The following is a 114,080-nucleotide window of genomic DNA, read 5'->3' on the forward strand; positions in this document are numbered from 1 at the left end:
AGGTTTTGCTTGACTTCGGCCTCAGGGCTTGCGATAATAAAGGACGATTCACGCAAGCAACAGAGGCCATGACGGGGAGCAGTAGCCGGTTCAACGCTCTCAGAGAGCCGCCGGGCGGTGCGAGGCGGCAGCGGGTGGCTGGCGAATCTCGCCCCTGAGCCGTATGGGTGAACCGCCGAGGTGGACCTCAGCGCACAGCCCGTACCGGGATCGGCCCGTTACAGCCGGCAGAGGCGGGTCCGGTTTGCGCCGGACCAAGCAGGGTGGTACCGCGGGAGCACTGGCTCTCGTCCCTTCACGGGGGACGGGAGCCTTCTGGTTTTCTGAGCCCCGTCTGAGGCAGAGGAGGTCCAGCCGCATCATGGCAGAGGAACGCTTTGATTTTCGCGAGGCAGAACCCCGGTGGCAGCGCCGGTGGGAGGAAGCGGACATCTACAGGGTGGAGCGGGATCCGAGCCGGCCCAAGTATTACGCGCTGGCCATGTTCCCGTACCCGTCGGGCAAGCTGCACATGGGCCACGTGCGCAACTACACCATCGTCGACGTCATCGCGCGCTACCGGCGCATGAAGGGGTATAACGTGCTGCACCCCATCGGCTTCGACTCCTTCGGCATGCCGGCGGAGAACGCCGCGATCCAGCACGGCGCCAACCCGGCGGTCTGGACACGGGAGAACATCGCCGAGATGACGGAGCAGCTGAAGCAGCTGGGCTACTCCTACGACTGGTCGCGGGCCGTCTACACCTACCGCGAGGACTACTACAAGTGGACCCAGTGGCTCTTCCTGCAGTTCTACAAGAAGGGGCTGGCCTACAAGAAGACCGCCCCGGTCAACTGGTGCCCCTCCTGCCAGACCGTGCTGGCCAACGAGCAGGTGGAGGGCGGCCGGTGCTGGCGCTGCGACTCTGAGGTCACCAAGAAGGATCTCTCCCAGTGGTTCTTCCGGATCACTCAGTACGCCGACGAACTGCTGGACGACCTGAAGCTGCTGGAGGGCGGTTGGCCCGACCAGGTGCGGGTCATGCAGGACCACTGGATCGGCCGCTCGGAGGGCGCAAAGGTCGATTTCACGCTGGAGGCCACGGGCGACAAGATCCCCATCTTCACGACCCGCCCGGACACGATCTACGGCGTCACCTTCATGGTCGTCGCGCCGGAGCACCCGATCGTGGAGAAGATCTGCACCTCCGGCCTGATCCCCGAGGACCGGGTGGCCGCCATCCGGGCCTTCCAGGAGAAGATGAAGCACCTGACCGAGATCGCCCGTACGGCGGAGGACACGGAGAAGGAAGGCCTCTACACGGGCCTGGATGTCATCAACCCGTTCAACGGCGACAAGGTGCAGCTCTGGATCGCCAACTACGTGCTGATGGATTACGGCACCGGCGCGGTGATGGCCGTGCCGGCCCACGACCAGCGCGACTTCGAGTTCGCGAAGAAGTACGGGCTGCCGATCAAGGTGGTCATCCAGAACCCCGAGGGCACCCTGAAGGCCGAGGAGATGACCGAGGCGTACGTGGACCCCGGCGTCATGGTCAATTCCGGCCCCTTCGACGGCACCCCGAACCTGGAGGGCATCGCCAAGGTGGCCGCCTACGCCGAGGAGCAGGGCTTCGGCGAGAAGACGGTCACGTACCGGTTGCGCGACTGGCTGATCAGCCGCCAGCGGGGCTGGGGCGCGCCGATCCCCATCGTCTACTGCGAGAAGTGCGATACGGTGCCCGTGCCGGAGAGCGAGCTGCCGGTGCGGCTGCCCGACGACCTGGACTTCAGCGGCCAGGGCGGTTCGCCGCTGGCCAGGCACGAGGGCTTCGTCAACACCGTCTGCCCGCAGTGCGGCGGCCCCGCCCGGCGGGAAACCGACACGATGGACACCTTCGTCTGCTCCTCCTGGTACTACCTGCGGTACACCGACGCCAACAACGCCGAGAAGGCGTGGAACCAGGAGGACGTGGACTACTGGATGCCGGTGGACCAGTACGTCGGCGGCGTCGAGCACGCCGTGCTCCACCTGCTCTACTCCCGGTTCTTCACCAAGGTGCTGCGGGACATGGGGCTGGTGAAGGTCGACGAGCCCTTCGCCCGGCTGCTGACCCAGGGCATGGTGCTGAAGGACGGCGCCAAGATGTCCAAGTCGAAGGGCAACACCGTCTCGCCCGAGGAGATGATCGCCAGGTACGGCGCCGACGCCTGCCGGCTGTTCATCATGTTCGCCGCGCCGCCCGAGCGCGACCTGGACTGGTCGGATGCCGGCATAGAGGGGGCTTACCGGTTCGTCAACCGCTTCTACCGCATGGTGGTTCAGGCCCTGCCCGCCTACCGGCACGCGCGGAGCCTGCTGCCGGTCAATCCGGCCGATCCGGCGTCCGTCGCGGGGGCCCTCTCCGAGGCGGAGATTGCCGAGGGGCTGGCCAAGGCCGCCCCGAGCCTGACGGCGGATGACCGGGCGCTGCGGCGCACCGTTCACGCCACGGTGAAGCGCATCACCGCCGACCTGCACGAACGCTTCGCCTTCAACACGGCGATCTCCGGTCTGATGGAGCTGACCAACGCCATCTACCACTACCGGGACAAGCAGAAGTCGGAGGACGCGAACACCAGCGCACTGGTGCTGGCCGAGGCGGTGCAGAAGGCCGTGCTCATGATCGCACCGTTCTGCCCGCACCTGGCGGAAGAGCTCTGGTCAAGGCTGGGCCACCCGCGCTCCGTCCACCTGGAGTCGTGGCCGGCGTACGACGAGGAGGTTGCCAGGGCAGAGACCGTCGAGATCGTCGTGCAGATCAACGGCCGGGTGCGCGACCGTATGGAGGTGCCCGCCGGCATCAGCGCCGCCGAGATGGAGGCGGTCGCGCGGGCCTCCGAGAAGGTGCAGGCCCTGATCGCCGGCAAGCAGGTGGTCAAGGTGATCCCGGTGCCGGGCAAGCTGGTCAACATCGTGGTGAAGGGGTAGTGCGCGAGGGAGCTGTCCCTCCAGATCGCTCTGGAGGGACAGCTCCTGTCGCGCTGTTGCTCAGGTCGCTTCGAGGCCCGGTCGATCATGCGAACTCTCCCACACAACCCCCATGAACGGCCCCAGGCGGGTGAAGGTGCAGCCGGGAAGTTCGCTGCCGTACACCTGCTGAAACAGGAACTCCTGCACAGCTCCCGCCACATATACCCGGCGAGCCGGCGTGGGCACCTTTGAGCAATTGCTCACGATCACGATGCGACCTCCCGGCCGGAGCATCGCTTTCAGCCTGCGCAGCACGGCAGGCACATCAGTGAGGTCCCGCCGACCGGGCCAGGGCCGGCTCCGCTGAGGGGCCGGCCGTTGCGCGCTCCGCACCCGATGGTCGCGCGGTGCGCGCCGATGGTCCCCCGGGCGGTGTGGTTGACATAATCCCAGGCCCGCGCATAGGATATTCAGCCCACTATTGCTATGTCCTGGGGAGGGATGCCGGCATGACCGTACGCTGCGTACCGGCCGATTTCGACAGCATTCAGGCAGCGGTCGAAGAGTCCCGACCCGGCGACACCGTCCGCGTGGCCGGGGGCATCTACGAAGAGTCGGTGGTCATCGGACCCGGCAAGGACGGGCTGGCGTACGGCAACCGCGCCTCCGGCAACGGCGGAGGCCTCAACTCCCAGGGCAACGATTCGCTCATCATCGCCAACCGTTTTGTCGGAGACCAGTCGGGCCTCTCCCTGGCAGCCTCTGCAGGGCACCTGGTCTATGACAACGTCCTCAGCCGGAACACGACGCGCGGGGCCAACTTCCTGAACGTCTCGGGCGCCGCGGTGCTGGCGAATGCGGTCGGCTGCAACCTGCAGCAGGGGTTGCGCTTCGACGGGGGCGGCGGAAACCGGGTGGTATTCAACCAAGTGGAGAACAACGGCGCGCAGGGGATCGACCTGGAGGGTACGGTGGACCTCAGCGTGGTCGACCAGAACGAGGTGGAGGAGAACGGGGCCGCGGGTATCCGCGTGAGCAGCGCCGCCGGGCGGAACGCCATCCGGCGGAACGACCTGGATGGGAACAGACCCGACATCAAGGCCCTGCTGCCGTTCAACCTGACCAACGTCTACGATGAGAACCGGTGCGAGACCAGCGTCCCGCCCAGGCTCTGCTCGTGCGACGACTGATTCTCCGCCCGGGCAGGGGAGGCGGGTCGATGTGACCGTACGCCGCGTACCAGCCGATTTCCGGACCATTCAGGCAGCGGTGGACGCGGCCCAGCCCGGCGACACTGTGCGGGTGGCGGGCGGCATCTATGCCGAGTCGGTGACGATCGGCCCCGGCAAGGACCGGCTGGCCATCGTCGGATCGGGGCCGGACAACGCCATCCTGCGCGGCGCAGGCTCCGGGGTGGGCTTCAAGATCAGCGGTTCAGGCTCCGTGACCATCGAGGGCTTCACGGTGGCCGGGTTTGAGACGGGCATTGTGATATTTACCAGCGACAACACCATCCGGGCGGTGATCGTGACCGGGAATGCGCGGGACGGCATCCACGTGTCCGCAGGCAGCCGGAACGTCTTCTTCCAGGTGACCGCCGAGGGCAACGGCGAGAACGGCATCCAGATCGACGGCGCGAGCAACTACGTGATTCATGGCGAGTTTCACAACAACGGCGACGACGGCATCAACCTCAACGGGCTGTTCAACGTCGCCATCGGCAACCGCACGTCGGGCAACGACAGCGGAATCATCGTGGAAGGCCGGGGCGCCGTCGTCATCGTCAATCGCCTGGTCGGCAACGTTGAGGGCATCGTCATGCGCTCGGCCGGGAACCTGGTCTTCGGGAACGTCATCAGCCGCAACAGCCGGCTCGGCGTCCTCCTTCTGGACGACGGCCAGTCCCTGGTGCTGGAAAATGAGATCCGCGCCAACCTGGGATTCGGGGTTCAGGCCATCCGCACCGCGGGCTTCGCGGTCATCCTGAACGAGGTGGAGAACAGCAACGCCCGCGGCCTCTCCGCGACCGGCGGGAACGCGACCGCCATCGCCAACAACCTCTCCGGAAATGCCGAGGGCATCTCCCTGGCTTCAGCCGGCCACCTGATCTTCAGGAATGTCATGAGCAGGAACACATCGGCCGGGACCGCGCTGCGGTCTGTCCAGAACGCCGCGCTGCTGGCGAACCGGGCGGTCTGCAACCACGGGCCGGGAATGCGTTTCAGCGACGGAACGGGCAACCGGGTGCTCCTGAGCGAGGTGGAGGGCAACCGGCAGCAGGGCATCGATCTTGACGCCCACTCGGCGGGTGTCATAGATGACAACGAGGTGAAGGGGAACGACGCCGCCGGCATTCAACTGGGCGGCACGGCTGCGGGCAACGTCATCCGGCGGAACGATTTGAGGAAGAACCACCCCGACATGGCGGCTCTGCCGCCTGCCGGCAGGGAGAATGTCTTCGATGAGAACCGGTGCGGGCGAAGCGAGCCGCGGGGGCTGTGCTCCGGCAGACACTAGGGCGCGCTCATCAGCGGCAACCATTTCGTCGGCAGTGCGGTGGGGATGACCGTGGGCCCGGCGAAGGTCATCGACAACACAGTGACCCGGAATCGACAGGCTGGGATCGAGTTGATCGACCACGTGGGCTCCCTGGTGTTGTCGAACGAGGTATCCGGCAACCTGGGCCCGGGCATTCGCCTGGCCAGAGGAGCGAACATCCGGGCGCTGCTGAATGAGGTGGAGAACAACACGCAGCAGGGGATCGACCTGGACGGCGATTCGGCGGGCAACATCATCGACAATAATGAAGTGAAGGTGAACGACGCCGCGGGCATTCAGCTGGATGCGGCTGCGGCGGGTAACGTCATCCGCCGGAACAAGCTGAAGAAGAACAGCGCATCTTGATGAAGCCATACGGGTGCAGCATGCGGAGCGCACTTCCGGCCTTCGGCGGCCGGGGGATGCGCTCCGCATTGCTGGGCGGGCATGCATCTGATCATTCGGAACAAACAGGCGGGGTGAATCGTCTGATTCAGGAAATGAGAGGAGGGTCAGCATTGGGCTATCAGGTGCGCCGTGCCCAACCGGCAGATGCGCCGGCCATCGCCGCCGTCGCCCGTGAGACATGGGCGGCGACCTATCGCGGCATCATCCCGGAGGAGGTCCAGCGGGCCGTGCTTCCCCAGTGGTACGCGGAGGAGCGGCTGGCCCGGGCCGCCGAGAGCGGGCAGAGCGCCTTCTTCGTCGCTGAAGCAGAGGCCGGCGAGGTCGTCGGCTTCGCCCAGGCGGGGCATCGGGAGGAGGCGGGCGATGCTGAGCTCTGGCGGTTCTACGTGCTCCCTGACCACCAGCGGAAGGGGATCGGGAGACAGCTCCTGCAGGCGTGCCTGGACGCGCTGCACGCCCAGGGCCCCGTCTCCCGGCTCTTCGTGCAGGTGGAGGCGGAGAACGAGGGTGGGCGGCGCGCCTACGAAGCGCTGGGTTTCACCTACGTCCGCGAGTACCCCGACGAGCTTCTGGGCCACGTGACGCAGATGTGGGAGATGTGCCTGGAGCCTGCGGTCCTGAGGCCGCGGGCGGAGGAGGCATAGCGCGGCGAGCCCCGCCGGCCAGGGAGGCCGGCGGGTTTCTTTTGTACGTGGAGTCGGGTGAAAGAAATGCTTCGCTGCGCGCGTAGTACCAAGTGAAGGCCACCAGGAGAAGGAGGAGGATACATGACCGCCATCGCAGTGACGCACCTGACAAAACGGTTCGGCCATCGCACAGCTGTCGACGACCTCAACCTCGCCATCCGTGAGGGCGAGCTCTTCGCCCTGCTGGGGCAGAACGGCGCGGGGAAGACGACGACCATCAAGATGCTGTGCTGCCTTCTGCCCCCTACCAGCGGCGATGCCCTGCTGCTCGGCGACAGCATCACGGCCGATCCTGCGGCCGTCAAGCAGAAGTTGAACGTGTCGCCCCAGGAGACCGCCGTGGCCCCCAACCTCTCGGTACGTGAGAACCTCGTACTCATGGCACGGGTCTACGGCTGCGACCGCCGGGAGGCCCACTTCCGGGCGGAGGAGATGCTGCAGGCCTTCGGGCTGAAGGAGCGTGCGGGCGACCGAGCCAGGACCCTCTCGGGCGGCATGCAGCGCCGGCTGAGCATTGCCATGGCGCTCATCTCGAACCCGCAGATCGTGTTCCTCGACGAACCCACCCTGGGGCTGGACGTGCGGGCCCGGCGCGATCTCTGGAAGGTCGTGAGGGCACTGAAGGGCAAGATCACGATCATCCTCACCACACACTACCTCGAAGAGGCCGAGGCTCTGGCCGACCGCATTGGTATCATGCACGCCGGGCGGCTCCAGGCGCTGGGCACCCCCGCCGAACTGAAGGCGCAGACCGGGGCGGCCACCCTGGAAGAGGCGTTCCTGGCGCTCACGGAAGAGGGGGTGAGCTGATGCGGATGATGGCCTTTGCCGCCCGCAACTACAAGGAGCTGGTAAGAGACCCGCTGACCCCGCTCTTCGGGGTGGGTTTTCCGCTGGTGCTCCTGCTCCTGATCTCCACGCTGCAGAAGCACGTACCCAACGAAGTGTTTCCCCTCGAGCAGTTCGCGCCCGCCATGGCCGTGTTCAGTCTCTCGTTCCTCTCCTTGTTCGCCGGCATGCTGATCGCCAGGGACCGGAGCAGTTCATTCCTCATGCGGCTTTTCGCCTCACCGCTGGCCGCATCCGATTACATCGCCGGCTATACCGTGCCCATCCTGCCCCTGGGCGTCGCACAGAGCGCCGTCTGCTTCATCGTAGCGTTCTTTCTGGGGCTGCCCGTCAGCGGCAGCGTGCTGGCGGCCCTGGCTGTGCTGGTTCCGGTAGGCGCCCTGTTCACCGGAATCGGCCTCCTGATGGGCTCCCTTTTCAGCGAAAAGCAGGTGGCGCCGTTCAGCTCCATACTGGTCAATGTGGCCGCGCTGCTCGGCGGCACCTGGTTCCCGTTGGATATGCTAGGCGGTACGCTGAAGAGCATCAGCTACGCGCTGCCGTTCGCCCACGCGGTCGACGCGACCCGGGGGGCGCTGGCGGGCGACCTGGCCTCCGCCGTGCCGCACCTGTGGTGGGTGCTCGGTTACACGGTCGTCGCCTTCGCCGCGGCGGTGTGGGCGTTCCGGGCCAGAATGCGCAGCGGGGAGGCGTAGCAGAGGGGAGGCGCGCTGGTTGGAGGAGCGAGAGGCGCTGAGGCGCTGCCGCGCAGGCGACCGCGATGCGTTTGCGCACCTTGTCAGGCGTCACCAGGCGTCCGTGCTGGCACTGTGCTATCGCATGACCGGCAGCCGCGAAGACGCCGCCGATGCCGCCCAGCAGGCATTCCTGCAGGCCTACCGGCGCCTGGAGACCTACGACCCGGCTCAGCCCTTTCGCTCGTGGCTCATGAAGATCGCAGCCAACGAGAGCATCGCCCTCATGCGCCGCCGCGGCCGCCTGAAGGAGATCGCGGACGACGAGGCCCTGAACCGCGCGGCGGCCAGCGGGCCGGACGCCCACTCGCTGGTGGAACTGGCCGAGGACCGGGAGGCGGTGCGCCGCGCCGTGGCGGCTCTGGCCCCGCGCTACCGGACCGTCATCCTGCAGTACTACTTTGAGGGGCTCAGCTACCAGGAGATCGCCGAGCGATCCGGTCTTTCGGTCGGCACCGTCTCGACCCATCTGTTCCGTGCGAAGCAGCAGCTCAGGCGATTGCTGAGCGAGGGGGAGGTGACCGCGCACCATGCACCCTGAGAAGGAGAGGCTCCACCTGTACCTGAGCGGAGCTCTCGGGCCCATTGACCACAGGCGTGTGGAGGCGCACGTGAACGACTGTGCCGAGTGTGCCAGCGTTCTCACGGAGATGAGAGCCGAGGACGCGGCGCTTGCCGACGCCCTTAAGCTGGATGCCGCCGAGCGGCGCTGGCTTGACTCCCTTGACCTGGTGGCGCCGGTCATGGCACAGATTCCAGCGGCTCCGCCGACGACGCCGCTGCTGGTGCTCGTCGTCGTGCTGCTCAGCCTGGCGGGCTACGCGGGAGGAAGCCTCTGGTCGACCGTGACCGGACTGCTGCCGGATCCGGGTGTCGGGAGCGCCGTTTCCCTCATCCGCACGGCAGGTCCCGCGCTGCTGCGCCTGCTTCTGTGGCTGGGCAGGGGAGGGCTCCTGCCCGTCATCTGGCCGGTGCTGGTGATCGGTGCCGGCCTGGGCGCCTGGCGCGCGTTCTTCACAAAGGAGGCAAGAGGCCATGCGTAGAGCCGTCGTCGGTCTGCTCTTAAGTGCGCTGCTGCTGTTTACGCTGGTCCCGTCGGCCCTGGCGTATGACCGGCGAGCCGGCACCCGCCTCACCGTGGCTGCAGGCGAAACGGTGGAAGACGACCTGCTCCTCAGCGGCGTCACCGTCGAGGTGGCGGGCACCGTCTTGGGCGACGTCTTCGCCTTCGCCGAGAGCGTCATCGTCACCGGCACGATTGGCGGCAACCTCGTCGTGATGGGCAGTGCGGTCGACGTGAGCGGACAGGTGGACGGAACCGTGTATGCCATGGCCGAGAACCTGAACGTCTCTGGCGCCGTCGGCAACAGCGTCGTGAGCGTCGCCGGCAGCACGGTCATTGCCCGGGAGGCCGTGCTGGGGGGCAACTGGATCGCATCGGGCAACCAGCTGCGCCTGGAAGGAAGTGTTGGGCGGGGCGTCCTGGGGTTCGCCCGGAGCCTGCGCCTGGACGGTCCTGTGAAGCACGGGGTGGAGGCATGGGTCGACCAGCTGAGCCTGGGCGACAGCGCAGCCATCGAAGGAACCGTCACCTACCACAGCGGGCGGGAGGCCCAGGTCTCTGCCGATGCCCGGGTCGGCGCCCTGGAGTTCATCCCTCAGGAGCCGCGCAGCTGGGGAGGGCCCGGTCTTGCTCCCGCCACGGGTCTGGTCATCCGGGTCGCAGGGTTCCTCATCGTCGGCCTCCTCCTGCTGGCGCTTCTGCCGAACCTGCGCACCCGTTTCCCCAGGGTCATCCGGCGGTATCCGTGGCAGGCGCCGCTGCTGGGTCTGGCCGCCCTGGTAGCGCTGCCGGTCGGGGCCGGCGTGCTCATGGCCACGGTCGTCGGTGCGCCGCTGGGCCTGCTGACGCTCCTGCTCTATCCCCCGGCGCTCTACTGCGGGCAGGTGCTGCTCTCCTGGGCGGTGGGCCGGTTTGTGGCTGACCGGTGGGCGTGGTTGGGCAGCCAGCACTGGGCGGTCATCTTTCTGGCCGGCACCGTGCTGACCACGCTGCTGACGGAGTTGCCCCGCGTCGGTCTTGCCCTCAGCTTCGTTGCCGTCGTCTACGGTCTGGGCGGTCTGCTGTATGCCTTCCGGGGCCGGGACGGCGGCGAGACGGTCGTGTGGTGACATGCAGCCGTGTCCGGTGGCGCACCAGCCGGGGGCCTGCCTGGCCATGAACCGCCCTGCCGGGCAGCGAACCGGTCGAGGCGGTGGAGAAGCGCCCTGCAGAAGGTGTTCCGCGCCAGGAAGCCGAAGCTGGTTAGGTCGCGGCGGTTCGGCGGGGGATGGAGATCGCCCGGGCCAGCCTGCGTCAGAGATCGGTTTTCACTGGAGGGATTGCGCATGATCCTCGTCACTTACCACACACCCGACGGCCTGGCGCTGGGCGTAAAGACGGGCCGGAGCATTCTGGACGTTGCCGCCGCCTGCGGGCGCCTGGGGTGCACAGGCCTCCCCCACGGCGTCAACGAGGTGCTGGGCCTGGGCACCGAGGCCCTGGAGCCCCTCCGGCACCTGGTCGGCCGCGCCGAGGCCCACCCCGACCTGTTCCGGGCCGAGTCGGAGCTGCGGCTCGGGCCCCCGGTGCCCCGCCCCGGCAAGATTATCTGCGTCGGCCTGAACTACCGCGCGCACGCGGCGGAGAGTCAGATGGAGGAGCCCGAATACCCCGTGCTCTTCTCCAAGTTTGGCAACGCCGTCGCCGGGCCGGGGGAGGAGGTGGCCCTGCCGGCGGCCGCCGAGCAGTACGACTACGAGGCCGAACTGGTCGTTGTGATGGGCCGGCGGGCGAAGGGCGTCCCGGCCGAGGCGGCCCTGGACTACGTGCTGGGCTACTGCAACGGCAATGACCTGAGCGCCCGCGACCTGCAGACGCGCACCAGCCAGTGGCTCTTGGGCAAGTCGCTGGACGGCTTCCTGCCCATCGGCCCCTACCTGGCCACGCCGGAGGAGGTTCCGGATCCGCAGAACCTCCGCATCCGCCTCTGGCTGAACGGCGAACTGCGGCAGGACGCCCACACCCGCGACATGATCTTCCCGGTGGCCCGGCTCATCGCGTACATCAGCCGGTACATGACGCTGGAGCCGGGCGACATCATCGCCACCGGCACCCCGGAGGGGGTCATCCTGGGCCGGCCCGAGAGGGACTGGCTGAAGCCCGGGGATCGGGTCGCGGTCGAGATCGACGGCCTGGGGCGTCTGGAGAACACGCTGGTGGCCGGCGACTGACGGCGCTGGACGGCATCTGCCTACAGCGCCGGGCGCCCTGCGGATTCCGGCGCCACGGCCGCCCACAGTGCCCGCATGGCGGGGGCGGTCTCCAGCAGTTCCGCCAGCGGCCCCGCGGCGATTAACTGCCCGTCCTCCAGCAGGAGGATCTGGTCGGCCTGTTCCAGGGCCGCCCTGCGGTTGGACACACAGAGCACGGTTGCCCCCCGGTGGGCGAAGAGGCGGCGCCAGAGCTCCGCCTCTGTTTCGTTGTCCAGGGCGGAGGAGATGTCGTCCAGCACCAGCAGCTCCGGCCACCGGGCGAACATCCGGGCGGCGGCGGTGCGCTGCACCTGGCCCCCCGAGAGCTTCAGTCCCCGCGAGCCCACCTCGGTTTCCAGCCCCTGGGGGAACTGGGCCAGATCCGGCTCCAGGACAGCGGCGGCAACGGCCGCGTCCAGGTCGGCGGCCTCCTCCGCGAGGCCCATCAGGATGTTCTCCCGCACCGTTCCGGAGAAGATGCGGGGCACCTGGGGCGTGTAGGCCGCCCGGGGCGGGGTGAAGAAGGCCATGGGCGCCTCGACCCGCCGGCCGTTCCAGCGGATTTCCCCGGCCTCGGCGGGCAGGAGGCCCAGCAAGGTCCGCACCAGGGTCGTCTTGCCGGAGCCGATCTTCCCGGTGATGACGGTGAATGACCCCCGGGTGAGGGTGAAGGAGACGTTCCGGATGCCCCTTCCGGTCCCGGGGTGGCGGTAGGTGAGGCCCACCACGTCGAGCCGGTGCAGGGTGTCTTCCGCGCGGCGCACCGGCGCCGGGTCGGGCGGCAGGGCTTCGGTGAAGCGCAGCTCCCTCCGGGCCACCAGCGCTTCGTCGCCGCCGGCCAGCTCCGCCATGCGGGCCTGGTAGACTCCCATCGCCCGGAGCTGGGCGACCGCTTCCGACATGCCCCACATCTGCCAGCCCAACAGCTGCAGGAGCAGCTGAAAGAGGGCGAACTGGCCCGGGGTGAACTGCCCGCCGGCCAGCAGGGGCGCGGCGGCCAGGATCACCAGCCCCAGGCCCGCGTAGAAGCCGTTCTCCGCGATGGCCCAGAGCATGCCCCACTGAAGCCGCTCCTTCAGGCTCACATCCTCACGGTCGCGGTTGATGGCGCGGAACCGGCGCAGGGCGTCGGGAACCGCGCCGGCCACCTGCAGCACCGCGACGGCGCTGAAGATCTCCCCCAGGTAGCCGGTCACGGCTTCCGTGCGCTCCATCACCTGGTCGCGGTAGACCACGATGTTCTCGTGAATTCGCCGCATGACCAGAAACATCGCTGCGATCACGGCGGCGCTGAGCAGGGCCAGCAGCGGCTGGATCGTGGCGAGGTAGGCGAAGATGCCCACCGCGGCGCCAACGCGCACCGCGGCGAAGGGGAAGCGGTTCATCTGGAAGCTGGACTCCTCCACGTCGTCGCGGAAGCGGGTGATCGCCTCTCCGGGGGTGACGGGCAGGGGCAGCGCACCCGGCCGCCGGTAGATGCCCAGCAGCATGTTGACACGCAGCAGGGTGGTGGTGAAGCGGTCCGAGAGGGTGACGCCCACCTGCCAGATGAAGTCGCAGAGCTGGGCGAGCACATTGGCCGCCAGGAAGGCCACGGCGTAGAGCAGGGGCTCGGGGGAGCCCCCAGGGAGGGCGTCGAAGAACCGCGAGGACATTGCCGCGCCCAGCGCGGTCAGCGTCAGGTCGAGGCCGAAGCCGGCGGCGGTCAGCAGCGCGGCGGGCAGCATCATGCGGTAGAACCGCCAGACGAAGGTATATCCGCTCATCGGGCCAGCGCCTCCGTTCGGCCGGCCCGCTGCAGCCGGCTGTAATGGGAGTGGGGATCCTGGGCGAGCTGATGCCGGGGGCCCCACTCCAGCACTTCCCCCTGCTCCAGGACGAGGATCTGGTCCGCCCGTTCCACCGTCGTCAGCCGGTGGGCGATGATCACGGCCGTGCGGCCCGCCAGCAGCCGGTCCACGGCGGTCTGCAGCAGCGCCTCCGTGACCGGGTCGATGCGGGCGGTGAACTCGTCGAGGATGATCAAGCCCGGGTCCCGGAGGGAGAGGCGAACCAGCGCGAGCAGCTGCGCCTCGCCCGCCGAGAGTCCGCCGCCCGCGGGGCCGATGCGGCTGTCGAGCCCCTGGTCGAACCGGCGGAACCATTCCGTCAGTCCGAGGCCGGCCACGGCTGCCCAGATCTGTTCATCGGTGATGTCGGGGTTGAAGAGCGCCAGGTTCTCCCGCAGGGTTCCGTCGAAGAGGCCCACCTCCTGCGTGATCAGGCCGATGCGGCTGCGCAGGGCGTCGAGCGGCACGTGGCGTATGTCCACGCCGCCCAGCCGGACGCTTCCCGCCTGCGGGTCGTAGAAGCGGCACAGCAGCCGGATCAGGCTTGACTTGCCGCTGCCGGTGCGGCCCAGGATGCCCAGGGTCTGCCCGGGCTCCAGGTGGAAGGAGACGTTGCGCAGCACCGGGCGACCCGCCTCGTACTGGAAGCACACCCGGTCCAGGGTGACGGAGAGAGGGCCGTGGGGCAGTGCGCCGCCGGCGCCGTCGGCGATCGCAGGGGTTACGGACGTCAGGCTCACCAGACGGCCCAGCGCCGCGCGGGCCCGCTGCAGTTCGTCCATCTGCTCCCGGATGGTGGTGATCGGCTCGTTGAGGAGGTCGACGTAGAAGAAGAGCATCATGGCGGTGCCCAGCGAGAGGGCGCCGCCGCGGTACAGGAAGAAGGCCAGGACAAGCATGGCAAACTGGCCGAGCATCCACGCGTCGACCGTGACGTTGGAGGCGGCAGACTCCAGGAAGCGGGCGCGCCGGCGGAGCCGCCAGTGCCGGGTCGACAGCGCCGTGAGCCTGCGGACCACGGCCGGGTCGGCGCCCAGGGCCTTGACTTCCTCCCTGCCGGCGATGTGCTCCTCGACGAAGGACATCATCTCTGTGGTGGAGGCCCGGATGCCGGCCCAGGCCTTCACCGTGAGGGAGGAGACGCTGAGGACGGCCGCGCCGCTGAGCACGAAGGAGCCCAGGCCCACCAGGCCCGACAGCCATCCCTCGGCGAAGAGCACGATGAGCACGCCGGCGATGAGCACCAGCGATGTGCCCACCTGGGCGACGAACTGCGAGAAGAAGCCGGCCAGGGTGGTCACGTCGCCGTCGACCCGTTCGATCAGTTCGCCGGGCGTGTGCGTCTTGTGAAAGGCGATGTCCAGGCTGAGCACGTGCCGGGCCAGGTCGAAGCGGAGCGCATTGGTCGCGGCCCACGCGGTGCGTTCGGAGAGCATGGTGGCGGCAATGCGCAGCACCTGGATGAGCAGGGAGCCGGCCAGGAAGAGACCGGCGGGAAGGAGGAGCGCGGGCAGCGGTTCGCCCGCCAGCGCCCGGTCCACCAGCGAACGCAGGAGCTGGGGGAAGAGCAGACGGAGGCCGGTCGCCCCCAGCAAGAGGGACACAAGCACGAGAATGCGGGCGCTCTGGGGCTTCAGGTACGTCCAGACGAAGCGGAGCGCCCTGTTTTTGGACATGAAAAAACAGGCCCCTTTCGGTTGGTTGTGATGGCGGAGGAACTCCTGCCTGCTCACAAACGAATCTGGCCTGTGCGGATGGACGGGGTTCTGCACAGAGGCAGGTCAGTGTGAGCAGTACATCGGGTGGATCGGGTTGATGAAGAAACGCACTGCATCGCACCCCCAATGGCGGAATTGCGCTACGAATCCATCCTAACTGCAGGCCGCCGGCCGGGTCAATCGGCATTTTCAGGTCGACCCATTCTTTCCGGCGGCCTTGGCCGTGCGTCTGCGGCGGCCGGTGCATCGGCACAGTTGCGGGCCGGGCATGCTAGCGCAGAGTCCGATTCCGATACGTGGCAGAGGAGGACGTCCCCATGCGCTACACCCGGTTGTGGGCGACACTTGCCCTGGTCATCGTCGCCTCATTTGCCGTGCTCGGCTACTACGGGTGGGACACCTACTGGCGGATGCCGCCGATCCCCGAGCGGGTGGTGTCGACCGACGGAACCGTCCTGTTCACGGGCCAGGACATCCGTGACGGCCAGAACGTCTGGCAGTCCATGGGCGGCCAGGAGGTCGGCAGCGTCTGGGGACACGGGGCCTATGTGGCGCCGGACTGGACGGCCGACTGGCTCCATCGCGAGGCCGTCTGGATTCTGGACGCGTGGGCGACCGCCGAGTACGGCACGCGGTACGACGACCTCGACGCTGAGCCCAGGGCGGCGCTGCGGGCCCGCCTGATGGAGGAGATGCGGACCAACACGTACGACCCGGACACGGGCGATCTGGTGGTCTCGCCCGTCCGGGCGGACGCCATCCGGGCCGTGGCCGCGCACTACGACAGCCTTTTTGGCGACGATACCGCGCTCGCAGACCTGCGGGAGGCCTACGCTATCCGCGCCAACACGGTGCCCGATAAGGCGCGGCGGGCGCAGATGAGCACGTTCTTCTTCTGGTCCGCCTGGGCCGCCTCCACCAACAAGCCCGGTTCGGATGTGACCTACACCAACAACTGGCCGCCCGAGCACCTGGTGGGCAACCGGCCCACCGGCGAGGCCATCGTCTGGTCGGTGGTCAGCTTCGTGCTGCTGCTGGCCGGCGTGGGCGCGCTGGTGTGGTACTACGCTGCGGACCGGCACCGGGCGGAGGGCGAGCTGCACGTGCCGCCGGATGACGACCCGCTGCTCTCCGGGCTGAAGGTCACGCCGTCGATGCGGGCCACCGTGCCCTATTTCTGGATCGTGGCGGCCCTGATCATGGCCCAGATCCTGATGGGTGTCATCACCGCCCACTACGGCGTGGAGGGCTCCGGCTTCTACGGGATTCCCCTGGACCGGTGGCTGCCCTACTCGCTGGCCCGCACGTGGCACACCCAGCTGGGCATCTTCTGGATCGCCACCTCCTGGCTGGCGACCGGGCTGTTCATGGCCCCTGCGGTGTCGGGCTATGAGCCCCCGCTGCAGCGGGCCGGGGTGCTCTTCCTCCTGGTCTGCCTGGTGATCATCGTGGCCGGCTCCCTGGCCGGCCAGGCGGTGGCCATTCAGCAGAACCTCTCGCTGGAGGCCAACTTCTGGTTCGGCCACCAGGGACTGGAGTACGTGGACCTGGGCCGGTTCTGGCAGTGGTTCCTGTTCATCGGCCTCTTCCTCTGGCTGTTCCTGATGCTCAGGGCGCTCTGGCCCGCGCTGCGCAGGCCCGGGGACCAGCGCAACCTGCTCGCGCTGTTCGTGCTCGCCTCGTTTGCGATCGCGCTCTTCTACGGGGCCGGGCTGATGTACGGGCGGCAGAGCAACTACGCGATGATCGAGTATTGGCGCTGGTGGGTGGTGCACCTATGGGTGGAGGGCTTCTTCGAAGTCTTCGCGACCGTCGTCATTGCGTTCCTGTTCACCCGCCTGGGGCTCCTGCGCTCGTCCACCGCCACCGCGACGGTGCTCTTCTCGACCATCATCTTCCTCTCCGGTGGCATCATCGGCACCTTCCACCACCTGTACTTCACCGGCACCTCCATGGCCGTGATGGCCCTGGGCGCGGTCTTCAGCGCCCTGGAGGTGGTTCCGCTGGTGCTGATCGGATTCGAGGGCTACGAGAACCTGCAGCTGAGCCGTTCGAAGCCGTGGGTGCGGGAGTACCGCTGGCCCATCTACTTCTTCGTGGCCGTCGCCTTCTGGAACCTGGTGGGGGCCGGGCTGTTCGGTTTCTTCATCAACCCGCCCATCGCCCTGTACTACATGCAGGGGCTCAACACCACCCCGGTACACGGCCACACGGCGCTCTTCGGCGTCTACGGGATCCTGGGCATGGCGCTCACGCTCTTCTGCCTGCGGGGCCTGACGGTGGGGCAGCACTGGAACGACAGGATCCTCAGCTTTGCCTTCTGGTGGATCAACGTCGGCCTCGCCCTGATGGTCCTGCTGAGCCTGCTCCCGGTGGGGCTGCTTCAGACCTGGGCCAGCGTGGAGCACGGTATGTGGTACGCCCGCTCCGCCGAGTTCATGCAGAGCGATATCATGAACACCCTGCGCTGGCTGCGGGTGGTGGGCGATACCATCTTTGCCCTGGGCTGCCTGGCCTTCGGCTGGTTCGTGGTCTCCCGGCGGCCGGGCGCCCCGCAGCGGGTCGGCTTCGCGGGCGACTGATCCATACTGCCGCCGGCCCGTGGGCAGACTAGCCGTGGAGGCTGCTGGGGGAGGAGAGTGTGAATGCCTGAGAAGAGCTTTGACCATGACGAATACCTGGCGAAAGAAGTGAAGGACGCGCTGCTGGCGCAGACGGATTCCGCGGGAATCGACATCCAGGTGTCTGCAGAGGACGGGAAAGTGAGATTGTACGGCGTGGTCGATGCGCTCTCCCACAAGTCAGCGGCGGAGGAGATCATGCGGAAGATCCCGGGCGTCCGCGGCATCGACAACGACATCACCGTCGCCAACGAGGAGACGCTCAGCGACAAGGACCTGGAGGGCGCCGTCGCGGCCAAACTGGCCGGCGTCCCGGAATACGCCCGCATTGGGGTGCGGGTGCAGAAGGGCGTCGTTACCCTCATGGGCGAGGCCCGCTCCTACGAGGACCTCGACGGGGCCGTCAGGCTGGCGGAAGGGGTGCCCGGGGTGCGGGAGGTCCGATCGGAGAAGGTGAAGGTGGGCGTGGGGGAGGAGGAGGACGACGCAGACGTTTCCCGGACCGCCCTGCGTCTCCTGGCCCGGATGGGGTACGACCCCGACCAGTTCCAGGTCTACACCGCCGACGGCGCACTGCACGTGAAGGGCATCGTGCCCACCCGGACCGACCGCAGCCGGATCAAGACGGCGATGCGCGGCATCCGGGGCGTGGCGAAGCTGGAGGCCCTGCTCGTCGCCGAGGACGAGATGCTGCAGGACGACGAACTGCACTAGATGACGTGCAGGGTCCCGCCGGAACCGCGTGCCGGACCACCGGTGCGATGAGCATGACCCCGCCGGTTCGTGTGGCCGGCGGGGTCGCTGTATGGAGCGGGAAGGAAAAATATGGTTGTCCGTCGAATTCCCCCGCCTCGGGGGTGACGGTGTTGAGTTCGATCATCCAATTCACACCTGCGATGCGCGCGGCCGTCGCGGCGCTGCTGGCGCTCAGCGTCGCCGGGCTGGGCTGGCGGGCGTACACCCTCTACCAGGCGGACCAGCGCGCGCTGAAGGCGGCGGCCTTTCTGGCGGAGCTGGAGAGCGGGTCGGGGGCATCGCTGCAGAGCGCTGCGGATGGGTCGCCGGAGGGCGGGCCGCCGGCGCAGGGCATGGAGCAGCCCGCCCGCACCTTGATCGTCCACGTGGACGGGGCTGTGCAGAAGCCGGATGTCTATGCGCTTCCAGAGGGCGCCCGGGTGAATGACGCGATTCTGGCCGCGGGCGGTCCGCTGCCCGATGCCGTGCCCGGCGTCCTGAACCTGGCCGCGCCGCTGGTGGACGGGGCGAAGGTCTATGTCTATCGGAAGTCGGAACTGGAGCCGCAGGCAACCCCGCCGCCGAAGGCGCAGGGGGCCACCTACCAGCCGGTGACCACCACCCTGGAAGCATCGGGCGACAGCGGGACGCCGCTGGTCAACATCAACACGGCCGGTCAGGCGGAACTGGAGACCGTGCCGGGCATCGGCCCGGCCATCGCCCGCAAGATCATCGACTACCGGAATGCCCACGGGCCGTTTCAGACGGTCGATGACCTGATCAATGTCTCGGGCATCGGGCCGAAGACGTTGGAGAAGATGCGGCCGTATCTGACGCGTTGAGCGGTGGGCGGTGGTCGTGGGCAGCTGGTGTTTGAGCGGTGGGCGGTGGTCGTGGGCAGCTGGTGTTTGAGCAGTGGGCGGTGGGTCGTGGACAGTGGGTGTTTGAGCGGTGGCGGTGGTCGTGGGCAGCGGGTGCTTGAGCGGTGGGCGGTGCGGGTGCTGGCTGCTGAGCGGGCTCGGGTCGGCGGGGTCCTGGGATGGCGCTGAAACCCAGTAACAACGAGGAACCAAGGCGCTTTCAGGGTGGCGCCCTGGTTCCCGTTTTGTCAGTGTACTGCAGGTGGATCGTCGTCTGCACTCAGCGCCCGAGTCTCATGCAAGTGCACGCAAGAGCGCCATCGCCGCGATTCCGACCACCACGGTGCCCATCAGGCTCCGGGTCCAGATGGCGACCGCAAACGCCGGAAGGGCCGCAAGCAGCGCGGGGTTCCCCGGGGGGAGCGCAAGCTGCCCGCCGTCCAGGAGGAGGCCCTGGGCAAGCAGGGCCGAGAGCACCGCCGCCGGGATGAACTCCAGCCACCTGAGGAGCAGCGGGGGCATCTTGAACCGGCTCAGGACGACGATGGGCAGCATGCGGGGCACGTACGTGACCAGGGCCATGCCGAGAAAAAGCAGCAGGATCTCGGTGCGCACACTCATCACCGGATCATCACCCCCACCGTGGCGGCGATGACCGTTGCGACGATCACGCCCCAGCTGGGCTCTCCCATCAGCCCCATGACCACGGCCACAGCCGCGGCGACCGCGGCTGCGATCTGGCGGCTTCGCGCCCCGTCGCCCCGCAGGTTGGGAACCAGCAGGCCGATGAACATGGCCGACAGGGCAAAGTCGAGCCCGAGGGCCTCCTGGTTGGTCGCGATGCCGCCGGCGAGCGCGCCGGCCATCGAAGCGGCGATCCAGCTGCTCTGCGAGGTGATGTGCAACCCGGCCACAAAGCCCGGGCCGATGGGGCGCCCGCGGAGCAGGGAGGCGTTCACCGCAAAGGTCTCGTCGGTGATTCCGTAGGAGAGCAGGGCGTTGACCGCCGGACGGTTCTGCCGGAACGAGGGCAGCAGGGCGGTGCTGAGGAGGAGGTGTCGCAGGTTGACCAGAAACGTGGTGGAGATGATCGCCGGGAAGGCCGCGCCGGCGGCCAGCATCTCCACGCCGATGAACTGCGCCGAGCCGGCGTAGACGAGCAGCGACATCAGCCCCACCTCAGCGACGGATAGGCCGGCGGTCTGCGCGAGCACGCCGAACGCAAAGCCGATGGGCAGGTATCCGAGGACGATGGGCAACGCAGCCTTGCTGCCCGCGGCGAAGGTGGACGGCGGCAGGCTGGGCAGCGTCTGCGGTGATGACATGCGGCGGACACCTCCAGGGTCATAAGGTATCCATAGCTATTAGACTTTAAAGCAACAAAATCCTACATGCCGGTGAGATGGGGGTGCGCAGTGAGGGCGGGCACGAGTGCGGGATGAGCTGCAGCGGGGTGTGGCGCCGTGTGTCAGACAGTCGGCGGCGGTGGGGAGCAACGACGGACTCGGGGATCCCCGAGGGGTCGAAAGGCTGGGCAGCGATGGCGGATGGGCGGTCGATGAATCTGAGGGGGAGCGCTGGCGTGAGGTACCCGGGGGCTGGTAAGAATGTGCACTTTCGTAGAGTCCTTGTGGCAGGCGGGATGCAGGGATCGCAATCCCGGAAATGCCCGTGGGACGAGGACTTGAGAAAAGTGCACATTCGTTCCAGTGGCGGAGAGCACCGGGTGGGGAGGCGTTGCAGGGGCGGGGAGGAGTCGCAAGGCTGGGCGGCGGTGGCGGATGGACGGTCGATGAATCTGAGGGGGAGCGCTGACGGGAGGCACCCGGGGGCTGGTAAGAATGTGCACTTTTGTGAAGCCCTTGTGGCAGGCGGGATGCAGGGATCGCGAGCCCGGAAATGGCTGTGGGATAAGGTCTTGGGAACGAGTCCAGCCTCCGCCGCAGCCGGGCGACGTTGACATTCAGGGTGTTTTCGCTGACGAAGTGCGTCTCGTCCCAGAGCCGCTCCAGGATCTGGTCCCGGGTCACGGACCGCGGATACTTGCTGGTCAGGAGACCCAGCAGTTCGGCTTCCTTCTTCATCAGGCTGACCCGCTGGCCGCGGAAGAGGACCTCGGGCCGCTCCGGGTAGAAGGTGAGCCCGTGGAAATGGATCTCCCGCTCGCTCTCCAGCGGCGACCCGGCCAGGTCGCCGTAGCAGCGGCGGATCTGGCTCCGGATTTTGGCGAGCACCACGTCATAGTAGAACGGCTTGGTGATGAAGTCGTCGGCGCCCTGCTCGATGGCCAGCACCTGGTCCATTTCGCCGTCGCGGGCGGAGATGAAGATGATCGGGCAGTTGGAGATGCGGCGGATCCGCTTGCACCAGTAGTAGCCGTCAAACCGGGGCAGGTTGACATCCAGCAGGACGACGTGCGGGGCGGTCTGCCGGAAGACCTCGTCGATGGCCTCATACTGGTCTGCAGCAATCGCCTCGAATCCATTCTTGATCAGGTGGTTCGCCAACCGCTGCGAGATCGACTTGTCGTCTTCCACGATGAGGATCCGGTACAGCGCAAGCACCTCCTCGACTGCAGACTCGCCGGATGCCGCCGGTTCCTGCCCGGAGATGGCTCAGCCCTGAGGAAGCCGCAGACCAGGGTGGAGCTGCCACCCTGGTCTTACTGCAAGAGGGACCTGGCGTACTCGATCTCCGGGCCGTACTCCGCCTCGTCCTTCACCGGGGTCTCCAGCACCACGGGAAGCCCCTCGAAGGCGCCGGAACGCAGGAGCCGCGCGATGCCCGCCTCGCCGATGAAGCCCTTGCCCAGGTTGGCGTGCCGGTCCTTGCGGCTGCCGTGGTCGAACTTGGAGTCGTTCAGGTGGACGGCCTTCAGATGGTCCCAGTAGCCGATGCTGCGGGCGTGGGCGACGAAGTCTTCCCATTCCTCCGGCCGGTACATGCCGGCGGCGAAGCCGTGGCAGGTGTCGAAGCAGAAGCCGATGCGCTCGGGCTGCTCCACCCGGCTGCGCACCTCCATCAGCTCTTCAAGCCTGGTGCCCAGCTCCGTGCCCTGCCCGGCCGTGTTCTCCAGGAGGAGCTGGCACGGGCCGGTGTAGGCCTCCAGCAGCCGGTTCAGCGTCTCGACCATGCGCGCCATGCCGTACGCCTCGCCCTCGCCCACGTGCTTGCCCATGTGGCAGACACAGCCGATGGCGCCGTACGCCTCGGCGTTCTCCAGGTCCTGCTTCAGCGACGCGATGGAGATCGCCTGCAGCTCCGGGTCAGGCGTGGACAGGTTCGTGATGTAGGGGGCGTGGGCGACGGCCACCAGGCCGTACTCCGCCATGAGCGCCCGCCCCTGTGCCGCCGCTTCGGGGTCGGCGGACTTTCCCTTGAACCCGCGGGGGTTCTTCGTAAAGAACTGGAACGCTTCGCAGCCCAGCTTGTGGGCGTTCTCCACCGCCTTGGGGAACCCCTTGCTGATGCTGATGTGGCACCCGAGTCTCAACGCCTTCACCTCAATCGTTCAGTATACCTTGTCCGGCGCATCGGCACCCGATTCCAACCCTACTGTGCCCGCACGTACAGGACTTCCTCGATGAAGTCGTCCGGGATGGGCGGCAGCGGGTCGGGCCAGCCCATCCGCACGGCCAGGCCCCTGGCCACCTGCTCGGCCACCCGGGCGCGGTGGGGGCCGTTAAGCTGGTTCCGGCGCTGCCAGTACCCGCGGGCGGGCAGCAGGTCTTCCTCACTCAGCCGCAGCACGTGCTCCCGCAGCCGGTTCAGGTCGGTGTGCGGCGGGCGGGAGAGCGCCGTGGGCACGACGGGCCTTTCCGCCGGGCGGTCGCGCACGACGACGGTGCCGGCGGCCAGGTCGCCCAGGCGCTGCCTGCGGCCGGTGGCCAGGACGCAGATGGAACCGATGAGGTAGTAGGAGGGCAGGTAATCGATGATCCGCAGGAGGTTCCGGATGACCACCTGCAGGAAGGTCACCGGCATGCCGCTGACCTGGACCACCCGGATGCCGGCCACCCGCTTCCCGATCGTCTGGCCGTTCCAGAACGCCTCAAAGAGGAGTTTGTAGAGAAAGAACAGGAGTGCGACGACCAGAAGCAGAATTGCCAGTACAGCCGAGCCGATCAGGTCGAAGTAAGCGCCGAGCTCGGCCCACACGGCCAGCGACGGCGCTGCGACCAGCAGCACGGCGAGGATGACGGCGTACTGGATCACCGCGTCGATCAGCGCCGCCAGGAAGCGGCTGCCGAGACCGACTGGCTCCAGCGCCAGGTCCACGCTCTCCGGCGTGTCGATGCGAATCGGATCCATGTGCTCACCTCGGGGAGGGTATTCTCACGTGAATCAAGACCAGTTTGTGGCTAAGCGGCAGGGGGCCTGGAAGGAGCTGGACGAGATTCTGGCCGCGGCTCAGCGGAAAGGGCCCCGCCAGCTCTCGCTGGAGCAGGTGGAGCGGCTGGGCCTGCTCTACCGCCGGGCGGCCTCCGACCTTGCCTACGCCCGGACTTACTTCCCCGGCGGCCACGCCGCCGCCTACCTGAACCAGCTGGTCGCCCGGGCCCACAGCCTCATCTACGCGGAGGAGCCGCAGCGGCTGCGCTCCCTCTGGCGGCTCTTCGCCCGCACCGTTCCAGCCACCGTCCGCGGGGCCTGGCGGCCCCTCCTGCTTTCCGCCGCCCTGATGCTGCTTGGCGGGCTGGTGGGATTCATTGCCATCCTGTTCGACCCCAACCTGGCGGAGGCCCTGGTGCCGGCGCAGATGCGCCATTATGAGGCCTCCGCCCCGGACGGCGAAATCTTCCCGGTGGAGTTCCGCTCCCTCATCGGCACCCTGATCCTGATCAACAACGTGCGGGTCGGCGTGCTGGCCTTCGGGCTGGGGATCACCCTCGGGATCGGCACCGCCCTGGTGCTCCTCTACAACGGGGTGATCATCGGCGCGCTCGCCGCCCACTATTTCCGGGCCGGCCTTTCCTTCTCCTTCTGGGCGCTCATCCTGCCCCACGGGGCCCTGGAGTTCATGGCGATCTTCCTGGCCGGCGCCGCGGGCTTCTGCCTGGGCTGGCCCATCGTGTCGCCAGGCCGGCTGAGCCGCAGGACCGCCTTTGCGGCCGGCGCCCGGCGGGCGGGGGTCCTGATCCTGGGCTCGCTGCCCTTCTTCCTGGTGGCAGCTGCCATCGAGGGGTTCATCACGCCGATGGGCAGCCTCCCCGAGTGGGGCAAGTACGGTGTGGCGCTCGTCACCGGGGTGTTGGGCATCGCGTACTGGGCGCTGGGGGGGAGGGGGGATCCCGAAGGCGCCCCTGCCGGGCGTGACGCCCGGGCAGCCCCCGGAGCCGGCCCCTAAAGCCGACCCCTAAAGCCGACCCATAAAGCTGGTTGCCTAAAGCTGACCCCCTAAAGCTGACCCCCTAAAGCTGGCCCCCTAAAGCTGGCCCCTAGAGCCGGCCCTGCTCCTTGATCTGCAGATACTGGTTCACCACCGCCGTCGAGAACGACGCCGGCGGCACGTCGATCACCAGCACGCCGCTGCGCTGCAGCCTGGCCCGGGTTTCGGCCCGCTGCGCCAGGACCTCCAGCGCAGTGGCTTTTTCGTAGGCCTGCTGCGTGTCGGACGGCATGCACCGGCTGAGTTCGAGCAGGGCGGGGTCGGTCAGGGTGACGACCAGGACCAGGTGGCGGGCGGCCATGGAGGACAGGTGGGCCGTGAGTCCCCGGTTGATCTCCGGGTCGATGAGGTCGGTGAAGAGCACCACCAGCGACCGCTTGCGGTGCCTGGTCCGGAACCAGGCGAGCATGCGGCCGTAGTCGGGCTCCACCTGCTCCGGCTGGACGTCGTAGATGGACTCCAGCATCGCCATGACCTGCCGCCGCCCCTTCCGGGGCGGCACAAACGCTTTCACCTCGCCGCCGAACAGCATCATCCCCACCTGGTCCCCGCGCTCCGCCGCCACCGTTGCGAGCAGCATGGCGGCGTTCAGCACGTAGTCCAGGCGCGAGAGCCCCCGGATGTGCGGGATCATCAGCCGGCCGGCGTCGATGAGGAGCATGATGGGCTGGGAGCGGTCGACCTGGTAGAGGTTCGTGACCAGACCGCCCCGGCGGGCCGAGGCCGGCCAGTTGATGGCGCGGAACTCGTCCCCGTCCTGGTACTCCCGCAGCGACTCGAACTCGGTCCCGGCCCCGCGCAGGCGGGCGCGCTTCAGCCCCTCCATCTGCCGGCCCTGCCGGATGGCGACTTCATATTGACGGACCGCCATGAGGTTCGGGTATACCCGGGCCTCGTCGACGATGGGCCACGTGATGGTGCGGCGCCACAGCCCCAGGGGCGAGCGATACCGCCCGTGGAGCGGGCCGATGGCGTACCGACCGCGCCGCCCGGGCTTCACCCGGTAACCGGCCTCCACCCAGGCCCCCTCCTGAAGCCGCACCACCGGCCACCGGTCCGGCGGCTCCATGTGAAGCGGCAGGTCGTCCAGCACCTCGAGGGCGACCGGCGCGCTGAGGCAGCGGAAGGACAGGCCGACAGGGTTGGCCTCCCCCAGCGAGAGGGGGCTGCTTACGTGGCGCACTGCCTCAATAGTCCGGCGGGAGGCGGCCAGGTCGGCCAGGGCGACGCCCGCGAGCAGCGCCGCCAGGGCGAGGCTTAGCCAGAGCAGCCCCGGCAGGAGCGCGGGCAGGGCGGCGAGCGCGAGCAGGAGGGGGAGGCGGGGCGCGGGGCTGAACCGTGTGATCATGCGATGGGTTTTCATCAGCGCGGGACCGGCTGGGACTGGAGGATCTGCTCCAGCACCTGGTCGGCCTGCACCCCCTCGACCTCGGCCTCGGGACGGAGGATCACCCGGTGGCGCAGCACCGGCCTGGCCATCTCCTTGATGTCGTCGGGGACCACGTAGTCACGCCCCCTGAGCAGGGCCAGCGACTGCGCGCAGACCAGCAGGGCGACGGCCCCGCGGGGGCTGGCGCCCACCGCCAGGGTCGACCACTCGCGGGTGGCCCGCACGATTCCGTTGATGTAGTCCAGCACCTCGGCCTCCACCTTCACGCTGCGGTGCGCTGCCCGCAGCTCCAGCAGCCCTCGGGCGTCCAGCACCTGTTCGATGCCCGCGCGCTCCAACTCCTGGGCGCGGAAGCCCCGGTAGTGGCGCTCCAGAATCGCCCGCTCCTCCTCCGCTGCCGGGTAGTCCATCTGGATATTCATGAGGAAGCGGTCGAGCTGCGCCTCGGGCAGGGGGTACGTGCCCTCGTACTCGATCGGATTCTGCGTGGCGATGACCATGAACGGCTCCGGCAGCGCATGGGGCTGCCCGTCCAGGGTTACCTGCCGCTCCTCCATGGCCTCCAGCAGGGCCGACTGGGTTTTGGGCGGGGTGCGGTTGATCTCGTCGGCCAGCAGCAGGTTGGTGAAGACCGGGCCCCGCTTCACCTCGAAGGTGAGGTCCCTGGGGTTGAAGACGGTGGTGCCGACCACGTCCGCCGGCATCAGGTCGGGCGTGAACTGAATGCGCTGGAAGCCGATCCCCAGGGCCTGCGCCAGGCTGCGCACCAGGAGGGTCTTCGCCAGGCCGGGCACGCCCTCAATCAGCACGTGGCCGCCCGCCAGCAGGGCCACCAGAATCTGCTCCATCACCTGTTCCTGGCCGACGATCACCTTCCGCAGCTCGGCCTCGATGCGGCGCAGCGTCTCAACCGTCGCGGTAACCGGCATGCTCCATTCTCCTTTGCAGGTTTTCCGCCTTCCGGGCCAGCTCAATCAGCTCGGCGTCGGTGGGCGGGAAAGCATTCGCGCTGGCGGTCCGGTCCAGCAGTCGCTCGATCTCCTCCGCGGGCACGCCGCAGCGGGGCGCCGCGCGCTCGGCGATCTGAGCATGGCTGAGTCCCTGAACGCCGCCCGTCAGCTGGCCCAGCCGTGCCAGGAGCGATCGGTGCAGGGCCCGCAGCACGGCGCCGCGAGCCCCGGCCCTGCGGTAGAGCCGGCTCATGGAGTGCACGTATTCCACGGCCGCTCTCGGCGGGCGGTCCGGCGCGGGCAGGGGCGACCCGAAGCGGGCGCCGTACGACCAGAAGAGCAGGGCAACCGCCGCCGCCAGGAGGAGGCCGAAGGCCTGTAGCGACTCCCGCAGGATCTGCCACCAGTGGGTCGGCGAGGTGAAGCCGTGGTGGTATTCGTCGAAGGCGACCTGACCGCCGTCAGGCGGCAGCAGCACCTGCAGGGCCAGCTCCAGGTTCTGCGCCTCGCCGATGCGGGCGTTGCTCAGCCACTCGGTGTCCGCAGACCAGAAGATGCGGCCCCGGCCCACCCGCCACGATACCAGCACGGGCCGGCCCTGTTCATCCTTCAGGTGGACCAGGCGCTCCGGGGGCGCGTCGCGGAAGCGTCCGCCGCCCACCGAGACCGACTGAATCCCGGCAGTGGCCGGGTGGGCCGCGACCGGGCGCGCAGAGCCCTGGACCGCCGGGCGCACGGAGCCGCCCAACCCGGCCAGCCGCCCGCCCAGGAGGGCCGTTCCGCCCTCGGCGACCCAGTCCTCCAGGGCTTCCACCTCGTCGGGCTCCAGGCTGTCCACGTTCCACACGACGAGGCGGGCCACCGTGCCGTCCAGCCGGTCCAGCGGCAGGGTCCAGCGGCGGGCCGAGCCCTGGTGGTCGAGGACGGCGTAAATGGCGGAAAGCCCCTCCGGGGACTGCGCCCATGACGAGCCCGCCGGCGCGAGCCGGGCGCGGTCCTGGGCGTCTCCGCCCAGCAGGACCGCCACGAAGATCAGTGCGACGAGGCCGACGATGACCGGCCAGGCGTCACCGCTGCGCTTCCGGATAGCGCATCCCCCTCTCGCCAGAGCTGCATGACCAGCGACTCCGCCCGCCGGAACTCATCGGCCCGCGCCGGATGGCCGCCGTACAGACAGCCCTCCAGCAGGTCGTGCAGACTCCGCAGCGCAGGAACCAGTTCCGGGCGCTGCCGGGCCAGCTGCCGCTCGTGTTCCCGGTTGGTCTGCGAGGGCTGGTAGTGGATGGCCCCGAGCCGGTCCAGGTGCATCAGGAGGGCCAGGTGGGCGAGCCGCACGGCGCCGAGGTAGTCGCTGCGGCCCGCGGCCTCCTTCGCCGCCTGCAGCAGTTCCGGCGGCGAAGGTGGGCGGTCGGCTGCAGGACCGGAATCGCCCCGCCAGACCCCCTCCCTGCCCGCGCCGTGGCCGGTCAGGCTGCGGTAGAGGGCGAACCCCGCCCAGCCCAGCGCCAGCGCGCCGACGGCGCCTCCGATCCAGAATGCCAACGGGGGCAGGGGGCCCAGGTCCACCCGGTCCATCTGCCGGGAGAAAAGGCCGTAGAACCACTCACGAGCCCGCTGGAGGAACGACTGGCCGGCCACCTCCGTGAGCGCCCGATCGAGAACGGCGCGTGCGCCGGGGGCCTGCACGGGTTCGGCGGCGAGCAGCTCGCGGGCGGCATGCAGGTGCTCCTCCAGCGCGCGCCGGGTGTCCTTCACGGCGGCGGGATCCCCATCCAGCGCCCCCAGGGCCTCCACCAGGTCCGTCAGGTCGACTTCTGCCCGCCCCGCGCCGGACTCCACCTGCTCCACGCCCTCCAGCAGGTCGGCGGCGGCGCGGATCATCTGCTCTGCGTCGGCTCCCTCGCCGAGCTGCGCGTGCAGCTCGGCGTCCGCCAGGAGCGCGAAGGCCTCGTGCAGCCGGTCGAGGTACGCGTCGGCCGGAACCGGGGCCGCTGCCGCTGCGGCCGGCAGCCAGAGCAGCAGAGCGAAGACGATGAGCACACGCCTCATGGCTGGAAACCTGGGGGGCCTGCCTCCGCCTGCTGCTGGGCCATCGTCTCCAGGTCGTAACCCTCCCTGCGGATCCGCGTGTCGAAGTAGACCAGGGTGAGGCCAACCGCCATGAACGGGGTGATGACGGTGGCCACCAGCCCCTCCATGAGGGAGGTCAGGGCTATGGGCACCAGGGAACCGGTTGCGGCTGCGACGATGCCGGCGACGAAGCTGAAGGGCCCCACGACGATGTAGCTGAGCACCGTGCCGAGCAGGGTGAAGACAATGCCCGTGCCCAGCAGCGGCCAGAAGCGCGACTTGACCAGCTCAAAGGAGCGGGCGAGCGCCGCGCCGGCGCCCTTCTGCTCGATGAGCACGGCGTGGCCCGTGAACACCGTGAACGTTGCGAGGGCAATCAGACCCACGGGAATGGTAATGAACGCCAGGACTACCAGCCCGGCCAGGGCAAGCACGGGAATGGCGACGATCCACAGCAGGGCGAGGAGCACGTATGCCCCCAGCATCGACCCGTAGCGGGCGGCCCCCACGCGGAACGATTCGCCCAGCGACACAGGATTCATGTGGAGCACGGCGCGGGCCGCGACGTCGATCAGCGCGCCCTTGTAGAGCGGGTAGAGCAGCAGAAACGCCACCGGGTAGAGGAGCATCAGCCAGCCCAGTGTGATCAGGCCGGAGAAGTCGCCAAGCTCGGCGGCGGCGAAGATGTTGATCAGGGGGTTGCCGAACATCGTGGCGCCCATGCCGGGCGTCGCCCACAGCATGAAGAGCGAGGTAAGGAAACCGGGTATGGCGGCGATCAGCCCGATGGGCAGCAGCGAGCGCCATGAGCGCCCAAAAACCCGGAAGGTCTGGTCCAGGATCTGGCCCAGGTCCCGGGGCTTGAGGACGGTATCGGCTGAAGCCGGCAGATGGATGGACATAGCAGGACCTCCTTCGCAAACGGCCGGGATCTTATTAAGCTTCTAACTCTAACGACGAGATCCTGCCCGCATTTCTGCACGAACGAAGCAGGGAGCGGTCGTCCGCTCCCCGCGTGCATCAGCCCTTCACTTCGGTCCAGATCTGATCGTACACCTGGTTCATCTCGTCGCCCAGGTCGTCCAGCGACTCCGCGTTCCTCAGCCATTCCGCCGGCGGGTTGATGGCCGGATTCGCCAGGTCCTCCGCGGCGATGTAGGGCAGCGCCGCCTTGTTGGGGTTGCCGTAGGGGTATTCGGCTGAGATGCGGGCGCTGACCAGCGGGTCCAGCAGGAAGTTGATGAACACCTCGGCGGTGTACTTGTGCGGCGCGTCCTTCGGGATGGCGACGTTGTCGATCCACATCGTCACGCCCTCGGGCGGCAGGATGTACTGGTAGTCCTCGCTCTCCCGCATCACCAGGGCCGCCTCGCCGCTCCACACCACGCCGCCCCAGACCTCGCCGCCCAGCAGCAGGTCCTTGGGGCTGTCGCTGTTGAACGCCTTCACGTTGGGCTTCAGGGCCTTCAGCTTCTCCTTCGCCGTCTGAAGGGCATCCGGGTCGGTGGTGTTCAGCCCGTGCCCCTCGGTGCGCAGGGCGATGCCGACCATCTCACGGGCGTCGTCCGGCATCACGAGCCTCCCCTGGAAGTCGGGGTTCCACAGGTCGTCCCACGACTGCATCTGGTCGGGGCTGATCTTCTGGGTGTTGATGATAATCCCCGTGGTGCCCCACACGTAGGGCACGGAGTACTTCAGGTCCGGGTCGTGCTCGAGTCCCCGGAACCGGTCGTCCAGGTTTTTCAGGTTGGGGACGTTGGCGTGGTCGATCTCCGCCAGCAGCCCCTCCCGCCGCAGCACCTTCACCATGTAGATCTCGGGGAAGACCAGGTCGTAGCCCGAAGCGCCGGCCTTCAGCTTGGCGTGCATCTCCTCGTTGCTGGAGTAGGTGTCGTAGTTGACCCGCACGCCGTAGAGCTCTTCGAACTCGCGGATGACCGACTGCGGCAGGTACTCCGTCCAGTTGAACACGTTGAGCTCGGCCGAGAGCCGGCTCATGTCCACACTCGGATCCCGTTCGGGCCGGGGAAGGTCGGATGCGCTGCCCGTGCTCCCCCCGACCGAGCATCCCGAAAGCGCCGCGGCCGCCAGCAGCACCGCGGCCATCACGAACCCCACACGCTTTTTCATCCCGCTCTTCCTCCCGCAACGCAACTAGACTAGATTCGGTTCTCGGTGAGCCGCAGGTACAGGGTGGTTGCGATGCCCGTGATCAGCACCATGATGGTGGAGAGGGCATTCACCTCAGGTGTCAGGCCGGTTTTCATCATCCCGTAAATCCGCAGGGGCAGGGTGGTGGACCCGGGGCCCGCGGTGAAGAACGAGAGGATGAAGTCGTCCAGCGACAGGGTGAAGGAGAGCAGCACGGCGGCGATGATGCCCGGCATCAGGAGGGGGAGCGTCACGTAGCGCAGGGTCTGCCACGGGGTGGCGCCCAGGTCGCGGGCTGCCTCCTCCAGCCGCTCGTCCATATCGCTCAGCCGTGCTCTCAGCACCAGGACCACATAAGAGATCGAGGTTCCGACGTGCGCCGCCAGGATCGTGCCCAGCCCCAGGGAGATTCCCAGGGCCGTGAACAGCACCAGGGCGCCCACGCCCAGCACGATGTCGGGCAGCACCAGGGGCACGTAGAGCAGCCCCTCGATCCAGAGCCGGCCGGGGACGCGGCGCCGGTGCAGGGCCAGCGCCGCCGCCGTACCCAGAGCGGTCGCGATGACCGCAGTGGCGCCGGCGATGATCAGGCTGTTCTTGACCGCCTCCCACAGCAGGCGGTTGTGGAAGAGCCGCACGTACCAGTCCAGCGTGAAGCCCCTCCAGACCGCGCTGGTGCGCGAGCTGTTGAAGGAGAGGATAATGAGCAGGAAGATGGGCAGGTAGAGGAAGCCGTAGACCAGTGCGGCGTGCAGCCGCAGCCAGCCGCCGCTCCGCTTCACTGCTTCACCTCCCCGCCGTCCAGCCGCCCGGCCCGCTGCACCAGCAGCGCCACCACCAGCACCACGCCGGTCAGCGTCAGCGCGATGGCCGCGCCGAAGGGCCAGTTGCGGGCCTGCAGGAACTGGTTCTGGATCAGGTTGCCGATCATCATCGAGCGGGCGCCGCCCATGAGATCGGGAACCAGGTACATGCCGAATGCGGAGATGAAGACCATCATCGAGCCGACCAGGACGCCCGGACGGGAGAGCGGCCAGGTGACCGCCCAGAACGCGGCGAACGGGCTCGCCCCCAGGTCCTGCGCCGCGGCCAGGAGGCGCTCGTCCAGCTTCTCCAGGTTGGCGTACAGCGGCAGGATGAGCAGGGGCAGCAGGGTGTAGACGAGCCCCACCTGCACCGCCAGCTCATTGTAGAGGAGGGGGAGGGGTTCGTGGATCAGCCCTGTTGCCATGAGGAGCGAGTTGATGACCCCCTGCGCCCGCATGAGCACCATCAGCGCGTAGGTGCGCACCAGGAAGTTGGTCCAGAAGGGGATGACCACCAGGAGGAGCAGCCTGCCCCGCCGCTGCAGCGGGCTGCGGGCGATGTAGTAGGCCAGCGGGTAGCCCAGCAGCAGCGAGAACAGCGTGGCCAGCGCGGCCTGCACCAGCGAGCGCAGGAAGATGCGCAGGTAGAGCGGATCCAGCAGCCGGGTGTAGTGGGTCAGTGTGAACCCTTCCGGCCAGGGGGAGTCGGGCGCGATGCGGAAGGCAAAACTGTAAGCCAGCATGAGGACCAGCGGGGCGGCCACCAGGGCCACCAGCCAGACCACCGTGGGGGCCAGCATGGCCCAGCTGTGCCGCCGGGTCATGGGGCCACCACCACGCAGTCCTCCGCGCTGAAGCGGAGCTCCACCTGGTCGCCGATGTCGGGACCGGGACCCGCCGGCAGCAGCGCAGCCAGGCGGCGGCCGGCCACCTCCACCATCAGGCGGGTGCCGGTGCCCACGAAGAGCCGCTCGGCCACAATGCCGTGCACCCGGTTCTCCGCCGGCCCCACGGGCTCGGTCGAGCCGGGCCAGCGCACCTGCACCTGCTCGGGGCGCAGGGCCACCGTCGTCCTGCCCGGCTGCAGGTGGCGGCTCACCTGCAGGTGGTAGTCGCCCCACCGCAGGCGCCCGCTGGCCGCGCCCTCACCTTCCAGAAGGTTGGCCTCGCCCAGGAACTGCGCCACGAAGCGGGTAGCCGGGCGCAGGTACACCTCCTCGGGCGTTCCGATCTGTTCCACGCGGCCGTTTCGCATGACCGCGATGCGGTCTGACATCGCGAGCGCTTCCTCCTGATCGTGAGTCACGTAAAGGAAGGTCGCACCGAGGTTTCGCTGGAGCTGCCTCAGCTCCACCTGCATCGCGCGCCGGAGCTGGAGGTCGAGGGCCCCGAGCGGCTCGTCCAGCAGCAGCACCTTCGGCTCCATGACAAGGGCGCGCGCCAGCGCGACCCGCTGCTGCTGTCCGCCGGAGAGTTCATGAGGACGCCGGCGACCCAGGTCGCCCAGCCGCACCACCTCAAGAGCCTCGGCGACCCGCCGCCGAATCTCCGTCGGAGGCACCTTCTTCATGCGCAGGCCGAACGCGACGTTGTCAAATACGGTCATGTGCGGGAAGAGCGCGTAGTGCTGGAAGACCGTATTGACGGGTCGCTTGTACGCTGGGAGTCCCTGAACCGGTCGGCCCGCCAGCCAGATCTCACCGGAGGTGGGCTCCTCAAACCCGGCCAGCAGCCTGAGGGTCGTGGTTTTCCCGCAGCCGCTGGGCCCTAGCAGCGTCAGGAACTCGCCCGGACGAATTTCGAGGGTAAGTTCGTTAAGGGCTACGGTCGAATCGAACCTTTTCGACACGCCCCGAAACTCGACCATATTGTTCGTAGCGACCTCACGCCTTTCTCCAAGAGTTGGGGCGTGCCGGCTCTGCCGGTCCGGCAGAGCCACACGCCAGCCAACATCATTCGTCCCTGGGGGGAGAGGTTCCTTCAAGTGAGGCACGTAAACGTGAAAAAAAACGCCCGCCAGCGCAGGCTGGCGGCCGCGGGCCGCTGTGTTCTCATCTGGTTGCCACGGAATGGGGATTGATGACCCGCAGGTGGGCCCTTCTGCGGTGGTGAGCCCGACGTGCGTGGCGCCGAGGCCGTCCCGTCTCGGCGGGGGGCGGCAGGTCGACGATCACCATCGTCGCGATGAACGCCAGGGCCATGATGAGAAGGCAGAGCAGCGCGTGGGTGTCGGGTGTTACCTGGAAGATCATACCGATCGCCTCCCATCATGAGCCGCGCTTTCTGCGTTCGTGAAATCTCGAACTAATATTCGCGGATCAATTCCTACCTTTATTCTAGTGGTTGCCCGGTCGGGCTGCATATAGCCCCAATGCCCTAAAATCAACCATCCTTCCCGGGGGTATGCGGCCTGGGGCCAGAGCAGGAGAAGGCGGGGGCGCGGCGAAGAATTCCATAAAATGGATTTCGGAGGGCTGGCCGTGCACCTTCGTCCGGCGCTGGCGATCGCGGTGGCCTTCGCTGGGGGTATTCTGGTCGCGGAGTGGGTGCGGCCCCATCCCGCGGTCTGCGCGGCGGCGCTGGTGCCGCTGCTGGGGCTGCTGCTCGCGGGGCGCAGGAGCGGCGCGCTGCTCCTTGCCGCCGTCGTGCTCTCCGGGGCGGCGCGCTACGCCTATGTGCAGACGCTGGGCCGCGGCAACCTCGCCGCGTGGGCCGACGAGCGGGTGACCGTGGTCGGCACGGTGGTGAGCGAGCCCGCGTTGCAGTCGGGCGGCAGCGTCGCGTACATCGTCGCGGCCGAGTCGGTTGATGGCCTGCCGGCCCGGGGCAGGGTGCGGGTCACGCAGCGTAGCGGGCCCGAACCCGCCTACGGCGAGCGGGTCGCGGCGTCGGGCACCCTGACGCCGCCCCGTGGGCCGCGCCGCCCTGGGGGCTTCGACCAGGCCGCGTACCTGGCGCGGCAGTCGGTCTACCTGGCGATGGAGTCCGGCCCGGTGCAGCGGCTGGGCCCGGGCAGGCTCGACCCGTTCCGGCGGGCCGCCGTAGCTGCCCGGCTGCGGCTGGAGGGGGTGCTCTACCAGGCCCTGCCCGAGCGGGAAGCGGCCCTCATGGCCGGCCTGCTGTTCGGGAGCCGGACCCGCCTGCCCGCAGACATCGAGGACGCCTTCCGCGCCACGGGCGTCTTCCACCTGCTGGCCGTGAGCGGCGGCAACGTCGCCATGCTGGTGATGCCCCTGCTCTGGTTCCTCTACCGGGCGGGGCTGGGGCGCGCCGCCGCCGCGGCCCTGGCCATCCCCGTGGTGGCCTTCTTCGTGTTCCTCACCGGCGCCAGCCCCTCGGTGCTGCGGGCCGGGCTCATGGCCGCGCTGGTTCTGGCCGGGGACATCCTGGGGCGTGAGCGGGACGCCCTGAACACCCTCGGCGCCGCCGCCGCCCTGCTCCTGGCCGCGCTGCCGGGGATGCTCTTCGACTTGGGCTTTCAGCTCTCGGCGGGGGCCACCCTGGGCATCCTGCTCCTGGCCCGGCCGATCCAGGAATGGCTGTCGCCGCGGCTGGCCCGGGCCCTGCCCGAACGGGCGGCGGTGTGGCTCTCCGCCGGGCTGGCTGTGACGCTGGCGGCACAGGCGCTGGTGGAGCCGCTGAGCCTGCACGCATTCGGCGCCTTCTCGCCCATCGCGCCCCTCGCCAACCTGCTGGTGGTCGTCTTCGTGGGCTGGCTGGTGCCCTTCGGCCTGGCGGCGGTGCTCCTGGGGCTTTTCGTCCCGCCCGCGGTGTGGCTGCTGGGGAGCCTGGGCCGTGTTGCGCTGGCCGGGCTGGTGTACCTGGTGAAGGCCCTGGCGGCGCTGCCGCTTGCACACCTCTCCGTGGGGAGGCTGCCAACAGGATGGGTCCTGGGGTGGTACGGCGCGCTGGCGTTGGTGGCCGTGCCGGCAGCCCGGAGGCTGGCGGCGGATACCTGCACCGGGGTGTGGGCTCGCCTGCGGGCAGGCTGGGCCACGGCCCCCGCCGCGTGGCTGCTGGTCGCCGTGGCGGCGGCGGGAGCGGCCCTTTCCTGGCGCATGGCGCTGGCAGGTGCGCCCGACCGCCTCGAAGTGGCGGTTCTGGACGTGGGCCAGGGGGACGCCATCCTGGTGCGCGCGCCTGGCGGGCGCGCGGCGCTGATCGACGCCGGCCCGGCCTACCGGGTCGGTTCCGGCAGCCCCGGCTTCGACGCGGGGAGAGAGGTGGTCGTGCCCCATCTGAAGCGGGCCGGGGTGCGCCGCCTGGAGGTTCTGGTCCTCACGCACCCTGACGTTGACCATGTGGGCGGCGCGGAGGCCGTGCTGCGGGCGGTGCCGGTGGGGCAGGTGCTCGTGAGCACGACCTCCGCCCCGGAGTCCCGCCATGCGGCGGCCCTGGAGGCCGCCGCCGAGCTGGGCGTGCCGGTGCGGGTTCCCCGGGAGGGGGAGGTCCTGTCCCTGGGGGAGGGCGTCGCCCTGCAGGTGCTGGGCCCCCCGGCTGAGCCGATCGCCGGCAGCCGCTCCGATGACAACGCCAACTGCATCGCGCTGCGGGTCGTATACCGGCAGGTCGCCTTTCTGCTGGCCTGCGACCTGGAGGGGGTCGCGGAGGAGCGGCTGGTGGACCGGGAGCACGCACTCTCGGCCGACGTGCTGAAGGTCTCCCACCACGGCTCGCGCTTTTCGACTACCGAACGGTTTCTCCGGGCTGTGCGCCCGCGGTACGCCGTCATCTCCGCAGGCAGCGGCAACCCCTTCGGCCATCCCCACGGCGACGTGCTGGACCGGTTGCGAGACGCCGGGGCCGAGGTCTGGCGCACGGACCGGCACGGGACGGTGACGGTGCGCACAGACGGTTTCCGGGTCCGGGTGGAGGGCAGCGGCGGGCGGCCCCAAGGCGCGAAAGCGCGGCCGCTCCCGCCCTGGGGCGGCCGCCTGATCGGCGCGTGGTGATCGGCTCAGCGGCGGTCTCAGCCGCGCTTCCGCGCACGGCGCAGGGCCTTCATCCGCACCACCCTGTCCGCGTTGATCTCGGGGTCGCCCACCTCGGGCGGGGGCCAGCGGTGGCGGGCGAAGCGGGCCGCCTGCACGGTGGCGAAGGCCCACACGGGGGCCAGGGCGCCGATGACCATCACCTGCAGGGCGGTGACGAAGAACCAGACCCAGAGGCCGGCCGGCGGCAGGGCCACGGGGAACTCCCAGCCGACCAGCAGCACCACGCCTCCCACCGGCAGCGCGAGCAGCGCCGCACAGCTCAGGGCCGCGTGCAGGCCGGCGGCGGCCACGTACCGCGGCTTCCGGTAGTCCCGGCGCGAGAGCGCGAAGCCTGCCGCGTAGGCCGCCAGCAGAGCGGCCGCCGCGGCCGCGAGCGCGTACCGCAGCGCCGCGAGGGTCCACGGGCCGTCCAGGCCGGCCGCCCGCGGGCCGTACGCTCCCCCCAGCGCGAAGAACAGGGCGTGGAAGAGGGCGAGATAGGTAAGGTGTGCCCGGAACGCCGCGGCGCCGGAGGGGCTGCGGTAGACTATGAGGAGGTAGAGCAGCGCCAGCAGCAGGCCGGGCCCGAGGTAAGGCAGCCGGTCCAGCGCGCCTTCCTTCAGCCAGGCCTCCCGCGCGGCGCTCACCTGCTGCTCCATCCGCTCCAGGTACGCGGCCCCCTCCACGGCCGTGGCCGGGACCGGCGGCAGCTCCTCCGGCGAGCCATAAGCCGCCAGGGCCGCAGCGGCCCAGGCGCGGCGGGAGGTGAGGTGCACCTGCGTCAGGGCGTCCAGCGGCCGCCCCTCAATGTCCAGCGCGCTCACGATGGGTTTCCCCCGCGGGGAGACGGGCGCGGGCAGCCCGGCCAGGGCCGCGACGGTGGGGGCCACGTCGTAGATGGTCGCGTCGCCCCCGCCGCCGGCGAGAACGCCGCTGCCCGCGAGGATGAGCGGGGGGCCTGCGGGTCCGGCCGAGCGGCCCTCGGGCGTACCCGCGACCACCAGCGCGGTGGTCCGCCAGTCGATCAGGTCCAGCAGCGAGACCAGGCGGCGGTCCAGTTCGGCCAGGGCCGCGTCATCCACGCCGTCCGCCGCGAGATCTCCTGCCTGCACGATGATGAGCCGCGGACCGCCGGGCTCCAGCATCTGCTGCACGGCCGCCTCGAGCTCGCCCAGGTTCGCGCCGTCGTGCCACGGCGACAGCGCGCCTTCTGCCAGCGCCGCCAGGACCGGGCCGCCGGCCCCGCCTGCGGAGACCTCGCTCCGGGCGGCGGCGTGCACAAGGCTGTCCATCACAGGCCGGTCCGCAGCTGCGTCCGCCGCGAACCCGCCCCGGGCGGGGGGCGCGCCGCTGAGCAGGACGGGCATCAGGTCTGCGGCGCCGTCGGTGCCAGGGGCGTCCAGCCGGTAGGCGGCGCCGCGCCGCCTCAGCCAGTCCAGCGAGGGCAGCCGGTAGACCCGGTCGGGCGTCAGCCCGTCGATGATCAGAAGCACGACCCGGTCGGCCAGGGGGGCCGATCCCGCGGCGGGCCGCTCGGCGCGGGCTGCGGCCGGCTGGAAGGCGGCGAGCTGCGCATAGCCGAAAGCCGCGGCGTGCCACGCGCCGTACGCCGCGCCGAAGAGAAGGAGAATGAGCAGCAGGACGGCCGGGCCGCGGCGCACATGATCGCCCCCTGTCGGACATGAGATGGCTCTAAGATTCGTTTTCGGGCGCCGGCGCTCCTGCAGGGAGGCCGGGCCTCGTTCCCGAATCGTTCATTGCAGATGACGGAGAGGGAGTGGCACTGCGTTGCGTTACCACGAAGCGCTGGCGGAGATCCGCGAAGGTCGGCTCCGGCCGGTCTACCTCGTCTACGGGGAGGAGTCCTTCCTCGTGGAGGAGGTCTACCGCGCGCTGCGCGATGCGATCGTGCGGCCGGAGACCGCCGACTTCAACTTCCACGTGCTGGAGCCCGGGCCCGACCAGCTGACGCAGGCCCTGAGTCTCGCCCAGACCCAGCCCTTCTTCGCGGATCGCAGGCTGGTGGTGGTGAAGGACTGCCCCGCCATCGCGCCCCGGCGCAGGGCGGCCTCTGACGATGAGGCTTCCGGCGACGCAGGCGACGCCGCCCTCCTCGACTACCTGAAGGCGCCCGTGCCTTCCACTGTGCTCCTCTTCCTCGCGGGCGCGGTGGACGGCCGGCGGAAGACCACCCGTGCGCTCACGGCCGCGGGGGGCGCGGTGGAATGTCAGCCGCTGAAGCCGGAGGACGCCGTGATGTGGGTGCAGCAGCGGGCGCAGTCCGAGGGGAAGCGGATCGGCACGCAGGCGGCGCACCTCCTCGTGGAGCGGGTCGGAACCGACCTGGGCCTGCTCGCCCGCGAACTGGAAAAGCTGGCGCTCTACGTGGGGCGCGCCGGCGAGATCCGCCCCCGGGACGTGGAGACCATGGTGGCCAACCTGGCGGAGACGGAGATCTACCGCCTCACCGACGCCGTGCTGAAGCGTGAGCGGGCGCGCGCGATGAGCCTGCTGCAGCGGCTGCTGCAGCAGGTGGACCACCCGCTTCAGCTCCTGGCCGCCCTGATCAACCGGTTCCGCCAGCTTCTGATGGTCAAGTCCCTGGCCGCGCGGCGGCTGCCCCGCCGGGAGGCGGCGGCTCTCGCGCGCATGCACCCCTACGCCTACGGCAAGCTGGCCGAGCACGCGGCCACCGTGGACCGCGCGCAGATCGCCGCGGCCCTCAGGCGGCTGCTGGAGGCGGATCTGGCGATCAAGTCAGGGTTCGACCCGCGGCTGACCCTGGAGACGGTGGTCGCCGAGCTGATGGGCGAATAGCTGCCGGGCAGGCAAGAGCCCCAACCGCACAGGCGGTTGGGGCATCTGTACACTATGAAGGACTGCCCGTATTACTCGTTCGCAGCCTCGGCGGCGGTGGCAGCGGCCAGCGCCCTGGCCAGGCGCGCCTTCTTGCGGGCGGCGGTGTTCTTGTGGATGACACCCTTCGTCGCAGCCCGGTCGAGCGCGGAGAAGGCCCGGTTCAGCAGGACCTGGGCGTCCTCGGTGCCAAGAGCCTCCCGGTACTTGCGAATTGCCGTCCGGAGGCTGGACTTGACCATCTTGTTGCGCGCGGCACGCTTCGCGGCCGTCAGCGCACGCTTCTTCGCGGACTTCGTGTTAGCCAATTCCTCACCTCCAAGCAGCGGCATTCAACATCGGAATTCTAGCATACCCCCGGCTGGCATGCAAGGGAAATCCCGCCGCGAATAATTGTTTTGTCGCGCGCTCAAACTATAGGGCAGGATACGGAGGTGAGCGGCGCGATGGTGAGCGCGATCGTACGCTTTGTGGTGTCGGCCATTGTGCTCCTGGTCGTCGCGTGGCTGACGCCAGGTTTTGCCGTGAACGGATTCTGGGCCGCGCTCTTTGCCTCGCTGGTGATCGCCGGCCTCGGCTGGGCCGCGCAGGCCATGTTGGGACGGGGGGCCTCCCCGGCCGGGCGGGGCTTTGCAGGGTTCATCGCCGCGGCGGTGATCATCTACCTGACCGGGTGGCTCTTTCCCGGGTGGCTGACGGTCACCTGGTGGGGCGCCCTGATCGCGGCGTTCCTCATCGGCCTGGCCGACGCCGTGGTTCCCACCGAACTCCGCTGACGCGAACCTTTTTTCGCTGCACACCGTCCTATTCTGCGAACAGCCGACGGCGCCCCGGCGCCCTCGGCCATCGCTGAGGTGATGCAGCATGTCCGTTCCCGGCGCCAGCCAACCGATTCCAGCTCCTCCGCACCGGCCCCGGCGACGCGCCGGATGGGCGGTGCTTGCCGCGGTGCTGGCGCTTCTCGCGACCGGCGCCGGCGGGTTTCTGCTGGGGCAGTACACCGCCCCCCAGTCGCCCTTCGACCCGCTGTGGCTCCGGGCGTATACGGACCGGCCGCTGGACACGGCGCCGCCGGGGGACGGGTTCTGGATCGCCGGCTATTACGTGGATTACGACGGCGACTCCCTGGAATCGGTGCGTCTGAACGCCCCCCACATGGACCAGGTGATCGTGTTCGGTTACGGCTTTGACTGGGAGGGGAACGCGGTCGGGCGCGACCAGCACCTCATCCGGGGCGTGACCAACCGGCAGAAGCGGGTGCTGCTCTTCGGGAATTTCGCCGATGCGGGCTTTGACGCCGACCTTGCCCATCTGATCCTGACGGATCCCGAGGTGCAGGAGCGGGCCATGTCGTCGATGCTCGCCGAGGCGAACCGGCTGGGCGTCGCCGGCATTCAGATTGACTTCGAGAACATCCCTCCCGAGGACCGCGAGGCGTACACCCAGTTCCTCCGCCGGCTGAAGGAGCGGCTGGAGCCGCTGGGTCTCACGCTTTCCGTCGCGGCGGCCGCCAAGACGTCTGACACGACCACGGGCTGGGGCGGCGCCACCGACTATGCGGCCATCGGGCAGATTGTCGACTACTTTTACATTATGGCGTACGACGAGCACTGGCTCGGCGGCGAGCCCGGCCCCATCGCGTCGCTGGACTGGGTGGAGCGGGTGATCCGCTACGCCACCGGCGTGATGCCGTCGCAGAAGATCCTGCTGGGGGTTCCGTTTTACGGCTACGAATGGTCCCTGGACCCCGCCCTGGGCGCCGAGACCAACGCGGCCTACGGCCCCGGGCGCATGCAGCGCCGCGCGGCCGAGTTCGGGGCTGAGGTCGTGTGGGACCCGGTGGCCGGCGAGAACAAGGCGGTCTTCCTCACCGACGAGGGGGAGCGCATCGCCTGGTTCCCCGACGAGCGGAGCCTGGAGGCCAAGCTTCGCATGGCCTACCAGTACAACCTGAAGGGGATCGCCATCTGGCGGATTGGCCTGGAGCCGGACGAGTGGTGGCACCGCCTCGGCGAGTTCCGCCTGAGTCCTGAAAAGTAGCTGCCGTATTCCCTAGCGTGTACCCGCACCGGGCAGTCTATTCACCCCTGTACCCGGCCCGCGCGATGTGGTAATCTAGTGGAACCATTCTGGCTTCAGGAGGGGGCCTGGTCCCATGACCCTGCACGAGCTGGCGGCGGAGCTGGCGAGGCGGATGAACTGCACGGTGGAGCCGGGCGAGGCGGATGCGCAGTCGGTCACGGTGAGAGGGAAGGGGTACCACTTCGTGGTCGCCGGCTTCTTCGGCGGCTGGCAGGCAACCCTGTACATTCCGGAACAGGAGCCGGTGACCTTTTACGGCGAGGCGGTGGAGGCGCTGGAGCTGCGGCTGAAGGGAAAGCTCTCGGGGCGGCCGGTTGATTAGCAGTGAGATCACTTGATTCTAGTTCCCGGCGGAGGTACAATAGCCGCGAAGCCAGCGGGCATGTGTTCTGCGTGGTTCTTCTTTTTTTCAATTCGGATGGTTGCGAGGGAGATTGACGGATATGGAAGAGAACAAGCCGGTCGTGTTGTCGCCGGAAGGCCTTCAGCAGCTTCAAGAGGAGCTGGACTACCTGCGGAACGTGAAGCGGAAGGAAGTGGCGGAGCGCCTGAAGGAAGCCCGGTCGTACGGCGACCTCTCGGAGAACTCCGAGTACGATGACGCCCGCAACGAGCAGGCCTTCGTTGAAGGGCGCATCGCGATGCTGGAGAATACGTTGCGCAACGCCGTGATCATGGACGATGCGGAGGACGAGGCTGAAGCGGGCAAGATCCGGCTTGGCTCCACAGTGGTGCTGAAGGACCTGGAATACGGCGACCTGCTGGAGTACACCATCGTTGGCACCGTGGAGGCCGATCCGGCCAAGAACAAGATCTCCAACGAATCGCCCGTCGGCAAGGCCATCATGGGGAAGACCAAGGGTGAGGTCGTGGTGGTGGAGGCGCCGGCCGGGCAGATCGAGTACGAGATCGTCGACGTAAAGTAGGAATTAGGCATAGGCGGCGCGCCCCGACCTGCACAGGTCGGGGCTGCGGCGCTCTTCGCGCTTGTCATAACGTCTGCGGCTCGTCCGTACACTGGAGTACGGCCCCTGAGACATGCCCGACGACCGCAGGCGAGGTGAGTTTCCATCGACCGCAACCTCTGGACGGCGAGGCCGCTGCTGGTCGCCTACCTGCTCGTGATCAGCGTTACGGCTGGTCTGCTGGTGAACCGGCAGCCGCCCGACGCCGGCTCGCTGCCGGCCATGAGCGGCCGCGAGCCCGAAGGCCGGCTGCACGAATCGGAGCCAGACGAGGACCCCTTCTGGATGGCCCTGTTCCGGCCGGGATTGCCCACCGCCCGGCAGATGCTGCGCGCGGCGCTGCCGGCGCTGGCGGCCGCAGGACCCCTGGGAGAGCAGCATGACCGCACGCTGCGCTTCCTGTGGACAGGCCGGCAGCCCGGGCGGCCCCATACCCTGTTTCAGGCGGCCCTGCCGTTTCTGCGGCCCAGCGCGGCCCCCGCGCCGCCGATGACCGTGGACCCGTCGCTCCCGTCCGGCGAGAGCCCGGGGCCCGACACCGGCGCCGCAGAGCCGGCGGTGGCGGCGGAGCCCGCCCCCCGGCCGGAGCCCGCCGTCACGGTGCTGAACGACGGGCTGCCCCTGGTGGGGATTTACCACACCCATGACTACGAGGCGTACATCTCGGAGTTCCCCGACCTGACCGTGAGCACTGACCAGGACCTGAGGCTCATCGCCTCCTACGACCACAGCAAGCGGACCATCGTGGACATCGGCGCGATTCTGGCCCGCCGGCTCAGGGACCTCGGGGTCACGACGGTGCACGCCCCGTTCAAGCACCAGGAGCTGGGCTACGACTACGCGTACCAGTCCTCGCGGGCCACGGCCCGCCAGATCCTGCGGGAGGCGCCGACGGTGAAGGTGCTGATGGACCTGCACCGCGACGGCAACATGGACCTGGACTCCACGACCTACGTCGACGGCCTGCCCGTGGCCCGGGTGCGCTGCGTCATCGGCGCCAGGGAGGATCTGACCCACTGGCAGGAGAACCTGGCCTTCTGCAACGCCCTGATGGCCAAGATGGAGGAGGCCAATCCCGGCATCACCCTGCCCACGCTCACGCCGCAGGCCCGCTACAACCAGGACCTCCTCCCCGGAGCCATTCTGCTGGAGATCGGCAACGCCCTCAATACGTTCGAGGAGGCAGAGCGGGCCGTCTACCACCTGGCCGATGCGCTGGTGGAACTGCTGCGGGCCGGGGAGTACCCGGGCGCAGAGTAGACCGCGTCGTGTTGTGCCCGCTCCGGAGGTGGTGATATAATACTCTGAAGCCTATTCTGGAGGCAGAAAGGAAGGCAACATGGTCGACCAGAAGCATATTCGCAACTTTTGCATCATCGCCCATATCGACCACGGCAAGTCCACCCTGGCCGACCGGCTGATCGAGTTTACCGGGGTGCTGACCCAGCGGGAGATGGAGGATCAGGTCCTTGACAACATGGACCTGGAGCGGGAGCGCGGCATCACCATCAAGGCCCAGTCGGTCCGCATGGAGTACGCGGCTGACGACGGCCAGCAGTACGTGCTCAACCTCATCGACACGCCCGGCCACGTTGACTTCACCTACGAGGTCTCGCGGGCCCTGGCGGGCTGTGAGGGCGCCCTGCTGGTGGTGGATGCGTCGCAGGGCATCGAGGCGCAAACCCTGGCCAACGTCTACATGGCCCTGGAACACGACCTGGAGATCATCCCCGTGATCAACAAGATCGACCTGCCCTCGGCCGACCCGGAGAAGGTCAAGCAGGAGATCGAGGAGGTCATCGGCCTCGACACCTCCATCGCCATCATGGCCTCCGCCAAGGCCGGCATCGGCATGAAGGAGATTTTGGAGGCCGTGGTCAATTTCATCCCGCCGCCTCAGGGCGACCGGCGGGCGCCGCTGCGCGCGCTCATCTACGACTCCTTCTACGACTCGTACAAGGGCGTCATCACCTACTTCAGGGTGTTTGAGGGAACCGTAAGGAAGGGCGACCGGATTCGCTTCATGGCCACGGGCAAGGAGTTCATCGTCGACGAACTCTACGTCTTCCGGCCGGGCCTGACCCCGGTGGAGGAGCTGGCGGCCGGCGAGGTCGGTGCCCTGGCCGCGACCATCAAGGAGGTCAAGAATGTCCGGGTGGGCGACACCATCACCCTGGCGGAGAATCCCGCCCCGGAGCCGCTGCCCGGCTACCGCCGCGCGACGCCGATGGTGTTCACGGGCCTGTACCCGGTGGAGTCCAACGACTACGGCCGCCTGCGGGAGGCCCTGGAGAAGCTTCAGCTGAACGATGCCTCGCTGTCGTTCGAACCCGAGACGTCGGAGGCGCTGGGGCTCGGCTTCCGCTGCGGCTTCCTGGGGCTCCTGCACATGGACATCATCCAGGAGCGGCTGGAGCGGGAGTTCGACCTGGCCCTCATCACCACCGCCCCCAATGTGATCTACCGCGTCAACCTGACCAGCGGCGAGCAGATGATGATTGAGAATCCCGCGGACTGGCCGGATCCGAGCCATATCGCCTCCGTGGAGGAGCCGGTGATCAAGGCCTCAATCATAACGCCCTCGGAGTACGTGGGACCCCTGATGGAGCTGTGCCAGGACCGGCGCGGGACCTTCCTCAACATGGAGTACCTGAACGAGAAGCGGGTCAACCTGCACTACAAGCTGCCCCTGTCGGAGATCATGTACGACTTCTTCGACCAGCTGAAGACCCGCTCGCGCGGCTACGCCAGCTTCGACTACGAAGTGACCGGCTACGAGCAGGCGGACATGGTGAAGATGGATATTCTGCTGAACGGCGAGTCGGTGGACGCTCTCTCCAGCATCGTTCACCGGGAGAAGGCGCAGAAGCTGGGCCGCGCCCTGGTGCGGAAGCTGCGCAAGCTCATCCCCAGGCACATGTTCGAGGTGCCCATCCAGGCCGCCGTCGGCAACAAGATCTTGGCGCGCGAGAACATCGCCCCGCTGCGCAAGGATGTGCTGGCCAAGTGCTACGGCGGCGACGTCACCCGCAAGCGGAAGCTGCTCGAGAAGCAGAAGGAGGGCAAGAAGCGGATGAAGGCGGTCGGTTCCGTCGAGATCCCGCAGGAGGCCTTCATGGCCGTGCTCTCCACAAACCCTGACGACGACTGACGCAACCGGCCGGGCTCTCTGGGGCCCGGCCGCCATGTTGGGAGGTTGGCCCTGTGCCGATAGGGCTCTACGTGCACATCCCCTACTGCCAGCACAAGTGTGGGTACTGCGACTTCAACAGCCACGCGGGGGCCGACCGGACGGAGCAGGCGCGCTACGTCGACGCCCTGCTGCTGGAGATGGAACTCTGGGCGGCCCGCCCCGAGGTGGCGGGGGAGCAGGTCATCACCGTCTTCGTGGGCGGCGGCACACCGACCCTGCTGGAGGGGGAGCAACTGTCCCGCGTGCTGACCGGCATCCGGCAGCGCTTCAACCTGGCGCCCGACGCCGAGGTGACCATCGAGGGCAACCCCGGCACGGTGGATGTGGAGGGGGAGAAGCTTCAGCGGGCGTTTGACGCCGGGGCCAACCGCATCTCGCTGGGCGTGCAGGCCCGGCAGCGGCACCTGCTGGAGCGGCTGGGGCGGATCCACGATGCCCTGCAGGTGGAGGAGGCGGTGGCGGCTGCCCGGCGGGCGGGCTTCACCAACATCAATCTCGACCTCATGTACGGGCTGCCCGGCCAGACTCCCGCGGATTTCCGCGAGACCGTCGCCTGGGCGCTCAGCCTGGACCCCACCCACATCAGCGCCTACAGCCTGATTCTGGAGGAGGGCACGCCCTTCTACCTCGCCTTCGAGGCCGGCCGCCTGCACCTGCCGCCCGAGGAGGCGGAGGAGCAGATGTTCCGGGAGGGCAAGGCCCTGCTGGAGGCCGCCGGGTTCGAGCACTATGAGATCTCCAACTACGCGCGTCCGGGGCACTGGTGCCGGCACAACCTCATCTATTGGCGGAACGAGCACTACCTGGGGCTCGGCTGCGGCGCGCACTCGTTCCTGCGACTGGCGGCGCCCCTGGAGAACCTCGGGGCCCCCCGTCCCGGCCTCACGGCATCCCGCGTTCAGGGCGGCAGCGAGGTGGAGACGGCGCCGGGCCGGCCGGGGCAGCATTACCGCTTCTGGAACCTGAAACATCCGGGAACGTACCGGGCGGCCCTGGAGCGGGGTGTTCTGCCGGTGGAGGCGGGAGAGGCGGTCGGCAGGCGGCAGGAGATGGCGGAGACGATGTTCATGGGCCTCCGGCTGCTCGAAGGGGTGAGCGACCACCGCTTTGCGGCGCGGTTCGGCGTCTCCATCAGCGCGGTCTACGGCGCTGAGGTGGAGCGGCTGCAGCGGCAGGGGCTGGTCGAGTGGGAGGGCGGCGCCCTGCGCCTGACACCGCGGGGTCTGCGGCTGGCCAACCTGGTCTGGGAGGCCTTCGTGTAGGTGCGCCACGAAAAAAATTACGTTGTTCACATGGTGTTCACAAGGTATTCACAGGTTATCCTCCGAAATTGCTGTCCAATTCATGGTCAAAGGACAGACAGCAATGAGACAACACACTGGCAACACCTGTCGTCGCTGCGGGCGGAGCAGCGAGGAACTCTTTCAGATGCTGGACAACAGCGGCCGCTGGGCGGTCGTCTCCGCAGCGTGCGCCTGCGGGCACCGGTGGACCGTCATCCACACCGCCGTGCCGAACCTCTCCGCCGTGCGGGCGTGGCTGCGACGCGGCTGCCAGCCGCCCGAGGGGCCGGTGGCCCCGATGCGCGGCGGGCCGTGGCAGACGTGGCGGCTGGAAGGGTTCTCGCTCCAACCTGTTCACAGTCCGGAACCTGTGCATAGTCCGGGAAGGTGACTACCGTGGAAGTGGAGATCAAGCTGGAGGTGCTCCCGACCGTGCCCGGCGGCCCCGCGGCCCTGTTCGAGCGCCTGGCCGCGCGGGAGGAGCTGGCCGGACTTCCCCTGGGTCCCGTGCAGACGATCGCCATGCGCGACACCTACTTCGACACGGATGATGGCGCCCTGGCGGCCGCCGGCACCGGCCTGCGCGTGCGCCGCGAGAACGGCCGCCTCCTGGTCACGCTGAAGGTGAAGCGCGCGCAGGAGGGGTCTCTGACCGAGCGGGAGGAGTACGAGGCCCCGCTGGACCTGGGGAGCCTGAGGGAGGTCGTGAGCCGCATCCGGCCGCTCATCGGGCGCGGCACCGTGCCTTTTGCCGCGTTCGCCGTGGGGCGCCCCGCCGGGCCCCTGGAGCCCGTTCTGGACCTGCACACGGAGCGGCTCTCGCGGACGATCGGCGAGATCGGCACCCTCACGCTGGACCGGGTGCTCTACCCCGGTCTGGACGCCGAACCGTACTACGATATTGAGGTGGAGGCTGCGGCGGACCTGGTGGATCCAGAGCCGCTGCGCGCGGTGGAAGCCGAGCTGCTCGCGCTGGCTGAGGGCCATCTGCGGGCGGCGGGCCGGTCCAAGCTGGAGCGGGGGCTTGACCTCGCGCGGCGGTGATGCTGCCGACGGCCGAGCCGACTGATCGGAACGCAGCCGGCCGGGCTTTTCGCCCGGCCGTTTCTTTCACCTGCGGTTGAATAATTATGCGACCGATAGTATAATCATGCGAGATCTGGATGATGAGGAGGCCGCGTGCCATGACCAAGCTTTGGGGAGGGCGCTTCACCAAGCCTGCGGACAAGACCGCCGAGGGGTTCACCTCGTCGCTGGCGTTTGACCGCCGGCTCTACAAGCAGGACATCCGGGGGTCGATCGCCCACGCCCGCATGCTGGGGAAGCAGGGCATCATATCCGCGGAGGATGCCGCCCTGATCGAGCAGGGGCTCAGGGAGATCGAGGCCGAGATCGATGCCGGGCAATTCCCCTTCCGCCAGGAGTACGAGGATATCCACCTGAACATCGAGAAGCGGCTGATCGAGAAGATCGGCCCGGTGGGGGGCCGGCTGCACACTGCCCGCAGCCGCAACGACCAGGTGGTCACCGACGTGCACCTGTGGGTGAAGGAGGAGATCGCCGCGGTGCAGCGGCTGGTCAGCGACCTGCAGGGGACGCTGCTGGACCGGGCCCGGGAGCAGTTGGGCGTGATCATGCCCGGCTACACCCACCTGCAGCGGGCGCAGCCCGTCCTGCTCTCGCACCACCTGATGGCCTACTTCTGGATGCTGGAGCGGGACTACGGCCGGTTCGCCGACGCCCTGCGGCGGGCGGACATCTCGCCCCTGGGCGCCGGGGCCATGGCGGGTACGACCTTCCCCATCGACCGGGAGTTCACCGCGGCCGAGCTGGGCTTCGCCGGGGTCTATCCCAACTCCATGGATGCGGTGAGCGACCGGGACTTCATCGTCGAGTTCGTCGCGGCGGCCGCCATCTGCCAGATGCACCTCTCCCGCCTGGCGGAGGAGCTGGTCAACTGGTCCTCCACGGAGTTCGGCTTCGTGGAGATGGACGATGCCTACGCCACCGGCTCGTCCATCATGCCGCAGAAGAAGAACCCCGACGTGGCCGAGATCGTGCGGGGGAAGACCGGCCGCATCTACGGCGACCTGATGGCCCTGCTGACGGTCCTGAAGGGGCTGCCCCTCACCTACCACAGCGACCTCCAGGAGGACAAGGAGCGGCTCTTCGACGCGGTGGACACCCTGAAGGCCTGCCTCACGGTGATGACGGGCATGCTGGCGACGGTGAAGTTCAACCGGGAGCGGATGGCGCAGGCGGTGCGGCAGGACTTCTCTAACGCCACCGACATGGCCGACTATCTGGCCAAGAAGGGCATGCCCTTCCGGGAGGCCCACGAGGTGGTGGGCCGGGCGGTGCTCTACTGCATCGAGCGGGGCAAGTATCTGGCCGACTGCACGCTGGAGGAGTTCAAGGGGTTCTCGGAGCTGTTCGAGGCGGACATCTACGAGGCCATCGCCCCCGAGACCTGCGTCAACCTGCGCACGTCGCAGGGGGGCACCGCCCCCGCCGAGGTGGAGAAGCAGCTCGCGCTGGCGGCGGAGATTCTCTCCAGGCGTGTGGGGTAGGGGGCGCGCCGCGGGGGCTGGGGCACTTCGCTGGGTCGGCTGTGCTGGAGTCGAGCGGCGCCGCCTCTGCGGGTGGTTGAGGTGCGAAGGAATCGGCTGCGGGGCGTATAAGTACGGCGGATTTCGACTTGGCCTGGGGGCGAAGTGGAAATCGGCCGGGGTTGAGCGGGGCAGGGGCCTGTTGCCTGGTGGTTTAGGTGTGAAGGAATCGGCTGCGGGGTGTGAAGCACGGCGGATTTCGACTTGGCCTGGGGGCGAAGTGGAAATCGGCCGGTGTTGAGCGGGGCAGGGGCCTGTTGCCTGGTGGTTGAGGTGCGAAGGAATCGGCTGCGGGGTGTGAAGCACGGCGGATTTCGACTTGGCCCGGGGGCGAAGTGGAAATCGGCCGGTGTTGAGCGGGGCAGGGGCCTGTTGCCTGGTGGTTTAGGTGTGAAGGAATCGGCTGCGGGGTGTGAAGCACGGCGGATTTCGACTTGGCCTGGGGGCGAAGTGGAAATCGGCCGGTGTTGAGCGGGGCAGGGGCCTGTTGCCTGGTGGTTTAGGTGTGAAGGAATCGGCTGCGGGACGTGAAGCACGGCGGATTTCGACTTGGCCTGGGGGCGAAGTGGAAATCGGCCGGGGTTGAGCGGCGCAGAGGCCTGTGACCATATGGTTTAGGTGTGAAGGAACCGGCTGCAGGGCGTGTAGCAGCGGTTGACACATCCCGCCGTGGCGACACTTGGCCCGGACGGCATGTATGCTGAACGTTCCCCGGGGCAGAATAGTGCTGGGCACCCTCCTGGGGTGCCCTCGGGAGCCCGCATGTCGCCGGCTCGGACCGCAAGCCATACCGGAACGCAGGGTTCCGGGCTCTACTCCACGCTGAGCGAGACGGTGATCTTCGCCTGAGGCGGCCTGCGCAGGCTCCCGATGTGACCATAGCACAGAACGCACCTTCGGTCTGTCGAAGCCCGTAGGTGCGTTCTGTCTTTCGTTCGCCAGGATTCGACGCCGGTGTCGATGCGCGTCTACGGGTCCATCCGCCGCAGCTCTTCCAGCCGGCGCAGGGTCTCCGACAGCGGCGGCACGCCCCATTCCGCCCGCTCCGCGTCCGTCGTGTCCGGAGCTACCGGCAGCAGCCGCCAGCCGTTCTTGTCCTTGAAGAACTGCGTGCCGTACTTCTGCGGCTTTCCCTGGGAGGTCAGCCAGCGGTCCAGGGTGGCTGCCACCAGCCACCGCGCCCGCTTCTCCTCGGGGTGGCCCAGCTCCACCGCCCGCACGGACAGCTCGTGCGCTAGGCGGAAGTCCTCCGGCTGGTCGCTGTGCTGCAGGAGCATTGCCGCGTGGAAGAAGTCCTCGGCGGCCGTCAGCGCGCCTTCGGCGATCAGGGCCAGGGCCCGCTCCCGCCGCATCCGGTCCCGCTCGTGGATGGCCTGCAGCTCCCCCAGGTCGCCGGCCCAGCCGGCGCGGTCCCTCTGGTCCTCCGCGAAGAGTGCGGCCAACTCCGCATTCACGTCCTCACCCCCGTGGTTCGAATCTAGGTTCGTGCTTTCAACGCACATACGATCGCTTCCTGTTGCCGACAGTGGGCCCGTTCACCCGCTGGCGAAAAGTGTCGCTCCTCCCTTGTCCTTCCTCCCCGATGGTCTTACCATAACGACACCGCAGCAAAGCGGTGCAGACCGGAAGCGGTCTGCGGATCGGGAAAGGAGGATGACCCATGAAGCGAGTGGCGATCTGGCTTGTGGCTCTGTGCACGGTGCTCGCGGCCTCGGCTCAGAATCCGGCTCTGGCTCAGCCTCACGCGGTCTCCCCGAAGAATCAGGTGCGAGCAGACCTGAAGGCCCCGGCGGTTCCCGGTCAGTTCCTCGTTCAGTTCAAGCCTGGGGTCGCGGCTGCCCAGCGGGCTGCCATCGCCAGCCAGGTGGGGGCGAAGGTGGTGGACCGGGTGGCGGCCCTGGACGTGGAGGTGCTGGAGTTCCCGGCCGTGTCGGCGAAGGGCGATCTGAAGGCCGCGGAAGACGTCCTCCGGGCGCTGAAGATGAACCCCAACGTGGTCTACGTGGAGCCCAACTACATCTACACCATCGACTGGACGCCCAACGACCCGGGGCTCGGCCAGCAGTGGGCCTGGAACCGCATCGAGGCGTACGACGCGTGGGACGTGACCCGCGGCAGCAGCAGCGCGGTCATCGCCGTCGTGGACACCGGGGTGCAGCGCAACCACCCCGACCTTGATGGCAAGATCGTTGCCGGCTACGACTTCGTCGACCGCGACACCGCCCCCGACGACGGAAACGGCCACGGCACCCACGTCGCCGGCACCGCGGCGGCCGAGACCAACAACGGGACCGGCGGCGCGGGCATGTGCCCCGAGTGCAAGATCATGCCGGTGCGGGTGCTGAACAACTCCGGCAGCGGGACCCTCGCCAACGTGGCCAACGGCATCATCTGGGCGGCTGACAACGGCGCCGACGTGATCAACCTGAGCCTGGGCGGCGCCACGGGCTCCACCACCCTCCAGAACGCCGTCAACTACGCCTGGAACCAGGGGGCCTTCCTGGCCTGCGCCGCCGGCAACGAGAACACCAGCCGGGCTTCCTACCCGGCGTACTACAGCCGGTGCTTCGCCGTTGCCTCCACCACCAGCTCCGACTCCCGCTCCTCCTTCTCCAACTACGGCAACTGGGTGGAGGTCGCCGCCCCGGGCTCCAACATCTACTCCACCTGGATTGGCAGCGGGTACAACACGATCAGCGGCACGTCGATGGCCACCCCCCATGTCGCCGGCCTGGCCGGGCTCCTGGCCTCGCAGGGGCTGAGCAACCAGGAGATCTGGGACCGCATCATGGAGACGGCCGATGACATCCCCGGCACCGGCACCTACTGGACGGGCGGCCGCATCAACGCCTACCGGGCCGTCACGGGCCAGGGCGATCCGGGTGACCCCGGGGATCCGGGTGACCCCGGCGATCCGGGCGGCCCTGGCGAGAACAGGGTGCAGAACGGCGGCTTTGAGAACGGCACCGCCCCCTGGGTGCAGACCTCCTCGGGCGGCTACCAGCTGATCAGCAACTACCTGCCGCGGACCGGCAACTACAGCGCCTGGCTGGGCGGCTACAACTTCGGCACCGACACCATCAGCCAGACGGTGACGATCCCGCAGAACGGAAAGCTCACGTTCTGGTGGTACATGTCCTCCAGCGAGGGAAGCTCCACCGCCTACGACTACCTCCGGGTACGGCTGTACAGCCAGAACGGCAGCCTGCTGGCCACCCCGGTCACCCGGAGCAACCGGGATACGCGGAACCAGTGGGTGCAGGAGAGCGTGAACCTCGCCGCCTACGCCGGCCAGACGGTGCGCCTGGAGTTCAGCGTCACCAACGACTGGCTGCTGCCGACCAGCTTCTTCATCGACGACGTGGAACTGAAATAAGCGAGGCGGGGCTGCACGCGACTTGCGTGCAGCCCCGTTCAGTGCTCAGTTCATGCGCAGCCTGCACCTGGGCCATGCCTACTGGGTGAGCCAGGACAATGCCTATTGGGTGAGCCAGGACATGCGGTTTTCCTGCCAGAGACCGATTCGGTTGATCGTCAGGCAGAGGACGTAGTAGATCAGGCCGATCATGCCGAAGATGGCGAAGAACTGCAGCGTCGAGCCGTGCTGACCCAGGATGATGACGCCCTTGCCGGTCAGCTCCTGAACGCCGACGACCCACACGTACGAGGTGTCCTTCACCACCGTGATGAACTGGCCGGTCAGCGGCGGGATCATCTTGCGCAGGGCCTGCGGCAGCACGATGTGCTGCATGGTCTGCCACCAGGTGAACCCCTGCGATCGGGCGGCCTCCCACTGCCCCTTGTCCACCGAGTTGAGCCCGCCCCGCACGATCTCGCCCACGATGGCCGCGGTGAAAAGCGTCATGGCCAGGGTACCGGAGTTGACCGGCTTCAGCGGCATCGTGAAGCGGAAGAGCAGGATGAGCAGGATCAGCGGCGAGGCCCGGAAGCTCTCGATGTAGACGGCCGCGATGCGCGCCAGCAGCCAGTGGCCGCTGTAACGCATGACGCCGAGCAGTGTGCCCAGGATGAACGAAAAGGCGATGGTGAGACCGCTGATGCGCAGGGTGATCCAGAGGCCCTCCGCCATGAAGCGCACGTTGTGCCACTGGGCCAGGGCGGCGAGTTCCTCCATCATGCAGCCGTCACCTCCCCGCCGCGGCTCAGCCGCACCCGCTCCTCCCAGCGCCGGGCCAGCTGGGCCAGCGGGAAGCAGATGGCGAAGTAGATGGCCCAGACCGTGAGGTACGCGGGTCCGTAGTAGCCGGTGGAGGCCGACCAGGAGTCGGCCTGGAACATGAGGTCACCGCCGGAGATCATGGCCAGGATGGACGAGTTCTTGATGAGCGCCACGGCCTGGTTGGTCATGGGCGGCAGCACGATCTGCGCCGCCTGCGGCAGGATGACGTAGCGCATGGCCTGCACGTAGGAGAAGCCCTGCGACAGGGCGGCCTCCAGCTGTCCCCGGTGAATCGCCTGAATGCCGGCCCGCACCACCTCGGTCACGTAGGCGCCGTGGTAGACGCCCAGTCCCAGCACGCCCACCACGGGGGTGGGCAGCATGATGTCGAAGTGGGGCAGGGCGTAGTAGAGGAAGAAGACCTGGGTCACCAGCGGCGTGTTCTGGATCAAGCTCACATACAGGCGGCTCACAGTCCGGCCGCTCCTCCACGGGGCGGTGGCGAGGACACCGAACAGCACGCCCAGCGCCAGAGCGAGGAGGAGGGCCAGACCTGCCGTGCTGGCGGTCCGGCCCAGGCCCTCGAGGAGGATGTGCCAGTCTCTAAAGAGCGCCTGCCACTTGAATGCGGCAAAGCGGTCCACTGGCTACTTCAGCCCCCACTTCTCGTAAAGCTGGTCCATTTCGCCGGAAGCCTTCATCTCCTTGATGATGTTGTTGACGAACTCGGCCAGCTCGGTGTTGGACTTCTTGGTCGCGATGCCGTACTCCTGAGGTGCGAACTTGTCGGGCAGCATGACGTTCTTGTCGTCCTTGTAGCCCCAGAGGATCGACTGGTCCACCGAGAAGGCGTCGATCCGGCCGGAGTCCAGCGCCGCCTTGATCTCGGGGTAGGTCGCGAACTCCATGAACTGGACGGTGATGCCGTCTTCCTCTGCCTGCTCGGTCAGGGCCGCCCGGGTGGAGGCGGACTGCGCCACGCCGATGGTCTTGCCGTCCAGATCCTCCCAGGACTGGATGCCGCTGCTCTCGAGCACCAGGAAGCCGACGTAGTCCGTGAAGTACGGGTCGGAGAAGTTCCAGCTGAGCTTGCGCTCCTCGGTGATCGTGAACGTCGCGATCACCATGTCGATCTCGCCGTTGTCCAGGGCGGGGCCGCGGGTCTTGGCGTTGACGCCGGTGAATTCCACCTTGGTCTCGTCGCCGAAGATCTCCTTTGCGATGCGCTTGGCGAGGTCGATCTCCATGCCTTCATGCACGTTCTTGGCGGGATCCAGGTAGCCGAACTTCGGCACGTCTTCCTTCACGCCCACCTTCAGAACGCCGGCGTTCTTGATCTTCTCGACCTGCGCCGGAAGGCCGGAGGCATCCCCGCTTCCGCTGCCGGCCGGAGCCTTGGACTGCCCGCCGCAGCCCGCCAGAACGGCCGCGGCCAGAATCGCTGCGAGAAGTGCACCCCACTTGCGCTTCATTCCCATACTCCCCTCTGTCGTTCTTGTTCTATCTGTCATCAGCGCAGAATGCGGCTGAGGAACAGCCTGGTCCGCTCGTGGCGGGGGGCCTCGAAGAAGTGCTCAGGCGGCCCCTCCTCCAGGATCTGCCCGCCGTCCATGAAGATGACCCGGTCGGCCACCTCGCGCGCGAAGCCCATCTCGTGGGTGACCACCACCATGGTGATTCCCTCCTGCGACAGGCCGATCATCACATCCAGCACCTCTTGCACCATCTCGGGGTCCAGGGCGGAGGTGGGCTCGTCGAACAGCATGATCTTCGGGCGCATGTTCAGGGCGCGGGCAATGGCTACCCGCTGCTGCTGCCCACCGGAGAGCTGCGACGGGTATGCGTTGGCCTTGTGTTTGAGCCCGACCCGGTCAAGGAACTCCAGGCCCGAGGCCTCGGCCTCCTCCCTGGGGATGCCCTTGACCAGGATGGGCGCCATGGTGACGTTCTCGAGCACCGTCTTGTGCGGGTACAGGTTAAACTGCTGGAACACCATGGCCACCGACTGTCGCACCTTGGTCAGGGGGGCGCCCGGGGCCGTGATGTCGACGCCGTCGACGATGACCGTTCCGCTGGTCGGCCGCTCCAGGAGGTTCATGCAGCGGATCAGGGTGGATTTCCCGGAACCGGACGGCCCGATGACGACCAGTTTCTCGCCGCTCTTCACGGTCAGGTCCACGTCTACGAGCACGTGCAGGGGCCCAAAATGCTTGTTTACATTAATAAGCTGAATCATAGAGACCGCTAACCACCTCTTCCCCGGCTCGCAAAGGGCTATATTCTTAATACTGTCGCGCATTGGTCAAAAATGCAAGTGTCATGTGATTTGTTTTGTCTATCAGAAACCATGACAAGACCCGAATATCTGATTAACAGAAAAGAGCCCCGCCTTTCGGCAGGGCGAGCAGGAAAGCCAACAAGAAACAGGACGCCTCCCGCAAGGCGTCCTGTTTCTCTCACATGGGGGGACAGGGGATTTGCTGGTCACACCCATAGTATATGCCCCCATCCCCATTCTAGCATCCTGCGCAGGGTGGGACTTCGCCATCTCCACGAGGACGACGCGCGCCTCCTTCCCGGGTAGGAGGGGGAGGCCTCAGTCGTCCACCAGCCCCTCCCGCACGGCCCACAGCGCCGCCTGGGTGCGGTCGGTGAGCTGCAGCTTGCTCAGGATGGACGAGATGTGGGTCTTCACGGTGGTTTCGCTGATCACCAGTCTCTCGGCGATCTCTCGGTTCGTGAGTCCGTGGGCCAGGGCGCGCAGCACGTCCAGCTCACGGGGCGTAAGCAGCTCCCGCTTGCGGGGCTGCTGCGGCTGGGCCGTGCGGATCATCAGCCGCTTCATCACCTCGGGGTGCAGCCGCGGCTCCCCCCGGTGCACGGCCCGGATGGCGTCGACCAGGTCGGCGGGCTCGATGTCCTTGGTCAGGAACCCCAGGGCCCCTTCCTCGATGCAGGCCATCGCCTTTTCCAGGTCGAGGAATGAGGTGAGCATGATCACCCGGGTGCCGGTGCCCTTCAGGGTCCGCAGGGCGCTGAGGCCGTCCAGCTCCGGCATCATCAGGTCCATCAGCACCACGTCCGGCTTCAGCGACTTGATCATCTCCACCGCCTGGCGCCCGTCGGCCGCCTCGCCGACCACCTCGAAGTCGTCCTGAAGTTCGAAGTAGGTGGCGAGGCCCTGCCGGACCATGAAGTGGTCATCGCAGATCAGGATTCGGATGGGGTTCAACGGGGGTCACCTCCGGAGGCTATGGGAATGCGTGCTCGAATGCAGGTCCCCTGGCCGGGTGCGGATCTGACCTCCAGGGAGCCCCTCACTTCGCTCACCCGCTCTCTCATTCCGATCATACCGAATGACTCGCCCCGCGCGCCAGCGCCGGGGTCGAATCCGACGCCGTCATCGCAGACTTCCAGCAGGGCCTCCTCGGGGCTGAGGTCCAGCTTCACCCGCACGTGGCGCGCTCTGGCGTGCTTGGCCACGTTGTTGAGCGCCTCCTGGGCCACGCGGTAGAGGGCGAACTCCACGTCGGGGCTCAGCCGCTCGTCTCCGCTGAGCGCCAGGGAGACCTCGACGCCGTGCCGGCGCCGGAACAGGTTGATATGGTTGCTGAGCGCCATGGCGAGCCCCTTCTCCTGCAGGGCCGCCGGCCGCAGTTCGAAAATCAGCGACCGCATCTCGGCCAGGGCCTCGCCGGCCATCTCCTTCGAGCGGGTGAGCAGCCCCCTGACCTTCTCCGGCTTCTTGTCCATGAGGCCGACCGCCGACTCCAGGTTCAGCGTCAGCCCGAACAGCACCTGGGTCACCGAGTCGTGCAGCTCGCGCGCCAGCCGGTTCCGCTCCTCGAGCACCGCCACCTCCCGCGCCTTGGCGTGCAGCTCCGAGTTCTCGATGAGCCGGCCGGCCTGGTTGGCCAGCAGGGTCAGCAGCCGCAGGTGCTGCTCATCAAACCGCCGGGGCTGCCGGCTGGCCACCACCAGCACCCCCAGGGTGCGGTCCTTCGTCCGGATGGGGGCCTCGATCACGTCGCGCCACTGCCCGGACCGCACAAGGTCCTGGTTCAGCCGGGGGTCCTGGTCGGGCTGGCGCGAGAAGTGGGGCTTCCCGGTCTTGATCACCAGGCTGGTCAGGTTTCCCTCCATGGGCAGTTCCAGGCCGACGTAGTCCTCCATCCCTGCGCCGTAGGTGGCCCGCACGAACTGGCGGGACCCGTCTGCCGTGAGCAGGCTGATCAGGGCCGACGAGCCCCCGGTCACCCGCACGGACTCGCGCGCGATCACGGTGAGCACCTCGTCCGGGTGAATCGCGGTGCTGATGGCCTCGTCCACGGCATGCAGGGCCTCCGACTCGGCCAGGCGCCGCTCCAGCGCCGTCACCGTCTGCGCCAGCCGGGCGGTGCGGTCGGCGACCTTGTCCTCCAAGGTGTCCAGCAGCCGGTTCATCCGGTGGAACTCCTGCGACAGGGCCCAGGTGGAGGCCAGCGGCCCGAAGAGAAGGACGAGGGCGGCCGGCTGGTACTGGAAGATCAGGGCGGCCGTGCCCCCCAGCGTGGTGGTCAGCAGGAAGGGAACCAGTGGGAGCCGCTCCCACTCTCGTTTCAGGTACGCCCAGACCGGCCCCTCCCGCAGCGCCGCCATGCCCAGCGGGTAGAAGATGATGCGGATCAGGAGGCGGATCGAGATGCCGGCGAAGATGGCCAGCCAGTCCGCGGTGAAGACGATGGGGCCGGGCGCCGGGCGGATGATGCGCGCGGCCCAGCTGCCCAGGGCCACCGCCGCGAAGGTGACCACGCCGCGGATCAGGGCCCGGGGCACGCGCTGCTCCCGGGGCACCTGCCGGGTGAACGGCACGCCGACCAGGTGGTAGAAGGCGGTGCCCGCCGCCGAGCCCAGGGCGGCAATGTAGGGGTGGAAGAGGAGCATGGCCGCCACATCGATGGCCATGGAGATCGAGATGTCGCCCCTGGCCCCGCGGATGGCCACGCGCCAGGGCTGGGTCAGCCAGACCAGGAGGCCGATCAGCGCGGCCAGAAGCAGCGACGTGACCAGCGGCGGCATCGGGTCGCCCTTGGCCGGGATCTGCAGAGGCAGAATGAGGGCGGCGCCGGCCAGCACCCCCAGCGAAAGCGTCGAGATCCACAGGGCTTTGGGCTTTTGCAACGGAATCAACCTTCCTCCTCCAACCAGCGGCGCGCGCGGTCCAGCTCCTCGGGCGTGTTGCAGTTGAAGAACAGGCGCTGCGGGTCGCCGAACCGCGCCAGCTCCGGCCCGGCGATCTCCCGCACCCGCACGTCGTCGAAGACCGAGATCAGGCGCAGGCGCCGCGCTTCCAGGTTGCGGGAGATGCTGGGCAGACACCCCCGGCCGTACACGGCGTGCATGGGCTCGTACTCGCCCCCGACGACCGGCACAACAATATCGTAGCCGGGGGCCGACTGCACCATGAAGCGCACCAGCGCCTCATTGATGAACGGCATGTCCACCGCGCAGAAAAACGCGTATTGGTACCGGCTCGCGCGCAGGCCGGCTTCGAGGCCGGCCAGCGGCCCGAGGCCGGGAACTCGGTCGCTCACCATGGGCACCCCGAGGAAGGCGTATTCCTCCGGGCTGTTGGTCACAATGACCACCTGCGGAAACCAGGCGGAGAACCGCCGCGCCAGGCGCTGGATCAAGGGCTCCCCGCCCAGCGTGAGCAGAGCCTTGTTGCGGCCCATACGGCTGGAGCGGCCGCCGGCCAGGATGACGCCGCAGGCCTCCAGTTTCACACCCACCAAGTACCTCACCTCGCGTTCGTCACTGCGAAGGGCCGCCCGCGGCGAGCCGATGGCGGAAGACCGCCAGGGCAGGGCTCTCCGGATCGGCGGCTGCGGCCCGGCTGACCAGCTCCTCCACCGCTTCGCCGTCGCCCATGGCCAGGGCCGCCTGCGCGCCTACGATCAGGGTCTCGGCCTGCCACGCCGCGGAGTAGGTCTCTGGCGTGTAGGGGCGGGCCAGCTCTACCGCCTCCCGGGCGTGGGCGAGGGCATCCTGCGGCGCGCCCAGCGCCAGCTTGAACCGGGCCCGGGCCGCCATCACATCGGCCTTCTGGGCCGCCGAGGCGCGCTCCCAGGCGGTGTTCAGGGCGTATTCGGCCTGCCGGAGCCGCCCCAGGCCCCGAAAAGCATAGTGGAGCTCCAGGTGGCCGCGGTAGTGGTACGGATCAATGGCGACGATGTCGCGCGCCAGGTCCAGCTGCTGCGGGTACCGGGTGTTGTGGTAGGCGGTCATGGCGGGCTCGAAGAGCGGCGCGGCCCAGGCGACCGCCCAGCGTTCCTCCTCCCAGCGGAGGGTGAGCCACGACTCGGGCCAGTGCACGGCCCGGCCGGGGTCGCGGACAGTGAGGCCGCTTACGGCCACGCGCATCACGCCGGGCTCGATCTCCCGGGCGCTGCCGATCCCCGCGAACGCGACCTCGTGGTCGGTCAGGTAGGCGGCAACCTGGTCGGCGTCCATGCGGCGGTGCGCCTCCTCGGAAAGCAGCGCCCACACCCCGCCCGGGTCGCCGGCGGCCAGCGACTCCATGAAGCGACGCGCGCCGGCGGCAGCCGCCTCGGCCGTGGGCTCTTCCCGGGCGCACCCGGCCAGGAGCGTCAGGATCAGCAGGATACTCAGTACCAGGGCCGGCACGGCGGGAAATCTGCGCACCAGTGTTCACTCCCGTTCGGCGGCCGCGGCCAGCGCCTTCTGAACCCAGGCCCTGACCTCGGCGGTCAGCGGAATCTCGTCCAGTTCGCCGGGGCCGTACCAGCCCACCCGGTCCACCTCGTCGTTGGCGTGGAGCCTGACGGCCGCGGGGTCGGCCGGGCGGGCGAAGTAGATGAGGTCGATGTGCTCGTGGCTCGGCGCGATTTGCTCCAGCTGGATGCCCTCGGGGCGGGCCAGCTGCCGGGGCCCCGGGATGGGTGGCAGGGCCGGCGGCGAGATCAGCCGCACCTCCAGCCCGGCCTCTTCCCGCACCTCCCGCACGGCCGCCTCATCCGGCAGTTCGTTGGGCTCGATATGGCCGCCCGGCGGCAGCCACATGCCCAGTTTCCGGTGCCACAGGAGGAGGACCTTGCCCTCGTGCACGACAAAGGTGGCCACGGTGAAGTCTCGAGTCACAGCCGTCATCTCAGAGAACCGCTCCTTCGGGCATCACGTTTTCGGGTCCGCCGCATGGCATTGATCATAGGCTGGGTCTGTGAGGTGAACCACATGCTGCGTTCTCGTTTCCGCGGCGAACCTGCGCCCGGCGGGTCGAACGCCGGGGGGTTGCTCGCGCCCCGGCCATCAGGTTTCAGGCGCCAGGGCGGCGGCTGCCGCTGCGGCGGTCGGTCGGCCCCGCGGACACCGCCTGCGCGTTCCGCTCATAACGTGATTAAGGGGGGTTGAGCCGATGTTCTATGGGTCCACCGAAAACACAGGGTATCCGGGCAGCGCCCCCGGCTCGAACGGATGGGATGAGAGGGCGGTCATGCCCTTCGGCCAGACGCAGATGCCGTATGGGATGGAGGCAATGCCTTTCGGCAAGACGGGGATGCCGTGGGGGAAAGGCGGCACGCCCTTCGGCAAGATGGGGATGCCCTATGGGAAGGGCGGCATGCCTTCCGGCCAGATGGCGATGCCCTGGGGGAAGGGGGGCATGCCCTACGACGATGGCGGGATGCCTTTCGATAAGGGGATGATGCCCTTCGGCAAGGGCGGCATGCCCTTCGGGAAGGGTGGTATGCCCTTCGGCAAGGGCGGGTTCGGCAAGGGGCCCGGGTGGGGCCAGGTGCCCGGCGGCGGTTTCGCCAAGCAGTACCCGCCCGGCATGGTGGGCATCCCCTACGGTTTCTACCCAGGGTACGGTCTGGTGCAATAGCGGAGACTTGAGGGGCGGCAGGGCCGGTTACCGCGGCGCCTGCCGTCCTCCTGTTCCGGCGAGCCGGGCCAGGGGACGGAGGCGCCAAACCATATGACGCATCTCAGCGAGGATGAGATGCAGTTGCAGCCCGAACTCCCGGCGGTCCCGCCGGTCGATCAGCTGCTCGACGCGGCTGCCGAAGGTGGCCAGCGCGGCCTCGCAGCGGCTGGCGGCCTCCGGGTCGATCGCCGCGCCCTGAAGCACCCCCGCGAGGACGGCGCTCTTGTACTCCTGAAGCGCCTTCACGGCCGCCGTGAGCGCCTCCCGCTCCGGCCCGTGGGCCATTCCGCCGACCTCCAGTGCGATGCGGTGGATGTCGGCAAGCGCGGCCACAAAGGCCTCCAGCGCGCTGTGGGCCTGCCGGAGCATCTCTGCCTGATCCGGCCGGCCCTCCGCCGCGCCCAGGTCAAGCAGGGTGCGGGCGACCGAGAGGTGCTTGCGGGCTGCGTCCGCGTCGTGCCCCACCTGCTCGCTGGGGTAGTCCTGCGGATGGCTGAGGCTGAGGAGCAGCCGGTCGATGCTTCGGTCCAGGTTTCGGTGCCCTTCCGCCAGTTCGGCGCGCGCCCGTCCGAGCGCGTCGGGCGGCCGGATGAGCCGGTTGACCAGGAAGCCGACTGTCATCCCGACGACGATGGTCCCCATGCGCGCCAGCGTGTAACGGAGAAAATCGTGTTCGGGCCGGTCCATGACGAACAGGACCACGACCACGGCCAGCCCTGCCGCCTCCGACAGGCGGAGGCGCACCAGGATCCCCAGGGCCAGGATCGCGCCCAGCGCCATGGTGAGGGGGTTCACGGGCAGCCAGAGCCCCAGTAGGGTGGCCACCGCCCCCGCTACCGCGTTGCCCACCAGCTGCTGCAGGAAGGCGCTGCGGGCCTGGCTGAGGGAGGGCTGCACGGCGAGCACGGCCGCGACGGCGCCGAACGCCGCGTAAGAAGAGCCCATCGCGTGCAGGAGGGCCATGGTCAGGAAGACGGCGGCGCCTGTCTTCAGGATGCGGGCGCCGAAGAAGGGCTGGAGCACACGCAGGGGCAGATCCATCCGCCATCACCTATCCAGCGATTGACATCACAGGCAGTAGCTGGTACAGTATGAAATAGCAAAAACAGGGAGGAGAGGGCCGGTGAGCCGCGACTTGCCCAGGTCAGCCGCAGGGGCGCTGCCGCTCCTGGATGTGCACTTTCAGGACCCGTCGGCGCCGCAGCGCCTAGCGGCCGCCATCGCCGAGCAGTTCCGGACGCAGGCCCAGCCCGGGCGGCATTTTCCCGTCTTCTTCCTGGTGGGCGCCACCAGCTCCACGGGCGATTCCCTGGGGCCGTTCACCGGCTGGTTTCTGAAGCGAAAGGGCTTCCGCGGCGAGCACGTGGGCGACCTCGAAAACCCCGTGCACGCCACGAACCTGCGGGAGCGGCTCTCCGAGGCGTGGACCCGCGCCCTGCGCCGCGAACGGCTTCCGTACATTATCGCCGTGGACGCCGCCGTGGGCCGGCCGGGGCGGATCACGCTCAACCGGGGCCCCCTGACGCCGGGCGCAGCCATGGGGAAGGTCCTGCCCCAGGTGGGCCACGTGCACATCATGGGCGGCATGGCCAACTTCCCGTTCATGATCTGGTTCGCCGACCTCGACCAGACCGTGGGCATGGCGGAGGTGATCGCCGACGGACTCATGGCGTTCTGGGCGGCGTACGAGTCGGGCGAGCTGTTCCGCAGCCCCTCCGCGGCCCGGACCGGGCTCGCCTGACCATTGACGCCCGCGATGGTGCGAAGGTTCGCCGCCGGCAGGGGCGAACCCTTTTTGCGCGCCCTTGACGCTGCTATGAAGGATGGGTAGACTGTTGCCAAAACAAGACATCCCAGGGCAGGAGAGGAGATCGCGACGGTGCAGCAAGATATAGAGCGCATCCTCATCAGCGAGGCGGAGATTCGGGAAAAGATTCAGGAACTGGGGGCGCAGATCTCCGAGGACTTCAAGGGGAAGGACCTGGTCGTGGTCGGCATCTTGAAGGGCGCGGCCCTTTTCTGCTCCGACCTCTTCCGGGCCATCACGATTCCCGCAGAGCTGGACTTCATGCGGATCACTTCCTATGGCGCCGCCACCAAGAGCACCGGCGTACACCGGGTTCTGCTGGACCTCGACTATACCCTGCAGGGGCGCCACGTCCTGATCGTTGAGGACATCGTTGACACGGGGCTGACGATCAAGTTCCTGAAGGAGTACCTGTCTCAGCGAGGGCCGGCCTCGCTGAGCGTGGCCGCCTTGCTGGACAAGCCGTCCCGGCGCAAGGTGGATGTGAAGATCGACTACCTGGGTTTCGAGGTGCCGGACTTCTTCGTGGTCGGCAACGGGCTGGACTACGCCGAGAAGTACCGGAACCTGCGCGACATCTGCATTCTGAAACCGGAGATCTACCGTGACTGATCGGAGCCGCAGTGAAAGGGGAAGCAACATGGCGCAGGATCGCAGACGCATCGTCGTAGTGGATTCCGGCGGCCGGTACGGGCAGCTCATCGCCCGCCTGGTCAGGGAGCGGCAGGTCTACTGTGAGGTCTGGCCGGTCGGCGCGCCCGCGGCGCGCTACCGCGAGGCCAATGTCGCGGGCATCATCCTCTGCGCCGCGCCCGGGGACCCCGCCGTGCTGGAGCTGGGCATCCCGGTGCTCGGCCCCGGCCAGCAGTTCCGCCCCGAGGCGGCAGACACCGAGCAGGGTCGCACCCTGCTGGAGGACTTCCTCTTCAATGTGGCCGGCTGTGAGGCGACCTGGACGACCGAGTCGTTCATCGCCGACCAGGTGGAGGCCATCCGCCGGCGCGTCGGCGGCGGCAAGGTGCTCTGCGCCCTCTCGGGCGGCGTGGACTCCTCGGTGGCGGCGGTGCTGGTTCACCGGGCCATCGGGGAGCAGCTCACCTGCATCTTCGTCGATCACGGTCTTCTGCGCAAGGGCGAGGCCGAGCAGGTGGTGCGCACCTTCCGGGACCGCTTCCACATCAGGCTGGTGCACGTGGACGCCTCCGAACGCTTCCTCAGCAAGCTGCGGGGTGTGACGGATCCTGAGCGGAAGCGCAAGATCATCGGCAACGAGTTCATCCGCGTCTTTGAGGACGAGGCCCGCAAGCTGGGCCAGATCGACTTCCTGGTGCAGGGCACGGTGTACACCGACGTCCTGGAGTCGGGCACGGGCGCCTCCCAGGTGATCAAGTCGCGCCACAACGTCGGCGGACTGCCGGAGGACATGCAGTTTCAGCTCATCGAACCCTTCCGGGAGCTGTTCAAGGACGAGGTGCGGGCCGTGGGCCGCGCGCTGGGCGTGCCCGAGGAGATTGTGGGCCGCCATCCCTTCCCGGGCCCTGGCCTGGCGATCCGGGTGCTGGGCGAGGTCACGCCCGAGAAGCTGGACATCCTGCGGGAGGCTGACCAGATTTATATCGAAGAGATTCGCCGGGCCGGCCTGTACGATAAGATCTGGCAGGCGTTTGCCGTGCTGCCGGATGTGCGCAGCGTCGGCGTGCAGGGCGACGAGCGGACGTACGCCTACCCCATCGTTCTGCGGGCGGTGACCTCGGCGGACGGCCTGACCGCAGACTTCTACCGCTTCCCCTGGGAGGTGCTCGAGCGCATCACCAGCCGGATCGTGCGCGAGGTGGCCCACGTCAACCGGGTCGTGTACGACATGACCCCGAAGCCGCCGGGCACCATCGAGTGGGAGTAATGCAGCATGGGGAAAGAGCCGGGGCGAGGCCCCCGGCTCTTTTTGCCTGCGCCCCGCGGGCCCCGATCCCCTTGACTGCCCGAACGTTTGATGCTATTTTCAAGCTGAGCGCGTTAGCACTCTCGGGCGTTGACTGCTAACCGAGGTCAACGCCCGTATGGTCAGTGGTTCCGGGGTCATGCGGAGGTGACACCCCGTGATTGATGACCGCAAGAATAAGGTACTGCAGGCCATTGTCGAAGACTATGTCGCAACGGCGGAACCGGTCGGGTCACGGACGATCGCGCGCAAGTACAACCTGGGTGTCAGCCCGGCTACCATCCGTAACGAGATGTCGGATCTCGAGGACATGGGTTACCTGGAACAGCCGCACACGTCGGCCGGACGCGTTCCCTCGGATCTCGGCTATCGCTATTACGTCGACTGCCTCATGCCCGAGCGCTCCATCAGCCCCGCCGAGCACGAACGCATTCGCCAGACCTTCCAGCGCAAGATCCGCGAGGTCGACACCCTGATCCGCGAGACCGCGCGGCTGCTCTCCGATACCACCCAACTCACGGCGGTGATCTCCGGCCCGCAGTTCGAGAAGGCCGTTTTCAAGGAAATCCGCCTGGTGCCGCTGGGCAGGGACCGCGCCCTGCTCATTTATATCACCGATCGCGGCCTGGTGGAAAACCAGGTGGTGGAGGTCCCGGTCGAGGTGACCATGCTGGAGTTCCAGCAGGTCGCGGAGATCCTGAACGAGCAGCTGCGGGGCCACCGGATGGACACACTCCCCAGGACGGTGCTGCAGGCGCTGCAGCGCGAGCTTTCCCGGTACGGCTCCCTCCTGGAGCAGGCGCTCTACTTCCTGGAGCAGCGCCTGGAGCCCGGCGAGCGCCACCGGCTCTACCTGGGCGGAACCACCCGCATGCTGGACCAGCCGGAGTTCCGCGACGTGGAGAAGCTGCGCGGCGTCCTCTCCTTCCTGGAGCAGGAGGATGCGGTGGCCACCGTCATCGGCGTCGATAAGGAGACGGAGGGGGTGGAGATCCAGATCGGCGAGGAGATCCGCCTGCGTGAGCTGGCTGACTGCTCGATCGTGACCGCCACCTACCGGCTGGGCGACGAGATCATCGGCAAGATGGGCGTCATCGGCCCCAGGCGCATGGAGTACCCGAAGGTGGTTGCGATCCTCAACGCGATCGCATCCTACGTCAGCGAACTGAACCGGCGCTTCTAGGTTCGCAGGGCCCGGGGAAGGATGGTCCCCGGGCGTTTTCGCGCCCGTGGCGGGACTTGACACGGGTACAGGTGGGTGCTATGTTCATTTGTGGATGCGTTAGCACTCAGGTGTTGAGAGTGCTAACAAGAGAGAAGAGGTGACCGGCAAGAGTGGCGGAGGATGTAAAGAAGACCCCCACGACAGAGACACCCCCGGAGCAGCAGACCGACACGCCTGAGACGGAGCCGGCACAGGCAGCAGACCCCGCAGCGGAAGGCGGCGGGGAGCGCACCGCGCCGGAGGCGGAGGCGGCTGCTGCTCAGACTGTTGAGGAGCGGGCGTCCGGCGATGAGCCGGCGCCGGAAGCTGAGCCGGCTGCGGACGAGGTGGAAGAGGAGCCGGATCGGGTGGCCGAACTCACGGATCGCCTCATTCGGCTGCAGGCCGATTTCGAGAACTACCGGCGCCGGATGCAGCGGGAGAAAGAGGAGATTGCGCAGTACGGTACACAGCGGCTCATCGTCAACCTCCTGCCCGTGCTCGACAATCTGGAAAGAGCTCTGGCGACGCCGCCCAATCCCGGCGATGAACGTCTGCGCCAGGGTGTCGAGCTGACGGCCCGGTCGTTTCTCGAAATCCTGGCCAAGGAAGGCGTGACGCCGATTGAGGCGGTCGGACAGCCGTTCGACCCGCACCTGCACGAGGCCGTGATGACCCACGAGGACCCCGAGCAGGAAGACGGCATCGTGCTGGAGGAGTTCCGGAAGGGCTACAAGCTTGGCGACCGGGTCATCCGCGCGAGCATGGTGAAGGTAAACACCCGAAGTTAGCGGGCAGACTGGTTATGAGGAGGCTTTTCGGCACATGGCCAAGGTGATCGGCATTGACCTCGGCACCACCAACTCGGTGGTGGCCGTCATGGAAGGTGGCGAACCGACGGTTCTGGAGAACATGGAGGGTGACCGGACCACCCCGTCCGTCGTCGCGTTCAGCAAGACCGGCGAGCGGCTGGTGGGCAAGGTGGCCAAGCGGCAGGCCATCACCAACCCGGATCGCACCATCATCTCGATCAAGCGCGAGATGGGCAGCGATATGAAGGTCCGCATCGACGACAAGTCCTACACGCCCCAGGAGATCTCGGCGATGATCCTCTCGAAGCTGAAGCAGGACGCCGAGGAGAAGCTGGGCGAGAAGGTCACCCAGGCCGTCATCACGGTGCCCGCTTACTTCACGGACGCCCAGCGGCAGGCGACGAAGGACGCCGGCACCATCGCCGGGCTGGAGGTTCTGCGCATCATCAACGAGCCGACGGCCGCCGCGCTGGCCTACGGCCTGGACAAGGAGGAGGACCAGCGGATTCTGGTCTTCGACCTGGGCGGCGGCACGTTCGACGTCTCGCTGCTGGAGCTGGGCGGCGGGACTTTCCAGGTCATCGCCACCGCCGGCAACAACAAGCTGGGCGGCGACGACTTCGACGAGCGCATCGTGAACTACGTGGCCGACCGCTTCCAGCGGGAGCACGGCATCGACCTGCGCAAGGATAAGCAGGCCCTGCAGCGGCTGCGGGAGGCCGCTGAGAAGGCCAAGATCGAGCTTTCTTCGGTCACGACCACCAACATCAACCTGCCGTTCATCTCCATGACCAGCGACGGCCCGGTTCACCTGGATGAGGCCATCACCCGGGCGAAGTTCGAGGAGCTGACCGCGGACCTCGTGGAGGCGACCATGGGCCCCACCCGCCAGGCCCTGAAGGACGCCGGCATCGAGCCGGGCGAGGTCGACAAGGTGCTGCTGGTGGGCGGCTCCACCCGCATCCCGGCCGTTCAGGAGGCGGTGCGCCGCTTCTTCGGCAAGGAGCCGTACAAGGGCATCAACCCCGACGAGGTCGTCGCGATGGGCGCGGCCATCCAGGCCGGCGTCATCAAGGGCGATGTGAAGGACGTCCTCCTGCTGGACGTCACGCCGCTGTCGCTGGGCATTGAGACCCTGGGCGGCGTGTTCACCAAGCTGATCGAGCGCAACACCACGATTCCCACCAAGAAGAGCCAGATCTTCTCCACCGCCGCGGACGGCCAGACCCAGGTGGAGATCCACGTGCTCCAGGGCGAGCGCGAGATGGCCGCCTACAACAAGACCCTGGGCCGGTTCATCCTCGACGGCATCCCGCCCGCGCCGCGGGGCGTGCCGAAGATCGAGGTCACGTTCGACATCGACGTGAACGGCATTGTGCACGTCTCGGCCAAGGACCTCGGCACGGGCAAGGAGCAGAAGATCACCATTCAGTCGCAGACCTCCATGTCCAAGGAGGAGATCGAGAAGGCGATCAAGGAAGCCGAGGCCATGGCGGCCGAGGACAAGAAGCGCCGCGAGGAGGCCGAGATCCGCAACAACGCGGACTCCGCCGTGTACAATGCGGAGAAGCTCATCAAGGACTCCGAGGGCAAGGGCATCGACCAGGCGCTCATCGACGAGGTGAAGAACGCGGTCGAGCCGGTGAAGGAGGCCCTGAAGGGGACCGACGTCGAGGCGATCAAGCAGGCGACCGAGAAGCTGACCGAGGCGGTCTACAAGCTCTCGTCGGCCATCTACGAGAAGACCGGCACCGCCGGCGCGGATGCGGGTGCACAGGCGGGCGCCGCCGGTTCCGGCGACACGCCGCACATGGATGCCGACTTCACCGTGAAGGACGAAGACAAGTAGGTCTGACGGCATGAGTCTCCGGGAGGGGGGCCGCTTGAAAGCCCCCCTCCTGTCACTTGCCCCGGGCCCTACCAGGTGGTAATTTCTAAGGAGTAGGGGGGTGGACCGACTGGCCAAGCGTGACTATTACGAGGTACTGGGCGTTCCCCGCAACGCCACCGAGGCCGAGATCAAGAAGGCCTTTCGCGCCCTCGCCCGCAAGTACCACCCTGACGCCAACAAGGACGACCCCGATGCGGCCGAGAAGTTCAAGGAGATCAACGAGGCCTACCAGGTCCTCTCCGACCCCGAAAAGCGCGCCCGCTACGACCAGTTTGGCCACATGGGCGAGCAGATGGGCGGGGCCGGCGGCAACCCCTTCGAGGGCTTCGGCGGCTTCGGCGATTTCGGGGGATTCGGCGACATCTTCGAGATGTTCTTCGGCGGCGGTCGGCAGCAGCGCCCCCGCGGGCCGGTCCGGGGCGCCGATCTGGAGTACACCCTGGAACTGACCCTCGCGGAAGCGGCCTTCGGGTGCACGAAGGAACTGCGCGTGCCCCGCACCGAGGAATGCGACACCTGCCACGGCTCCGGCGCACGGCCCGGAACCCAGCCGGTGACCTGTCCGAAGTGCCGGGGAACCGGTCAGATCCAGATGACGCAGCACACCGTCTTCGGGCGGTTCGTCAACGTGACCACCTGCGACCGGTGCCGCGGCGAGGGCAGGATCATCGAATCGCCCTGCCCCACCTGCCGCGGAAGAGGGCGGGTGCAGAAGACCCAGCGCGTGGAGGTCAAGGTGCCCGGAGGCGTGGACACGGGCACGCGCCTGCGCATGCCGGGCTACGGCGAGGCCGGCGAGCGCGGCGGCCCGCCGGGAGACCTCTTCATCGTCATGCGGGTGCGCCCCGACCGGCGGTTCCGGCGCGAGGGCGACGACCTGTTTACCAACACCGAGATCTCCTTCATCCAGGCCGCGCTGGGCACCGAAATCGAGGTGCCGACGCTGGACGGCCCCGAGACCATCAAGATCCCCGAGGGCACGCAGCCCGGCGACACGATCCGGCTCAGGGGCAAGGGGACCAGCCGGCTGCGGGGCTCCGGCCGGGGCGATCTGCACGTGGTCATCAACGTGAAGACGCCGGGGCGCCTCTCCGAGCGGGAGCGCGAGCTGCTCATGGAGCTGGCCGCGCTGCGGGGTGAGAAGGTCGCCGGCATGACGGAGCAGAAGGAAAAGGGATTCTTTGAGAAGATGAAGGACGCCCTGGGCGGCCGCTGATGCGGCAGCCGGGCCTCCTCCTGTGAGCGGGGGAGGCCCGGCTGTCATTGCGCCGGGGCGACTGAGGAGGAGATGCGAAGATGCCGCGGCTGGCCCGCCGGGATCCGCTGCTCGACCCCACGCTGCCGCCCGCGGCCTGGGCGCCGGCCCGGCGCCGGATGCGGATGCGGCGGTGGCTCGGGTTTTTCCTGGCCATCCTTCTGATCGGACTGGGCGCCTGGGGCGCGCTCATGTTTCTGGACCGCACGCCTAGCCTGACGCCCGACCAGGTAGCGGAGGCGGCGGGACAGGCCCTGCTCGGCGCGGAGCGCTACAGTTTCCGCGCGGAGGTGACGGGCAGTTCGCCCGACGGATTCTTCCCCCACGCGCGGCTCGCCGGCGAGTTCCAGGCGGAACCGCTCGTCCTGCACCTGGACGGCGAGGTGGGCAGCGGGCAGGCCGGGACCCCGTTGGCGTACTGGCTGTCGGGCGAGGAGCTGTACGTGCGGCAGGGGCGGGGCGGCACCTGGGTCCTGGCGCCCACCGCGGACGTGCCCGACGTTACCGCCTTCCTGCCGGAGCAGCTGGCGGCCCCGTTTCTCGCCGGCGTGCGCCGGGCGGAACTGCTGGGGCGGGAGCGGCTGGACGGCGTGATCACGGCCGTCCTCGCGCTGGATCTGGACCCAGCGGTCATGCAGGTGGCGCCGCCCGGGCATGATGAACAGGTGGATTACCGGCTGTGGGTGGATGTGTGGCGCCTGCGCCCGGTCCGCTTCACCATCCAGGTGGAGCGCCCGGCCACCGGCGGCTCCAGCTTCCACTACCAGCTCGACTGGACCTACCCCGCGTCGGATCCGCTCTCGCTGCCCGATGAGGTGCGGCAGGCCGCCGGCGGGGGAAAGTGATTGGAGGAAACGCCTTGCGTTACCTGGAGGTCAGCATTCGCTGTCAGCGGGCCGCCGCCGACGCCGTGGGCCACCTGCTCATGACGCTCACCGGCGGCGGCTACGCGGTGGACGACCCGCTCATCGTGGAGCAGAACCGGTCCAGCTGGGACATGACCGACCTCAAGCCGGGCGACCCGGAGTGGGTGGCGGTGTCCGGCTGGCTGGCCGAGACAGACGATCTGGAGCAGCGGCGGCTGCGCCTGGAGGCGGGGCTGGATGAGATCCGGGCCCTGGGGCTGGGGACGGTTGACCCGGCCCGGTTCCGCTGGGTGCAGGAGGAGGACTGGGCGCACGCCTGGAAGGCCTACTTCAGGCCGATGCGGGTGGGCGATGCGCTGGTGGTGGTTCCCGCCTGGGAAGACTACACGCCCGGGCCAGGCGAGGTGCCCGTTTACGTGGATCCGGGCATGGCGTTCGGCACGGGCACCCATGCCACCACGGCGCTCTGCCTGCGCTGGATGGAGCGGCTGGTACAGCCCGGCAGCCGGGTGATCGATGTGGGCACCGGATCAGGCATCCTGGCCGTGGCGGCCAAACGTCTCGGGGCCGGGGAGGTGCTGGCCATCGATGTGGACCCCGTGGCCGTGGAGGCCGCGGAGGAGAACGCCCGGCAGAACCAGGTGGCCATCGATGTCCGCCGGGCGACGCTCGACCAAGTGCCGGAGGGGGAGGCGGACCTCATCGTGGCCAACATCATCGCGTCGGTCGTCATCGACATCCTGCCCGATGTGGTGGAGCGGCTGAAGCCGGGCGGCAGGTTCCTGGCCTCGGGCATCATCCTGGAAAAGAAGGATGCCGTTGCCGAGGCCATGACCCAGGCGTGGCTTCTGCCCGTCGGGGTGCGTGAGCAGGATGGCTGGGTGGCCATCCTGGCGATGAAGCCATGAGCCCGCGGTTCTTCCTGGAGCGGGTGGAGGGCGACGAGGTGGTGCTGCCGCGCGCCGACTCGCACCACCTGCTGCGGGTGCTCAGGGCCGCCCCGGGGGCGCCGTTCGTGGCGCTGGCCGGGGGCATGGCCTACGACTGCGTGCTTGACCGGGTGGAGGACGGCCTGGCCGTCGGGCGCATCACCGCGGCGCAGCCCGCCGCGGGCGAGCCGGCCATCCGCATCACGCTCTTTCAGGCCCTCGCGAAGGGCGAGAAGATGGAGGCGGTGATCCAGCACGGCACCGAGCTGGGCATCACGGAGTTCGTCGCCGTCGCCGCGGCGCGCAGCGTGGTGAAGCTGGACGCGCGCAAGGCGGCCCAGCGGACGGAGCGCTGGCAGCGGATCGCGCGCGAAGCGGCGGAGCAGTCGCGCCGAGGGGCCGTGCCCTCGGTCGCCCCGCCGCAGACGTGGAAGCAGGCCGTGGCCCGCATCCCTGAATTCGACCTGGCCCTGGTGCCCTGGGAGGGCGGGGGGCAGCCTTTGAAGGCGGTGCTGGAGTCCCGCCCCGGGGCCATGGCCTACGCGCTCTTCATCGGCCCCGAGGGGGGCCTCACCGCCGAAGAGGTGGAGCTGGCCCGCCAGGCCGGCGCGATCCCCGTCACCCTCGGCCCCCGCATCCTGCGCACGGAGACCGCGCCGCTGGCGGCGGTCGCCGCGATTCTCTACGCCCGCGGGGAGTGGGACTGAAGCGCCGGGGCCGCTACATCAGCCGGAAGAGCCACTCGGCGTATGCAAGGCCCGAGCCGCCGGCCATGATGCGGCCCATCAGCCGGATGGCCCCGTCGGTCTCGGCCTCATCCAGGTAGACCATCTGGCTCTGGTGCGCCTTCACCGCCCGCAGCTTGTCCGCGATGACCGGCGCGATGTCGACCAGCACGTCCGGGCTGCGGGTGCCGTAGAAATAGACTTGCGCCCCGCCGGAGACCCGGGCCCGTGCCAGGTCCATGACGGCGCGCCCCAGCGCTTTGTGGTCGCGGTTGGCCATCTGGGGCACCAGTTCCTTCGGATCGAAGGCGAAGACCACCTCGGGCGCGGCGTGGTCCCAGACGCGCGCGATCGCCCGCTCGAGCCGGGGGTCCTCGGGCAGGCCGAAGTCAGGCAGCCCGAGGAAGGTGACCGACTCGTAGCCCTGCAGGCGCGCCGCGTGCCACTGCTCCGCCTGCCGCTGGCCGGCCAGCTCCCGCCAGTTGCCGCGCTTTTCGCCGTCGGAGAGCACCACGGCGGTGATGCGGCTCCCGGCCAGGGCCATGCGCCGGAGGGTGCCGCCGCAGAAGAACTCCAGGTCATCGGGGTGCGCGGTGAGGGCGAGAACCCGCCGGGGCGTGCCGACCAGCAGCTCGCCCAGGGCGGCTGCCAGCGCGGCGTGATCCGGGGCCATCAAGCGGGCCGCCGCCCGTTCAACCCAGCGGCAGCTTCCCGCCCGGTAGAACCCGGAGAACAGAAACCGCTTCACCGCGAGCGTGCGGTCGGGCCGGGCCTGCACCTTGTCGGGCACGTTGCCACCTCCTCATACCAGCCGGTAGAAGGCTTCGGTGTACAGGGCCGGCACCCGCCCGGAGTGGAGGCGGCTCGCGTATCGGGTGATGTAGGCGGCGGCCCAGTCCGGGCCGGTGAACTGGCTGCGGTGCGCCTTTACCGCGTTCAGCTTCTCCTGAAGCACCTCGGTAACGTCTACCAGCACGTTGGGCTGGCGCGCGGCGTAGAAGTAGATGCGCTCGCCCCGCCATATGGAACTGCGCGCCCGGGCCAGCACCGCGGCGCCCAGGGCCACATGGTCCGGGTTCTGCCCCAGCGGCGTCGGCCCCTTGGGGTCGAAGGCCAGCACCAGCTCAGGGCGGGTGCGCACCCACAGCTCATCCAGCGCCCGCTCCAGCGCGGGGCCGGGGCGGATCTCGCCGTCGGGCAGGTCCAGCTGCACCAGTTCGGCCCTCAGCATGGCGGCGGCCTGCTCCGCCTCCCGGGTGCGGATCTCATCGATGTTGGCCCGGTTGGCGGCACGCTCGCCCCGCGAGAGCACGGCCATGGTGACGGCGCTGCCGTTCTGGGAGAGCAGCCGCAGGGTGCCGCCGCAAAAGAACTCCAGGTCCCCCGGGTGCGGCCCGATGGCCAGCACCCGGTAGCGGCGGCTCACCATCTCCAGCCCGGCCTGCAGGGCCACGCTGGGGTAGTAGGGCTGCTGCATCCGCCGCCAGACCAGCCATGCCGTCGCCACTGCCCCGCCGGCGATCAGCCAGGGCAGGGGCGACCCCGAACGTCGCTGCACTGCGCTCACGGCCCCCCTCTCACAGCTCTTCCCGGGTAGCATGCGCCGGCGGGCCGGGTTTCACGCAGCGGCTTGCTGCCGCCGCCGGAACTGGAACCCGGTCCCCCAGCGTCACACAAATGTGACGCCCGCACACACAGGAGAGCGGCCGTTGCGCTGGAGAAACTACAGCTGGAGGTGTTCTCGTGGAGCAGCAAGCCCGCTTTCAGGCCTACCGGCGGCTGCGCAACCGGCGCATCCTGGCTACGTGGGCGACCATGGCTGTTCTGCTCCTGTTCCTCGCGCTGGGCGTGCAGGACTGGAACCCCTGGGCCCGGGCCGCAGTGGCCATTGGCATCGGCGGCGCATACTTCTGCTTTATCTGGTACGACTGGCGCTGCCCTGAATGCGGAAAGCGCCTGGGCCGCCCCGCGCCGGCCATGCAGTGCGTTCACTGCGGCGCCGCGCTCACGGCGGAGGCCGCGGGCGATGGCCGGAAGGGCAAGTGACCCCACTACACCACACAAAGAGGCGATGCTCCCATGTGCGCAAAGACCCGTGTCTACCTGCTCTTCGGCGGCCGTTCCGGCGAACACGAGGTGTCGCTGATGTCGGCCCGCAACGTGCTGCAGGCCCTTGACCGGAACAAGTACGAGGTGATCCCCGTCGGCATCACGAAGGAGGGCCGCTGGCTCCAGGTGGGCGACCCGCTGCGTGCGCTGACCGAGGGGGTGACGGCGGCCGGCGGGTTCCCGGTGGGGCTGCTGGGCGATCCCGCGTATCCCGATCCGGTCCCGCTCGCCGAGGCCGTGAAGCCGCAGGAGCACGACGGGCCGGTGGTCTTCTTCCCCGTGCTGCACGGCACATACGGCGAAGACGGCACGATTCAGGGGCTGCTGGAGATGGCGAACGTACCCTATGTGGGCTGCGGCGTGCTGGCTTCCAGCGTGGCCATGGACAAGGGGGTGGCCAAGGCGCTCTTCCGGCAGGCCGGCCTCGAGGTGGGCCCCTACCGGGTCTACCTGCGGCGCGACTGGGAGCTGCGGCCCGAGGCCGTCAGGGCAGACATCGCGGAGCACCTCCCGGGCTTTCCGCTCTTCGTGAAGCCTGCCAACCTGGGCTCGTCGGTGGGCATCACCAAGGTGAAGCGGCCGGAGGAGTTGGATCGGGCCCTCGCCGAGGCGGCCCGCTTCGACCGGCGCATCATCGTCGAGCAGGGCATCGACGCCCGGGAGATCGAGGTCGCCGTGCTGGGCAACGACGACCCCATCGCGTCGGTCGCGGGCGAGGTGCTGCCCGCGGCGGAGTTCTACGATTACCAGGACAAGTATTACAGCGGCGCCTCGGAGACCCGCATCCCGGCCGACCTGCCCGACGACCTCATGGAGGAGTTCCGGCGGCAGGCCGTGGTCGCCTTCAAGGCCATCGACGGCTCCGGCATGGCCCGGGTGGACTTCTTCCTGGAGCGGGGAACCAACCGCATCTTCATCAACGAGGTGAACACCATTCCCGGCTTCACCAACATCTCGATGTATCCCAAGCTCTGGGAGGCCTCGGGAATCGGGTACAGCGAGCTTCTCGACCGGCTCATCGAACTGGCTCTGGCGAGGCATGCTGACAAGAACCGAAATGCCACCTCGGTCTGAACGGTGGAGGAATTCCCGGTCGCGGGGAAGAATAATTTGACAGGGACTGACCAGAATAAGCAGGTACGCCTGCGCGGCGTGACAGCGTGATGGAGTGATACCGATGGCCAACGATTGCCTGTTCTGCAAGATTGCAGCCGGCGAGATTCCTTCCACCAAGGTCTATGAAGACGAGCACATACTGGCCTTCCGCGACATCAACCCGGTGGCGCCCGTCCACGTGCTGGTGATTCCCAAGCAGCACCTGGACTCGATCGACGACTTCCGTCCGGAACACGACGAGTTGCTGAGCAAGCTGTTCGCGGCGGTCCACGCGGTCGCTCGCGAGACCGGCGTGGCCGAGACGGGCTATCGGGTCGTCACCAACGTGGGCAGGGACGCCGGTCAGCAGGTCTTCCACATCCACCTCCACGTGCTGGGCGGTCGTACGCTCGGGCCGGTGGCCTGAGGAATTGACATAAGCTTTGCCCCGCGGTATAATCGCGGAGCGTGTTCTTTTTCCCCCAGGTCCAGCGGAGGGGAGGGAAATTCGGGATGTCCGAGGTCAAAATCGGCAAGAATGAGTCGCTGGATAGCGCCCTTCGCCGTTTCAAGCGTCAGCTGCAGAGGGCCGGTGTGTTCGCCGAAGTACGTCGGCGTGAACACTACGTAAAGCCTAGCGTCAAGCGCAAGAAGAAGAGCGAGGCGGCTCGCAAGCGCAAGTACCGCTAGTACCAAAGGAGCTGTCTGCCCATGAACCTGAATGAACGTCTCACCCAGGACATGAAGGCGGCCATGAAGGCCGGCCCTGCCGGAAAGGTGCGGCTCGAGACCATTCGGTTCCTGCGGGCAGCGGTGAAGAACGCTGAGATCGAGAAGCAAGCACCCCTCTCCGACGATGAGATCCTGGGCATCATTACCAAACAGGTGAAGCAACTCCGCGATTCGCTGGCTGACTTCCAGCGGAGCAACCGGCAGGATCTGGTGGAGCGGGCTGAGGCCGAGATCGCCGTCCTGTCGGCGTACCTTCCGGAACAGCTGAGCGCCGATGAGGTGCGCGACCTGGCACGCAAGGTCATCGCCCAGGTGGGCGCGCAGAGCGCCCGCGACATGGGCAAGGTCATGGGCCCGCTGATGGCCCAGGTCCGTGGCCGTGCGGATGGGAAGATGGTTCAGCAGATCGTCAGGGAGTTACTCGGGTAGCAAGGGCGCCCCGGTGGATGAGGACCCATCCACCGGGGCTTTCATGTGCGCCCGGCATGGGCGCTGACTTGGCGGTGAAAGTCCGCTACGGGCGAGGCAGCATCAGCCCGTTAGCCAAAGGCAAGGGTGTCCGTCGCGAGGCGGAATCTGGAGGAAGCCGGAGGCAAAGCCACGACCCGAGGAACACGAACCTCATACGAGGCTGTGCCGCTAGGGTGAGCTGGCATGACACAGCAAAACCCGAGGCTGCCAAAGGGCGGTGCAGTAGATGGGGCGGGTGCGGGGCGAAGGTCAGCGTCCTTACCCGGGGAGGTCTGCCGGGAACGCCAGCAACGCTGGTAACCCGGGCCGAGAGGCCCGGCTGAACCGGCAGAAGTCAGCAAAGCAGTCCTGTAATGATGTAGGACGGCGTTGAGAAAAGTAAAGGCCTCCTGATACGGTAGGGTGTGAAAGGTAATCACCACTCGTAACAGGAGGTCACGGAACGCAATGCAATTGAAGCAGCGAGCCAGGAAATTGGCCCTGGTCCGAGGTGAACCCACGGTGGTGGTCGGTATCGACATCGCCAAGCGGAAGCACTGGGCCTGGGTGGTCGACGGAGTGACCGAGGTGCCCGTGGGCAGCCCCTTCCATTTCCAGAATAGCAGGGAAGGGTTCGACCGTCTACTGGGAAAGATCGCACGAGCGAAGGAGAAGGCTGGCGCTACCCGCGTGGTGGTGGGGATGGAACCGACCGGGCACTACTGGAAGCCGCTGGCGTGGTATCTCCAGCAGGTGGGCTTCACGGTGGTCATCGTCAACCCGGCCCATGTCAAGGCGAGCAAGGAACTGGACGATAACTCGCCCACGAAGAACGACCGTAAAGACGCCTGGCTCAACGCCCAGTTGGTCCTGCAAGGCCGGTTCTCCGTGCCGTATCTGCCAGACGGGGTCTATGCAGAACTGCGGATCCTAACCCAGGCCCGGCAGCAACACCGGCGGAAGCTGAACGCCGCCCTGAACCAGCTGCAGGCGCTCCTGGACGAGTACTTCCCGGAGTACACGGAGGTGTTTGCCGACCCGCTCGGTCAGGCGTCGCTGTATGTGCTGCAGTACCGGCCGTTTCCACAGGACGTGCTGGCGGTGCCGGTGACTCAGCTGGCGGCGGAACTCCGGGCTGCCAGCAACCGGCGGGTCGGGCTCCGGCGGGCCCAGGACCTGCAGGAAGCGGCTCGGCGGTCTATAGGGGTGCCGTACGGGCTGGACGCCGCCCGGCTTCAGCTGCGGCAGATCCTCCAAGAAGTGATCTTTTGGAAGGAACGGTTGGCGGAGACGGAGGCGGCAATGGCCGAGGCGTTGGAGAAGACGGGCCTCGCCCAGTACCTGCTGAGCGTGCCTGGGGTCGGTGTGGTGACCGCTGCTGCCTTCCTAGGCGAGGTAGGCGACCTGCGCCGGTATGCGGACTGGCGGCAACTTCGCAAGCTGGCGGGCTACAACCTGACAGAGAACACGTCGGGGCAGCGGGACCGCAGCCGGACGCCCATCAGCAAGCGCGGCCGGCCTGGACTGCGCCACGTGCTGTACCAGATGGCGATGACGGCGGCCGCCAAGAACCGGGAGTTTCGAGCGCTGTACAAGCACTTCAGGACTCGCCAGCAGAACCCGCTCAAGGGCAAGCAGGCCCTGGTGGCGCTGGCGTGCAAGCTGTTGCGGGTGCTGTTCACCCTGGTCAGGAAGCAGTGTAGCTATGATCCGGCCAGGGCCTTGGGGGCCTGGCGGGCGGAGCAGTTAGGTCTCGCCGCCTGAGAGGGCGGTGTGCCGATAGATGTGCCGCTTTGGGTGGGGGAAGCCGACTATGGCTGGAAGGGCATGACCCTGCAGCAAAGTACTAGCGCCCCACCCGCCCCCATTTAGGCAGGACGAAGGACTTTGAGGGCAAGGACCCCGGGAGACATGATAGGGTGGCCGGGGGCGGAGTACGTGGGACCCGTCCAGGCGGCAGCATACAGGGCATGTCTGAAGAGTCGCACGGGGCTCTTCTCTGCCACCCCGCGTTTGTCTCGCACCAGAAGTCAGAGTCTTTCGTCCAATGGGTGTGTCTGAGCCAAGTGGCAGGACGCGAAATGGTGCGAACCAGCGAGATTGAGAGAGTTTGAGTGCATAACATCGAGATAGGCCATAGTACCGGCAGGGGGACGCCCCGACCGGGAAGGGCCGAACGTCAGGAGAGGGGTGAACCCGTTGCGTTCGAGCAGCCCGCGACAAACGCAGAAAACCCCGCACGGGGCCTGCTCGCCGGAGGTAGCGGTGAAGCCGCAAGGGACGGCGAGAGGGCGGAGTGGGCAGCCGGCACAAGGCGGAGCGTCACCCCGCGGGGAGCAAGGCAAGCTGATGGAGCAGGTGGTGGCCAGGGAGAACATGCTGGCCGCCCTGAAACGGGTGGAGCGGAACGGAGGCGCCCCAGGCGTGGACGGTGTCCCCACCGAACGGCTGCGGGACCAGATCCGCGCGGAGTGGGAGCGCATCCGTGAGGAACTGCTCCGGGGGACCTACAGACCGCAGCCAGTCCGCCGGATCGAAATCCCGAAACCGGGCGGCGGCAAGCGGATGTTGGGTATTCCCACCGTGATGGACCGCCTGATCCAGCAGGCACTCCTGCAAGTACTGACGCCAATCTTTGACCCGACATTCTCCGAATCCAGCTACGGCTTTCGGCCGGGGCGGCGGGGTCATGACGCGGTCAGGAAGGCACGTCAGTACGTGGAGGAAGGGTACGACTGGGTGGTGGACATGGACCTGGAGAAGTTCTTCGACCGGGTCAACCACGACGTGCTGATGGCCCGCGTGGCACGGCGGGTAACGGACAAGCGAGTGCTGCGGCTGATCCGGCGATACTTACAGGCTGGGGTCATGCTGAACGGGGTAGTCATGGCGACGGAGGAAGGGACGCCGCAGGGCGGTCCGCTGAGCCCGCTGCTGGCGAACATCCTGCTGGATGACCTCGACAAGGAGCTGGAGCGCCGCGGGCACCACTTCGTCCGGTACGCCGATGACTGCAACATCTACGTCCGCAGCAAGCGGGCGGGAGAACGGGTCTACAGGAGCGTGCGCCACTTCCTGCAGGAGCGGTTACGGCTGAAGGTCAACGAGGAGAAGAGCGCAGTGGACCGGCCATGGAAGCGGCAGTTCCTCGGGTTTAGCTTCTACAAGCGCCGGGGAGTGCGCATCCGGCTGGCACCGAAGAGCCTGAAGCGCGTGAAGGACAAGCTTCGCACGCTGACGGACCGCAACCGCAGCGAGAGTATGGAGGACCGAATCCGACGCCTGAACGCTTACTTGCGGGGCTGGGTTGGGTACTACGCGCTCTCCGATGCCAGGTCAGCCTTTGAAAGACTCGAAGGGTGGCTGAAGCGTCGGCTGCGAGCATGCGTATGGAAGCAGTGGAAGCGTGTACGCACGCGCTTTCGGGAGTTGCGCGCCCTCGGTTTGCCCGAATGGGTAGTCTACCAACTCGCCAACAGCCGCAAAGGCCCGTGGCGAATGGCAGGTGGCCCACTAAACAGCGCCCTGGGCAACGCCTACTGGCGTGCCCAGGGGCTGATAAGCCTGACCGAATGCTATGAAGCGACTCGTCAATCCTGGCGAACCGCCGGATGCGGACCCGCATGTCCGGTGGTGTGAGAGGACGGGGGCTAGCCGCCCCCTCCTACTCGACCATTGTCGCGAAATGCGCGGCAGGCGTGGTATAGTGAATTAGATGCTGCTGGAATGAGGAGGGGTGTGCCGTGTCAGCCGACAAGCCGAGCGACCGCCGCGCGTTCTTCCGCGAGGGGTTCCGGAGCCTCGTGCGCGCGTTTGCCGAGACCGCGCAGGCGGTGGCCGACGAGGCGGCGACCCGCGGCTCCGGGGGGGTTCGCTACCTGCGGCCGCCCGGCGCCCTGCCGGAGGCTGCCTTCCTGCTCACCTGCACGCGCTGCGGCGACTGCGCCCGCGCCTGCCCCAGCGGGGCGATCCAGCTCCTGCCCGAGTCCGCCGGCGCGGCCGTGGGCACCCCCTTCATCGATCCCGTCCAGAAGGCCTGCGACCTCTGCGGGCAGTGCATGCCCGCCTGCGGGCCAGGGGCCCTGGTCACGGTGGCCGACCCCCGGCAGGTGCGGATGGGCGCGGCGGTCATCGACCCGTCCCGCTGCTGGGCCTTCCAGGGGTCGATCTGCGACCTGTGCTACCAGCGGTGTCCCTACCCCGACGAGGCGCTTCGGCTCGTGAACGGGAAGCCTGTTGTGGAGCGGGACCTGTGCACCGGATGCGGCCTGTGCGCCTACGTCTGCGTGAGCACCCCGCCTGCCATTGCCATTGAACCCTGCAACTGACCGGGAGGAGTTCGATGTACAAGCTTCGCATTGTGCCCACCGAAGAGGCCGTGGGCCTGATGTTCGCACATGATCTGACCCGCATCGTTCCCGGGGAGGGAAAGGGGCCCCGGTTCCGCCGGGGCCAGGTTGTCAAGCCTGAGGATATTCCGGTGCTCCTTTCCATGGGCAAAGAGCACCTCTACGTGTGGGAGCCGCAGCCCGGCATGCTCCACGAGGAGGACGCGGCCCGGCGGCTGGCCGAGGCCGGCGCCGGCGGGGGATTGCGGTGGGACTCGCCTGCGGAGGGGAAGGTCAGCCTGAAGGCCGCCTTCCGGGGGCTCCTGCGGGTGGACGCGGCCCGGCTGGAGGACATCAACGCCATCGGCGACATCACCATCGCCACGCTGCGCGACGCCACGCTGGTGGAGCCGGACACGATTGTGGCCGGCTGCAAGGTGACGCCGCTGCTCGTGGCCGAGGAGCAGATTCAGCGCGCGGAAGCCGTGGGCCGCTGGATCGAGGTGAAGCCCCTGAAGCCGCTTTCGGTGGGCCTGGTGATCACCGGGAGCGAGGTGTACAAGGGCCGGATCCCCGACAAGTTCGGGCCCGTCGTGGAGGAGAAGGTCGGGCGCTTCGGCTGCCCGGTGGTCTACAAGGCGTACAGCAACGACCAGGCGGAGCTGACCGCCGCCAAGATCCGGGAGGCCGTGGCTGCCGGCGCGCAGATGGTGCTGTGCACCGGGGGGATGTCGGTGGACCCCGACGACGCGACGCCCGGGGCCATCCGCCAGGCGGGCGCCGACGTGGTGACCTACGGCGTGCCCTTCCTGCCGGGTTCGATGTTCATGTTCGCGTACCTCGGCGACGTGCCCGTGATGGGCCTTCCCGGGGCCGTCATGTGGGAGAAGGAGACGGTGTTCGACCACGTGCTGCCGCGGGTCCTGGCGGGCGAGCGGCTGAGCAGGGCCGACTTCGTCCGCATGGGCCACGGCGGGCTCCTGCCCAGGTAGGGCAGGCCAACGGAGGAGGCGAGTCCGGTGCTTGAACTGCAGATCCCCGGCCGCGAGACGCTGCGGCTGGAGCACCTCGTGCTGGACTACAACGGCACCCTGGCGAGGGACGGGGTCCTGCGGCCGGGCGTGGCGGAGCGCATCCGGGCGTTGGCGGCGCACCTGCAGGTGCACGTCATCACGGCCGACACGTTCGGCAGCGCCCGGGCTCAGACGGCGGAGCTGCCCGTGACGCTCCAGGTCATTGGCCAGGGCGGCCAGACTGAGGCGAAGGAGCGGCTGGTCGAATCGCTCGGCCCCGCCGCCGTCGCGGCCGTCGGCAACGGGGCCAACGACCGGCTGATGCTGGCCCGGGCGGCGCTTTCGATCTGCGTGCTGGAGGCGGAGGGCGCGGCCGTGGCGACGCTGCGGGAGGCGGACGTCGCGGTGAGGTCGCCGGAGGATGCCCTGGACCTGCTGCTTCGCCCCGGCCGGCTGGCGGCGACCCTGCGGATCTAGCGGAACTGCCATTCTGAGGAGGAGGGCCTGCGGTGCACACACCGAGCGAGACCAGACCCGAAAGCCGGAACGGTGGAGATGGGGTCGTGGTGAAGCGGGCGGTCTGCCCCCACGACTGCTGGGATACCTGTTCCATGCTGGTGCACGTGAAGGACGGCCGGGCCGTCCGGGTGATGGGCGACCCCGACCACCCTGTGACGCGGGGCTTTCTCTGTGTGAAGACCAACCACTATGAAGAGCGGGTGTACAGCCCCGATCGGGTGCTCTACCCCATGAAGCGCGTCGGACCGAAGGGCTCCGGGCAGTTCGCGCGCATCTCCTGGGAGGAGGCCCTGGAGACCATCGCCGACCGCTTCCGCGCCATTATCGCGGAACACGGGGCAGAGGCGATTCTGCCCTACTCCTACGCGGGCACGATCGGCGTGCTGCAGTACGGCTCGATGGACCGGCGCTTCTTCCACCGGTTGGGGGCCAGCCGGCTCCTGCGCACCATCTGCTCCGCGGCCGGGTCGGCGGCGGTGCGGTCGGTGACGGGCCACCGCATGGGGCCCGATCCCGAGGATATGGTAAACGCCCGGCTGATCGTGGTCTGGGGCGTCAACGTGACGTCTTCCAACCCCCACCAGTGGCCGATCATCCAGGAGGCGCGCCGGCGGGGGGCCAGACTGGTGGTTATCGATCCCTACCGCTACAAGGCGGCGCGGGAGGCCGACTGGCACCTTTCCCCACGGCCGGGCACCGACGCGGCGCTGGCCCTGGGGCTCATGCACGTGCTGGTGCGGGAGGGCTGGCTCGACCGGGACTACATCGAGCAGCACACCCTGGGGTTTGAGCACCTGCGCGCGAAGGTGGCCGAGTGGCCCCCGGAGCGGGCCGCGGCCGTGACTGGCATCGGCGCCGGGGAGATCGAGCGGCTGGCCCGGCTCTGGTGGGAGAGCCGCCCAGGGGTGCTGCGGGTGGGCTACGGCCTGCAGCGCCACACCAACGGCGGCTCCAGCGTGCGGGCCATCTGCATGATTCCGGCCCTGACCGGCCACTGGCGGGATCGGGGCGGCGGTTTCCTGCTCTCCAACTCCAGCTCCTACGGCCTCAACTCGAACGCCCTGGAGCGCCCGGACCTGCTGCCCTCGCCGCCCCCGCGCGCCATCAACATGATCGAACTGGGCAAGGCCCTGACTGAACTGAACGACCCGCCGGTCAAGGCGCTGTTCGTTTACAACTCGAATCCCGCGAGCGTCGTGCCGAACCAATCGAAGGTGCTCGCAGGTCTATCCCGTGAAGACCTGTTCACGGTGGTCCACGAGCAGCTCTTCACCGACACCTGCCGCTGGGCCGACATCGTGCTGCCGGCCACGACGCAGTTTGAGCATACTGACCTGATGACCTCCTACTGGCACCTCTACGTGCAGCTCAACGAGCCGGTCATCGAGCCCCTGGGAGAGGCGGTGCCCAACACCGAGCTCTTCCGCCGGCTGGCCCGGGCGATGGGCTTCACGGAGGACTGCTTCCGGGACAGCGATGAGGACCTGATCCGCCAGGCGCTCTCCGGCGGCAGCCCCTATCTGGAGGGGATCACCCTGGAGCGGCTGAAGCGGGAGCGTTTCATCAAGGTCAGCCGCCCCGCGGCGCCCTTTGCGGACGGAGGATTCGGGACGCCGTCGGGAAAGGTGGAATTCTACTCACAGGCCCTGGCGGATGCGGGGCTGGACCCGGTGGTGGAGTACACGCCCCCGGCCGAGTCCATCGACGGCTCGCCCGAGCTGGCGGCCCGCTACCCCATCGCCCTGATCACGCCGGCGGCGCACCACTTCCTGAACAGCACGTTCGCCAACCTGCCCCGCATGCGGGAGCGGGAAGGCGCGCCCACCATATTCCTGAACCCGGTGGACGCCGAGGCCCGGAACATCCGCACCGGCGACTGGGTCCGTGTCTTCAACGACCGGGGCTCGGTGCGGCTGCAGGCCCGGGTCGGGGACTGGTCGCAGCCCGGCGTCGCCATCTCGCCCTCCATCTGGTGGTCCAGGGACATGCCGGACGGCGCCGGCATCAACGTGCTGACCCTGGACCAGCCGGCCGACATGGGAGGCGGCGCCTCCTTCCACACCAACCTGGTGGAGGTGGAGCGGGCCGATCCGCCGGATGACGCACCACGATAAGCGGAGGTGAGAGTCCATGCGCCAGCGAAACGCCCTCTGGCCCGCCCTCGTACTGCTGCTGGGCCTGTTTCTGACGCTCGTCGGGGCGCCCGGCGCCCTGGCCGCAGACGGCCCCGGGAAAGTCTACGTAGTGCGCATCGACAACGGGCAGGTTATCGATGCCGGGCTGGCCCAGTTCGTCGACCGCGTGTTTGAACAAGCGGGCGCGGATCCCGACGCCGTCGCCATCGCCGTGGTGCTGGACACGCCGGGCGGCTACGTGGACAGCGCGGCACGCATCAAGGACCGCCTGCTGGCGCCCCCCAACCAGCTGAAGACCATCGCCTATGTGGAAAACGCCGCCATCTCGGCCGGCGCCCTGATCGCCACGGCAGCCGAGTACCTCTACATGCACCCCGGCTCCGTCATCGGCGCCGCGGAGCCGCGCACCCTTGCCACCGGCGAGACGGCCGATTACAAGTCGCTCTCCGTGGTGGTCAACTACTTCACCTCGGCGGCAATCGCCCGGAACCGGGATCCGGACGTCGCCCGGGCGTTCGTCGACAAGGACCACCCCATCCCGGGGCAGACAGACGTGCTTCTCACGCTGCCCTACCAGCAGGCGGTGGAGATCGGCTATGCCAACGGCATTGCCGAGAGCCTGAACGACGCCATCCAGCAGGCCGGCATCGCGGAGTTCCAGCTCGTGGAGCCGGGGTGGACCTTCTCGGAGCAGGTCGGACGGTTTCTGACGACGCCCTGGGTCGCCATCCTGCTGCTGGTGGCGGGCGTGATCGCCTTCGGCATCGAGTTCATGCAGCCGGGCCTCACCGGGCCGGCCGCCGTGGGTGTCATCTGCCTCGTCCTGTTCTTCCTCGGCAACACGCTGGTGGGCACGGCCGGCTGGGTGGAGATTGCCCTGGCCATCAGCGGCCTCGTGCTAATGGCGGTGGAGCTGTTCACGCCGGGCTTCGGCATCTTCGGGCTGGCGGGCATCGCGGCCTTCGGCGCGGCCATCTTCCTGGCGGCCCCGTCGGCCGGTCTGGCCTGGCGGTACCTCATGTGGACGACCATCGCCTCGGCGTTCGTGCTCTTCGCCCTGATCCGGGCCGTCAGCAAGCGGGGCCTGGGCAAGGTGCTCACGCTGTCCGACACCGCCAGGGACTGGTCTGCCCAGGCGGAGGACCGCAGCCGCCTGGTGGGGCGGGAGGGCGTGAGCCTGACCGTCCTCCGTCCGGCCGGCACGGCCGTCTTCGACGACAAGCGGCTGGATGTGGTTTCTGAAGGGGAGTTCATCTCCGCAGGCGTGCCTGTGCGGATCATCCGGGTGGAAGGAACCCGCATCGTGGTCCGGGCGATTGGTAAATAATTTCGAACAGGTGTGAGGAGGTCTGCCCATGGCTGAGTTTGCTTTCTTGATCCCCACCTTTCTGGTGATTCTGCTTCTCGTCCTCTTCTTTAGCTTCGTTCCCGTAGGTCTCTGGATTTCGGCCGCCGCGGCCGACGTGCGTGTGGGCATCTTCTACATGATCGGCATGAAGCTGCGGCGGGTGCCGCCCCACCGCATCGTGAACGCCCTGATCAAGGCGGAGAAGGCGGGGCTGGAGATCGACATCGACAAGCTGGAGGCCCATTATCTGGCCGGCGGCAACGTGGACCGGGTGATCGACGCCCTGATTGCCGCCCAGCGGGCCGGCATCGACCTGGTCTTCGAGCGGGCTGCGGCGATCGACCTGGCCGGGCGCGACGTGCTCCAGGCGGTGCAGATGTCGGTCAACCCGAAGGTCATCGAGACGCCTGTCGTGTCGGCCGTCGCGAAGAACGGTATTGAGCTGAAGGCAAAGGCGCGGGTGACCGTGCGGGCCGACATCAACCGGCTGGTCGGCGGCGCCGGCGAGGAAACGATCATCGCCCGCGTCGGCGAGGGCATCGTCACCACCATCGGCTCGGCGGAGAACCATGAAGCGGTTCTGGAGAACCCGGACATGATCTCCCAGACCGTCCTGGCCAAGGGGCTCGACGCCGGCACCGCGTTCGAGATCGTCTCCATCGACATCGCTGACGTGGACGTCGGCGCCAACATCGGCGCCCGCCTGCGGGCCGACCAGGCCGAGGCGGAGAAGGTGATGGCGCAGGCCAAGGCCGAGGAGCGGCGGGCGATGGCCGTGGCCCAGGAGCAGGAGATGCGGGCGGAGACCCAGCGCATGCGGGCGAAGGTCGTCGAGGCGGAGGCCGAGGTGCCGCGGGCCCTGGCGCAGGCCCTGCGCGAGGGCAGGATCGGCGTCATGGAGTACCTGCAGATGCAGAACATCAAGGCCGACACCGCCATGCGGGAGTCGCTGGGCGGCGGTCAGCGCGGCGGCCAGCCCGGCGGCGGTCAGACCCAGAAGTAGGTGATGTGCCCTGGAAGATCTGCTGTGGCTGATTGTGCTGGCGATCGTAGGCACCGCGTGGTCCACGGTGCAGGAGAAGATGGGGGGCGGAAGGAAGCCCACGCGCCGCCCGCGCGGCGGCCGGCCTGTGCCCCGCGGCACGGGCATCCCCCAGTGGCCGACCCCGCCTTCGCGGCCGACGGCGGCTTCCCGGCCCAAGCCGGCTAGCCGGCCCCGTCCCGCCCGCGGCCCCGCGCCGACGGCGGACGCAGCCTCCGAAGCCATCGGCTCCGAGGGCATCGCCTCGGAAGGCATCAGGTCCGAAGGCTTCGGTTCTGAGGGCCTGAGCACTGAGGGGGTTCGCGGGGAGGGCGTCCGGGCGGAGGTCGTACGCTCTGCCCCCCTGAGCACCCTGCTGCGGGTGGAAGAGCCGGATGCCGAAGGGACCGCCGCTGACGCGGCCGCCGGAACCGATCCCGGGCGTGCCGGCGATCTGCGCCAGGCTGCGGTGGCGCAGCTGGCCAGCCGTGAGGGGCTGGCCCAGGCGGTGCTGCTGGCCGAGGTGCTGGGCAAGCCCAGGGCCCTCAGGCCTTACGGAAGAGGATAGCGTACTGCGCATGCGCGGGCAGGGCCCGGCCACAGAGGCCGGGCCCTGCCCGCTCGTCAATGCACCACGTCTGCGAGCACCGGCGCCAGGGCTTCCAGCAGCGCGCCCGTCCACCCGGCGAGCCGCTCGGGCAGCCCCTCCCCGGCCAGATCTGCGAGAGGACGGGCGATCTGCACCGCCACGGTGTAGGCCCCCCAGTCCACCGCCTCGGCGAGGGAAGGATCCAGCTTGCCCACCGGCACCTGCCGTTCGTCTGCCGCCGACCAGAGCCGGAGCACCGGCGGCGGCGTCAGGGCGCCCAGGGCCTCGGGCAGCACGCCGTCCCCCGCCAGGGCGGCCTGCAGCCGCGCATGCGCAGCCCCGCCGGGCGAGAGCCAGACGGCGATCTGCAGCTCAGCGGCCTCCAGGTGCAGTGCGATGCGCACGAAGTCGCCCTCGCCCTGCCCGGCGCCCGCGTAGTCCCGGAACCAGTAGCCCGCCAGCACGTCCTGGGGGCGGGCCGTGCGGAGCAAGGGCCAGGCGGCGGCAAACCCTGACCCGATCTGCGCAAACAGCTCTTCCACCCGGCGGTGGAACTCGGTGAGATCGCGGAACGCCCGGGGCGCCCGGGCAAGCACGTCGGCTTCGAAGCCGCGGAAGTAGGTGATGCCGGCCTCGGGCAGGTACTCCCGGAACTGGCGCAGCAGAAAGCCCGTGCGGGTGTCCGCGTCGTACCCATCGGCGAGTTCGCCGAGCCAGCGGTCCAGCCGCTCCCAGGAAAGCCGGTGTATGGGCTCCCCGTTCCCGCCTGCCGGGACGGCGGGGCTGATGATCAGGGGCTCTGCCGGCCCGGGCGGGAGGGCCGGCGGCTCCTCGCCGGGGGCGAGGGCAGCCATCCAGATGCGCCGGTCGCCCAGGTGGATCTCGCCGGCCCGCGGCGACCCGTCCGGCGCCGGGAAGTAGAAGGCCGCCTCGGCGTCGGCCGGCGCATCCAGGTCCGCCAGGCGGAGGAGCCCTTTCAGCACCGCCCGGTCCGAGTGCTCCTGCAGGGCCATCAAGGCCGGCGTCAGCTGCGGCCCCGACAGGCTGTGAGCGGAAAAGAGGTTGACCAGAGCGACACCCCCCTGCGCCTAGTCTGCCCTCCGGGCGGAATCGCCGTCGTACTGACGTACGATGGCCCTTCGCCCCGCAGGTACGATTTGCGCCGTGCCGGTTCCAGGTACGATGGAGCCAGAGTTTGGGGCAGGCACTTTCAGGGGAGTGATGGTGAGTGACCCGTTACCTGGCGCTGCTGCGCAACCGCAACTTCCTGCTTTTCTGGCTGGCCGGCGCGACCTCCCACATCGGCGACTTCTTCAATACGCTCGCCCTGGTGAAGCTCTTCAGCCAGGACCCGGACCGGCTGGGCTTCTACACCTCGCTGGTCATCGTCGGCAACATGGTGCCCACCCTGCTGCTCGGCCCCGTGGCCGGAACGCTGGCCGACCGACTGCCGCGCAAGGTGATCATGGTCTGTGCCGACATCGTGCGGGCGGCCCTGATGTTCAGCATGGTCTTCGTGCACGAACCGCTGGCCCTGATCGGGCTGGACTTCGCCGCCGCCGTGGCCACGGCCTTCTTCAGCCCGGCCAGTTCGGCCCTGCTGCCCAACTTGGTGAAGCGGGAGGAGCTGGTCACCGCGGGCTCCCTCAACATCATGACCCAGCGGTTGGCCATGCTGTTCGGCAACGGACTGGGTGCAGTCCTGCTCGTGCTGGTGGGGCCGGCCGGCGTGTTCGCCATCAACGGCGGGCTGTTCCTGGTGTCGGCCCTGGCGCATTCGGGTATGCGGGTGCCGGCGGTCGCGCCGGGCGATGCGCCGGTGCGGGCCGATGCGCAGGCCAGTTCCCGCCCGGCTCTCTCTCCCCTGGCCAAGCTGGTCCGGGATCTGCGGGAGGCCGTGACCGTTGTGCGGGAGCGCCCGAACCTCCGCCATCTGCTGACCGGCATCAGCATCGCCAACCTGGGCGACTCGGGCAGCAACGTGCTCCTGGTGACGTTCTTCACGGTTACGCTGGGGCTGGCGGCCGAGCAGATGGGATTCGTGCTCGCGGGCTTCGGCGGCACGTCCGTGCTGGGGGCTTTCCTGATCGGGGCCGTCGGGGGCCGCATCCACTGGCGCCACCTGTTCAGCCTCGGCTGCGGGTACGTCTGGTTCACCGCTACCGCAGCCGTGGCGGCCCGGAGCCTGATCCCCAGCTCCGCCTTCCTCCTGCTCCTGGGCCTGGGCAGCGGAGCGATCAACGTCGGCCTTCAGGTGGCCATCGCGGACCTGGTGCCAGACAACGTCCGCGGCCGCATCTTCGGCTCCTTCGGCACGGTCAGCGCCCTGATCATGATCACCGGCAACCTGTTGGCCGGCGCACTGGCCGACCGCTTCGGAGCGGGTTACACCATGCTGGGCTATGCCCTGGCCTACCTGGCGGCGGGGGTCTACGGATACCTCAACCTGCGGCCGGAGCCGCAGGGGGCCGTGAGGACCACCGGTGCGCCGGCGGACTGAGCGAACAGCCACAAAGCGGCCCGGGGCTGCCGATGCAGCCCCGGGCCGCTTGATCTACCACTGCTTCGTGTAGGCTTCCTGCTCCGCGGTGGGTTCGTCCAGCGTCACACCCAGGGTCTTCAGCTTGGTCTCGGCGATCTGCCGGTCGATCGCCGCAGGCAGCCGGTGGACCCCGGGCGCCAGCTCGCCGTGATGGTTGACCAGGTGGTGGCAGGCGAGGGCCTGCACGGCGAAGGTCAGGTCCATGATCTCCACCGGGTGTCCGTCGGCGGCGGCGATGTTGACCAGCTCGCCCCGGGCGATCACGTGGATGCGCCGGCCGTCCATCAGCTCGTACTCCTCCACGTGGGGGCGCGCCTGCCGCCGGGCCACGGCCATCGCGGACAGGGACTCCAGGTCGATCTCGTGGGCGTAATGGCCGGCGTTGGCCACCAGGGCGCCGTCGGGCATGCGGGCGAAGTGCTCCTGCCTGAGCACGTGCACCGAGCCGGTGGTGGTGATGAACACCTCGCCGTAGCCGGCGGCGTCCAGCGAATTGGCCACGCTGAAGCCGTCGGCGTAGGCCTCCAGGGCCTTGATGGGGTCGACCTCCGTCACGGTCACCCGGGCGCCCAGCCCCGCGGCGTAGCGGGCCACGCCGCGCCCGACCCAGCCGTAGCCCATCACCACCACCCGCTTGCCGGTGAGGAAGAGGTTGGTGGCGGACATGATGGCTCCCAGGGTGGAGTGGCCGGTTCCGTACCGGTTGTCGAAGAGGTGCTTGCACGCGGCGTGGTTGGCCGCGATGGCCGGGAAGGGGAGCCTGCCCTCCGCCGCCATGGCCTCCAGCTTCATCACGCCGGTGGTGGTCTCCTCGGAGGAGCCGCGGATGCCGGCCAGGATCTCGCCGCCCCTGCGGACCGCCCGGCCCACCAGTTCGGCCCCGTCGTCGATGATGAACTCCGGCCGCGCCTCGAGCACCCGCTCCAGGTCCCGCTCAAACTCTGCCTGGCTCACGCCGTGCCGCGCGAAGACCTGCACGCCGCGCTCCACCAGGGCGGCGCAGACCGCATCCTGGGTGGAGTGGGGGTTCGAGCTGGCGGCGATGACATGCGCCCCGGCCTTTTGCAGCAAGAGGGCCAGGTAGGCGGTCTTGGCCTCCAGGTGCACCACGACGGCGATGCGGCGCCCCTTCAGGCTGCCGTCGTTCAGGACCTCTTCGAAGAGCCGGTTGAGCACCGGGGAGTGCGCCGCGACCCAGTCGATCTTCTGGTGGCCCAGCGGGGCGAGCGAGGGGTCTGCAATCACGCTCTGCATCGGATCGCCTCTCCTTTCGCTCAGGCGGTGCCCTGCCGGTTGAGCCCCCGCCCGCGCAGCGCGACCAGGGTCAGCAGGGTGACGACGAAGGGCAGCAGTCCGGTCACCTGGGACGGCAGGCCGACCCCCTGCAGCCGGATGCCCAGGGCGTCGATCAGGCCGAAGAGCAGGCTGGCCAGCAGCACGCCCGTCGGGTGCGCCCGGCCGAAGATCACTGCCACCAGGGCGATGAAGCCGCGCCCGGCGGTCATGTTCTCCTGGAAGATGCGGACCTGCCCCAGCGAGAGCTGTGCGCCGGCAAGCCCTGTGAGCACCCCGGCCAGCACGACGGCCAGGTACTGCATGCGCAGCGGGTTCACGGCCAGGGTCTGCGCCGCGCGGGCGTGCTCGCCGACGGCGCGCAGCCGCAGCCCGATGGTGGTCTGGAAGAGGAAATAGGTGAGGATGGGGACGGCGAGGTAAGCGGCCCAGACAACCGGGGTGTGGCCGCTGAGCAGCCGGCCCAGCACCGGGACCGCCTGCAGCCACTCCGGCGACCACTGGGGCAGCCCTTGCAGATCGGGGTGGTGGAAGGTGCCCGTCGCCCCCAGCACCACCCGCATGAGGAAGGTGGTGAGCCCCACCACCAGCAGGTTGAGCGAAATGCCCACGACGATCTCGTTGGCCCGCAGGTTGAGGCTGAGAACCGCCAGGATCAGGCCGATCGCCGTGGCGGCGGCAATCGCCGCCAGCACGCCCCATCCGGCGCCGCCCAGGAAGAACGACCCGACCACGGCGCCGAAGGCGCCGGCCAGCATCATGCCTTCCAGGGCGACGTTGAACAGGCCCGCCCGCTCACACAGGGCCCCGCCCAGCGCGGCCAGCAGGACCGGGACGACGGTCCGCAGGGTCATGTGCAGGAGCTGGATGTCGAACAGATCAGCCACGGGCCGCCCTCCTTCCCCGGAAGCGCCTGAGCAGGTCGGCGCCGATGCGCACGGACACGAACAGGACGATGACCGCCTGCACGACGCTGGAGATCTCCAGCGGGATCTGCGTGGTCCGCTCCATGCCGGTGGAACCCACCTGGATCACGCCCAGCAGGAAGGCGGCCAGCAGCACCCCGAGCGGGTGGTTGTCGGCCAGCAGGGCCGCCATCAGCCCGGACCAGGCGAAGCCGGGCCGGGTGAGGTTGCCGTCGATGTACCGGTGATAGACGGCCATGACCTCGATGGCGCCGCCCAGGCCGGCGACCGCGCCGCTGACCAGCATCGCCGTCACCAGGGCGCGCACCCGGTCGACGCCGCCGTAGCGGGCGAAGTCGGGGTTGAGGCCGGTCATGCGCCACTCGTACCCGGTCACCGTGCGCATCATGACGAACCAGAGCACCAGGCTCAGGGCCAGGGTGATCAGGATGCCCGCGTGCATGCGGGTGCCGGGCAGAAGGGCGATGCGCGCCGCCTCGGGGATCAGCCGGGTCTGCGCCAGGGCCCCGCCGCCCGAAAGATCCCGGAACGGGACGCTCACCAGGTAGCTGGCCGAGTAGACGGCCACGTAGTTGAGCAGGAGCGAGCTGATGAGCAGCTGGACCCTGAACCGCACCTCCAGCCAGGCGGGCAGCAGGGCCCAGAGGGCGCCGCCCGCGGCGCCGGCCAGCAGGCCCGCGACCAGCGGCAGGGGGCCGGGCAGGGGGACGTAGATTGTGAACAGGGCCGCGGCCAGGCCGCCCAGGGCCAGCTGGCCCTCGCCGCCCAGGTTGAGGGCGCCGGCGCGGAAGGCCACGGCCACGCCGAGGCCGGCCAGCGCGATCGTGGACGAGCGGGCCAGGGTGGAGCCGAGGAAGGTGCGGTTGCCGAACGCGCCGTTCCAGAGGGCAGCGTACGCCTCGCCCACCGGATGGCCCGTGGCCCAGATGGCCACGGCGCCGACGGCCAGGCCCAGCAGCACCGCCAGCAAGGGACGCAGAAGGTCGATCAGGCCCTCCGTGAGCCGGTCAGGCACCGGCGTCACCCCCTTGCTGTGCACTGGCCGGGTCGCCGGGTGGGTCCCCGGCGGGCAGATCCGCGCCGGCCATCCACAACCCGATCTGCCGCTCGTCCGCCTGGTCCCGCGCCACCTCGCCGACGATCCGCCCCTCGTACATCACGAGGATTCGGTCCGAGAGGGCCATGAGCTCGCCCAGATCCGCGGAGACCAGCAGGATGGCATCGCCCCGCTCCCGGCGGGCGAGCAGCTGGTCGTGGATGAAGGCCGCGGCGGCCAGGTCCACGCCCCGGCTGGGCTCCGCGACGATGAGGCAGTGGGCGTCGCCCGCGAGTTCACGGCCCACCACCAGCTTCTGCAGGTTGCCCCCCGAGAGGGCCCCGGCCCGGGCCCAGAGGCCCGGGGTGCGCACCCGGTACTCGGCCACGATCGCGGCGGCGCGCCGCAGCCAGGCCGACCGGTCGATCAGCCCCCGGCGGGAGAGCGGCGGCCGGTAGTGCGGGCCCATCGCGGCGGTGTCGGCGACGGACGCCTCCCGGGCCGATCCCCACCGGTACCGGTCCTCCGGAATGTGAGCCATGCCCGCTGCACGCCGCTCCCGCACGGAGAGGCGGGTGATGTCCTGGCCGTCCAGCAGGATCCGGCCCTCCGCGGCGGGCACCAGCCCCGTCAGGGCGCCGATCAGCTCGCTCTGCCCGTTGCCGGCCACGCCGGCGATGCCGACGATCTCGCCGCGCCGCACGGTGAACGTGACGCCCTGCACGGCCGGCTCTCCCCGGGGGCCGCGCACCCACAGCCTCTCCACGCGCAGGGCCGGCGCCCCCGGCTCGCGCCGGAAGGTCGCCGGCGGCGCGGGCAGACGGCCGACCATCAGCGTGGCCAGCTCGTCCATATCGGTCTCAGCCCGCTCCCGCTCGCCCACCACGCGGCCGCCCCGCAGCACGGTGATGCGGTCGCTGACGGCCAGCACCTCGGCGAGCTTGTGCGAGATGAAGAGGATCGTCTTCCCCTGGTCCGCAAGGTGGCGCATGACGGCCAGGAGCTCGTCGGACTCCTGGGGCGTCAGCACCGCCGTGGGCTCGTCCAGGATGATGATCTCCGCCCCGCGGTAGAGCGTCTTCAGGATCTCCACCCGCTGCTGCAGGCCCACGGGCAGGTCGCCCACCCGGGCCAGTGGGTCGATGGGCAGCCGGTGCCGCTCCGCCAGATCGGCCACCCGCGCGGCGGCCTCCCGCCGGTCCAGGCGGCCGAACCGGTGCGGCTCCCGCCCTAGCACGATGTTCTCGGCGACGGTGAGCGACGGGAAGAGCATGAAGTGCTGGTGGACCATGCCCACGCCGCGGGCGATGGCATCGTGCGGGCTGCGGAAGGCCACAGGCTCGCCGTGGATGCGGATCTCGCCCGCGGTGGGCTGTTCCATGCCGTAGAGCAGGTTCATCAGGGTGGTCTTGCCGGCGCCGTTCTCTCCCACCACGGCGTGGATCGAGCCGGGTTCGACCTGGAGGGAGACGCCGTCATTGGCCACGACCCCGCCCGGGTAGACCTTGACCAGGCCGGTCGCGGCGATGGCCGGTGCGCGACTCATGCCGAAGCCACCTCGGGAGCCCTACCCGGCCAGCGGGTCGGGCACCACGATCTCACCGGAGAGGATCTTGTTCTGCAGCTCCTCCAGCTTCTGCATGACCTCGTCGGTCAGCTTGGGATGCCGCTCCAGGCTCTTGTCGGCCAGGTGGGAGAGGCCGACGCCGCCCTCCTTCAGCCCGTACACGGCGGTGCCGAAGGACCAGTTGCCCTCCACCAGATCCTTCAGCGTCTGGTAGGTCACCACGTCCAGCCCCTTGATCTGGCTGAACAGGATGTGCTCGGGGTCGTGGACGGACTGGTTGGTGTCCTGGCCGGCCGTATAGAAGCCCTTCTCCCGGGCGGCCTCGAACACGCCGAAGTTGCCGCCGCCGGCCACCGCGGCGATCACGTCGGCCCCCTGGGCGTGCTGCTCCAGGGCCAGCTCCTTCGCCCGGGCCACATCCTCAAAGGAGTTGGACCAGTGGATCAGGAGCTTCGCCTCGGGGTTGACCGCCTCCAGGCCCATCTGAATTCCCTGGGTCCAGCGCTGGAAGAAGGGAATCTCCATGGGCCCGACCATGCCCACGATGTTGGTCTCGGTCACGAGCCCCATCGCGGCGCCCAGCAGGAAGGCGGCCTCGTGCTCCTTGAAGGCGATGGAGCGCACGTTGGGCATGTCGACGGTGGTGTCGAGGATGGCGAACTTCTGATCCGGGAACTCGGCCGCCACCTTCTGCAGCGGCTCGGCGGACTCAAAGCCGGAGGTGAAGATCAGGTCCCACTTCTCCTCAGCGGCCACGGCCCGCAGGTTCTCCTCGATCGCGCCCCAGTCCTTGGACTCGATGATCTGCGCCTCGATGCCGAACTCCGCCTTGGCCCGCTCCACGCCCTGGACGGTCACCTGGTGGAACGGGTTGAGGCCGATCTTGTCGGGCAGCACGACCATGACCCGCACCGGCTCGGCCCCGGGCTCCGTGGCGGACGGGGTCTGTGCGGAGGGCGCGGGCTGCTCGGTCTGGGTGCCGGGGGTCCTGTCGGAGTCTGCGGACTGGGTGCCGCCGCAGCCGGCCAGCAAGAGGGCGGCCAGCACGGGGGCGGCCACGAATCTGAGGAAACGGTGCTTGTTCACTCTTGTTCTCCCCTTCACGAATCATCTTAATCGGCAATGGTATTTCGGTTATCCTTTAAGCCTGTCTTATGACTACTATCGATTCTATTCTGTCACCGCGGGCGGGTCAACCGGCCTTCTGGCGGTCAGGCGGTAGACGGAATGCGATGCTGACCGCGTCCTGCGCGACGTCGCGCGCGCCACATCCGGACAGGTATGTTAATATTAATCAAATGAACCTGCTCATAACGGAGGTCGTACGCCATGCCCTCAATCCGCATTCTTACGGACTCTACCGCAGATCTTTCGCCGGAACTCCTGGCGGCGAATGATGTGCGGGTGGTGCCGCTGCTCGTGCAGTTCGGCGAGGAGTCGTACCAGGACGGCATCGAAATTAACACGGACCAGCTGTTCCAGATGGTAGCCGAGCGGAACCAGCTGCCCAAGACGGCCAGCGTGAGCCCTGCCGTGTTCCGCCGCTACTTTGAAGAGGCCACGGCCGACGGCAGCAAGGCGCTGTTCATCGGCATCTCCGCGAAGTTCTCGGCGACGATCCAGAATGCCCAGATCGCCGCGTCCGAGTTTCCCGAAGGCCGGGTGCGCGTCTTCGATTCCCGGAACCTCTCCACCGGTATCGGCCTGCAGGTCCTGCGCGCCTGTGACCTGGCGCGGCAGGGCAAGTCGATGGAGGAGATCCTCGCGGACCTGGAGACCTACCAGGCCGGCGTGCGCACGTCCTTCGTCATCGACACGATGGACTACCTGTACAAGGGTGGCCGCTGCAGCGGGATGCAGGCCCTGGTGGGCACCCTGCTGAAGATCCGGCCGATCATCTCGGTCGTAGACGGCGGCATGATCGTGGCCGCCAAGATCCGCGGGGCGCGGAAGAAGTCGCTGGACTGGATGCTGGAGCGCTTCGCGGAGGACGCCAGGGCGGGCCGGGTGCGGCCCGAGCGTGTCTTCGTGACGCACACGGGCACGCCGGAGGATGCGGCGTACATGCGGGATGAGGTCCGGCGCATTCTGCCGGAGGTGCACGAGGTCATCGAGACCCGGGCCGGCTCGGTCATCGGGAGCCACTGCGGCCCGGGCACCATCGGGATCCTGTACGCGACGAAGTAGCCGCCGGCGGCTGCGCCTGCCGGCGGATGCCACGGGTTGTGCCCTGCGAATTCGGCGCTTCGGCTGGTTGACACCGAACCCGCGGAAGGGTTAGGATGTGCTCATATATCGGTCAAGGCGATGAAGAGGGCGGGGAACGGCTCCCCGCGGCGCGGGCCGTCTCGGGCGCAGAGAGCGGAATGGATGGTGCGAGTTCCGCCCCGGAGAGACCTGGCGCATAAGGCCTCGGAGCTGCCTCCCGAACCCCCGGCGCGTCCCGGGTCAGTAGACGAGGACGGTTCTCCCCCGATACCGGGAGCAAGGCATTCCCCGCGCGGGAGTGCCGGGTTGAGGTGGGCCGCACATCAGGCGGCCAAGTTGGGTGGTACCGCGGAGCCAAGGCCTCCGTCCCTACGGAAGGGACGGAGGCCTTCTTGACTGTTTAGCGAATTCCAAAAGGAGGGTTTCTGCAATGCGCTCCCGTGAAGAGCAGCTTCAAGAGGCACGCCGAACCAAGGTGGCGGCCTTGCGCGAGGCCGGCGTCGACCCCTTCGGCACCCGTTTCGGCGACCGCCGGCTGATGGGCGACCTGCGGGCAGAATACGGGGAGGCCACGGCCGAGGAACTGGATGAAAAGGCCTTGCCCGTGCGGGTGGCCGGGCGGGTCCTGACCCTCCGGTCGCACGGCAAGGCGGGCTTCGCCCACCTGCAGGACGGCTCCGGCCGCCTGCAGCTCTACCTGCGCCTTCCCGAACTCAGCGATCGCGCCCGCCTGGTCTGGGAGCACCTGGACCTGGGCGACATCGTGGGCGCCGAGGGCGTGCTGATGCGCACCCGCACCGGCGAGCTGTCGGTGAAGGTCGCCGACCTGACCATGCTGACGAAGGCGCTCCGGCCGCTGCCCGACAAGCACGGCGGGCTGCGCAACGTGGAGCTCCGCTACCGCGAGCGCCATCTGGACCTGCTGGTAAATCCCGAGAGCCGGGCCGTCTTCGAGGCCCGCTCCCGCATCGTCGCCAGCCTGCGCCGCACGCTGGACGAGATGGGCTTCCTGGAGGTCGAGACCCCGGTGCTGGTCCCGCTGGCCGGCGGGGCGGCTGCACGCCCCTTCCTGACCTACCACAACGCCCTCGACCGGGACCTGAGCCTGCGCATCGCGACAGAGCTTCACCTGAAGCGGCTGGTGGTGGGCGGCATGGAGCGGGTCTACGAGATCGGCCGGGTCTTCCGCAACGAGGGGCTCTCGACGCGCCATAACCCGGAGTTTACCTCGCTGGAGGCCTATCAGGCCTATGCCGACTATCAGGACATGATGGACCTCACGGAGCGGCTCGTGCAGAACGCCGCCCTGGCGGCGAACGGCTGCCTGCAGGCAGGCGAGATCGACCTGACCGGCCCCTTCCGGCGCGTGACGATGGCGGAGGCGGTGAAGGAGGCCACCGGTCTCGACCTGCTCGCCCTCGGCGGTTCGGGCGACGAGGAGGAGGACGCGCGGGCGGTGCGGGCCGCGGCCGAGGCCGCCGGCTACGAGGTCGAGGCGACCACCTGGGGCGGGCTGCTGGCCGAGCTGTTCGAGCGCTACGCCGAAGACCGGCTGATTCAGCCCACGTTCGTCATCGGCCACCCGGTGGAGACCTCCCCCCTGGCCAAGCGCGATCCCCGGGACCCCCGGCTGACCGAGCGGTTCGAGCTCTACGTACAGGGGCGGGAGCTGGCCAACGCCTTCTCCGAGCTGAACGACCCCGAGGACCAGCGGCGGCGGTTCGAGGAGCAGCTTGCCCAGTGGGCGGCCGGCGACGAGGAGGCGCACCCGATGGACGAGGAGTTTCTGGCCGCGCTCGAGGTCGGTCTGCCGCCCACGGGCGGGCTGGGCATCGGTGTCGACCGGCTGGTCATGCTCCTGACGGGGGCGCCTTCCATCCGGGATGTCATCCTGTTTCCGACGCTGCGGGACCGGTAGTGGGGTGCGAAGCCATCGGGGCCGGGGAGGTATGCTCCCCCGCCGCGATGGCTTCTTCTGTATCCGCTGAAGGAGAACGGCCAGGCATGGTCGAACGGTTATGCTGAATATTTAGATCACGAGACTGCCGGCCCCGATCCGGATGAGTCCGGTGCCCTGTGCTTTCGGGGCCGGAGTTGCAGGGGTGATGGGGTTGTTCTATCGGTACGGGATTCCCGGTGACGGGGCGCCGATATTGCTGGCCCTGGTTCTGGTGATAGCCGGGGCTGCGGCTGCCCTGGCACGGCGCGCGTGGGTCGGCGGCGTGGCCGCGGGAGTTCTCCTTATGCTGCTCGCCCACCCGCGCTCGATTCTGCGCGTGCCGATGCTGCTGGTGGTCATGGTGCTGCTCGGACTCGCAGCGGGCGTCTTCGGGCTGTCGCTGCGGCTCCGGCGGCCGCGCATGGCGGCGGTGAGCGGCCTCTGGATCGGCGCGGGCCTGGCCCTCCTGTATCTGATGGACCTTACGTACCGAGTGCATGACGCCGCAGATCTGGTCTTTGCGGGTGGGTTGCTCCTCTCGATCCTCGTGGTGGGCTCCATCACGGTGATCGCTCTGCCGCCCGATGGCGTTCCGTCGCAGCAGCAGCGGCCGCCCGGGGCGTGAGGCGGGGGAGGGGGCTTCCGCCTGTGGGAGATGGAAAACGAGCCTGCACCGCCTTCGGTGAAGGGGTGCAGGCTCTGTGCTGCCTACCACCCGGAGATCTCCTGCATTTTCTGCCTCAGCCGGGCCGCCTCCTCGCCCTGCATGATATAGGGCTGCTCGGCATGGATCCAGACCGGGTGAACCTCCACCTGCTTCACGCCGTCCGGGCCGATCAGGAAGTCCAGGATCATCGACTCCCGGGCCAGGTCGGTGTCCTGCCGGTCCATGATGAAGTTGCCCAGGCTGTAGGCGATGAACCCGCCGCCATACAGCTCGAAGCCCTGGATGGCGTGGGGGTGGTACCCGAGCACCAGGTCGGCGCCCTGGTCCACGATGTAGCGGGCGAGCTGACGCTGCTCCTCCGTGGGGTAGTTGACGAACTCGATGCCCCAGTGGAGCGCCACGGCGACGACGTCGGCCACCTCCCGGGCCGCCCGGATGTCCTCCGCCAGCCAGTCCTCTCGGATGGCGGGCACGCCGGGCCGGTCCTCCATGGCGGCGAAGCTGCGGGGGTAATCCCAGTCGAAAAAGAGGTCGGCGAATTCGCTGTAGCCCAGGAAGGCGATGCGGACGCCCCGGGCCTCCAGCACCAGCGGCCGGCGGGCCTCGTCCAGGTTCCGGCCCCCGCCTGTCCACGGGATGCCGGCCTCCGCCAGGATATCCAGCGTCTCCAGGAAGTTCTCCTCATCGTAGTCCATGATGTGGTTGTTGGCCACGGTGACCCCGTCCAGCCCCGCGGCCGTGAGCACCTCGATGGCCTCCGGCTCCGCCCGGAACCAGATCTGCTTGCCCGGCAGGGGGCGGCCCGTCACCCCGATGGGCGACTCCAGGTTGGCGAACGCCAGGTCTGCTGACGAGAGGTGATCGCGCACCTTTTCAATGGGATACAGCGTGCCGTTTTCCCGCATGGCCCGGGCGACCCCCCGGGCGAGCATGAAGTCGCCGGCGACGGAGAGGGAGGCCCATTCCTCGCCGGTCACAGCACCGTCCGCTTCATCCTGGCTGAACGCCGCTTCCAGGGCCTTCCTGACCGGAGTCACACGTTCCGAGTCTTCCAGCCTGTAAGCCACCAGGAGCCGGTCGGCCAGGGGATACTCGCCCGACCGCACGGTCTGCGGGGTGGGGGCAACGCCTTCCACCGGCACTGCCCGCCAGCCCGGCCGCAGGTCCGCGAGCCGTCCGGCCGCCAGTGCCCCCCTGGCCGGTTCGCCGGGCGGATCCAGCTCAGGCAGGAGGGCTTCGGCCTCGGCGAGCGTCAGTTCCATGGGCTCGTCCAGCCAGCCCTGCATGATGATGTGCTCAACGGTGCGCAAGGGGAAGGAGGTCAGAATGGGCGGCGGCTCGCCGTCGACCACGGCCGCGTCTGCCTCGCCCCGCATCAGCGCCGGCACCGGCTCAGGGGTGCGCAGCACCTCCACACCGTCCACCGGCGGCAGTTCCAGGTCTACGGGGGCGGCGAGGACCAGGGCTCCGGAGCTGGGTCCGGGGTTGCCGCCAGCGCCCTGCGGCGGGTCGCCGGGCCCTGGCTGGGGTGCGGGCTTCCGGGCGCACGCGGCGAGCACGATCAGCACGGCCAGGAGGAGCGTGGCCGGTTTTTTCATTCTCATGGGTCGGCCTCCCTTCGGCGGGGGATTCGGGCAGTTGCGGCGGCGGGCAGTGAGCTGTGGGCAGTGAGTTGTGGGCGGCGGGTGTAGTCGGTGGAACCGGCGTTTTTTCACTTGGCTTGTAGGACGAAAGTGGAAAAGTGGCGGTTCCCACTGTTGAGCGACCGGCGCGGCGCGGGTGGTTGAGACGGCCCGGCCCCCGCAGGCCCGAGGACTGTGCCGGCATGTCAACCACACCCACGCCCCACCGCCCACAGCCACTTCTAGTCTCCCCCCCGGTCCGCATACCCTCCATGTGGACGTGCTACAGCACAGGAAGGGGGGGCAGCCCCTTGCAGCAGCGGCGGAGCAGTCTCAGGGAGCGGCTCGTCTCCCTTCTCGAGTTGCCAGGCGACGCGGTGCTTGACCTGCCGCGCGCGACCCTCATCGGCAACGTCGAACTGGTGGTGGAAAACCACCGGGGGCTGTTGGAGTACAAGCCCAACCGGGTGGTTCTGAGACTGCCTGAGGGCAAGATGACCATCGACGGGGAGGACCTGCGCATTCCGTACCTGTCGCCGGATCAGGCGGTGCTTCTGGGGCGGATAGACGGGCTGCGCTACGCTCCGCCGGAAGGGGGCGGGACGTAGCATGCTGCGCTCGCTCATTCGCTACCTGCTCGGCAGCCTGCGCGTTGAGGTCACCGGCGGCGATGTCGAGCGGTTCCTCAACCTGTGCCTGGATGCCGGCATCCTGCTCTGGGACCTGCGCCGGCTGCCCGAGCGGCTCAGGGTCACCTTGATGCTGGCCGACTTCTTCCGCCTGCGCCCCATCGCCCGTGCGAGCCGGTGCCGCGTCCGCATTCGCGGGCGGTACGGACTGCCGTTTCTCACCCGGCGGCTCAGGCGGCGTCCGTTTCTCCTGGCCGGCGCCGTCGGCGGGCTGGCCGCCCTGATCTGGGCGGGGAGCCACTTCTGGGTGGTGGACGTGCGCATCAGCGGCCCCGGCTACCTGGACCCGCGCGCCATCCTGGCCGTGGCGGCGGAGGCCGGCCTGCGCAGGGGCGCGTGGAAGGCGCGGGTCGACCTGGACCAGGTGACCCAGCACCTGAAATCCACGGTTGAGGAGCTGTCCTGGGCGGTGGTGCGGGCAGACGGCACGCGCGCGGTGATCGAGGTGGTGGAGAAGGGGGCGGTGACGCCGCCTGACCAGGCGCTTTGCGTCCACCTGGTCGCCCGGAAGTCCGGGGTGGTGGAGCAGGTGATCCCGTATCAGGGGGAGCCCCTGGTGAAGAAGGGCGATGTCGTGCAGACGGGGGACATGCTGGTGGAGTGCGCCCTGCGCTACTGGGCCGGGGGGCGGCCCGGCGTGATACCGGGCATGCCGCTGCCGCCGCGGGAAGACCTGGCCCGCACCGTGGTCGCACAGGCCAGCGTGAAAGCCCGGGTCGCCTACCGGCAGTATTATGAATACCCGGTCACCGAGATCGTGAAGGAGCCGACGGGCCGGCGCTACACCCAGTGGGTTTTGAACTGGAACGGCCGGTCCATAATACTACGCGGGCGGGGCCCCGTTCCCTACGGGGATTATGAGGTCACCACCCGGACCATCTCCCCCGGCCAGTGGAGGAATTGGACCCCACCTGTCGAAATCGTGATTCGTGAGGCCCAGGAGGTCTCGACGCGGGCGGAGCCCGTATCGGTGGAGGAGCTCACGGAGCGGGCCCGCGCCGCCATGGAGCGGCGGCTGGCCTGGATGCTGGGGCCGAATGACCGCGTGCTGGCGCCGCTCAGGGCGGAAGTGGTGCAGCAGGAAGGCGGCTACGCGGGCATTCTGGTCACGGTCGAGACGCTGGAGGAAGTCTCCGCCCCGCTGGAAGGGCCGATGCTATCCATAGGCAGGTGACCGGGTTGGATGAGACCCAGGAACGGCGGATTCTAATTGCAGACAACGATCGCGCGCGCGAGTTATTTGGGTTGAACGACTCGCACCTGCGCTTTATTGAAGAGGGCTTTGACGTGACGCTGGTGCCCCGGGGCAACGAGGTGATCATCAAGGGGCAGGAGGAAGAGGTCGGCCGGGTGGCCAGGCTGTTCGAGCGGCTGACGGCCATCCAGGACCGCGGCGGCAGGGTCACGGAGCGTGACGTCCGGTACGCCGTGCGCCTGGCCCGGGAGGGGGAAGAGAAGCCCCTCGCCGAGGCGTTCACCGACGTGATCGTCACGACGTACCGGGGCAAGCAGATCCGGCCCAAGACGCTGGGGCAGAAGGAGTACGTTGACGCCATACGGCGGAGCGGCGTCACCTTCGGCATCGGACCGGCCGGCACGGGCAAGACCTACCTGGCCATGGCCATGGCGGTGGCGGCCTTCAAGGCGAAGGAGGTCGCCCGCATCATCCTGACCCGGCCCGCGGTGGAGGCCGGCGAGAAACTCGGCTTCCTGCCGGGCGACATGCAGCAGAAGGTGGACCCCTACCTGCGCCCGCTCTACGATGCCCTGTTTGACATTATGGGCTCGGACACGTTTGAGCGGCTGCTGGACCGCGGGATCATCGAAGTCGCTCCGCTCGCGTTCATGCGTGGACGCACCCTGGATGATTCGTTTATCATTCTCGACGAGGCCCAGAACACGACACCCGAGCAGATGAAGATGTTCCTGACGCGCATGGGCTTCGGTTCGAAGGTCGTCGTGACCGGCGACATCACCCAGATCGACCTGCCCGAGGGAACCCGTTCCGGGCTGGTGGACGTTCAGCGCGTCCTGCGCAACGTCCCGGGTATTTCTTTCTATTACCTGACGGAGCGAGATGTAGTGCGCAACGACCTGGTTCAGTTGATCATCAAGGCCTACGAGAGAGCAGGGGGCGGTGGGACTGGCTTGCTTCCGCCCCGGCCTGCGACGGATCGGCCGGACCGGTCGGAGTCTTAGAGTGAGATGGGAGGTAAGGGGACGGTAAAGCCAGACCCTCCCAAGTCAGATCTATGCGTATATGGCAACAGCTTCGTGAACGTGTTGAGAACCTGACCGCACAGAACCGCTGGAAGAACTCCCGCATCCGCAGGGTGATCTGGGGGGTTCTCTTCTTCGCGCTCCTGACCCTGGCCCTGGGCAACCAGACGGTGCCCGCCCGCCTGGACGTGCAGGTGGGCGACGTCGCGCCGCGGGACGTGCCCGCCCCCCGGCCGGTGTTCAACGCGATCCTCACCGGTGAGCTCCAGGATGCCGCTGAGAAGTCCATCACCCCCGTCTACAAGCGGGAGCCCGCCGTGCTGGAGAACGCCCAGCGGTATATCACGGCGGTCTTCAGCAACCTGCGCCGGGTGCGGGGCCAGACCGAGATCGACGTGGCCGTCCGGGCGCAGGACCTGGCGGATCGACTGCGGCTGACGGTGGTGCCCACCGAAGTCTACGCGGCCCTGCTGACGGCCGACGACGCCCAGATCGAACACATCGAGGCGCAGGCCCTGGCGCTCCTGGAGACGGCTCTGGGTGAGGACGTACTCGAGCGGGATGTGACCCGGATCAAGGCCGGCATCGACAGCGGAGCCGAGCCGTTCACGCTCGATATCGACGATCCGGACCTCAGCCAGTTCGTCCGGGAGCTGGTGAAGAGCCGCATCGAGCCCAACATGGTGGTGGACCAGGAGCGGACCGACTGGCTCCGCGCGAAGGCAGCGCAGGAGGTCCCCGAGGTCTGGTGGCAGAAGGGCCAGCTCATCATCGAGAAGGGCAAGACCATCACCGCGGATCAGTACGAGGCCCTGGTCGAGCTGGGGCTCGTCGGCCAGAAGGCCAGCTACCAGGGCTGGGCGGGGGCGGCCCTCATGTCGTTGGTGGTGGTGGCCGTCATGGCCATCTCCATCGCCCGCTGGCGCCCGGAGCTGCTGGAGCGCGACTCCAAGCTGATGCTGCTGGGGCTGATCGGGTTCATCACGCTCTTCCTCTCCCTGGCGCTGAACCTCTTCTCGGCACAGCTGGGCGACGGTGCGGCCTACCTCATGCCCATCGCGCTCAACGCCGTGCTGGCGGCCATCCTGCTGGATTCCCGGGTGGCCCTGCTGCAGTCGGTCATCATCGCCGTACTGCTGGGCATTTTCGTGTCGTCGGCCCAGGTGGGCGCCGTTGCCGTCGGGGTCGTGGGCTCTGCGGTGGGCGTCTACACCGTCGCGCGGGTGGAGAGCCGCAACGACCTGTACCGCGCGGGGCTGTTTGTGGGGATCGCCAACGTGGTGACGATCCTTGCCCTGAACCTGCTGGAGTCGGCGCCGCTGCTGGACTGGCTGCTGTGGCGCGACGTGGCCCTGGGCCTGGTGAACGGCCTCCTGGTGGCCATCCTCGCCACCGGCGCCCTGCCGCTGTTTGAGACGCTCTTCGGCATCGTCACGCCGCTGAAGCTCCTGGAGCTCTCCAACCCCAACCACCCGCTGCTGAAGCGGCTTATGGTCGAGGCGCCGGGCTCCTACCACCACACCATCCTGGTGGCCAACCTCTGCGAGGCGGCGGCCGAGGCGATCGGCGCCGACCCGGTACTGGCCCGGGTCGGGGCATACTACCACGACATCGGCAAGATCAAGCGGCCTGCGTTCTTCGTGGAGAACCAGTTCGGCGGGGAGAACCCGCACGACAAGCTGCCCCCGAGCCTGTCAGCCATGATCATCACCAGCCACGTGAAGGAAGGGGTGGAGCTGGCCAGGGAGGCGGGCCTGCCCCAGGAGATCATCGACTTCATCCCCGAGCACCACGGCACCACCCTGGTCAGCTATTTCTACCACATGGCGTCGCAGAACAGCCAGTCGGAGTATGTGCTGGAAGAGGACTTCCGCTACGAGGGGCCCAAGCCCCGCAGGCGGGAGACGGCCATCTGCATGCTGGCGGACGCCTGCGAGGCCTCGGTCCGGGCCATGCGGCAGAAGAGCCACCTGTCGCATGAGCAGATCGAGCAGCAGGTGCGCAAGATCATCAGCGACCGGCTCCAGCAGGGGCAGCTGGACAACTGCGACCTGACCCTGAAGGAGCTGGACACCATCGCCAGGGTGTTCGTGAAGGTGCTCAGCGGGGTTCACCATGCCCGCATCGATTACCCCGCGCAGCAGCAGTCCGGCGAGGGTGGAGAACAGCAGGAAGCCGCGTCAGGGGATTCCACAGGCAACGAGGAGGCGTCTCCCGGGCCGGGCGGCGCCGAGGAGGATACGGACAATGGAGATCTGGATCAGCAACGAACAGGAGACGGTGGAACTGACGGCGGAGCAGGAGGACCTGATTCGGCAGGTCGCTGAGCGGGCCCTGGAGCTGGCCGGGGCAGCGTTCGGCACCCACGTCTCCGTTTCCATCACGCTGGTGGATGATGCGGCCATCACCGACCTGAACCGTGACCACCGTGGGCTGGCCAGCCCCACCGACGTGCTCTCCTTCTCGCAGCTGGAGGGGGAGGACATGGCCGACCTGCCTGAAGGGGAGCCGCTGCCCCTGGGCGATATCGTCATCTCGCTGGAGCGGTGCGTCAGCCAGGCGGCCGAGTACGGCCACACCTTCGAGCGTGAGCTGGGCTTCCTGACGGCGCACGGCATGCTTCACCTGCTGGGCTGGGACCACCAGACCCCCGAGGAGGAGGCCGCCATGATGGCCAAGACCGAGGAGATCTTGGCGGGACTGGGGCTGAGCCGATGAGCGGGCGGCCCTTCCGGCACACCGCGATCCTCCCGCGGTTTCGCGATGCGGGCCGCGGGCTGGTGCGGGCCTACCGGGAGGAGCCGAACCTGCGCTTTCACGTGTTTGCCGGCGCCTGCGCGGCCGTGGCCGGCTTCGCGGTGGGCCTGACGGGCTGGGAGGTGGCCTACCTGGCTGCCACCGTCGCCCTGGTGCTGTTCGCCGAACTGGTGAACACCGCGGTCGAGCGGGCGGTGGATCTGGCCGCCGGCCGTGAGCGACACCCGCTGGCGGGCGCGGCCAAGGAAGTGGCCTCCGGCGCCGTGCTGCTGACCGCGCTGCACGCCGTGTTCGCCGCGGGGCTTCTGTTCGCGGTGCGGCGGGACCTGGCCCAGAGCGTGCAGGCGGCGCTCGCCCTGCTGATCCGCCAGCCGCTCTGGCTGCTGCCGCCTGCCATCACCGGGCTGCTGGGCCTTTTTGGGGGCGCCCGGCACGAATCCTGAGGAGGGATCTGCCCATGACCGATGCTGAACTGATCGCCGCCGCCCGCGACGCGCGCGGGCGGGCTTACGTGCCCTACTCCCGCTTCCCGGTGGGGGCCGCGCTGCTGGCCGACGACGGCACCCTCTACACCGGCTGCAACATCGAAAACGCCAGCTTCGGCCTGACCAACTGCGCCGAGCGCACGGCGATCTTCAAGATGGTGAGCGACGGGCGGCGGCGCTTCACGACCATCGCCGTCATCGCCGACACCGACGGGCCCTGCAGCCCCTGCGGCGCCTGCCGCCAGGTGATGAGCGAGTTCGGGCCCGACGCCCGGGTCATCCTGACCAACCTGAAGGGCGACACCTGGGTGGGGTCTGTGCGGGACCTGCTCCCCGGGGCCTTCACCCCGGACGATCTGCCCGGCGACGGGGAGGGTTGCGCATGAAAGAGGCGCCCTTCCGTTCAGGCTTCTGCTCCATCGTGGGCCGCCCCAATGTGGGCAAGTCCACCCTCTTGAACGCCTTCGTCGAGGCGAAGCTGGCCATCATGTCGGACAAGCCGCAGACCACCCGCAACCGCATCCTGGGCGTTTACAACCGGCCCGATGCGCAGGTGGTCTTCCTGGACACGCCGGGCATCCACAAGCCGCGCCACCGGCTCGGGGAGTACATGAACAAGGTGGCCATCGGCACCATTCCCGAGGTGGACGTGGTGCTCTTCGTGGTCGACGGCTCCGCGCCGGAGCCCGGCGAGGGCGACAAGTACGTGGCCGATGTTGTGGCACGCTCCGGCCGGCCGGCGATCTTGGTGGTCAACAAGATGGACCGGGTGAAGCGGGGCGACTGGTACGAGGTGATGGACGCTTACAAGGCCCTCGGCGATCCGCAGAACCGCAGCGAGGACCCCGAGCCCGATTCACCCGCCATCGAGTGGATCGACATCGTGCCGGTGTCGGCCCTGGAGAACACGAACATCGACCCGCTGCTGGACCTGATCGTGGAGCAGATGGAGGAGGGGCCGAAGTACTACCCCGACGACATGATCACGGACCAGCCCGAGCGGTTCGTCATCGCGGAGTTCATCCGGGAGAAGATCCTCCACCTCACCCGGGAGGAGATTCCGCACTCGGTGGCGGTGGAGGTGGAGCAGCTTCAGCGGCGGGAGAGCGGCACCGTCTACGTGAGCGCATCGATTTACGTGGAGCGGGACAGCCAGAAGGGGATCATCATCGGCAAGCGCGGGTCGATGCTGAAGGAGATCGGCGCCCGGGCCCGGCGGGACATCGAGGAGATGCTGGGCTCCAAGATCTACCTGGAGCTGTTCGTGAAGGTGCGGGAGGACTGGCGGAACCGGGAGTCGGTCCTCAGGAGCCTCGGGTACCGGGAGGAGTAGGCGAGCACGCGGGGCGGCGTGGTTCGCGGAGGTCGCCGGGTGAGAAGGGCGGCCTCCGTTTGGTTATGGCCCCAGGCTGGATCATTCACAGCAAAGGAGAGGATCACGCACCATGGAAAACTTCGTCTTCCACAATCCCACCAAACTGATCTTCGGCCGCGGGCAGATCAGGCACCTGCGCGGGGCGCTGGAGCCGTACGGGAAACGGTTGCTTCTGGTGTACGGCGGCGGCTCCATCAAGCGCACCGGCCTGTACGATGAGGTGATGGCCATCCTGCGGGAGGCCGGCTGCGAGGTGTTCGAACTGCCGGGGGTGGAGCCCAATCCCCGGCTGACCACCGTCCACCGGGGCGTGGAGATCTGCCGTCGGGAGCAGATCGAGTTCATCCTCGCCGTCGGGGGCGGCAGCGTGATCGACTGCGCGAAGGCGATTGCGGTCGGCGCCCGCTACGACGGCGACGTGTGGGAGGTCATCACGGGCAAGGCGCGGGCGACGGGCGCGCTGCCCTTCGGCACGGTGCTGACCCTGGCGGCCACCGGCTCGGAGATGAACTCGGGCTCGGTGATCACCAACTGGGAGACCCGGGAGAAGCTCGGCTGGGACGCCGCCCCTCACACCTACCCCGCCTTCTCGATTCTGGACCCGGTGTACACCTTCACGGTGCCCAGGGACCACACCGTCTATGGCGTGGTGGACATGATGTCGCACGCCCTGGAGCAGTACTTCCACACGGCGGCCAACGCGCCCCTGATCGACCGGTGGATCGAGGAGCTGCTGCGGACGGTCATGGAGGCGGCGCCGAAGGCGGTGGCCAACCCGGAGGATTACGCCGCCCGGGAGACGCTCATGTTCTGCGGCACGATGGCCCTGAACGACGTGCTCTCCATGGGCACCGACGGGGGCGACTGGGCCACCCATGCCATCGAGCATGCGATTTCGGCGGTCTACGACATCCCCCACGGCGGCGGGCTGGCCATCGTCCACCCCAACTGGATGAAGTACTGCCTGGACGCCGACCCGGCGCGCTTTGCCCGCCTGGCGGTGAGGGTCTTCGACGTGGACCCGGCCGGCCGCACCGACCGCGAGGTGGGGCTGGAAGGGATCGAGCGGCTGCGGCAGTTCTGGTCCAGCATCGGCGCGCCTTCACGGCTGGCCGACTACGGCATCGGGGACGATCAGATCGAGCGCATGGCGGCCCTGGCCACCGAGGGCGGGACGATCGGCCAGTTCCGCAGGCTGACGCAGGAAGACGTGGCCGCGATCCTCCGGATGTCGCTGTAGGCACCGGTTCGCCCCGTGCCTTCCCGGGCATACCATGATCCTATCTGGAATGCCCTGCGGGAGGCTGAGCGCGATGCAGATTCATGTGGTTGAGCCCGGGCAGTCGCTCTACGGCATCGCCCGCGCCTACAGCGTCACCCCCGAGTCCATCATCGAGGCCAACCAGCTGAACGGGCTGCCCTACCTGGTCGTCGGGCAGGCCCTGGTCATCCCCATCACGGGCCGGTACTACTGGGTCCAGTCAGGGGACTCCCTCTGGTCCATCGGCCAGCGGTTCGGCGTGGCGCCGGCGGAGCTGGCCCGCGTCAACGGCATCCCCCCGGGTATGCTGCTGCCCGTCGGCCTGCGCCTCTACATACCGCCCGGCCCGCGGCCGGAAATCGAGGCCAACGCCTACGTGGAGCCCTTCGGCGAGAGCGTGAGCCCGAACCTCATCGCCGCGTCGCGGGCGGCGGTGCCCTACCTCACCTACCTGGCCCCGTTCAGCTTCCGGGTGCAGCGGGACGGCTCCCTCCAGCCGCCGCCGCTGGACGGCCTGCTGGAGATCGCCCGGGAGGGCGGGGCGGTGCCCATGCTGGTGGTGACCAACCTGGAGGAGGGCGGCTTCAGCGCGGAGCTGGGCCAGGCGATCCTGAACGACCAGGCGGTGCAGGACCGGCTGCTGCAGGAGATCCAGCGGCTCATCCGGGAGATGGGCTTTCGGGATGTGCACTTCGACTTCGAGTTCCTGCGGCCTGAGGACCGCGAGGCGTACAACCGGTTCCTCCGGCGGGCGGCCGACCTCATCCACGCCGAGGGGGCCCTCATCTCCACCGCCCTGGCGCCGAAGGTCAGCGCGGAGCAGGCGGGCCAGTGGTACGAGGCCCACGACTACGCCGCCCACGGGCAGACGGTGGACTTCGTTGTGCTGATGACCTACGAGTGGGGCTACAGCGGCGGGCCGCCCATGGCCGTCTCGCCCATCGACCAGGTGCGCCGGGTGCTGGAGTTCGCCGTCACCCAGATCCCGCCGGGGAAGATCATGATGGGCCAGAACCTCTACGGCTACGACTGGACCCTGCCGTACCGGCCCGGCGGCGAGTACGCACGGGCGATCAGCCCGCAGGAGGCCATCCGCCAGGCGGCCCGGCGCGGGGTGGCCATCGAGTTCGATCCGACCGCCCAGGCCCCGTTCTACCGCTACGTGGATGAGCAGGGCCGCACCCACGAGGTCTGGTTCGAGGATGCCCGCTCGATTCAGGCCAAGTTCGACCTGTTGAAGGAGATGGGGCTCAGGGGCATCAGCTACTGGAAGCTGGGCCTCGATTTCCCGCAGAACTGGCTGCTGTTGGACGACAACTTCACCGTGACCAGGCGGACGGGCTGACGCATCCGCCGCCCGCGACGGGGAGACTAAAGGGAAAAGCGGGAGCCGAAACGGCAGACCCTGCGAAAGTCAGGAGGTGCGCAGGTGTTTTCCCTTCCCACCCCGGCGGGCGGAACGCTCTGGTACGCCGAGTCGGGACCGGCGGACGGCCGGCCCATGCTGCTGCTCCACGCCGCACTCCAGACCCACGAGTCGATGGCGCCGCTGGTGGAGGAGCTTGCGCCCCTCGGCCTGCGGCTGGTAGCGGTCGACCTGCCCGGCCACGGCCGCAGCACCCATTCGGGGCCGCTGACGATCGCCGGCATGGCCGACGCCGTCGAGGCGCTGATCGACCGCCTGGGACTGGGCCGGCCGCTGGTGGCCGGGTACAGCCTGGGCGGCATGGTGGGTATCGAGCTGGCGCTCCGGGGTCGAGCCTCGGGGCTGATCGTCCTGGCTTCCCGCATCCGGCCGGCGGGCGATGGCCGCGCCGCCTTCGCGCCCGCGGCCATCCGCCGGCGTTCGCCCCTCTGGGCGCGGCAGCTGGAGGAGAAGCACACCGCCACGCCGTGGGAGCGGCTGGCCACGGCCCTGGGGGAGGAACTGGCCACGTGGCCCGGCTTTGACCCGGCCGCCCTGGCGGCCCTCTCGGTTCCGGTGCTGGTGGTGCAGGGCGACCGGGACCAGATGGTGCCGCTGGAGCAGGGGCAGGAGCTGGCCCGGCTCGCACCGCAGGGGCGCTTTCACCTGGTGCCGCGGGCCGGTCACCCCGAGTTGCTCTACCGGACCGATGCCCGGGCGGCGGTGAAAGAATTTCTCGAGAAACTGTCAGGATGAACGGTTGCATCTGCTCGTCGCTCTGTTTACAATAACTAGAGGACGTTTCGAACAAGGGGCGCCCTAGCCGCAGGGCGCCCCTTCAAGTGGGCGTGTCGAACGGAGGTGGTGTTGAGAATGGATGCCGGGCCAAGTCTGAGTCTGGAATCGTGCAGTTTGCGGAACCCTTTAGGAGGCCCGTCCATACTCACAGCCCTCCGGTACGAACCGCCGAGTGGGGTGAGGTCTGCCGCCGCGCGCCGGTGGTAGGCTTCGCCTGATCCGGTCGTTCCTGCGCTTCGCTACGGCTGTGCGGGCCTCCGCATGGCCGTCTTCTCTTCTTCGGGGAGGCGGCAAGCTCCACACGAAAGGGAGGCGAGGCCAATGAACCAGGAACTGATCGGAACGCTGGACCAGACCATCGTCTTGCTGCGGCAGCAGCGGCTGGACGAGCTACGCACCCTCCTCACCGATCTCCATCCGGCCGACCTCGCCGAGGTGCTGCGGGAGCTTGAGGAGGAGCAGCGGACGGCCGTGGTGCAGCTACTGGCCGGTGCAACG

Annotated in this window: 108 protein-coding genes and 1 other annotated feature (1 of these 109 cut by a window edge); of the genes, 68 read left to right on the forward strand and 40 right to left on the reverse strand. The window is 68.4% G+C overall.

Features of this window, described 5'->3' with window-relative positions; all coding sequences use genetic code 11:
* Positions 1-59: 59 nt before the first annotated feature.
* Positions 60-298 (forward strand) — a binding site (T-box leader).
* Between the two features lie 63 nt (positions 299-361).
* Positions 362-2,950 (forward strand): leucine--tRNA ligase, encoded by a 2,589-nt coding sequence (gene leuS, locus ACZ45O_RS16320; RefSeq protein ID WP_464854450.1) that lies wholly within the window; start codon positions 362-364, stop codon positions 2,948-2,950.
* Between the two features lie 60 nt (positions 2,951-3,010).
* On the opposite strand, the gene ACZ45O_RS16325 is transcribed toward leuS, so the two are convergent.
* Entirely contained in the window at positions 3,011-3,202 is a 192-nt protein-coding gene (locus ACZ45O_RS16325) for a hypothetical protein (protein WP_464854452.1), read from the reverse strand.
* Positions 3,203-3,441: 239 nt separating this feature from the next.
* Between ACZ45O_RS16325 and ACZ45O_RS16330 the strand changes: the two genes are divergently transcribed.
* From ACZ45O_RS16330 to ACZ45O_RS16375, 10 genes are all read left to right on the forward strand, one after another.
* Positions 3,442-4,122 (forward strand): NosD domain-containing protein, encoded by a 681-nt coding sequence (locus tag ACZ45O_RS16330; protein WP_464854454.1) that lies wholly within the window; start codon positions 3,442-3,444, stop codon positions 4,120-4,122.
* A gap of 31 nt (positions 4,123-4,153) precedes the next feature.
* Complete coding sequence (locus ACZ45O_RS16335; RefSeq protein WP_464854456.1) at positions 4,154-5,449, forward strand: right-handed parallel beta-helix repeat-containing protein; 1,296 nt, start codon at positions 4,154-4,156, stop codon at positions 5,447-5,449.
* 9 nt (positions 5,450-5,458) lie between these two features.
* Positions 5,459-5,836: a right-handed parallel beta-helix repeat-containing protein gene (locus ACZ45O_RS16340; RefSeq protein ID WP_464857815.1), complete on the forward strand. Its 378-nt coding sequence runs from the start codon at positions 5,459-5,461 to the stop codon at positions 5,834-5,836.
* 152 nt (positions 5,837-5,988) lie between these two features.
* Positions 5,989-6,522, forward strand: coding sequence for an N-acetyltransferase family protein (locus ACZ45O_RS16345; RefSeq protein WP_464854458.1), 534 nt, complete (start codon positions 5,989-5,991; stop codon positions 6,520-6,522).
* Positions 6,523-6,645: 123 nt separating this feature from the next.
* Positions 6,646-7,374, forward strand: a complete 729-nt coding sequence (locus tag ACZ45O_RS16350) for an ABC transporter ATP-binding protein (RefSeq protein ID WP_464854460.1) — start codon at positions 6,646-6,648, stop codon at positions 7,372-7,374.
* Positions 7,374-8,108 (forward strand): ABC transporter permease, encoded by a 735-nt coding sequence (locus ACZ45O_RS16355; protein ID WP_464854462.1) that lies wholly within the window; start codon positions 7,374-7,376, stop codon positions 8,106-8,108. Before ACZ45O_RS16350 ends, ACZ45O_RS16355 begins: the two co-directional genes overlap by 1 nt.
* Before the next feature lie 19 nt (positions 8,109-8,127).
* A complete protein-coding gene (locus ACZ45O_RS16360; RefSeq protein ID WP_464854464.1) occupies positions 8,128-8,688 on the forward strand; it encodes an RNA polymerase sigma factor in 561 nt (186 codons plus the stop codon).
* Positions 8,678-9,190 (forward strand): zf-HC2 domain-containing protein, encoded by a 513-nt coding sequence (locus ACZ45O_RS16365; RefSeq protein WP_464854465.1) that lies wholly within the window; start codon positions 8,678-8,680, stop codon positions 9,188-9,190. The genes ACZ45O_RS16360 and ACZ45O_RS16365 overlap by 11 nt, the downstream gene beginning before the upstream one ends.
* A complete protein-coding gene (locus ACZ45O_RS16370) occupies positions 9,183-10,319 on the forward strand; it encodes a DUF8173 domain-containing protein (RefSeq protein ID WP_464854466.1) in 1,137 nt (378 codons plus the stop codon). Before ACZ45O_RS16365 ends, ACZ45O_RS16370 begins: the two co-directional genes overlap by 8 nt.
* Positions 10,320-10,535: 216 nt before the next feature.
* Complete coding sequence (locus ACZ45O_RS16375; protein WP_464854467.1) at positions 10,536-11,420, forward strand: fumarylacetoacetate hydrolase family protein; 885 nt, start codon at positions 10,536-10,538, stop codon at positions 11,418-11,420.
* A gap of 20 nt (positions 11,421-11,440) precedes the next feature.
* Here ACZ45O_RS16375 and ACZ45O_RS16380 read toward each other — a convergent pair whose 3' ends face one another.
* Together ACZ45O_RS16380 and ACZ45O_RS16385 are read right to left on the reverse strand one after the other, a co-directional pair.
* Complete coding sequence (locus tag ACZ45O_RS16380; protein ID WP_464854468.1) at positions 11,441-13,207, reverse strand: ATP-binding cassette domain-containing protein; 1,767 nt, start codon at positions 13,205-13,207, stop codon at positions 11,441-11,443.
* Complete coding sequence (locus ACZ45O_RS16385) at positions 13,204-14,946, reverse strand: ABC transporter ATP-binding protein (RefSeq protein ID WP_464854470.1); 1,743 nt, start codon at positions 14,944-14,946, stop codon at positions 13,204-13,206. Before ACZ45O_RS16385 ends, ACZ45O_RS16380 begins: the two co-directional genes overlap by 4 nt.
* Before the next feature lie 359 nt (positions 14,947-15,305).
* Here ACZ45O_RS16385 and ACZ45O_RS16390 point away from each other — a divergent pair, with 359 nt between their 5' ends.
* From ACZ45O_RS16390 to ACZ45O_RS16400, 3 genes are all read left to right on the forward strand, one after another.
* Complete coding sequence (locus ACZ45O_RS16390; protein ID WP_464854472.1) at positions 15,306-17,570, forward strand: nitric-oxide reductase large subunit; 2,265 nt, start codon at positions 15,306-15,308, stop codon at positions 17,568-17,570.
* Between the two features lie 63 nt (positions 17,571-17,633).
* Positions 17,634-18,323: a BON domain-containing protein gene (locus ACZ45O_RS16395; protein ID WP_464854474.1), complete on the forward strand. Its 690-nt coding sequence runs from the start codon at positions 17,634-17,636 to the stop codon at positions 18,321-18,323.
* 182 nt (positions 18,324-18,505) lie between these two features.
* Positions 18,506-19,186 carry a helix-hairpin-helix domain-containing protein gene (locus tag ACZ45O_RS16400; protein ID WP_464854476.1) on the forward strand — a complete coding sequence of 227 codons (681 nt, stop codon included), beginning with the start codon at positions 18,506-18,508 and terminating at the stop codon, positions 19,184-19,186.
* Positions 19,187-19,498: 312 nt separating this feature from the next.
* Here the strand turns inward: ACZ45O_RS16400 and ACZ45O_RS16405 are convergent, their stop codons facing one another.
* The 5 genes from ACZ45O_RS16405 to ACZ45O_RS16425 all read right to left on the reverse strand — a co-directional run bounded on the left by ACZ45O_RS16405 (position 19,499) and on the right by ACZ45O_RS16425 (position 23,515).
* The gene (locus ACZ45O_RS16405; RefSeq protein WP_464854478.1) at positions 19,499-19,825 is read right to left on the reverse strand and encodes an AzlD domain-containing protein; all 327 of its coding nucleotides are present in this window, start codon (positions 19,823-19,825) and stop codon (positions 19,499-19,501) included.
* Positions 19,825-20,529 carry an AzlC family ABC transporter permease gene (locus ACZ45O_RS16410; protein ID WP_464854480.1) on the reverse strand — a complete coding sequence of 235 codons (705 nt, stop codon included), beginning with the start codon at positions 20,527-20,529 and terminating at the stop codon, positions 19,825-19,827. The genes ACZ45O_RS16405 and ACZ45O_RS16410 overlap by 1 nt, the downstream gene beginning before the upstream one ends.
* A 39-nt stretch (positions 20,530-20,568) precedes the next feature.
* A complete protein-coding gene (locus ACZ45O_RS16415) occupies positions 20,569-21,768 on the reverse strand; it encodes a response regulator transcription factor (RefSeq protein WP_464854482.1) in 1,200 nt (399 codons plus the stop codon).
* A 98-nt stretch (positions 21,769-21,866) separates the two neighbouring features.
* Entirely contained in the window at positions 21,867-22,697 is an 831-nt protein-coding gene (locus ACZ45O_RS16420; protein ID WP_464854483.1) for a deoxyribonuclease IV, read from the reverse strand.
* A 59-nt stretch (positions 22,698-22,756) separates the two neighbouring features.
* Positions 22,757-23,515, reverse strand: a complete 759-nt coding sequence (locus ACZ45O_RS16425) for an RDD family protein (protein WP_464854485.1) — start codon at positions 23,513-23,515, stop codon at positions 22,757-22,759.
* Between the two features lie 28 nt (positions 23,516-23,543).
* Here ACZ45O_RS16425 and ACZ45O_RS16430 point away from each other — a divergent pair, with 28 nt between their 5' ends.
* Positions 23,544-24,551 (forward strand): stage II sporulation protein M, encoded by a 1,008-nt coding sequence (locus ACZ45O_RS16430; RefSeq protein ID WP_464854486.1) that lies wholly within the window; start codon positions 23,544-23,546, stop codon positions 24,549-24,551.
* 91 nt (positions 24,552-24,642) lie between these two features.
* On the opposite strand, the gene ACZ45O_RS16435 is transcribed toward ACZ45O_RS16430, so the two are convergent.
* The 10 genes from ACZ45O_RS16435 to ACZ45O_RS16480 all read right to left on the reverse strand — a co-directional run bounded on the left by ACZ45O_RS16435 (position 24,643) and on the right by ACZ45O_RS16480 (position 34,212).
* Positions 24,643-25,941 carry a DUF58 domain-containing protein gene (locus tag ACZ45O_RS16435; RefSeq protein WP_464854487.1) on the reverse strand — a complete coding sequence of 433 codons (1,299 nt, stop codon included), beginning with the start codon at positions 25,939-25,941 and terminating at the stop codon, positions 24,643-24,645.
* Between the two features lie 14 nt (positions 25,942-25,955).
* Positions 25,956-26,912, reverse strand: coding sequence for an AAA family ATPase (locus ACZ45O_RS16440; RefSeq protein WP_464854489.1), 957 nt, complete (start codon positions 26,910-26,912; stop codon positions 25,956-25,958).
* Positions 26,890-27,960: a DUF4350 domain-containing protein gene (locus ACZ45O_RS16445; RefSeq protein ID WP_464854491.1), complete on the reverse strand. Its 1,071-nt coding sequence runs from the start codon at positions 27,958-27,960 to the stop codon at positions 26,890-26,892. Before ACZ45O_RS16445 ends, ACZ45O_RS16440 begins: the two co-directional genes overlap by 23 nt.
* A 5-nt stretch (positions 27,961-27,965) precedes the next feature.
* On the reverse strand, positions 27,966-28,982 hold the full coding sequence (locus tag ACZ45O_RS16450) for a DUF4129 domain-containing protein (RefSeq protein ID WP_464854493.1): 1,017 nt from the start codon (positions 28,980-28,982) through the stop codon (positions 27,966-27,968).
* A complete protein-coding gene (locus ACZ45O_RS16455) occupies positions 28,979-29,905 on the reverse strand; it encodes a DUF7847 domain-containing protein (RefSeq protein ID WP_464854495.1) in 927 nt (308 codons plus the stop codon). The genes ACZ45O_RS16450 and ACZ45O_RS16455 overlap by 4 nt, the downstream gene beginning before the upstream one ends.
* Positions 29,906-30,023: 118 nt before the next feature.
* Positions 30,024-31,133, reverse strand: a complete 1,110-nt coding sequence (locus ACZ45O_RS16460) for a polyamine ABC transporter substrate-binding protein (protein WP_464854497.1) — start codon at positions 31,131-31,133, stop codon at positions 30,024-30,026.
* 29 nt (positions 31,134-31,162) lie between these two features.
* Positions 31,163-31,936 (reverse strand): ABC transporter permease, encoded by a 774-nt coding sequence (locus ACZ45O_RS16465; protein WP_464854498.1) that lies wholly within the window; start codon positions 31,934-31,936, stop codon positions 31,163-31,165.
* Positions 31,933-32,784 carry an ABC transporter permease gene (locus ACZ45O_RS16470; protein WP_464854499.1) on the reverse strand — a complete coding sequence of 284 codons (852 nt, stop codon included), beginning with the start codon at positions 32,782-32,784 and terminating at the stop codon, positions 31,933-31,935. Before ACZ45O_RS16470 ends, ACZ45O_RS16465 begins: the two co-directional genes overlap by 4 nt.
* Positions 32,781-33,827 (reverse strand): ABC transporter ATP-binding protein, encoded by a 1,047-nt coding sequence (locus ACZ45O_RS16475; RefSeq protein ID WP_464854500.1) that lies wholly within the window; start codon positions 33,825-33,827, stop codon positions 32,781-32,783. The genes ACZ45O_RS16470 and ACZ45O_RS16475 overlap by 4 nt, the downstream gene beginning before the upstream one ends.
* 184 nt (positions 33,828-34,011) lie before the next feature.
* Positions 34,012-34,212, reverse strand: coding sequence for a hypothetical protein (locus ACZ45O_RS16480; protein ID WP_464854501.1), 201 nt, complete (start codon positions 34,210-34,212; stop codon positions 34,012-34,014).
* 228 nt (positions 34,213-34,440) lie between these two features.
* Between ACZ45O_RS16480 and ACZ45O_RS16485 the strand changes: the two genes are divergently transcribed.
* Positions 34,441-36,912 carry a DNA internalization-related competence protein ComEC/Rec2 gene (locus ACZ45O_RS16485; RefSeq protein ID WP_464854503.1) on the forward strand — a complete coding sequence of 824 codons (2,472 nt, stop codon included), beginning with the start codon at positions 34,441-34,443 and terminating at the stop codon, positions 36,910-36,912.
* Positions 36,913-36,929: 17 nt separating this feature from the next.
* On the opposite strand, the gene ACZ45O_RS16490 is transcribed toward ACZ45O_RS16485, so the two are convergent.
* Positions 36,930-38,594, reverse strand: coding sequence for a hypothetical protein (locus ACZ45O_RS16490; RefSeq protein ID WP_464854504.1), 1,665 nt, complete (start codon positions 38,592-38,594; stop codon positions 36,930-36,932).
* A 127-nt stretch (positions 38,595-38,721) separates the two neighbouring features.
* On the opposite strand from ACZ45O_RS16490, the gene holA reads away from it, so the two are divergent.
* Positions 38,722-39,750 (forward strand): DNA polymerase III subunit delta, encoded by a 1,029-nt coding sequence (holA, locus tag ACZ45O_RS16495; protein ID WP_464854505.1) that lies wholly within the window; start codon positions 38,722-38,724, stop codon positions 39,748-39,750.
* 71 nt (positions 39,751-39,821) lie between these two features.
* On the opposite strand, the gene rpsT is transcribed toward holA, so the two are convergent.
* On the reverse strand, positions 39,822-40,097 hold the full coding sequence (gene rpsT, locus ACZ45O_RS16500; protein ID WP_464854506.1) for a 30S ribosomal protein S20: 276 nt from the start codon (positions 40,095-40,097) through the stop codon (positions 39,822-39,824).
* A 138-nt stretch (positions 40,098-40,235) separates the two neighbouring features.
* Between rpsT and ACZ45O_RS16505 the strand changes: the two genes are divergently transcribed.
* From ACZ45O_RS16505 to argH, 9 genes are all read left to right on the forward strand, one after another.
* Positions 40,236-40,565 carry a phage holin family protein gene (locus ACZ45O_RS16505; RefSeq protein WP_464857816.1) on the forward strand — a complete coding sequence of 110 codons (330 nt, stop codon included), beginning with the start codon at positions 40,236-40,238 and terminating at the stop codon, positions 40,563-40,565.
* A gap of 160 nt (positions 40,566-40,725) precedes the next feature.
* Positions 40,726-41,829 carry a glycosyl hydrolase family 18 protein gene (locus ACZ45O_RS16510; RefSeq protein WP_464854507.1) on the forward strand — a complete coding sequence of 368 codons (1,104 nt, stop codon included), beginning with the start codon at positions 40,726-40,728 and terminating at the stop codon, positions 41,827-41,829.
* Positions 41,830-41,944: 115 nt separating this feature from the next.
* Positions 41,945-42,193: a hypothetical protein gene (locus tag ACZ45O_RS16515; RefSeq protein ID WP_464854508.1), complete on the forward strand. Its 249-nt coding sequence runs from the start codon at positions 41,945-41,947 to the stop codon at positions 42,191-42,193.
* Positions 42,194-42,314: 121 nt separating this feature from the next.
* The gene (greA, locus tag ACZ45O_RS16520) at positions 42,315-42,797 is read left to right on the forward strand and encodes a transcription elongation factor GreA (RefSeq protein WP_464854509.1); all 483 of its coding nucleotides are present in this window, start codon (positions 42,315-42,317) and stop codon (positions 42,795-42,797) included.
* Positions 42,798-42,992: 195 nt separating this feature from the next.
* The gene (locus ACZ45O_RS16525) at positions 42,993-44,096 is read left to right on the forward strand and encodes a stage II sporulation protein P (RefSeq protein WP_464854510.1); all 1,104 of its coding nucleotides are present in this window, start codon (positions 42,993-42,995) and stop codon (positions 44,094-44,096) included.
* A gap of 79 nt (positions 44,097-44,175) precedes the next feature.
* Positions 44,176-45,987: a translation elongation factor 4 gene (gene lepA, locus ACZ45O_RS16530; protein WP_464854511.1), complete on the forward strand. Its 1,812-nt coding sequence runs from the start codon at positions 44,176-44,178 to the stop codon at positions 45,985-45,987.
* Positions 45,988-46,040: 53 nt separating this feature from the next.
* Positions 46,041-47,291 carry a radical SAM family heme chaperone HemW gene (hemW, locus tag ACZ45O_RS16535; RefSeq protein ID WP_464854512.1) on the forward strand — a complete coding sequence of 417 codons (1,251 nt, stop codon included), beginning with the start codon at positions 46,041-46,043 and terminating at the stop codon, positions 47,289-47,291.
* Positions 47,292-47,699: 408 nt separating this feature from the next.
* Positions 47,700-48,356, forward strand: coding sequence for a CYTH domain-containing protein (locus ACZ45O_RS16540; RefSeq protein WP_464854513.1), 657 nt, complete (start codon positions 47,700-47,702; stop codon positions 48,354-48,356).
* Positions 48,357-48,496: 140 nt separating this feature from the next.
* The gene (argH, locus tag ACZ45O_RS16545; RefSeq protein WP_464854514.1) at positions 48,497-49,882 is read left to right on the forward strand and encodes an argininosuccinate lyase; all 1,386 of its coding nucleotides are present in this window, start codon (positions 48,497-48,499) and stop codon (positions 49,880-49,882) included.
* A 1,007-nt stretch (positions 49,883-50,889) separates the two neighbouring features.
* Here the strand turns inward: argH and ACZ45O_RS16550 are convergent.
* Positions 50,890-51,375: a DUF6624 domain-containing protein gene (locus ACZ45O_RS16550; RefSeq protein ID WP_464854515.1), complete on the reverse strand. Its 486-nt coding sequence runs from the start codon at positions 51,373-51,375 to the stop codon at positions 50,890-50,892.
* A gap of 206 nt (positions 51,376-51,581) precedes the next feature.
* Here ACZ45O_RS16550 and ACZ45O_RS16555 point away from each other — a divergent pair, with 206 nt between their 5' ends.
* Positions 51,582-53,297 carry a S8 family peptidase gene (locus ACZ45O_RS16555; protein ID WP_464854516.1) on the forward strand — a complete coding sequence of 572 codons (1,716 nt, stop codon included), beginning with the start codon at positions 51,582-51,584 and terminating at the stop codon, positions 53,295-53,297.
* A 102-nt stretch (positions 53,298-53,399) separates the two neighbouring features.
* On the opposite strand, the gene ACZ45O_RS16560 is transcribed toward ACZ45O_RS16555, so the two are convergent.
* The 9 genes from ACZ45O_RS16560 to ACZ45O_RS16600 form a co-directional block, all read right to left on the reverse strand.
* Entirely contained in the window at positions 53,400-54,059 is a 660-nt protein-coding gene (locus ACZ45O_RS16560) for an amino acid ABC transporter permease (RefSeq protein ID WP_464854517.1), read from the reverse strand.
* Complete coding sequence (locus tag ACZ45O_RS16565) at positions 54,056-54,745, reverse strand: amino acid ABC transporter permease (RefSeq protein WP_464854518.1); 690 nt, start codon at positions 54,743-54,745, stop codon at positions 54,056-54,058. Before ACZ45O_RS16565 ends, ACZ45O_RS16560 begins: the two co-directional genes overlap by 4 nt.
* A gap of 3 nt (positions 54,746-54,748) precedes the next feature.
* Positions 54,749-55,573 carry a transporter substrate-binding domain-containing protein gene (locus ACZ45O_RS16570; RefSeq protein WP_464854519.1) on the reverse strand — a complete coding sequence of 275 codons (825 nt, stop codon included), beginning with the start codon at positions 55,571-55,573 and terminating at the stop codon, positions 54,749-54,751.
* Between the two features lie 38 nt (positions 55,574-55,611).
* Positions 55,612-56,337, reverse strand: coding sequence for an amino acid ABC transporter ATP-binding protein (locus ACZ45O_RS16575; RefSeq protein ID WP_464854520.1), 726 nt, complete (start codon positions 56,335-56,337; stop codon positions 55,612-55,614).
* A gap of 360 nt (positions 56,338-56,697) precedes the next feature.
* Positions 56,698-57,333: a response regulator gene (locus ACZ45O_RS16580; RefSeq protein WP_464854521.1), complete on the reverse strand. Its 636-nt coding sequence runs from the start codon at positions 57,331-57,333 to the stop codon at positions 56,698-56,700.
* Positions 57,330-59,261 carry a GAF domain-containing sensor histidine kinase gene (locus ACZ45O_RS16585; protein ID WP_464854522.1) on the reverse strand — a complete coding sequence of 644 codons (1,932 nt, stop codon included), beginning with the start codon at positions 59,259-59,261 and terminating at the stop codon, positions 57,330-57,332. The genes ACZ45O_RS16580 and ACZ45O_RS16585 overlap by 4 nt, the downstream gene beginning before the upstream one ends.
* Positions 59,262-59,266: 5 nt before the next feature.
* Complete coding sequence (gene mobA / locus ACZ45O_RS16590) at positions 59,267-59,872, reverse strand: molybdenum cofactor guanylyltransferase (RefSeq protein WP_464854523.1); 606 nt, start codon at positions 59,870-59,872, stop codon at positions 59,267-59,269.
* A gap of 22 nt (positions 59,873-59,894) precedes the next feature.
* Positions 59,895-60,785, reverse strand: coding sequence for a hypothetical protein (locus tag ACZ45O_RS16595; protein ID WP_464854524.1), 891 nt, complete (start codon positions 60,783-60,785; stop codon positions 59,895-59,897).
* Positions 60,786-60,791: 6 nt separating this feature from the next.
* Positions 60,792-61,250 (reverse strand): NUDIX hydrolase, encoded by a 459-nt coding sequence (locus tag ACZ45O_RS16600; RefSeq protein WP_464854525.1) that lies wholly within the window; start codon positions 61,248-61,250, stop codon positions 60,792-60,794.
* Positions 61,251-61,515: 265 nt separating this feature from the next.
* Between ACZ45O_RS16600 and ACZ45O_RS16605 the strand changes: the two genes are divergently transcribed.
* Positions 61,516-61,983 carry a hypothetical protein gene (locus tag ACZ45O_RS16605; RefSeq protein WP_464854526.1) on the forward strand — a complete coding sequence of 156 codons (468 nt, stop codon included), beginning with the start codon at positions 61,516-61,518 and terminating at the stop codon, positions 61,981-61,983.
* A 27-nt stretch (positions 61,984-62,010) separates the two neighbouring features.
* Here ACZ45O_RS16605 and ACZ45O_RS16610 read toward each other — a convergent pair whose 3' ends face one another.
* Positions 62,011-63,066, reverse strand: coding sequence for an FUSC family protein (locus ACZ45O_RS16610; RefSeq protein ID WP_464854527.1), 1,056 nt, complete (start codon positions 63,064-63,066; stop codon positions 62,011-62,013).
* A gap of 82 nt (positions 63,067-63,148) precedes the next feature.
* On the opposite strand from ACZ45O_RS16610, the gene ACZ45O_RS16615 reads away from it, so the two are divergent.
* The 10 genes from ACZ45O_RS16615 (at position 63,149) to ACZ45O_RS16660 (ending at position 73,435) form a co-directional block, all read left to right on the forward strand.
* Positions 63,149-63,766, forward strand: a complete 618-nt coding sequence (locus ACZ45O_RS16615) for a DUF1256 domain-containing protein (RefSeq protein WP_464854528.1) — start codon at positions 63,149-63,151, stop codon at positions 63,764-63,766.
* Between the two features lie 138 nt (positions 63,767-63,904).
* On the forward strand, positions 63,905-64,444 hold the full coding sequence (gene hpt / locus ACZ45O_RS16620; RefSeq protein ID WP_464854529.1) for a hypoxanthine phosphoribosyltransferase: 540 nt from the start codon (positions 63,905-63,907) through the stop codon (positions 64,442-64,444).
* Between the two features lie 28 nt (positions 64,445-64,472).
* On the forward strand, positions 64,473-65,732 hold the full coding sequence (gene guaA, locus ACZ45O_RS16625) for a glutamine-hydrolyzing GMP synthase (protein ID WP_464854530.1): 1,260 nt from the start codon (positions 64,473-64,475) through the stop codon (positions 65,730-65,732).
* Positions 65,733-65,928: 196 nt separating this feature from the next.
* Positions 65,929-66,954: a heat-inducible transcriptional repressor HrcA gene (gene hrcA, locus ACZ45O_RS16630; protein ID WP_464854531.1), complete on the forward strand. Its 1,026-nt coding sequence runs from the start codon at positions 65,929-65,931 to the stop codon at positions 66,952-66,954.
* A gap of 152 nt (positions 66,955-67,106) precedes the next feature.
* The gene (gene grpE / locus ACZ45O_RS16635; protein ID WP_464854532.1) at positions 67,107-67,766 is read left to right on the forward strand and encodes a nucleotide exchange factor GrpE; all 660 of its coding nucleotides are present in this window, start codon (positions 67,107-67,109) and stop codon (positions 67,764-67,766) included.
* A gap of 34 nt (positions 67,767-67,800) precedes the next feature.
* A complete protein-coding gene (gene dnaK / locus ACZ45O_RS16640) occupies positions 67,801-69,636 on the forward strand; it encodes a molecular chaperone DnaK (protein WP_464854533.1) in 1,836 nt (611 codons plus the stop codon).
* Positions 69,637-69,745: 109 nt separating this feature from the next.
* A complete protein-coding gene (gene dnaJ, locus ACZ45O_RS16645) occupies positions 69,746-70,894 on the forward strand; it encodes a molecular chaperone DnaJ (protein ID WP_464857818.1) in 1,149 nt (382 codons plus the stop codon).
* An 80-nt stretch (positions 70,895-70,974) separates the two neighbouring features.
* Positions 70,975-71,778, forward strand: coding sequence for a LolA-like protein (locus ACZ45O_RS16650; RefSeq protein ID WP_464854534.1), 804 nt, complete (start codon positions 70,975-70,977; stop codon positions 71,776-71,778).
* A gap of 14 nt (positions 71,779-71,792) precedes the next feature.
* Positions 71,793-72,707 (forward strand): 50S ribosomal protein L11 methyltransferase, encoded by a 915-nt coding sequence (prmA, locus tag ACZ45O_RS16655; RefSeq protein WP_464854535.1) that lies wholly within the window; start codon positions 71,793-71,795, stop codon positions 72,705-72,707.
* Positions 72,704-73,435, forward strand: a complete 732-nt coding sequence (locus tag ACZ45O_RS16660) for a 16S rRNA (uracil(1498)-N(3))-methyltransferase (RefSeq protein ID WP_464854536.1) — start codon at positions 72,704-72,706, stop codon at positions 73,433-73,435. Before prmA ends, ACZ45O_RS16660 begins: the two co-directional genes overlap by 4 nt.
* Before the next feature lie 13 nt (positions 73,436-73,448).
* Here the strand turns inward: ACZ45O_RS16660 and ACZ45O_RS16665 are convergent, their stop codons facing one another.
* Entirely contained in the window at positions 73,449-74,243 is a 795-nt protein-coding gene (locus ACZ45O_RS16665; RefSeq protein WP_464854537.1) for a PIG-L deacetylase family protein, read from the reverse strand.
* A 12-nt stretch (positions 74,244-74,255) separates the two neighbouring features.
* Positions 74,256-75,011, reverse strand: a complete 756-nt coding sequence (locus tag ACZ45O_RS16670) for a PIG-L deacetylase family protein (RefSeq protein ID WP_464854538.1) — start codon at positions 75,009-75,011, stop codon at positions 74,256-74,258.
* Between the two features lie 185 nt (positions 75,012-75,196).
* Here ACZ45O_RS16670 and ACZ45O_RS16675 point away from each other — a divergent pair, with 185 nt between their 5' ends.
* The 14 genes from ACZ45O_RS16675 (at position 75,197) to ACZ45O_RS16740 (ending at position 88,771) form a co-directional block, all read left to right on the forward strand.
* Positions 75,197-75,499 carry a hypothetical protein gene (locus ACZ45O_RS16675; RefSeq protein WP_464854539.1) on the forward strand — a complete coding sequence of 101 codons (303 nt, stop codon included), beginning with the start codon at positions 75,197-75,199 and terminating at the stop codon, positions 75,497-75,499.
* Between the two features lie 33 nt (positions 75,500-75,532).
* Complete coding sequence (locus tag ACZ45O_RS16680; RefSeq protein ID WP_464854540.1) at positions 75,533-76,636, forward strand: D-alanine--D-alanine ligase family protein; 1,104 nt, start codon at positions 75,533-75,535, stop codon at positions 76,634-76,636.
* Between the two features lie 103 nt (positions 76,637-76,739).
* Complete coding sequence (locus ACZ45O_RS16685) at positions 76,740-77,084, forward strand: histidine triad nucleotide-binding protein (RefSeq protein WP_464854541.1); 345 nt, start codon at positions 76,740-76,742, stop codon at positions 77,082-77,084.
* A gap of 86 nt (positions 77,085-77,170) precedes the next feature.
* Positions 77,171-77,347, forward strand: coding sequence for a 30S ribosomal protein S21 (gene rpsU / locus ACZ45O_RS16690; protein ID WP_464854542.1), 177 nt, complete (start codon positions 77,171-77,173; stop codon positions 77,345-77,347).
* 21 nt (positions 77,348-77,368) lie between these two features.
* Entirely contained in the window at positions 77,369-77,818 is a 450-nt protein-coding gene (locus ACZ45O_RS16695; protein ID WP_464854543.1) for a GatB/YqeY domain-containing protein, read from the forward strand.
* A gap of 489 nt (positions 77,819-78,307) precedes the next feature.
* Positions 78,308-79,603 (forward strand): IS110 family RNA-guided transposase, encoded by a 1,296-nt coding sequence (locus ACZ45O_RS16700; protein ID WP_464846448.1) that lies wholly within the window; start codon positions 78,308-78,310, stop codon positions 79,601-79,603.
* A gap of 585 nt (positions 79,604-80,188) precedes the next feature.
* Positions 80,189-81,478: a group II intron reverse transcriptase/maturase gene (gene ltrA, locus ACZ45O_RS16705; RefSeq protein ID WP_464854544.1), complete on the forward strand. Its 1,290-nt coding sequence runs from the start codon at positions 80,189-80,191 to the stop codon at positions 81,476-81,478.
* 104 nt (positions 81,479-81,582) lie between these two features.
* Positions 81,583-82,167 (forward strand): 4Fe-4S dicluster domain-containing protein, encoded by a 585-nt coding sequence (locus ACZ45O_RS16710; RefSeq protein ID WP_464854546.1) that lies wholly within the window; start codon positions 81,583-81,585, stop codon positions 82,165-82,167.
* Between the two features lie 14 nt (positions 82,168-82,181).
* Entirely contained in the window at positions 82,182-83,159 is a 978-nt protein-coding gene (locus ACZ45O_RS16715; protein WP_464854548.1) for a molybdopterin-binding protein, read from the forward strand.
* A gap of 27 nt (positions 83,160-83,186) precedes the next feature.
* The gene (locus ACZ45O_RS16720) at positions 83,187-83,657 is read left to right on the forward strand and encodes an HAD family hydrolase (protein WP_464854549.1); all 471 of its coding nucleotides are present in this window, start codon (positions 83,187-83,189) and stop codon (positions 83,655-83,657) included.
* 32 nt (positions 83,658-83,689) lie between these two features.
* Positions 83,690-85,813, forward strand: a complete 2,124-nt coding sequence (locus ACZ45O_RS16725) for a molybdopterin oxidoreductase family protein (RefSeq protein WP_464854550.1) — start codon at positions 83,690-83,692, stop codon at positions 85,811-85,813.
* Between the two features lie 16 nt (positions 85,814-85,829).
* Positions 85,830-87,161 carry an NfeD family protein gene (locus tag ACZ45O_RS16730; protein WP_464854551.1) on the forward strand — a complete coding sequence of 444 codons (1,332 nt, stop codon included), beginning with the start codon at positions 85,830-85,832 and terminating at the stop codon, positions 87,159-87,161.
* Positions 87,162-87,189: 28 nt separating this feature from the next.
* Positions 87,190-88,185: a flotillin-like protein FloA gene (floA, locus tag ACZ45O_RS16735; RefSeq protein WP_464854552.1), complete on the forward strand. Its 996-nt coding sequence runs from the start codon at positions 87,190-87,192 to the stop codon at positions 88,183-88,185.
* A 34-nt stretch (positions 88,186-88,219) separates the two neighbouring features.
* The gene (locus ACZ45O_RS16740; protein ID WP_464854553.1) at positions 88,220-88,771 is read left to right on the forward strand and encodes a hypothetical protein; all 552 of its coding nucleotides are present in this window, start codon (positions 88,220-88,222) and stop codon (positions 88,769-88,771) included.
* A 56-nt stretch (positions 88,772-88,827) separates the two neighbouring features.
* Here the strand turns inward: ACZ45O_RS16740 and ACZ45O_RS16745 are convergent, their stop codons facing one another.
* Entirely contained in the window at positions 88,828-89,805 is a 978-nt protein-coding gene (locus ACZ45O_RS16745; protein ID WP_464854554.1) for a hypothetical protein, read from the reverse strand.
* A 215-nt stretch (positions 89,806-90,020) separates the two neighbouring features.
* Between ACZ45O_RS16745 and ACZ45O_RS16750 the strand changes: the two genes are divergently transcribed.
* Complete coding sequence (locus tag ACZ45O_RS16750; RefSeq protein WP_464854555.1) at positions 90,021-91,292, forward strand: MFS transporter; 1,272 nt, start codon at positions 90,021-90,023, stop codon at positions 91,290-91,292.
* A gap of 54 nt (positions 91,293-91,346) precedes the next feature.
* Here ACZ45O_RS16750 and ACZ45O_RS16755 read toward each other — a convergent pair whose 3' ends face one another.
* Genes ACZ45O_RS16755 through ACZ45O_RS16775 form a run of 5 tightly spaced genes read right to left on the reverse strand, consistent with a single transcriptional unit; the run spans position 91,347 to position 97,242 of the window.
* Complete coding sequence (locus tag ACZ45O_RS16755; protein WP_464854556.1) at positions 91,347-92,588, reverse strand: adenosylhomocysteinase; 1,242 nt, start codon at positions 92,586-92,588, stop codon at positions 91,347-91,349.
* A 20-nt stretch (positions 92,589-92,608) separates the two neighbouring features.
* The gene (locus tag ACZ45O_RS16760; protein WP_464854557.1) at positions 92,609-93,514 is read right to left on the reverse strand and encodes an ABC transporter permease; all 906 of its coding nucleotides are present in this window, start codon (positions 93,512-93,514) and stop codon (positions 92,609-92,611) included.
* Entirely contained in the window at positions 93,507-94,568 is a 1,062-nt protein-coding gene (locus ACZ45O_RS16765; protein WP_464854558.1) for an ABC transporter permease, read from the reverse strand. Before ACZ45O_RS16765 ends, ACZ45O_RS16760 begins: the two co-directional genes overlap by 8 nt.
* On the reverse strand, positions 94,561-96,135 hold the full coding sequence (locus ACZ45O_RS16770; protein ID WP_464854559.1) for an ABC transporter ATP-binding protein: 1,575 nt from the start codon (positions 96,133-96,135) through the stop codon (positions 94,561-94,563). Before ACZ45O_RS16770 ends, ACZ45O_RS16765 begins: the two co-directional genes overlap by 8 nt.
* 21 nt (positions 96,136-96,156) lie before the next feature.
* Complete coding sequence (locus tag ACZ45O_RS16775) at positions 96,157-97,242, reverse strand: BMP family lipoprotein (protein ID WP_464854560.1); 1,086 nt, start codon at positions 97,240-97,242, stop codon at positions 96,157-96,159.
* A gap of 243 nt (positions 97,243-97,485) precedes the next feature.
* On the opposite strand from ACZ45O_RS16775, the gene ACZ45O_RS16780 reads away from it, so the two are divergent.
* From ACZ45O_RS16780 to ACZ45O_RS16790, 3 genes are all read left to right on the forward strand, one after another.
* The gene (locus ACZ45O_RS16780) at positions 97,486-98,343 is read left to right on the forward strand and encodes a DegV family protein (protein ID WP_464854561.1); all 858 of its coding nucleotides are present in this window, start codon (positions 97,486-97,488) and stop codon (positions 98,341-98,343) included.
* Positions 98,344-98,794: 451 nt separating this feature from the next.
* Positions 98,795-100,282 (forward strand): lysine--tRNA ligase, encoded by a 1,488-nt coding sequence (lysS, locus tag ACZ45O_RS16785; RefSeq protein WP_464854562.1) that lies wholly within the window; start codon positions 98,795-98,797, stop codon positions 100,280-100,282.
* A gap of 193 nt (positions 100,283-100,475) precedes the next feature.
* Positions 100,476-100,928 (forward strand): hypothetical protein, encoded by a 453-nt coding sequence (locus tag ACZ45O_RS16790; protein WP_464854563.1) that lies wholly within the window; start codon positions 100,476-100,478, stop codon positions 100,926-100,928.
* A gap of 83 nt (positions 100,929-101,011) precedes the next feature.
* Here ACZ45O_RS16790 and ACZ45O_RS16795 read toward each other — a convergent pair whose 3' ends face one another.
* Positions 101,012-102,574, reverse strand: coding sequence for a CapA family protein (locus ACZ45O_RS16795; RefSeq protein WP_464854565.1), 1,563 nt, complete (start codon positions 102,572-102,574; stop codon positions 101,012-101,014).
* 329 nt (positions 102,575-102,903) lie between these two features.
* On the opposite strand from ACZ45O_RS16795, the gene yqfC reads away from it, so the two are divergent.
* The 12 genes from yqfC to mgtE form a co-directional block, all read left to right on the forward strand.
* Complete coding sequence (gene yqfC, locus ACZ45O_RS16800; protein WP_464854567.1) at positions 102,904-103,200, forward strand: sporulation protein YqfC; 297 nt, start codon at positions 102,904-102,906, stop codon at positions 103,198-103,200.
* Position 103,201: 1 nt separating this feature from the next.
* Complete coding sequence (gene yqfD, locus ACZ45O_RS16805; RefSeq protein WP_464854569.1) at positions 103,202-104,455, forward strand: sporulation protein YqfD; 1,254 nt, start codon at positions 103,202-103,204, stop codon at positions 104,453-104,455.
* A gap of 5 nt (positions 104,456-104,460) precedes the next feature.
* Positions 104,461-105,480 (forward strand): PhoH family protein, encoded by a 1,020-nt coding sequence (locus ACZ45O_RS16810; RefSeq protein ID WP_464857820.1) that lies wholly within the window; start codon positions 104,461-104,463, stop codon positions 105,478-105,480.
* A gap of 53 nt (positions 105,481-105,533) precedes the next feature.
* Positions 105,534-107,828 carry an HD family phosphohydrolase gene (locus ACZ45O_RS16815; protein WP_464854570.1) on the forward strand — a complete coding sequence of 765 codons (2,295 nt, stop codon included), beginning with the start codon at positions 105,534-105,536 and terminating at the stop codon, positions 107,826-107,828.
* Positions 107,749-108,219 carry an rRNA maturation RNase YbeY gene (ybeY, locus tag ACZ45O_RS16820; protein ID WP_464854571.1) on the forward strand — a complete coding sequence of 157 codons (471 nt, stop codon included), beginning with the start codon at positions 107,749-107,751 and terminating at the stop codon, positions 108,217-108,219. Before ACZ45O_RS16815 ends, ybeY begins: the two co-directional genes overlap by 80 nt.
* On the forward strand, positions 108,216-108,701 hold the full coding sequence (locus ACZ45O_RS16825) for a diacylglycerol kinase family protein (protein ID WP_464854572.1): 486 nt from the start codon (positions 108,216-108,218) through the stop codon (positions 108,699-108,701). The genes ybeY and ACZ45O_RS16825 overlap by 4 nt, the downstream gene beginning before the upstream one ends.
* A 14-nt stretch (positions 108,702-108,715) precedes the next feature.
* On the forward strand, positions 108,716-109,129 hold the full coding sequence (locus tag ACZ45O_RS16830) for a cytidine deaminase (protein ID WP_464854573.1): 414 nt from the start codon (positions 108,716-108,718) through the stop codon (positions 109,127-109,129).
* Entirely contained in the window at positions 109,126-110,076 is a 951-nt protein-coding gene (era, locus tag ACZ45O_RS16835; protein ID WP_464854574.1) for a GTPase Era, read from the forward strand. Before ACZ45O_RS16830 ends, era begins: the two co-directional genes overlap by 4 nt.
* 112 nt (positions 110,077-110,188) lie before the next feature.
* Positions 110,189-111,358, forward strand: a complete 1,170-nt coding sequence (locus ACZ45O_RS16840; protein WP_464854575.1) for an iron-containing alcohol dehydrogenase — start codon at positions 110,189-110,191, stop codon at positions 111,356-111,358.
* Positions 111,359-111,431: 73 nt separating this feature from the next.
* Complete coding sequence (locus ACZ45O_RS16845) at positions 111,432-112,724, forward strand: glycoside hydrolase family 18 protein (RefSeq protein ID WP_464854576.1); 1,293 nt, start codon at positions 111,432-111,434, stop codon at positions 112,722-112,724.
* 84 nt (positions 112,725-112,808) lie between these two features.
* Positions 112,809-113,540, forward strand: a complete 732-nt coding sequence (locus tag ACZ45O_RS16850; RefSeq protein ID WP_464854577.1) for an alpha/beta fold hydrolase — start codon at positions 112,809-112,811, stop codon at positions 113,538-113,540.
* Positions 113,541-113,903: 363 nt separating this feature from the next.
* Positions 113,904-114,080, forward strand: partial view of a magnesium transporter gene (gene mgtE, locus ACZ45O_RS16855; protein WP_464854578.1) — the 5' end (the start) only. It continues 1,185 nt past the right edge of the window; 177 of the gene's 1,362 nt are visible here — the first part of the coding sequence; its start codon is at positions 113,904-113,906; its stop codon lies beyond the right edge, outside the window.

The sequence above is a fragment of the Symbiobacterium turbinis genome, assembly GCF_055383075.1.

Excerpts from the sequence above, each read along its gene's own strand:
- leuS (WP_464854450.1), top strand. The coding sequence starts at position 362 with ATGGCAGAGGAACGCTTTGATTTTCGCGAGGCAGAACCCCGGTGGCAG.
- ACZ45O_RS16330 (WP_464854454.1), top strand. The coding sequence starts at position 3,442 with ATGACCGTACGCTGCGTACCGGCCGATTTCGACAGCATTCAGGCAGCG.
- ACZ45O_RS16350 (WP_464854460.1), top strand. The coding sequence starts at position 6,646 with ATGACCGCCATCGCAGTGACGCACCTGACAAAACGGTTCGGCCATCGC.
- ACZ45O_RS16355 (WP_464854462.1), top strand. The coding sequence starts at position 7,374 with ATGCGGATGATGGCCTTTGCCGCCCGCAACTACAAGGAGCTGGTAAGA.
- ACZ45O_RS16365 (WP_464854465.1), top strand. The coding sequence starts at position 8,678 with ATGCACCCTGAGAAGGAGAGGCTCCACCTGTACCTGAGCGGAGCTCTC.
- ACZ45O_RS16370 (WP_464854466.1), top strand. The coding sequence starts at position 9,183 with ATGCGTAGAGCCGTCGTCGGTCTGCTCTTAAGTGCGCTGCTGCTGTTT.
- ACZ45O_RS16375 (WP_464854467.1), top strand. The coding sequence starts at position 10,536 with ATGATCCTCGTCACTTACCACACACCCGACGGCCTGGCGCTGGGCGTA.
- ACZ45O_RS16380 (WP_464854468.1), bottom strand. The coding sequence starts at position 13,207 with ATGAGCGGATATACCTTCGTCTGGCGGTTCTACCGCATGATGCTGCCC.
- ACZ45O_RS16385 (WP_464854470.1), bottom strand. The coding sequence starts at position 14,946 with ATGTCCAAAAACAGGGCGCTCCGCTTCGTCTGGACGTACCTGAAGCCC.
- ACZ45O_RS16390 (WP_464854472.1), top strand. The coding sequence starts at position 15,306 with ATGCGCTACACCCGGTTGTGGGCGACACTTGCCCTGGTCATCGTCGCC.
- ACZ45O_RS16395 (WP_464854474.1), top strand. The coding sequence starts at position 17,634 with ATGCCTGAGAAGAGCTTTGACCATGACGAATACCTGGCGAAAGAAGTG.
- ACZ45O_RS16400 (WP_464854476.1), top strand. The coding sequence starts at position 18,506 with ATGCGCGCGGCCGTCGCGGCGCTGCTGGCGCTCAGCGTCGCCGGGCTG.
- ACZ45O_RS16405 (WP_464854478.1), bottom strand. The coding sequence starts at position 19,825 with ATGAGTGTGCGCACCGAGATCCTGCTGCTTTTTCTCGGCATGGCCCTG.
- ACZ45O_RS16410 (WP_464854480.1), bottom strand. The coding sequence starts at position 20,529 with ATGTCATCACCGCAGACGCTGCCCAGCCTGCCGCCGTCCACCTTCGCC.
- ACZ45O_RS16425 (WP_464854485.1), bottom strand. The coding sequence starts at position 23,515 with ATGGATCCGATTCGCATCGACACGCCGGAGAGCGTGGACCTGGCGCTG.
- ACZ45O_RS16435 (WP_464854487.1), bottom strand. The coding sequence starts at position 25,941 with ATGATCACACGGTTCAGCCCCGCGCCCCGCCTCCCCCTCCTGCTCGCG.
- ACZ45O_RS16440 (WP_464854489.1), bottom strand. The coding sequence starts at position 26,912 with ATGCCGGTTACCGCGACGGTTGAGACGCTGCGCCGCATCGAGGCCGAG.
- ACZ45O_RS16450 (WP_464854493.1), bottom strand. The coding sequence starts at position 28,982 with ATGAGGCGTGTGCTCATCGTCTTCGCTCTGCTGCTCTGGCTGCCGGCC.
- ACZ45O_RS16455 (WP_464854495.1), bottom strand. The coding sequence starts at position 29,905 with ATGTCCATCCATCTGCCGGCTTCAGCCGATACCGTCCTCAAGCCCCGG.
- ACZ45O_RS16460 (WP_464854497.1), bottom strand. The coding sequence starts at position 31,133 with ATGAAAAAGCGTGTGGGGTTCGTGATGGCCGCGGTGCTGCTGGCGGCC.
- ACZ45O_RS16470 (WP_464854499.1), bottom strand. The coding sequence starts at position 32,784 with ATGACCCGGCGGCACAGCTGGGCCATGCTGGCCCCCACGGTGGTCTGG.
- ACZ45O_RS16475 (WP_464854500.1), bottom strand. The coding sequence starts at position 33,827 with ATGGTCGAGTTTCGGGGCGTGTCGAAAAGGTTCGATTCGACCGTAGCC.
- ACZ45O_RS16480 (WP_464854501.1), bottom strand. The coding sequence starts at position 34,212 with ATGATCTTCCAGGTAACACCCGACACCCACGCGCTGCTCTGCCTTCTC.
- ACZ45O_RS16505 (WP_464857816.1), top strand. The coding sequence starts at position 40,236 with ATGGTGAGCGCGATCGTACGCTTTGTGGTGTCGGCCATTGTGCTCCTG.
- ACZ45O_RS16515 (WP_464854508.1), top strand. The coding sequence starts at position 41,945 with ATGACCCTGCACGAGCTGGCGGCGGAGCTGGCGAGGCGGATGAACTGC.
- greA (WP_464854509.1), top strand. The coding sequence starts at position 42,315 with ATGGAAGAGAACAAGCCGGTCGTGTTGTCGCCGGAAGGCCTTCAGCAG.
- lepA (WP_464854511.1), top strand. The coding sequence starts at position 44,176 with ATGGTCGACCAGAAGCATATTCGCAACTTTTGCATCATCGCCCATATC.
- argH (WP_464854514.1), top strand. The coding sequence starts at position 48,497 with ATGACCAAGCTTTGGGGAGGGCGCTTCACCAAGCCTGCGGACAAGACC.
- ACZ45O_RS16555 (WP_464854516.1), top strand. The coding sequence starts at position 51,582 with ATGAAGCGAGTGGCGATCTGGCTTGTGGCTCTGTGCACGGTGCTCGCG.
- ACZ45O_RS16560 (WP_464854517.1), bottom strand. The coding sequence starts at position 54,059 with ATGATGGAGGAACTCGCCGCCCTGGCCCAGTGGCACAACGTGCGCTTC.
- ACZ45O_RS16570 (WP_464854519.1), bottom strand. The coding sequence starts at position 55,573 with ATGAAGCGCAAGTGGGGTGCACTTCTCGCAGCGATTCTGGCCGCGGCC.
- ACZ45O_RS16575 (WP_464854520.1), bottom strand. The coding sequence starts at position 56,337 with ATGATTCAGCTTATTAATGTAAACAAGCATTTTGGGCCCCTGCACGTG.
- ACZ45O_RS16600 (WP_464854525.1), bottom strand. The coding sequence starts at position 61,250 with ATGACGGCTGTGACTCGAGACTTCACCGTGGCCACCTTTGTCGTGCAC.
- ACZ45O_RS16605 (WP_464854526.1), top strand. The coding sequence starts at position 61,516 with ATGTTCTATGGGTCCACCGAAAACACAGGGTATCCGGGCAGCGCCCCC.
- ACZ45O_RS16610 (WP_464854527.1), bottom strand. The coding sequence starts at position 63,066 with ATGGATCTGCCCCTGCGTGTGCTCCAGCCCTTCTTCGGCGCCCGCATC.
- guaA (WP_464854530.1), top strand. The coding sequence starts at position 64,473 with ATGGCGCAGGATCGCAGACGCATCGTCGTAGTGGATTCCGGCGGCCGG.
- dnaK (WP_464854533.1), top strand. The coding sequence starts at position 67,801 with ATGGCCAAGGTGATCGGCATTGACCTCGGCACCACCAACTCGGTGGTG.
- ACZ45O_RS16650 (WP_464854534.1), top strand. The coding sequence starts at position 70,975 with ATGCCGCGGCTGGCCCGCCGGGATCCGCTGCTCGACCCCACGCTGCCG.
- ACZ45O_RS16660 (WP_464854536.1), top strand. The coding sequence starts at position 72,704 with ATGAGCCCGCGGTTCTTCCTGGAGCGGGTGGAGGGCGACGAGGTGGTG.
- ACZ45O_RS16680 (WP_464854540.1), top strand. The coding sequence starts at position 75,533 with ATGTGCGCAAAGACCCGTGTCTACCTGCTCTTCGGCGGCCGTTCCGGC.
- ACZ45O_RS16685 (WP_464854541.1), top strand. The coding sequence starts at position 76,740 with ATGGCCAACGATTGCCTGTTCTGCAAGATTGCAGCCGGCGAGATTCCT.
- rpsU (WP_464854542.1), top strand. The coding sequence starts at position 77,171 with ATGTCCGAGGTCAAAATCGGCAAGAATGAGTCGCTGGATAGCGCCCTT.
- ACZ45O_RS16695 (WP_464854543.1), top strand. The coding sequence starts at position 77,369 with ATGAACCTGAATGAACGTCTCACCCAGGACATGAAGGCGGCCATGAAG.
- ACZ45O_RS16700 (WP_464846448.1), top strand. The coding sequence starts at position 78,308 with ATGCAATTGAAGCAGCGAGCCAGGAAATTGGCCCTGGTCCGAGGTGAA.
- ltrA (WP_464854544.1), top strand. The coding sequence starts at position 80,189 with ATGGAGCAGGTGGTGGCCAGGGAGAACATGCTGGCCGCCCTGAAACGG.
- ACZ45O_RS16715 (WP_464854548.1), top strand. The coding sequence starts at position 82,182 with ATGTACAAGCTTCGCATTGTGCCCACCGAAGAGGCCGTGGGCCTGATG.
- ACZ45O_RS16730 (WP_464854551.1), top strand. The coding sequence starts at position 85,830 with ATGCGCCAGCGAAACGCCCTCTGGCCCGCCCTCGTACTGCTGCTGGGC.
- floA (WP_464854552.1), top strand. The coding sequence starts at position 87,190 with ATGGCTGAGTTTGCTTTCTTGATCCCCACCTTTCTGGTGATTCTGCTT.
- ACZ45O_RS16745 (WP_464854554.1), bottom strand. The coding sequence starts at position 89,805 with ATGGCCCTGCAGGAGCACTCGGACCGGGCGGTGCTGAAAGGGCTCCTC.
- ACZ45O_RS16755 (WP_464854556.1), bottom strand. The coding sequence starts at position 92,588 with ATGCAGAGCGTGATTGCAGACCCCTCGCTCGCCCCGCTGGGCCACCAG.
- ACZ45O_RS16770 (WP_464854559.1), bottom strand. The coding sequence starts at position 96,135 with ATGAGTCGCGCACCGGCCATCGCCGCGACCGGCCTGGTCAAGGTCTAC.
- ACZ45O_RS16780 (WP_464854561.1), top strand. The coding sequence starts at position 97,486 with ATGCCCTCAATCCGCATTCTTACGGACTCTACCGCAGATCTTTCGCCG.
- lysS (WP_464854562.1), top strand. The coding sequence starts at position 98,795 with ATGCGCTCCCGTGAAGAGCAGCTTCAAGAGGCACGCCGAACCAAGGTG.
- ACZ45O_RS16795 (WP_464854565.1), bottom strand. The coding sequence starts at position 102,574 with ATGAGAATGAAAAAACCGGCCACGCTCCTCCTGGCCGTGCTGATCGTG.
- yqfD (WP_464854569.1), top strand. The coding sequence starts at position 103,202 with ATGCTGCGCTCGCTCATTCGCTACCTGCTCGGCAGCCTGCGCGTTGAG.
- ACZ45O_RS16815 (WP_464854570.1), top strand. The coding sequence starts at position 105,534 with ATGCGTATATGGCAACAGCTTCGTGAACGTGTTGAGAACCTGACCGCA.
- ybeY (WP_464854571.1), top strand. The coding sequence starts at position 107,749 with ATGGAGATCTGGATCAGCAACGAACAGGAGACGGTGGAACTGACGGCG.
- ACZ45O_RS16825 (WP_464854572.1), top strand. The coding sequence starts at position 108,216 with ATGAGCGGGCGGCCCTTCCGGCACACCGCGATCCTCCCGCGGTTTCGC.
- ACZ45O_RS16830 (WP_464854573.1), top strand. The coding sequence starts at position 108,716 with ATGACCGATGCTGAACTGATCGCCGCCGCCCGCGACGCGCGCGGGCGG.
- era (WP_464854574.1), top strand. The coding sequence starts at position 109,126 with ATGAAAGAGGCGCCCTTCCGTTCAGGCTTCTGCTCCATCGTGGGCCGC.
- ACZ45O_RS16840 (WP_464854575.1), top strand. The coding sequence starts at position 110,189 with ATGGAAAACTTCGTCTTCCACAATCCCACCAAACTGATCTTCGGCCGC.
- ACZ45O_RS16845 (WP_464854576.1), top strand. The coding sequence starts at position 111,432 with ATGCAGATTCATGTGGTTGAGCCCGGGCAGTCGCTCTACGGCATCGCC.